Annotated in this window: 73 protein-coding genes and 2 pseudogenes; 22 read left to right on the top strand and 53 right to left on the bottom strand. The window is 64.1% G+C overall.

All coding sequences use genetic code 11. The annotated features are described in order from the left end of the window. A partial coding sequence (locus NKI61_RS08875) for a M24 family metallopeptidase (RefSeq protein ID WP_352839200.1) occupies positions 1-555 on the top strand: 555 nt, incomplete at its 5' end. Between the two features lie 5 nt (positions 556-560). Next, the gene (doeB, locus tag NKI61_RS08870; RefSeq protein ID WP_023704767.1) at positions 561-1565 is read left to right on the top strand and encodes a N(2)-acetyl-L-2,4-diaminobutanoate deacetylase DoeB; all 1005 of its coding nucleotides are present in this window, start codon (positions 561-563) and stop codon (positions 1563-1565) included. A 25-nt stretch (positions 1566-1590) separates the two neighbouring features. On the opposite strand, the gene NKI61_RS08865 is transcribed toward doeB, so the two are convergent. Both NKI61_RS08865 and NKI61_RS08860 read right to left on the bottom strand, forming a co-directional pair. Beyond that, positions 1591-3087, bottom strand: coding sequence for an aldehyde dehydrogenase family protein (locus NKI61_RS08865; RefSeq protein ID WP_023704768.1), 1497 nt, complete (start codon positions 3085-3087; stop codon positions 1591-1593). 532 nt (positions 3088-3619) lie between these two features. Continuing rightward, on the bottom strand, positions 3620-5137 hold the full coding sequence (locus NKI61_RS08860) for a winged helix-turn-helix domain-containing tetratricopeptide repeat protein (protein WP_023704770.1): 1518 nt from the start codon (positions 5135-5137) through the stop codon (positions 3620-3622). A 255-nt stretch (positions 5138-5392) separates the two neighbouring features. Here NKI61_RS08860 and NKI61_RS08855 point away from each other — a divergent pair, with 255 nt between their 5' ends. Beyond that, on the top strand, positions 5393-5620 hold the full coding sequence (locus tag NKI61_RS08855; protein ID WP_023735668.1) for a DUF1127 domain-containing protein: 228 nt from the start codon (positions 5393-5395) through the stop codon (positions 5618-5620). Between the two features lie 102 nt (positions 5621-5722). Continuing rightward, a complete protein-coding gene (locus NKI61_RS08850; protein ID WP_023804414.1) occupies positions 5723-6904 on the top strand; it encodes an MFS transporter in 1182 nt (393 codons plus the stop codon). Here NKI61_RS08850 and NKI61_RS08845 read toward each other — a convergent pair. The 4 genes from NKI61_RS08845 to NKI61_RS08830 all read right to left on the bottom strand — a co-directional run bounded on the left by NKI61_RS08845 (position 6895) and on the right by NKI61_RS08830 (position 11515). Then, complete coding sequence (locus NKI61_RS08845) at positions 6895-7029, bottom strand: hypothetical protein (protein WP_023804413.1); 135 nt, start codon at positions 7027-7029, stop codon at positions 6895-6897. The genes NKI61_RS08850 and NKI61_RS08845 overlap by 10 nt on opposite strands. 215 nt (positions 7030-7244) lie before the next feature. Then, the gene (locus tag NKI61_RS08840) at positions 7245-7409 is read right to left on the bottom strand and encodes a DUF3309 family protein (RefSeq protein WP_023667887.1); all 165 of its coding nucleotides are present in this window, start codon (positions 7407-7409) and stop codon (positions 7245-7247) included. Positions 7410-7772: 363 nt separating this feature from the next. Further along, positions 7773-9659, bottom strand: a complete 1887-nt coding sequence (locus NKI61_RS08835) for an ABC transporter ATP-binding protein (RefSeq protein ID WP_352839199.1) — start codon at positions 9657-9659, stop codon at positions 7773-7775. Further along, positions 9659-11515 (bottom strand): ABC transporter ATP-binding protein, encoded by a 1857-nt coding sequence (locus NKI61_RS08830; RefSeq protein WP_502899879.1) that lies wholly within the window; start codon positions 11513-11515, stop codon positions 9659-9661. The genes NKI61_RS08835 and NKI61_RS08830 overlap by 1 nt, the downstream gene beginning before the upstream one ends. Positions 11516-11870: 355 nt before the next feature. Here NKI61_RS08830 and NKI61_RS08825 point away from each other — a divergent pair, with 355 nt between their 5' ends. Further along, on the top strand, positions 11871-12203 hold the full coding sequence (locus tag NKI61_RS08825) for a toll/interleukin-1 receptor domain-containing protein (protein ID WP_023740592.1): 333 nt from the start codon (positions 11871-11873) through the stop codon (positions 12201-12203). Between the two features lie 832 nt (positions 12204-13035). Continuing rightward, entirely contained in the window at positions 13036-14637 is a 1602-nt protein-coding gene (locus NKI61_RS08820) for a S1 family peptidase (RefSeq protein WP_023740593.1), read from the top strand. Positions 14638-14805: 168 nt separating this feature from the next. On the opposite strand, the gene NKI61_RS08815 is transcribed toward NKI61_RS08820, so the two are convergent. After that, positions 14806-15714 carry a dihydrodipicolinate synthase family protein gene (locus NKI61_RS08815; RefSeq protein WP_352839197.1) on the bottom strand — a complete coding sequence of 303 codons (909 nt, stop codon included), beginning with the start codon at positions 15712-15714 and terminating at the stop codon, positions 14806-14808. A gap of 265 nt (positions 15715-15979) precedes the next feature. Between NKI61_RS08815 and NKI61_RS08810 the strand changes: the two genes are divergently transcribed. Then, the gene (locus tag NKI61_RS08810) at positions 15980-16912 is read left to right on the top strand and encodes a LysR family transcriptional regulator (RefSeq protein WP_352839196.1); all 933 of its coding nucleotides are present in this window, start codon (positions 15980-15982) and stop codon (positions 16910-16912) included. Here NKI61_RS08810 and NKI61_RS08805 read toward each other — a convergent pair. From NKI61_RS08805 to NKI61_RS08795, 3 genes are all read right to left on the bottom strand, one after another. Next, on the bottom strand, positions 16863-17594 hold the full coding sequence (locus NKI61_RS08805) for an SDR family oxidoreductase (protein ID WP_023740595.1): 732 nt from the start codon (positions 17592-17594) through the stop codon (positions 16863-16865). The two genes, NKI61_RS08810 and NKI61_RS08805, sit on opposite strands and share 50 nt — an antisense overlap. A gap of 163 nt (positions 17595-17757) precedes the next feature. Next, a complete protein-coding gene (locus NKI61_RS08800) occupies positions 17758-18366 on the bottom strand; it encodes an NAD(P)-dependent oxidoreductase (RefSeq protein ID WP_352839195.1) in 609 nt (202 codons plus the stop codon). A 52-nt stretch (positions 18367-18418) separates the two neighbouring features. Then, positions 18419-19057 (bottom strand): DsbA family protein, encoded by a 639-nt coding sequence (locus tag NKI61_RS08795; protein WP_352839194.1) that lies wholly within the window; start codon positions 19055-19057, stop codon positions 18419-18421. Between the two features lie 102 nt (positions 19058-19159). On the opposite strand from NKI61_RS08795, the gene NKI61_RS08790 reads away from it, so the two are divergent. The 3 genes and pseudogenes from NKI61_RS08790 to frp all read left to right on the top strand — a co-directional run. Beyond that, on the top strand, positions 19160-20071 hold the full coding sequence (locus tag NKI61_RS08790; protein ID WP_352839193.1) for a LysR substrate-binding domain-containing protein: 912 nt from the start codon (positions 19160-19162) through the stop codon (positions 20069-20071). A gap of 96 nt (positions 20072-20167) precedes the next feature. After that, positions 20168-20443 carry a hypothetical protein gene (locus NKI61_RS08785; RefSeq protein ID WP_023732219.1) on the top strand — a complete coding sequence of 92 codons (276 nt, stop codon included), beginning with the start codon at positions 20168-20170 and terminating at the stop codon, positions 20441-20443. A 105-nt stretch (positions 20444-20548) separates the two neighbouring features. Continuing rightward, positions 20549-20854, top strand: a pseudogene (frp, locus tag NKI61_RS08780) (fluorescence recovery protein); the annotation flags it as partial. A gap of 45 nt (positions 20855-20899) precedes the next feature. Here frp and NKI61_RS08775 read toward each other — a convergent pair. The 9 genes from NKI61_RS08775 to NKI61_RS08735 form a co-directional block, all read right to left on the bottom strand. Next, positions 20900-21928, bottom strand: coding sequence for an ROK family protein (locus NKI61_RS08775; RefSeq protein ID WP_352839192.1), 1029 nt, complete (start codon positions 21926-21928; stop codon positions 20900-20902). Further along, positions 21928-22653: a ribulose-phosphate 3-epimerase gene (locus tag NKI61_RS08770; RefSeq protein WP_352839191.1), complete on the bottom strand. Its 726-nt coding sequence runs from the start codon at positions 22651-22653 to the stop codon at positions 21928-21930. Before NKI61_RS08770 ends, NKI61_RS08775 begins: the two co-directional genes overlap by 1 nt. Before the next feature lie 4 nt (positions 22654-22657). Continuing rightward, positions 22658-23479 (bottom strand): sugar phosphate isomerase/epimerase family protein, encoded by an 822-nt coding sequence (locus NKI61_RS08765; RefSeq protein ID WP_352839190.1) that lies wholly within the window; start codon positions 23477-23479, stop codon positions 22658-22660. Positions 23480-23518: 39 nt separating this feature from the next. Next, positions 23519-24361 carry a carbohydrate ABC transporter permease gene (locus tag NKI61_RS08760; protein ID WP_023682646.1) on the bottom strand — a complete coding sequence of 281 codons (843 nt, stop codon included), beginning with the start codon at positions 24359-24361 and terminating at the stop codon, positions 23519-23521. Positions 24362-24365: 4 nt separating this feature from the next. Next, entirely contained in the window at positions 24366-25262 is an 897-nt protein-coding gene (locus NKI61_RS08755) for a carbohydrate ABC transporter permease (protein WP_023682645.1), read from the bottom strand. Between the two features lie 140 nt (positions 25263-25402). After that, positions 25403-26650, bottom strand: a complete 1248-nt coding sequence (locus NKI61_RS08750; RefSeq protein ID WP_023804404.1) for an ABC transporter substrate-binding protein — start codon at positions 26648-26650, stop codon at positions 25403-25405. A 115-nt stretch (positions 26651-26765) separates the two neighbouring features. Continuing rightward, the gene (locus tag NKI61_RS08745; RefSeq protein WP_023686996.1) at positions 26766-27911 is read right to left on the bottom strand and encodes an ABC transporter ATP-binding protein; all 1146 of its coding nucleotides are present in this window, start codon (positions 27909-27911) and stop codon (positions 26766-26768) included. Positions 27912-28000: 89 nt separating this feature from the next. Next, positions 28001-28951 carry a PfkB family carbohydrate kinase gene (locus NKI61_RS08740; RefSeq protein ID WP_023724285.1) on the bottom strand — a complete coding sequence of 317 codons (951 nt, stop codon included), beginning with the start codon at positions 28949-28951 and terminating at the stop codon, positions 28001-28003. A 3-nt stretch (positions 28952-28954) separates the two neighbouring features. Then, a complete protein-coding gene (locus tag NKI61_RS08735; RefSeq protein WP_023692211.1) occupies positions 28955-29755 on the bottom strand; it encodes a beta/alpha barrel domain-containing protein in 801 nt (266 codons plus the stop codon). Positions 29756-29917: 162 nt separating this feature from the next. Between NKI61_RS08735 and NKI61_RS08730 the strand changes: the two genes are divergently transcribed. From NKI61_RS08730 to NKI61_RS08720, 3 genes are all read left to right on the top strand, one after another. Further along, positions 29918-30679 (top strand): DeoR/GlpR family DNA-binding transcription regulator, encoded by a 762-nt coding sequence (locus NKI61_RS08730; RefSeq protein ID WP_023682641.1) that lies wholly within the window; start codon positions 29918-29920, stop codon positions 30677-30679. A 255-nt stretch (positions 30680-30934) separates the two neighbouring features. Next, entirely contained in the window at positions 30935-32083 is a 1149-nt protein-coding gene (locus tag NKI61_RS08725; protein ID WP_023754006.1) for a Gfo/Idh/MocA family protein, read from the top strand. A gap of 14 nt (positions 32084-32097) precedes the next feature. Beyond that, positions 32098-33078, top strand: coding sequence for an alpha/beta hydrolase (locus NKI61_RS08720; protein ID WP_352839189.1), 981 nt, complete (start codon positions 32098-32100; stop codon positions 33076-33078). On the opposite strand, the gene NKI61_RS08715 is transcribed toward NKI61_RS08720, so the two are convergent. Continuing rightward, on the bottom strand, positions 33066-34130 hold the full coding sequence (locus NKI61_RS08715; protein WP_023807536.1) for a LacI family DNA-binding transcriptional regulator: 1065 nt from the start codon (positions 34128-34130) through the stop codon (positions 33066-33068). The two genes, NKI61_RS08720 and NKI61_RS08715, sit on opposite strands and share 13 nt — an antisense overlap. A gap of 227 nt (positions 34131-34357) precedes the next feature. Between NKI61_RS08715 and NKI61_RS08710 the strand changes: the two genes are divergently transcribed. Beyond that, entirely contained in the window at positions 34358-35743 is a 1386-nt protein-coding gene (locus tag NKI61_RS08710) for an FAD-binding oxidoreductase (protein WP_352839188.1), read from the top strand. 13 nt (positions 35744-35756) lie between these two features. On the opposite strand, the gene NKI61_RS08705 is transcribed toward NKI61_RS08710, so the two are convergent. Further along, positions 35757-36401, bottom strand: a complete 645-nt coding sequence (locus tag NKI61_RS08705; protein WP_352839187.1) for a YjbE family putative metal transport protein — start codon at positions 36399-36401, stop codon at positions 35757-35759. 258 nt (positions 36402-36659) lie between these two features. On the opposite strand from NKI61_RS08705, the gene NKI61_RS08700 reads away from it, so the two are divergent. The 3 genes from NKI61_RS08700 (at position 36660) to NKI61_RS08690 (ending at position 39848) form a co-directional block, all read left to right on the top strand. Further along, a complete protein-coding gene (locus NKI61_RS08700; RefSeq protein WP_023695267.1) occupies positions 36660-37301 on the top strand; it encodes a ThuA domain-containing protein in 642 nt (213 codons plus the stop codon). A 139-nt stretch (positions 37302-37440) separates the two neighbouring features. Next, positions 37441-38547, top strand: coding sequence for an OmpA family protein (locus tag NKI61_RS08695; protein WP_352839186.1), 1107 nt, complete (start codon positions 37441-37443; stop codon positions 38545-38547). A 56-nt stretch (positions 38548-38603) separates the two neighbouring features. Beyond that, complete coding sequence (locus NKI61_RS08690) at positions 38604-39848, top strand: caspase family protein (RefSeq protein WP_352839201.1); 1245 nt, start codon at positions 38604-38606, stop codon at positions 39846-39848. 58 nt (positions 39849-39906) lie between these two features. On the opposite strand, the gene NKI61_RS08685 is transcribed toward NKI61_RS08690, so the two are convergent. Beyond that, positions 39907-40539: a DUF6931 family protein gene (locus NKI61_RS08685; RefSeq protein ID WP_352514644.1), complete on the bottom strand. Its 633-nt coding sequence runs from the start codon at positions 40537-40539 to the stop codon at positions 39907-39909. A gap of 160 nt (positions 40540-40699) precedes the next feature. Between NKI61_RS08685 and NKI61_RS08680 the strand changes: the two genes are divergently transcribed. Continuing rightward, complete coding sequence (locus NKI61_RS08680) at positions 40700-41236, top strand: OmpA family protein (protein ID WP_023732205.1); 537 nt, start codon at positions 40700-40702, stop codon at positions 41234-41236. 88 nt (positions 41237-41324) lie between these two features. On the opposite strand, the gene NKI61_RS08675 is transcribed toward NKI61_RS08680, so the two are convergent. The 8 genes from NKI61_RS08675 to tagH (NKI61_RS08640) form a co-directional block, all read right to left on the bottom strand. Then, on the bottom strand, positions 41325-42938 hold the full coding sequence (locus tag NKI61_RS08675; protein ID WP_352839185.1) for a caspase family protein: 1614 nt from the start codon (positions 42936-42938) through the stop codon (positions 41325-41327). Positions 42939-43203: 265 nt separating this feature from the next. Further along, entirely contained in the window at positions 43204-45600 is a 2397-nt protein-coding gene (locus tag NKI61_RS08670) for a M23 family metallopeptidase (RefSeq protein WP_352839184.1), read from the bottom strand. Beyond that, positions 45597-46058, bottom strand: coding sequence for a DUF1036 domain-containing protein (locus NKI61_RS08665; RefSeq protein WP_023667922.1), 462 nt, complete (start codon positions 46056-46058; stop codon positions 45597-45599). The genes NKI61_RS08670 and NKI61_RS08665 overlap by 4 nt, the downstream gene beginning before the upstream one ends. An 11-nt stretch (positions 46059-46069) precedes the next feature. Further along, entirely contained in the window at positions 46070-48481 is a 2412-nt protein-coding gene (locus NKI61_RS08660) for a serine/threonine-protein kinase (protein ID WP_352839183.1), read from the bottom strand. Further along, the gene (locus tag NKI61_RS08655; RefSeq protein ID WP_023692196.1) at positions 48478-49236 is read right to left on the bottom strand and encodes a PP2C family protein-serine/threonine phosphatase; all 759 of its coding nucleotides are present in this window, start codon (positions 49234-49236) and stop codon (positions 48478-48480) included. The genes NKI61_RS08660 and NKI61_RS08655 overlap by 4 nt, the downstream gene beginning before the upstream one ends. A 157-nt stretch (positions 49237-49393) precedes the next feature. Next, positions 49394-52915 carry a type VI secretion system membrane subunit TssM gene (gene tssM, locus NKI61_RS08650; RefSeq protein WP_352839182.1) on the bottom strand — a complete coding sequence of 1174 codons (3522 nt, stop codon included), beginning with the start codon at positions 52913-52915 and terminating at the stop codon, positions 49394-49396. After that, complete coding sequence (gene tssL / locus NKI61_RS08645) at positions 52912-54438, bottom strand: type VI secretion system protein TssL, long form (RefSeq protein ID WP_352839181.1); 1527 nt, start codon at positions 54436-54438, stop codon at positions 52912-52914. The genes tssM (NKI61_RS08650) and tssL overlap by 4 nt, the downstream gene beginning before the upstream one ends. Before the next feature lie 250 nt (positions 54439-54688). Beyond that, entirely contained in the window at positions 54689-55711 is a 1023-nt protein-coding gene (gene tagH / locus NKI61_RS08640; RefSeq protein ID WP_352839180.1) for a type VI secretion system-associated FHA domain protein TagH, read from the bottom strand. A gap of 271 nt (positions 55712-55982) precedes the next feature. Here tagH (NKI61_RS08640) and NKI61_RS08635 point away from each other — a divergent pair, with 271 nt between their 5' ends. From NKI61_RS08635 to NKI61_RS08625, 3 genes are read left to right on the top strand one after another with little or no spacing between them, the layout of a single operon-like run. Further along, positions 55983-58316, top strand: a complete 2334-nt coding sequence (locus NKI61_RS08635) for a type VI secretion system Vgr family protein (RefSeq protein WP_352839179.1) — start codon at positions 55983-55985, stop codon at positions 58314-58316. A 7-nt stretch (positions 58317-58323) separates the two neighbouring features. Then, entirely contained in the window at positions 58324-58749 is a 426-nt protein-coding gene (locus NKI61_RS08630; protein WP_023682625.1) for a DUF6484 domain-containing protein, read from the top strand. Between the two features lie 10 nt (positions 58750-58759). Continuing rightward, positions 58760-59923 (top strand): hypothetical protein, encoded by a 1164-nt coding sequence (locus tag NKI61_RS08625; RefSeq protein WP_352839178.1) that lies wholly within the window; start codon positions 58760-58762, stop codon positions 59921-59923. Positions 59924-59956: 33 nt separating this feature from the next. On the opposite strand, the gene NKI61_RS08620 is transcribed toward NKI61_RS08625, so the two are convergent. From NKI61_RS08620 to tssA, 18 genes are all read right to left on the bottom strand, one after another. Further along, positions 59957-61003, bottom strand: a complete 1047-nt coding sequence (locus tag NKI61_RS08620; protein ID WP_023815183.1) for a hypothetical protein — start codon at positions 61001-61003, stop codon at positions 59957-59959. After that, positions 60991-62082 carry a DUF2169 family type VI secretion system accessory protein gene (locus NKI61_RS08615; protein ID WP_023682622.1) on the bottom strand — a complete coding sequence of 364 codons (1092 nt, stop codon included), beginning with the start codon at positions 62080-62082 and terminating at the stop codon, positions 60991-60993. The genes NKI61_RS08620 and NKI61_RS08615 overlap by 13 nt, the downstream gene beginning before the upstream one ends. A 3-nt stretch (positions 62083-62085) precedes the next feature. Further along, positions 62086-62565: a hypothetical protein gene (locus NKI61_RS08610; RefSeq protein ID WP_352839177.1), complete on the bottom strand. Its 480-nt coding sequence runs from the start codon at positions 62563-62565 to the stop codon at positions 62086-62088. 18 nt (positions 62566-62583) lie between these two features. Beyond that, the gene (locus NKI61_RS08605) at positions 62584-63033 is read right to left on the bottom strand and encodes a hypothetical protein (protein ID WP_023682620.1); all 450 of its coding nucleotides are present in this window, start codon (positions 63031-63033) and stop codon (positions 62584-62586) included. A 3-nt stretch (positions 63034-63036) separates the two neighbouring features. Then, positions 63037-63876 carry a DUF4150 domain-containing protein gene (locus tag NKI61_RS08600; RefSeq protein ID WP_023708137.1) on the bottom strand — a complete coding sequence of 280 codons (840 nt, stop codon included), beginning with the start codon at positions 63874-63876 and terminating at the stop codon, positions 63037-63039. Positions 63877-63908: 32 nt separating this feature from the next. Then, positions 63909-64430, bottom strand: coding sequence for a type VI secretion system-associated protein TagF (tagF, locus tag NKI61_RS08595; protein WP_023699761.1), 522 nt, complete (start codon positions 64428-64430; stop codon positions 63909-63911). Next, positions 64427-67966, bottom strand: a complete 3540-nt coding sequence (gene tssM, locus NKI61_RS08590; RefSeq protein ID WP_352839176.1) for a type VI secretion system membrane subunit TssM — start codon at positions 67964-67966, stop codon at positions 64427-64429. Before tssM (NKI61_RS08590) ends, tagF begins: the two co-directional genes overlap by 4 nt. A gap of 1 nt (position 67967) precedes the next feature. Beyond that, positions 67968-69293, bottom strand: coding sequence for a type IVB secretion system protein IcmH/DotU (gene icmH, locus NKI61_RS08585; protein WP_352839175.1), 1326 nt, complete (start codon positions 69291-69293; stop codon positions 67968-67970). A 4-nt stretch (positions 69294-69297) separates the two neighbouring features. After that, positions 69298-70632: a type VI secretion system baseplate subunit TssK gene (gene tssK / locus NKI61_RS08580; protein ID WP_352787696.1), complete on the bottom strand. Its 1335-nt coding sequence runs from the start codon at positions 70630-70632 to the stop codon at positions 69298-69300. 159 nt (positions 70633-70791) lie between these two features. Next, on the bottom strand, positions 70792-71244 hold the full coding sequence (gene tssJ / locus NKI61_RS08575; RefSeq protein WP_023673710.1) for a type VI secretion system lipoprotein TssJ: 453 nt from the start codon (positions 71242-71244) through the stop codon (positions 70792-70794). Positions 71245-71247: 3 nt separating this feature from the next. Further along, complete coding sequence (tagH, locus tag NKI61_RS08570; RefSeq protein WP_352839174.1) at positions 71248-72732, bottom strand: type VI secretion system-associated FHA domain protein TagH; 1485 nt, start codon at positions 72730-72732, stop codon at positions 71248-71250. Continuing rightward, complete coding sequence (gene tssG, locus NKI61_RS08565) at positions 72729-73772, bottom strand: type VI secretion system baseplate subunit TssG (RefSeq protein ID WP_352747143.1); 1044 nt, start codon at positions 73770-73772, stop codon at positions 72729-72731. The genes tagH (NKI61_RS08570) and tssG overlap by 4 nt, the downstream gene beginning before the upstream one ends. Next, on the bottom strand, positions 73736-75610 hold the full coding sequence (gene tssF, locus NKI61_RS08560) for a type VI secretion system baseplate subunit TssF (protein WP_352839173.1): 1875 nt from the start codon (positions 75608-75610) through the stop codon (positions 73736-73738). The genes tssG and tssF overlap by 37 nt, the downstream gene beginning before the upstream one ends. 3 nt (positions 75611-75613) lie before the next feature. Beyond that, the gene (gene tssE / locus NKI61_RS08555; RefSeq protein ID WP_023687033.1) at positions 75614-76369 is read right to left on the bottom strand and encodes a type VI secretion system baseplate subunit TssE; all 756 of its coding nucleotides are present in this window, start codon (positions 76367-76369) and stop codon (positions 75614-75616) included. Next, positions 76356-76805 (bottom strand): Hcp family type VI secretion system effector, encoded by a 450-nt coding sequence (locus NKI61_RS08550; RefSeq protein WP_023673716.1) that lies wholly within the window; start codon positions 76803-76805, stop codon positions 76356-76358. The genes tssE and NKI61_RS08550 overlap by 14 nt, the downstream gene beginning before the upstream one ends. Before the next feature lie 52 nt (positions 76806-76857). Next, the gene (gene tssC, locus NKI61_RS08545) at positions 76858-78363 is read right to left on the bottom strand and encodes a type VI secretion system contractile sheath large subunit (RefSeq protein WP_023682611.1); all 1506 of its coding nucleotides are present in this window, start codon (positions 78361-78363) and stop codon (positions 76858-76860) included. Positions 78364-78366: 3 nt separating this feature from the next. Further along, positions 78367-78903 (bottom strand): type VI secretion system contractile sheath small subunit, encoded by a 537-nt coding sequence (gene tssB / locus NKI61_RS08540; protein ID WP_023673718.1) that lies wholly within the window; start codon positions 78901-78903, stop codon positions 78367-78369. Between the two features lie 6 nt (positions 78904-78909). Next, a complete protein-coding gene (tssA, locus tag NKI61_RS08535; RefSeq protein ID WP_023708140.1) occupies positions 78910-80088 on the bottom strand; it encodes a type VI secretion system protein TssA in 1179 nt (392 codons plus the stop codon). A gap of 323 nt (positions 80089-80411) precedes the next feature. On the opposite strand from tssA, the gene tssH reads away from it, so the two are divergent. Next, positions 80412-83216, top strand: coding sequence for a type VI secretion system ATPase TssH (gene tssH / locus NKI61_RS08530; protein ID WP_352839172.1), 2805 nt, complete (start codon positions 80412-80414; stop codon positions 83214-83216). Here tssH and NKI61_RS08525 read toward each other — a convergent pair whose 3' ends face one another. From NKI61_RS08525 to NKI61_RS08505, 5 genes and pseudogenes are all read right to left on the bottom strand, one after another. Beyond that, entirely contained in the window at positions 83217-84452 is a 1236-nt protein-coding gene (locus NKI61_RS08525) for a VWA domain-containing protein (protein ID WP_023704819.1), read from the bottom strand. Between the two features lie 2 nt (positions 84453-84454). Further along, entirely contained in the window at positions 84455-86707 is a 2253-nt protein-coding gene (locus NKI61_RS08520) for a DUF5682 family protein (RefSeq protein WP_023708142.1), read from the bottom strand. Between the two features lie 4 nt (positions 86708-86711). Next, positions 86712-87791, bottom strand: a complete 1080-nt coding sequence (locus tag NKI61_RS08515) for an ATP-binding protein (protein WP_023701533.1) — start codon at positions 87789-87791, stop codon at positions 86712-86714. 19 nt (positions 87792-87810) lie between these two features. Next, positions 87811-89247, bottom strand: coding sequence for a DUF5691 domain-containing protein (locus NKI61_RS08510; RefSeq protein ID WP_352839171.1), 1437 nt, complete (start codon positions 89245-89247; stop codon positions 87811-87813). After that, positions 89244-89973 (bottom strand): annotated as a pseudogene (locus NKI61_RS08505) (SWIM zinc finger family protein); the annotation flags it as partial. The gene NKI61_RS08510 and the pseudogene NKI61_RS08505, both read right to left, overlap by 4 nt.

Raw genomic sequence — 89973 nt, 5'->3', positions numbered from 1 at the left:
GGCATCGGCGGCGACTATCCGGCGATCGTGCCGCTGCTGCCGTCGGGCGCCGACGCCTCGGCGCCGCATCTCACCTGGGACGACCAGCCGATGAAGTCGGGCGAGGGCACCTTCTTCGAGATCGCCGGCTGCTACAGCCGCTACCATTGCCCGCTGTCGCGCACCGTCTTTCTCGGCAAGCCGACGCAGGAATTCCTAGATGCCGAGAAGGCGACGCTGGAAGGCATGGAGGCGGGGCTTGCGGCGGCAAAGCCCGGCAATGCCTGTGAGGACATCGCCAACGCCTTTTTCGCCGTGTTGAAGAAATACGGCATCGTCAAGGACAACCGCACAGGCTACTCGATCGGCCTGTCCTATCCGCCGGATTGGGGCGAGCGCACCATGAGCCTGCGCCCCGGCGACCGCACCGAACTCAAGCCCGGCATGACCTTCCATTTCATGACCGGCCTGTGGCTGGAGACGATGGGACTGGAAATCACCGAATCCATCCTGATCACCGAAACCGGTGTAGAGTGCCTCGCCAATGTACCGCGCAAACTGGTGGTGAAGAATTGAGCCCGATGCCTAGCCTCCGCCCATCTCCGATCGCGCCGACCGTCGATTTCGACAAGGACGGCGTGCAACATGGTTTCCTGCGCCTGCCCTACAGCCGCGACGACTCGGCCTGGGGTTCGGTGATGATCCCGATCTGCGTCATCCGCAACGGCAAGGGACAGGCCGCGCTGCTCACCGGCGGCAATCATGGCGACGAGTATGAGGGGCCGCTGGCGCTCTACGATCTCGCCCGCACGCTCGATCCCAAACAGGTCAGCGGCACGGTGATCATCGTGCCGGCGATGAACTATCCGGCCTTCCGCGCCGGCACGCGGACGTCGCCGATCGACAAGGGCAATATGAACCGCAGCTTTCCCGGCCGTCCCGACGGCACGGTGACCGAGAAGATCGCCGACTACTTTCAACGCGAACTGCTGCCGCGCGCCGACCTCGTCTTCGATTTCCACTCCGGCGGCAGGACGCTGGATTTCGTGCCCTTCTGTGCCGCCCACACGGTGCCCGACAAGGCGCTGGAGCAGAAAGCCTTCGACGCGGTCGCCGCGTTCTCGGCCCCGTTCTCGATGCGCATGATCGAGATTGACTCCGTCGGCATGTATGACACGGCGGCCGAGGAAATGGGCAAGGTCTTCGTCAGCACCGAGCTTGGCGGCGGCGGCACCTCGCGTGCCCAGACCGTGCGGATCGCGCGGCGCGGCATCAGCAATGTGCTGCGCCATGCCGGTATTGTTGATGGTGCGGTCGAGAAGGGCAGAACTCAGTGGCTCGACATGCCGTCAGGCGATTGTTTCTCCTTCGCCGAGGACGACGGCATGATCGAGACCATGGTCGATCTCGGCGAGCCTGTGAAAGAAGGCTCGGTGCTGGCGCGCATCCATTCCACCGGCCGCACCGGCATCGCTCCGCAGGAGATCAAGGCAAAAATGTCCGGCATTCTGGCGGCGCGGCATTTCCCCGGCCTGGTCAAAGCCGGTGACTGCGCCGCCGTCCTGGCCCTTGTGGTTTCATCGTGATTTCGCAGAGTACGCCGCGCGAATATCAGTCGGTCTGGATCCAGACCGACTTGGTCTCCAGATACTCGTGCAGATGCTCGATGCCGCCCTCGCGGCCATAACCCGACATCTTCGTGCCGCCGAACGGCACCGCCGGGTCGATGGCATGGTACATGTTGACCCAGACCGAGCCGGCCTTGACGCGGCGCGCAAGCTTGTGCGCGGTGCCCAGATGTGTCGTGAAGATGCCGGCGGCCAGGCCATAGGGCGTCGCATTGGCACGCGCCACCGCTTCGTCGAGCGAGTCGAAGGGCATCGCCGAAATGACCGGGCCGAAAATCTCCTCGCGCGCGATGGTCATCTGGTCCGACACGGCGCCGAAGACCGTCGGCGCAATGAAGTTGCCGCCATCGTAGAGCTCGCCGGTCAGCCGCGAGCCGCCGGCGACCAGTTCGGCGCCTTCGTCGCTGCCGGCCCTGATATAGCCCTCCACCTTGGCTGCCTGCTTGGCATTGATGAGCGGTCCGATTTCCGTCTCTGCCTCGATGCCATGGCCGATCCGCAGTCTGCCGGCGAAATCGGCGAGCCGGCGGACGAACTCGTCATGGATTTCGCGCGCCACGAACAGCCGCGAGCCGGCAATGCAGATCTGGCCCGAATGCACGAACACCGCCATCGCCGCGATCGGAACAGCCTTGTCGATGTCGGCGTCGCGGCAGACGATGATCGGCGACTTGCCGCCGAGCTCCAGTGAAACGCGTTTGAGGTTGGCCACGGCTGCCCGCGCGATGGCCTGGCCGGTCAGCGTCGATCCGGTGAAAACGATCTTGTTGACGTCTGGATGTTCGGCGAGCCGCGCACCGGCTTCGGCCCCGGTGCCGGTGACGACGTTGACGACGCCGTCGGGCACGCCGGCTTCCTGCATCAGTTGCGCGATCAGCAGCGGCGTCAGCGACGCATCCTCGGACGGTTTCAGCACGATGGTGCAGCCTGTCGCCAGCGCCGGCGCGATCTTCCAGATCGAGGCGGCGGTCGGCGCGTTCCAGGGAATGATCGCACCAACGACGCCCACCGGCTCGCGCCGGGTGAAGGTGACGATCTCGCCGGGAATCGAATTGTCGATCGCCTCGCCATGCAGCGCCGTCGCCATGCCGGCATAGAAGCGCAGCATGCCGATGACGCGGCGCCGGTTGGAGAGCGTGCGCGTGATCGGCAGTCCCATATCGAGCGTGTCGGAAACGCTGAGCTCTTCCCAATGCGTCTCGAACAGATCGGCGATCCTGAGCAGCACGCACTGCCGCTCGTAGGGCGAGAATTTGGACCATGGGCCTTCGAAGGCCGCGCGCGCGGCGGCCACCGCCGAGTCGATATCGGCAGCCCCGCCGCGCGGCACTGTCGCCAGCACCTCGCCTGTTGCCGGATTGAGTGCCTGCATGCCCTGGCCGGACTGCGCGGCGACCCACTTGCCGCCAATGAACATCGGTCGGAATTCGCCATGGTACAACGCCGTGGCCTTCGCCTTCGGGTCGAAGTTCAGCGTCATCTCTTCCTCCTCGCAATTCCTTGGCGACTATTACTCCCGCCGCCGACCTCAAACAAGGAAAGCTAAAGGGCGCTCAGATAACCAGGTTGTGCGGGTGACTTCCGATCGCGCCAGCAACAAGAAACAGACAGCCGCTAGAGCATGGTCCCGAAAAGTGGAAACCGGCTTTCGGAAAAGATTGTGCTTCGACAAATGGCATCTAGAAAAATCATCGCGAGTTGTCGGAGCGCGTCGCTAAAAGCTCAATGAGGCAAGCCGATCATTGCCCACGGCGACCGTGATGCCGGCATTGCAGACGAGAGCGCAACAGGCAGTCGCCAGCCGCCACCCAGCGCTCACCCGTGGCCGGATCGATCGTGGCCGTTCCAGCCGGCTTCACCGTGACAGAGGTTTCGCGCGCCGCTTCGCTGCAATCGCTGTTGGATGACTGCTCGCGGAAGCAAGATCGGTCGAGCGGCCTCGCGACGTGCAAACATTGGCAGGATTGATCCGCAACCGACGGTGCCTGGCATCGATCGAGCACGCCGGTCCGTCACTCCGGAAGGCCGGCCTTTCGGAAGCCATCGACGAAATGGTCGAGCGTGGCAGTGTCGCGGAACGGCTCCGTCTCGACCCAGTGACGGGTGGTGAAATGTGGGTTCGCGACGAGGAACAGGTCGACCTCGGCGCGCGCCTCGTCGATCCGGCCGAGTTGCGCAAGGCTTGCCGCAAGGAAACGGCGCGAGCTTGTCCGATACGTCTCGTCCCGGCGCGTCGTCTCGACGGCGGCTTCATAGTCGCGCGCCGCATATTGCGCCTGGCCGAGCGTCAGATAGTACCAGCTTGCCGGAAACGGGTTCAGCCGGAACGCCTTGCTGATATAGTCGAGGCCCTCCTCGACGCGCCCGGCCAGGACCGCGATGTCGGACAATGTCGCCCAGGCATCGGCCTCGTTCGGGTCGAGCTCGAACGCCTTGGCAAATCCCACATCCGCTTCGTCGAATCTGCGCTCATAGGCAAGCAGGTTGGCAAGCACCCAGTGGCAGCCGGCATCGTTGGGATCGATCGCCACAGCCTTGCGCGCCAGTTCCAGGGCAAGGCCGCGGGCAGGCTCAATGGGCTCTCCCCAATGCACCCATCCCATCCAGTGGTTCATGGCAAGCCAGCGATAGGCTTCGGCATAGTCCGGATCGAGCGCAAGCGCGCGCGTCAGCAACAGATGCGCTTCGCGCGCCGTCTCCGGCGAGACGTCGATCAGGTTGCGGGCCCGCACGCACAGATCGTAGGCCTCGAGATTTCGGGGCCGATTGCGCGGCAGCGGCGCGCGCAGCCGGCCAAGCAGCGCCTCGACGATCTTGGCCGTCACCTCGTCCTGAACGGCAAAGATATCTTCCAGGCCGCGATCGAAGCGGTCTGCCCATAAATGCTCGCCGCTCAGCGCGTCGACCAGCTGGGCGTTGATGCGCACGCGCCCGGCGGCGCGTCTGGCGCTGCCCTCCAAGAGATAGCGCACGCCAAGTTCCCTGGCGACCTCGCGCACATCCACCGCCTTGCCCTTGTAGGCAAAGGTCGAGTTGCGCGCGATGACGAACAGGCCGCCGATCCTCGACAGGTCGGTGATCAGGTCTTCGGTCAACCCGTCGGCGAAGGCTTCCTGCTCGGGGTCGTTGCTGAAATTGGCAAAGGGCAGCACGGCTATCGACGGTTTGGCAGGCAGCGGCAAAGCCTGTCGCTTCTCGTCGCCGAGCTGTTCGATGGCGCCGGTGAAGCGATAGCCGACGCGCGGAACGGTCGATATCCATTCTCCGCCGTTCGTGGCCGGACCCAGCAGCTTGCGCAATTGCGCAATCTGGACGGTGAGGTTGCCTTCCTCAACGGCGGTGCCTGGCCATGCCGCATCCATCAACTCGGCCTTGGCCACGATCTCGCCGGGCCGGGCGACGAGCGCCGCCAGCAGCTGCAGTCCGCGGTGGCCGGCGGCTACGGGAACTTGGTCCCGAAGGAGCGTTCCCGCACCCGGATCAAGCACGAACGGACCAAAGGCAAAGCGCGATCCCTGCATAACGCGCATCTATAGAGCAATTCCAGGAAAGGTGTGAAGGCGGTTTTCCCACGGGAAAGCGCGGCGGAGCGCTTCACGGACGTATGGCGTCAAAACAAAGAGTTGAGCACCTCGCCGTTTCCATGAAACGGCGAGGTGCTCTAGCCGGTTTGGAACTTTTGAGAACTATTTGGCCGGGCTTAATTACGGCGCCGTCCGCATGCGGCAGAGTTCAACCTCTTGCAAGCCGAGGGCTGTCGCTCCTCAAACCGAATGGAGGTTGCCATGAACGATACCCTTGCTTCTGCTCGTGCAGCCTTGCCGGAAAAGGCGGTGTCATCGGGCCGGCGTCCGACGGGCCCGCGGGGCATGATCGCGGCCTGGCGCGAGCGGATACGCTTTCGCTGGGACCTCAAGCAGATGGCGGAGGCCAATCCGCACCTGATCGACGATATCGGTCTGACCAGACGCCAGCTCGAGGCCGAAATCGTCAAACGCTTCTGGCAAGTGTGAGCTGATGTCGCGGATAAGACCCGCCCGCCTGTTTGGGCGTACCGCGGCGTTTTGCCGGCATTTGCACTTGCCGGAACGTGCCGATCCTGCTTCGAAGTCGGCATGAGCGCCGAAGACGCGACGTCACCGCCGGAGAACCACATCGCATGGGCCGCGATGGCCGGCATCATCGCGACCGTTACGGTGTTCGCCATAGCACAGGGGCTGACGTATCCGCTGCTCAGCTTCATCCTGGAACGGCAAGGGACGACACCGGGCCTTATCGGCCTCTCGGCCGCGATGACGCCTCTGGGTTTCATTATATCGTCGCTCTTCACGCCGGCGCTGGTCCGGCGGGTGGGCGCGGCGCGCTTTGCGGTTGTGTGTTCGATCCTGGCAGCAACCGTCCTGATCGCGATTGCCTGGACGCAGGATGTATGGGCCTGGATGCCGTTGCGCTTCCTGCTCGGCTTCTTTGCCAATCCGCTTTACGTGATCAGTGAAACCTGGCTGGTCTCGATCACACCCGCCGCACGCCGAGGCCGCATCATGGGCCTATACTCCTCCATCGTTTCCGCCGGCTTTGGCCTCGGCCCGCTGTCGCTAGGCTTGGTCGGCACGCAAGGATGGCCACCCTTCATCATCGGCAGCGCGGCCTTCCTTGTCTGCGGCCTGATCGTGCTTGCCGTCGCGCCGCGCCTGCCCGACATGCCGCGTGAGGGCGAAGCGGTGTCGGTCGGCGGCTTCTTCGCGCTGGCGCCGCTGCTCTTGTTCGCAGTCTTCACGGCTGCCGCCTTCGAGCAAGTCCTGCTTTCGCTGTTCGCGGTCTATGGTGCCGCGCTCGGCAGCACTGAGCAGCGCATCGCTTCGCTCATCACCTGTTTCATCGCCGGCAATGCCGTGCTGCAGGTCGTGCTTGGGCGCGCCGCCGAACGGTTTGGCTCGAAGCCGATGATGCTGTTCTGTGTCCTGGCTTGCCTGGCCGGTTGCCTGCTGTTGCCGTTGCTCTTCGCTACGTGGCTTATCTGGCCGCTCTTCTTCGTCTGGGGCGGGGTCTCGTTCGGGATCTACACGCTGTCGCTGATCCAGCTCGGCGAGCGTTTCACCGGTCAAGCCTTGATCGCCGGCAATGCCGCCTTCGCGTTCGTATGGGGGGTAGGCGGCATCGTCGGCTCACCCGTGGCCGGGCTGGCGATGCAACTGACCGGACATCAGGGACTGCCATCGTCGCTTGGCCTGCTGTGCTGCGTGCTGGTGGTGTTTCTGCTGGCGGAGTTACGGCGGGTTGACCGCGTTCAGGCGTAAGGCGTGCCTGCCATTGCGGCCTTCAGGCCGATGCTGCCCTTGTCGACAAGAGCGAGAAAGGCCGAACCCGCCTCGTCGCCGTCCTGGGTTCCTCGAAGCGTCCGATCCGCCTCGATGAACGCCACGGCCGCCAGGCGGGTGTCGGGGTCTGCAGCTTACGCCCGCCGCCTTCGGATCGTGCCACCATTAGGATATCCCAGCTCGTCGCGTTCGCTCTCGCTCGCGCCGAGGCCGGCCCAGTGTTTCCGGACCAGCAATGTCTTCAGCTGCCATGTCTTCAAACCTCGATGTCAGGCGAAAACGCGGCCGCCGTAGAACTCGGCGGCCGCCCATGGCGACGCTATATTCGCCCGAGAACAACCAGAATGATCACGATGATCAGCACCAGCCCGAGGCCACCGCCGCCATAGTAACCAGTGCCGTAGAAGGGGCCGCCGCCGAGGCCGCTGAAGCCGCCGAGCAACGCGATGATCAGGATGATAATAAGAATGGTACCCAGGCCCATATGCCGTCTCCTTCGCTGCCGCGCCGTTCACGGCGCGGCTCGAAGAACTAAACTCCCAGCAAGCCTTCCTGTTCCCCGGCGATTTTCATCCGACGGCTAAGGAACGAAAGCCATCATGACGGCGTTTGCTGAGGTTCAGGCGCAAGCTGCGCGTGCATCGCGCGCCAGGCGGCGCGTAGAATTCAGAATTTACGCGGGATTGCCCTTTAGGCGGCCGGCCGCTCCTCCACCTGAACGCGCGGCAGGCTTGACGCCGGGCTTACGCTGGAAGGCGAGCTGAAACGTGTCGTCATCTGAAGCCGAATTGGTCGACGACGAGTTTTGGCCCCGCACCATTTCCAGTCGAGCCGAACCGGCAGCAGCTCACGTCGCCTTGCCGGCCGGCGCGCCTATGTCTTCCTCGGCAATATCGTCGAACGATGCGTAGTTCATGTTGTAGAGTCTGGCATAGAGGCCCTTGGCCGCCATCAGCTGCTCGTGATTTCCGCTCTCGACGATCTCGCCGTTCTGTAAGACGATGATGCGGTTGGCGCCGCGTATGGTCGCCAGCCGGTGCGCGATGACCAGCCCGGTGCGGCCTTCCAGCAGCGTGACCAGTGCCTTCTGGATCAGCATCTCGGTGTAGGAATCGATGCTCGCCGTCGCCTCGTCCAGCACCAGGATTTTCGCATCCGCCACCAGTGCGCGTGCAAAGCTGATCAGCTGGCGCTGGCCGAGGGACAGATTGCCGCCGCGCTGTTCGAGCTCGGTGTCGTAGCCATCGGGCAAATGCTCGATGAAGTCGTGCGCGCCGACGGCCTGCGCGGCGCGCACAACCTCTTCGCGGGTAGCCGATGTCTTGTGGTAGCGGATGTTCTCCAGCACCGTGCCGGAAAACAGGAATGGCTCCTGCAACACCATCGCCACCTGGTCGCCGAGCGAATCCTGCGTCACGTCGCGCACGTCGTGGCCGCCGACCCGCACCTCGCCCGACCAGACATCATAGAAGCGGTGCACCAGCGCCATGCAGCTCGACTTGCCCGAACCGGTGGGGCCGACAAGCGCAACCGTCTCGCCCGGATTGACGCGGAAGGAGATGTTTTTCAGCACCGGCTGGTTCTGCCGGTAGCCGAAGGTGACGTTCCTGAACTCGACCGAACCGTCCATGTCGCGCGTCAGCGCCACCGCGCCTTGTTTGTCGCTAACGTCGACCGGCACGTCCAGCACTTCGGAGATGCGTTGGCCCGACGCCATGGCGCGCTGCATGACACTGTACTGCATGGTGAGCGAGCGGATCGGGTCGAAGAAGCGCTGGATGTAGAACAGGAACGCCACCATGACGCCGATGTCGAGGCTGTGCGACAGCACCATCGAACCGCCGACGACGATGACCGTCGCCATCGCAATGCCGGTCAGCGTGTCGACGATCGGCACCATCACCTGCGCATATTTGGCCGAGGTCAGGTGAGCCCTGAGATTGGCCAGCACCTTCTCGTCATAGAGGTCGAAATTGACGTGCTGGCGTTCGAGACTCTGCACCGTGCGCACGCCATGGATGCCTTCCGCCAGCGCCCCATTGGCAATCGAGTTGGTCTCGTGCGCGGCCATGAAAGCGACCTTGGCGCGCGGCAACCAGAACAGGCGCACGACGAACAGCACCGGCATGGTCGACAGCGTCAACAGGCCGAGACGAAAATCGAGCCACAAAAGCACGCTGACGATGCCGAACAGAAGCACGATGTCGCCCACCGACATCACCGACGTCTCAAGGAATTCCTGCATCGAATTGACGTCGCCCTGCAGACGCGACATCAGCCGGCCCACCTCGGTCTTGTCCATGAAGCTCAGCGAGACGCGCTGCAGATGGCTGAACATGGCGCGGCGCAAATCCGACAGCACATTCTCGGCCACCTTGCCGACGACACTTTCCTGGACATAGCTGGCGCCATAGTTGATCAGGATGATCAGAGCGAAGGCGCCGATCGCCCAGTTCATCACCGAGCGGTCGGCCTTGCCAGCGGCCATGCCGTGGTCGATGGCGTAACGGATGACCAGCGGGATCGCCAATTGCGTCAGCGTGAACACCAGCACGGCGGCAACCGAGATGAAGATCCGGCCCTGATACGGTTTCACGAAGCTCCAGATGCGGCGCACGATACGCGGATCGTAGACCTTGCCGAAGACCTCTTCCTCGTCGCGGTGCGAACCGACGACGGCCCTGGTGGGCCGCCGGCTGGTGTCTTCCTTCTGGTCGTCGTTCTGTGTCGACATCATGCGGCTCCCACCGCCACCGGAAAATCGTCGTCCGGCCGCAGCTGCAGGTCGTAAAGCGCGCGGTAGCGTCCACCCAGCGCCAACAATTCCTGGTGCGTGCCGCGCTCGGCGATGCGGCCATTCTCGACGAACAGGATCTGGTCGGCATGCATCAGCGAGCTCAGCCGGTGCGAGATGATCAGCGTCACGCGGTCCTTGGCGAAGCGCTTCATCGCGGTGCGGATTCGCTGCTCGGTGCCGGCGTCGACAGCCGCGGTGGAATCGTCGAAGACCAGCACCGAAGGCCGCAGCATCAGGGTGCGGGCGATGGTCAGGCGCTGCCGCTGGCCGCCGGAAAGCGATGACCCGCGCTCGCCCACGACCGTGGTGTAGCCGGCCGGAAGCCCGATGATGTAATTGTGCAGCTGGGCGTATTCAGCCGCCTGCCCGATGCGGGTCTCGCGCGCCCACGGATTGCCATAGGCGATGTTGTTTTCGATCGAGGTGGTGAACAGGAAGGCGTCCTGCTGCACGACGCCGACCGCCTTGCGCAGCGATTGCAGCGTGACCTCGCGGATATCTTGCCCGTCAATCGTGATCGCGCCCGACGTCACGTCGTAGAAGCGCGGGATCAGATGCGCGATGGTCGACTTGCCGCTGCCCGGCGGGCCGACAATGCCGACGGTCTCGCCGGACCTGGCCTCGAAGGAAATGCCCGACAGCGCCGGCCGGCCGCCGGCGCCCGCGTAGCGGAAGCCGACATTGTCGAAGCGCAGCACGCCTTCGCTGACCACGAGATCCTTGGCATCAGGCGCATCCTGAATGTCGAGTTCGGCGTCGAGCAGCTCGAACAGCCTTGTGCCGCAGGTCGAGGCGCGGGCGAACGAGTTGACCATCAGCCCGAGCTGGCGCACCGGCATCTGCAGGATGGTCATGAAGGTGAGGAATTGGGCCAGCGTGCCGACGCTGATCTGGCCCGCGATCACCTTCTGGCCACCGAACCACAGCACCAGGCCCATGGCAGCCAGGAAGGAAAAATTCATGGCGCTGGTGTTGGAGACGCGGATGTCGACGCGCTGGTCGGCAAGCTCCAGCGCCGACTTCTTGGCGCGGTCGAATTTTTCCAGCTCATGCCGCTGCGCCGCAAAGGCGCGCACGACGCGGATTCCGCCGAGGTTCTCGTCCATCACCCGGCTCAGCACTGACAGCCGCTCCTGCAGCGTCAGCCAGGTGCTGCGCAGCCTGAGCTGTGTGACCGAGGAGCGCCAGGCGACGAACGGCACGAAACTCAGACTGAGCAGCCCGAGCTCGAGATCGGTGCTGATCAGGAGATAGGAGCCGACGCCGATCAGCACGCCGAGCAGCACCACGCGCAATATGCCGGTGGAAAAGAACATGCGCACGCCGTCGAGGTCGAGCAGGCCAAGCGTAATCAGGTCGCCGGTATGCACCCGGTCATGGAAGGAAAAGCTCAGCCGCTGGATCTTTTCGTAGAAAGCCAGGCGCAGCTCATAGCCGGTGCGGTGGCCAACGGCCTCGCCATAATAATTCTGCGCCATGGTGAAGAGGCCGCGCAGGATGCTGACGACGAGCAAGGTGATCGCCGTCGTCCACAGCGCCTGCTCAGCCGCCGCGCCGCCGCCTCCAGCCATCACGCCTTGCGCCTGGTCGATGGCGTGGCCCAGCAGGCGCGGGATGAACAGCTGCAGCGTCGCGGCGATAAAGGTCGAGGCGATGGTGATCGCAACCTGCCAGGGATGGCGCAGCGTCATGCGCACGATGCGCAGCAGCGTGCTGAGGCCCTTGCCCCAAGACGCCTCCGCCACATGGGCAAACGATTTGCCGCGCTTCGCCGCGCCGCTGGTTGCGTCCATTGCCAAGGAAATATCCAATCCGGTCCGGACATTAGCCCAGACGAATGAAGAAGACTCAGTTTCAGATGCCGCGATGGTACGCCTCCATTTTGACCGTTCAAGGGCCAATGGCGGTATCGCACTGTGCCTGAAATGAAAGTGAATACTCGGCATCGGCCCAGCTGGATTTGCCTGTGGGGTAGTCATGCCTTCACCAGGCTGATCGCACGTTTGGCTGCTCCATGCTCTACTCGCGACTCTCAGGTGGTTGATAGCAGTCCTTCAATTTTCCTCGATCTCTTCGCTATTTCTTCTTCGTATACTTTCCCCGCATGACGATGTGTGTCAGTATTTATTGTCGCTGGGGGGCGATAACGTGTCACGCATTTTCATCAGCCATTCGAGCCGCAACAATGCCGAGGCGCGTGCCATACGCGACTGGCTGATTTCCAATGGCTGGGACGGCTATTTTCTCGATCTGGACCCGGAGCGCGGCATTGTCGCCGGCCAGCGCTGGCAGCGCGCACTGCACGAGGCGGCCAATCGCTGCCAGGCGGTGCTGTTCCTGGTCAGCGCGGCATGGTTGGAGTCTGAATGGTGCGAGAAGGAGTTGATGCTCGCCCACAAGCTCGACAAGCCGATGTTCGGCGTCATTATCGATGACAAGGTGTCGATCGCCTCGCTGCCGCCCAAGCTGAAGGATTTTTAGCAGGCAATGAGAATTGGTATAAAATTGCCTCCGACCGATCTCGGTCGGTAGTAATCCGGCGTGCCAACGGAGGTGTTCGGGAGGTTGGAACGGGTTTTATAATGAAAGGCTCTGATGTCATTGAGGGCTATGGTTCGGGGATTGTTATTGTAACGTGCGCTCACGTTGTTAAGGGAGTTGAATTAGTTGACGCATACTTTCCGAGCGTAGATGAAAGTAATGATGTAGAAATCGGAAGTATAGTTTTTCAGTCTCGGGCAAGTGAGCTAGATATATCTATTTTCCCTATAGAGCATGGTTTGCTGTTTGGGCCGTAGCCATAGATGATGTAACGCCAGACAGAGAAGCTTCAGTTTCATTCGCGCCGGCAATGGACACTGATGGAAATTCGTCAAAAACGTCTCTGGCCATGGTCGGATATTGTCGGTGTTGAGCCTTCCATCGGATTCCAGCTTTCCATTATGCAGCCGCTTAAAAGACTGCGATAGAAAGAAAATTGGAAGTCGACTTTCATCCACTATAGGTAGCCGACTTTGGTACACCTATGCTTCGGGCCCTGGCGCAAGTGGATCTCCCGTATGTAGCGACTACCCACCAGAATGGAGGCAAGGATATGGTCCATGACATACCCCTCAACTTAACCCGGGACGATTTCTCCGGAAGCCGTGTTGCCGCGAACCAGCTGCGAGCAAGCGCAGTGCCGGCAGGAGACGTACTGCGCTGCTTCAGATCGAGGGATATCTCGCAGCCCCTATGATTTCATTGCGGCTTACGGGCCGGCGGCGGACCGAATGACACAGGCAAGAGAGCCGTAGGGACGGGGAACAAGACAATGGACGACTACAAGGAACTCATCGAACAGGCAATTTCGGCCAATCGCAGGTATGATCTGAGGGAACTGCGAGAACTCTGCGAGCGGCTGGGGATGGCCCTGCCGGAGCCTTCGGACAGCGCGGGGGCGCTTGGCGCGGCGCTGATGAAAGAACTTCGGCGCAACCGCAGGTACGACCAGATACAGATGCTGGGTGAGACGTTCATCAAGGCCGGTTACTGCACGCCGCGTATCTGGACCATCTATGCGCAAGCCCTGGTCGACCGCGGCAATCAGGTGGCCGCAATCGGCATTCTGGGAAATCTTGCTTTGGAGGCCTCGGCCGAGGAGTTCGCCAAGGAAGCGTCGGAGATTCACGGCATACGCGGGAGGGCATGGAAGGACATTGCCTATGAGGCGATAGGACAAAAGCGCCTCAATGTAGCAAAGAGAGCATTAAAGAGCTCCTACGAGTGCTACTCGAAAGGATTGGAAACCAATCCCGACGATGTCGGAATGCTGGCATGGCACGGGACGCAGATCGTTGCCGTGGCACATCTCGCTGAAAGCCACGAGCTGCCCCATGATTTCGGCTCGAAGACCGAGCTTGCCAAAGATATTCTGAAACGCATGGCAGCTGACTATCGCGGCGACGGCAAGGATGACCCGTGGATCCCCACAGCGGCAGGCGAGATGTGCGTAGCGCTTCAGGACTATGCAGGGGCGCGTGATTGGTATCAAAAGGCGATCGGGTCCGAGCGCACCGACAATTTTACCCTTGCCAGCGCGCATCGGCAGCTTTCGCAAATATGGCGCATTGGCGAGATCGAGGAAGGCGCCATAATCGGAGGCCTCGTTCTGGACGCTCTCGTGGAGATGGGGGGAGGCTTCCATTTGACGAAAGGCAATGCCGACCAGCTTCAGGCCCTGATCGGCACAACGCCCCCGGTCTCACTCGTGGCGCTACGATTTGCGATGAAGTCGGCTGAATCGATCGCGATGATTCGTTCCGGCTTTGCCCCCCTTGGCACGGGCTTCCTCCTCTCCGCGGCCGACATTGGGCTCGACCCCGCAATCGGGCAGGTCGTGATAACCAACGCTCACGTGGTCAGCGATCCATCGCAGAGCGGGGCCGCATTGCCGGGAGATGTTCAGGTCACGTTCCAGCTTCAGCCCGGCAACAAGGTTTACACGGTGGCGAAGATTGTGAAGTGTCTTTCCGTAGGAACTCACGATTGCAGCGTGTTGAAGCTCAACAAAGACGTATCCGACATCGATCCTTTGGAAGTGGTGGATTTGCCGTTGGTGATGCCGCCCGATCCAACCGCGGTGGTTATTGGCCATCCGTTGGGGCAGGAAATTTCTTTTTCGTTCCTCGACGGCCGGCTTGTGGCGTTCGAGCCTCTGGCGGAAGCAAAGCCGCAGCGCATGCACTATCGATCGCCGACCGACAATGGCAGCTCAGGCAGCCCGGTGTTCAATCGCAATTGGAAAGTCGTGGGCATCCATCACAAATATGTCGAGAACGCCTCGCCGCTGGACGGCAAGGCGGGGGTTTATTCTGCCAATGAAGGCATCTCCATGGGATCGATCTGCCGGGCTTTCAAAGCTGGCCTGGGATAAGCGATCCGGTTGTCATGCCGTTGCGCGAATCCTGCCTCGGTTTGTGTAGAACAAAGCGGCTCCATTGTGAGGAGACAATCCGGGCTTCACTCGGCACGTTACTTCACGAAATCGGGACGGACGTTGGCTGTCGTGGCGCTCGGTGGCGGTTCGACGCTGTGCTGAGCCTCAGTTGCGGCCAATATGATCGGCTGCGGGACCGAGCGCCGTGAGCAGCGCCTTGCCGCTTTCCAGCGTCGCATTCTCATGCGGCGCGCGCAGGTTGAGCCAGCGTTTGTCGCCGGAGCGCACCGCCAGCACGGCCTTCATTGCCGGGATCAGGCCGGCATCCTGGATCACCTTGCGGAACGCCCTGATCGCGGCGTCCGCTTCCGTGACGTCTTGGCCAGCGATCGTCGCGTCGTAGAGGGCGCGGATGGCCCCAGCGTTGAGATTGACGGTCGCGGAGATACAGCCCGCAGCACCACTGGCGAGCCCCTTGGTCAGTTGCGCCTCCGAGCTGGGGAACACCGCGACGTCGGGTGCGGCGGCAATCACCGCCGCCGTGTTGTTCCAGTCGCCGGCGCTATCCTTGTAGGCGACGACCGTCTCTGGAAACGCCGCGCTCAACCGGGCGGTCAGGGCAGGGCTTACCGGCACGCCGGAGTTCTGCGGGATGTGGTAGAGGATCATCTTCAGCGCCGGGTTGGCCACCCTTTCGATCAGCTCGCTGTAGTAGCGCGCCTGGCCATCGTCCCCGGCGGCCGTGTAGAAGAACGATGGCAGCACCATCACGGCGGCGCAGCCGAGGCCGACCGCGTGCTTCGACAGTTCGACGGTTTCGGGCAGTGCGGTGACGCCGGTGCCGGGCATCATGCGCCCCGGCGAAATGCCTGATGCAACCAGCCATTCCAGCGCCTGCATGCGCTCGTCGAGCGAGAGCGACAGTGCCTCGCCCGTGGTGCCGAACGGCGACAGCAAATGGGCGCCCTGGCCCAGCACCCATTTAGCATGTGAGATCCACAGGTCACGGGCAATGCGGCCATCGTTCTCGAACGGCGTCAGGATCGGGGCGATGGTTCCTTGCGGGCGGGGCATGTCGGTCCTTCCATCGGTGCTGGAAATCAGCTTGGCATAGAGCATACGTGCGATGCGATCTGCCAGAGGCGATCTCTTGGGCCACCGCGCCGGCCGTGGGAAAACTTGCGGGTCATTGCCGCGAAATTCTGGCCCCTTGGTCTGCCGCAACCAGATGACGCCGGCGTCAATGGGTTGCAAATGGACCGGGGTTGCAAATGGACCAGGGTTGCAAATGGACCGGCCAAGCCCGAAATATCGGACTGAGACCAGATCCGGAAACGGCATGCACCCACGATTGCTCAAGACCTTCCTCGCCGTGGCGCGGCACCGCAACATCACCCGCGCAGCGCGGGAGGTTCATCTGGCGCAGTCGAGCGTCAGCGACCAGATCCAGTCGCTGGAAAGCGAACTTGGTATCGTCCTCTTCATCCGCTCGCGCCACGGCCTCGATCTGACGACGGCCGGCGGCGCGCTGAAACCCTATGCGGAAGAGATTCTGCAACTGGCGGAGGAGGCGCGTATTGCCGTCGAGGCAACGACGGGAATGACCGCCGGAACGGTTACGGTCGGCGCGCTGGAGACGATTGCCACTGTCAAACTTCCGCAATGGCTGGCGGCCTTTCGAGGCGACCACCCGGAGATCGGTCTGCGGCTCAAAATCGCCGGCAGCGATGCCCTGCTGCGGCAGCTCGAAGAAGGCGAGATCGACGTCGCCTTCTGTTTCGACAAAGGCGGTCTGGACGAACGTCTGGCCCGGCGCACGATATCGGCCGAGCCGCTGGTCCTTGTCGCCTCACCCGAACATGCGCCCGCATCGGGGCAGAGCGACCTGGCCGCGCTCGCCGTGATGCGTTTCGTGGTGACGGAAACCGGATGCGTCTACCGGCATCTGTTCGACACTGCCTTTGCCGAGATGGCAGCGCCAGAACTTGCCGCCGAAGTCGGCAGCATCGGCGCCATTGCGGGCCTGGTGGCGACTGGTGTCGGCATGGGCCTGGTGCCGCGGCTGGCCGTTGCCGACGCGCTCGATCGCGGCGAGATCGTCGAATTGCCGTGGCCGGGGTCGGCCCGCACGGCGTCGCTGGTCCTGATCTGGCGCCGCCGGCGGGTTCAGCCGCCGGCGCTGAAACTGCTGCTGGCGGCCGCGGCCAGGAATTTCGCTGCGCTCAGATCAGCCGGTGACCGCCCTCGACATGCAGAACCGTCCCTGTCGTAAAACCGTTGCCCATCAGAAAGGCGATGGCATCGGCAATGTCGTCCGGCTGTCCGACGCGGCCGACCGGCAGGCGCCTGGCCATTGCATCGAGCGTCTCGTCCTTCTTGTCGCCGGCCACAAAACTCCAGATCGGCGTGTCGACCCAGCCCGGCGAGACGGCGTTGACACGGACCGGCGCCAGCTCGACCGCCAGCGCCCGCACCAACCCTTCCAGCGCAGCGTTGACAGCGGCAACGACCGAGCCGCGCGCCGCCGGCCGGTAGGCGGCAATGCCTGAGGTGAAGGTGATGGAGCCGTTGGCCGAAAGCTGCGGCGCGCCATGCTTGGCGAGCAGCAGCGGCCCGTAGAATTTGCTTTCGACGACCCGCTGCGCCGCCTTCAGGTCGAGTGAAGGCAATAGCTCATAGGCGCCTTCGATGTCGGCGGCGGTGCTGACGATATGGTCGAGCCGGCCAATTCGCTTGAACAGGTCAGCGACCTGATCCTCCCTGGCGATATCGGCCGCGACGGCGCTCAAAGCGGAAGGGTTCTGCAGCGCCTCGCCGGCACGCTTGAGCCTGGCTTCACTGCGGCTGACGATGATGACTTCGGCGCCTGAGTCCAGGCACCGCCTTGCCACCGCCAGCCCCATTCCGGAGCTGCCGCCAATGATAGCGATTTTCGATTTTGCGATGTCTGCCATGTTTCCGTTCCTGTCCTGAACCGCTCCGGCGAGAGTCGCAGACCGGCGGCAGGAGTGGAAACGGAAGAAAGCGATAGTGCCATCGGAGGCTCCGATGGCACAATCGTCGATAGGAACCGACGCGGGCCGCTCCGTCGAGTGCCCGCCTGTCAATGAAGTGCGCTCAGTAGCCGACCGTAAAGCGCTGCTTGATATGCGCCGGCTTTTCGATCTCGTCGGCCATGACGATGGCATAGTCCTCGAAGGAAATGCTGCTGCCTTTGTCTGACGTCAGCAGCGTGTCCTTGCCGATGCGGTATTTGCCGGTCCGCTCGCCGGCGACGAACAGCGCCGAAGGCGACAGCAAGGTCCAGTCGAGATCGTCGACCGTCCGCAGCGTGTCGAGGAAGTCGGCGCCCTTCTGCGCCTCGGCCTTATAGATATCAGGGAAGGTCGGCGTGTCGACCAGGCGCTTGCCGGGCGCAACCTCAAGGCTGCCGGCGCCGCCGACGACGAGGTAGCGTTTGACGCCGGAAGCACGCACGGATGCGATGAGCGTATCGGGATCGCTGTCGAGGAAATGCACCGAGGAGATCACCGCGTCATGACCCTTGATCAGGGCGGCAAGGCCATCCTTGTCGAAGACGTCGCCCTTCTTGGCAGTCACGCCCGGAAGTGCCGCGATCTTGTCTGGATGCCGGGCAATGGCGGTGACGCTGTGACCGCGATCGGAGAGTTCCTTAAGCAGGCGCGAGCCGACCTGGCCGGACGCGCCGATAAGTGCGATTTTCATGGGGATTTTCCTTTCGTCTGGGGAGAATTTCGTCTGGGGAGAATTTCTGGGACTACGCCGCCTCGATGTGAGCGACGAGATTGTCGTAGCTGCCGAACAGCGCGTTGGCGCCGATCAGGCGCGGCGCCGTTTGGCCGATCACCGCCAGCGCGGGAACGCCATTGGCATGCAGCCGCTGGAACAATGTCCGCCCGCGGCTGACCAGGTCGTCATGCTTCGCCAGAAACGCCTGCGTCGGCGCTTTCAAAAGCTTTGCCGCGTCGCTCATGCCGGCGTCGGCCAGTACCGCGGCGACGCCGTCAACCGTCACAATATCGCGGCCGTCGACATAGCGGGCATGCTGGATCGCCTTCAGTGCCGCAAGTCGCTGGCGCCAGTCGTCTAGTCCGGCGGCGCTGATGCCCATGGTGGCAGCGGAAGAATCGAGCAAGGTGCCGCTGACATTGAGCACATTGTCGAGATAGGCCTGGCTGAAGCGCTGTCCGCTCAGCCGCGCGATGCGCTGGTCATTGTCCCAGGCGTGGGCGGCAAAATCTGCATCCAGCGGCCGCGCGCCGGCACCGGAGAAAAGCCCCACCGGCAGCAGTTGGAGCGCGGTCCCGCCGGCGGCCAGTCGATCCAGCATCGGCGTGGCGCCATAGCACCAGCCGCAGAGCGGGTCGAAAAGATAGGTTAGGGTTGCGTTGGTCATGGCGGCCTCGTTCTGTTCCCCGATAGATGACAGCTGGACCGGTTGCGAAAAATAGCGATCAATCATACAATCTGTCTGATCAAATCATACAATGAGCCGCCTGTGACCGAACTCCTCAATCTCAATCGGCTCGTCTACTTCGCCACCGTGGTGGAGACCGGCTCGTTCACGGCCGCTGCCGACCGTCTCGATGTTGCCAAGGCTGTGGTCAGCCATCAGGTCGGCAAGCTCGAAGAAGAGCTTGGCGCTACGCTGTTGCGGCGCACGACCCGGCGCGTGACGGCGACCGAAGAGGGTCGTCTGTTCTATGACCGGACCGCGATCATCCTGCGCGAGGCGGAGGCAGCCTATGGCGACATTTCGCAGCGAGCGGCGCAGCCGACGGGGACGCTGCGGCTGACGGCGCCGCTCGATTATGGCGAGAAGGTGGTGGCGCCGACCATCGCCGCCTACATCAGAAAATACCCGAAAATGCGGGTCGAGACGATCTTCGACGATGCGGTCAGCAACCTGGTCGACGAGCAGATCGATCTTGGCATCCGCGTCGGCTGGCTTGCCGATTCCAGCAATCTGGCGCGGCGGCTGGGCAGCCTGCAGCAATTCGTCGTCGCCAGCCCGGAACTGGCCGCCAGGCTGCCTGGGGAAACCAGCCCCAGGCAGGCGAAGTCGCTGCCCTGGGTCGGCAACGCCCAGTTGCGCGGGGTGGGCCAATGGCTGTTCTCGAGGGGCACGGAAACGGTGCTGGCCGAACTCAACCCTGTCGTCAGTTGCGACAAGACACCGGGCGTTCTGTCCTGCGTGCTGGCCGGCATCGGCCTCGGCATCTTTCCGGATTACAGTGTCGCCGACGACATTGCGCGCGGCCGGCTGGTGCGGGTGTTCGCGGACTGGACCTTGCCGTCCGGTGGCATCCATGCCGTCTTCCCGCCGGCGCGCTTCAGGCCGGCCAAGGTGCGTGCTTTCGTCGACCTCCTGGTTGCAGCCGAACGGCGGCGCGCGCGCAATGCGGGCTGATTTCGGCACCAGCCGGCAATGGCGGCGAGGGAACCTTTGTTCGGCAGGCGCTTTTGGATATGCTGCGATTCCGAACCGTCAGAAGGGGTACTGCCGATGACCACCAAGATCTTTGCGACCTGCATGCTCGCTCTCGCTGTCGGCTGCAGCCTGTCCACAGCGGGTGTCGCCAAGGACAAGCATCGCCATCGTCAGCCAGAACCCGAACGCTACGTCCCCGCCCATCGCGACCTCATCTACGCCCTGTTCGGCGGCCCGCGCTACTATGACAAAATGCTGATCACCACGGCGGCCGGCCCGTGCTCTTACGACCGGGTCGGGCCGGACGCGAATGCGCTGAACAAGGTCAACGATCACCATTGCGGAAAGTAGATTGGTCCCAAAGGCGGGGTCCTGCGTCCCAGGGTTACCGGATGACGGCCGCCGCGAACACGATAGAGACAGTCGATGACCGCTGGTGAGTAATGGTCTCCGTCCGAAAGGAAGGCCGCTCGCAGAGCCTATTACGCAGCGCTGAAGGTGGCGCTCGACAAGACGCTGGCTGAACTCAAGAGCAGGGCCCACGTTGCGGCAACGCCTTCCGAAATGTGGGACGTCGAAGACTTTCTGCGGCAGCAGCGACGGAAGATCGACCAGATGTTCGACTATCGCTATTCACAGCTAATACAGGTCTTCGTCAATCTCATCCGGCAAGGCTATCTCGAGGAGAATCTCCTTGTTGGCTTGTCGGAAGACAAGCGGCAAACGATCCGAAAATACGCCAGCTGGAATCGCGAAGGGTAGGGGTCCTCTTCGGGGACCTGGCGCTGCGCGCCGCGCAGTTTGAGCTCAACCGTGGCTTGCCTCCCTGGCATCGGCGGTCGCGCCTCTGTCCTTGTCGTCCTGCGCCATCGCCAGCGGCGCACCCGGTTCGCCTTCCCACAGGATCAGGCTGGCGGCGCCGATCAGCCCGGCGCGGTCGCCGAGTTCAGCCTGCACGACCGGCACGTCGCGATAGGCCGGCATCGCCCGCTGCTGGATGACCGCTCTGATCGACGGTACCAGAAGGTCGAACCCGTTGGAAAGGCCGCCACCCACGACAATCAGATCGGGCGAATAGAGATGCAAGAGATTGGTGAAGCCGATGCCCAGCCATTGTGCTTCCGCCTCGATCAGGTCAAGAGCGTTGGCGTCGCCGGCCTTGGCAGCCTCTACGACATGCCTAGCCGAGACGTCGCCGTCATTTGACAGCCGTCGTAAGAGCGAGCCGTCGCCGGGCGCGGTCAATCGCGTCGCGCGGCGGCCAAGCGCGGTTCCCGATGCGACAGCCTCGAAGCAGCCGACGGCGCCGCAGAAGCAGCGGTCGCCTTCGCCGGTGATGGTCATGTGGCCGATCTCAGCCGCCAGTCCGCGCCTGCCGTGATAGATGTGGCCATCGGCGACAACGCCGCCGCCAATGCCGGTCGATACGGTCACGAACACCAGCGATCCGCTGCCGCGTCCGGCGCCAAAACGCCATTCGCCGAGCGCCGCCGCATTGGCGTCGTTTTCCAGCCGCACCGGCAGGCCGAAATGCTGCCCCAGAATGTCGATCAGCGGCACGTCGTGCCAGCCGGCCAGCGTCGGCGGCGCGATCACGATGCCCGCCTTGGGGTCGAGCGGTCCCGGCGCGCCGACGCCGATGCCGGCGACGTTTGCCTGCGGGTGTTCCCTAAGCAGCGTGCCTGCCAGAGCGACGATCTGGCCGATCACCGCCTCCGATCCCGCACCGGCAAGCGTCGGCGCTGAAGCATGAGCGACGATGCGGCCATCGCTTTCGACCAGCGCACCGCGCAGCGCCGTGCCGCCGAGATCGAAGGCCAGCGCAAGCTTGGTCATCAGGCGGCGACCTCCAGCCCGTGCAGCCAGGCCATGCGCCGGGCAAGGTCGGAATCGCCGAAGGCCAGCGAGCCCAGCACCACGGTCTCCGCACCTGCGGCGCGCAGTAAGGGCACGGTCTCGTGGCGGATGCCGCCATCGGCGGCGAGCACGATGTCGGCCTCGCGGCCGGCTTTGCGCATCAGCGCGCGGGCCTCGATCAGGCGCGGACACGCCTGCTCCGACAGGCTCTGGCCCTTGACGCCGATGGAAGTGCCGAGCAGCGTCATAAACGCCACTTCCGGCAGGAAGGGCGTGACGGCCGCGACCGGTGTTTCCAGCCGCAGCACCACGCCGGCCTCGGCCCCGAGTTCACGCGCCACTTTCACGGCGCGCAGACCGGTCTCGCCGTTTTCGGCGTGCACACTGATCAGGTCGGCGCCGGCCTCGATGAACTGGCGCGTCTGTTCCTCGACGATCTCGGCTTCGACCATCAAATGGACATGGATAGGCTTTGCGGTGAGCTTGGCGATGCGCGCCACCAGGTCCGGGAAGAACAGAAAGCCAGGGGTGAATCGGGCGTCGGCGACGTCGATATGATGAACATCGACATGGGTCTCGATGCGCTTCAAATCGCGCTCCATATTGGCGAGGTCGGCCGACCACAGCGAAAACTCGCCGATAAGCCGGTTGCGCGGCAGAGCGGCAATTGCGGCGGGGCCGGACAGGGGCTTGTTCGTCGTCATCGTCTCAGGCTCCGTAGCCGCGCATTGTCTGGCGGTTGGTTTTGACGGCGCCGGCAGGGTCGGCGGCAGCCGTTTCGGATTCTTCCTCCAGCACCAGCCAGCCGTTGAAATTGGGTGCAGCACCAGCGATCTCGATCACCTTCGCCGTGTCACAGACGCCCTTGCCGAGCATCGCCCAGGTTCCATACGCGTCGACATCCTTCAGATGCAAATAGCGGATGCGGTCGCGATAAGTGGTGAGCGTATCCGCCATGTCCTGGCCACCGCGCAAGATGTGGCCGGTGTCGGGCACCCAGCCCACCAGCGAGGCGTCGAGCAGCCCGAAGATGCGGTCGTAGTCGGCGCGGTCGAACAGCAGCGTATTGTGATGCGAGCTTGGATGCACCGCGACCTGGACGCCGGCCTCGCGCCCGAGCTCGCCGGCTTTGTTGTAGACCTCGGCGGCGATGGCAAACTTGCCGTCGCGCGGCCCGTCGGAAACGATCGTGGACGAGCCCATCGACACCAGCGCGCCGGGAAAGGCGGCGGCGAAGTCGATCCAGCGTTTGGCGGTCTCGAGGTCGGCGCCGATCTCATCCCTGAGCGTGAAACCGCTCTTCGAGCCGAAGGCGAAGGAGACGAGCGTCAGTCCGGATGATTTCAGCGCGGCCGCGAACTCCGCCGGCTTTTCGGCATAGCGGCCGATCATCGTGTCGGTAATCTCGATGCCGGCATAGCCGCCATTGGCGATCGCCTTGAGCAGATCGTCCGGGCCGCCGGCAAAACGGTCGCCCAGCATTTCCCAGGTAAAGGTCTGGCAGCCGACTTTCAGGTCTTTCACGGTCATCCTTTCATTCCTTGATTCCACCTCCGTTGGAGGGACATCCTACTTGACCGACCCTGCGGTCATGCCGGCGAGGAAGAACCTCTGGGCGACCAGGTAGATGACCAGGAGCGGCAGCGAGCCGAGCACGCTCATCGCCATCATCTGGTTCCATTCGAAGGCGTGTTGCCCCATCAACAACTGGATGCCGATCGGGACGGTGCGCATGGATGTCGACTTCGTCAGTGTCAGCGCAAAGAGAAATTCGTTCCAGCACAACAGGAAGGTGTAGACCGACGTCGCCACGATACCAGGCAGTGAAATCGGGACGATCACCCGCCACAGTGCGGTCCAACTGGTGCCGCCGTCGACAGCCACCGCTTCATCGAGGTCGCGGGGCAAGGTGTTCAGATATCCCGTCATCAGCAGGATCGCATAGGGCAGCGTAAACACCAGATAGGTCAGGATCAGCGCGACATAGGTGTCGAAGATGCCATACGAGACGACAAGCCCGAAGAAGGGGATCAAAAGCGTGATCGGCGGGATCGTCTGCGTGCTGATGATGAGCGTGTTGAGGCTGCCCTTGCCGCGGAAATTGAAACGGCTGAACCCATAGGCCGCCAGCAAGGCGATCAGCACCGTCAGCACGGTCACTGCTCCGGCCACGAAGTAGCTGTTGAAGAAGAAGCGCAGCTTTACCGGGTCGCCAAGGATGGCCGCATACGCTTCCAGCGTGAAGGCCTTCGGCAGGATGGTTGGCGGCAGGGCAAAGATTTCGGTGTTCGACTTGAACGAGCTGCTCAGCATCCAGTAGATCGGGAAGGCCGCGAAAAAGAGCCCTGCGGCAAGCGCGACATGGAGCGCGGCGGTGATCAGCCTGTCTTTCGGCGTGTGCCTTTTCCTCATGTGACTACCGAGCCTTTTGATAACGGATGTAGAACAGCGTCAGGCCGAGAGAGATCAGCAGGATGACCACGGCGCTCGCCGAGGCCTGCGACAGGTTGTAGCTCGAAAACGCCAGCTTGTACGTGTAGGTGCTGAGGACCTCGGTCGAGTAGATCGGACCGCCACCCGTCGTTATCCAGATCAATGGAAAGACCTGCATGGTCCAGATGAAGTCGAGCAGCGAGATGCTGATGATGATCGGCATCAGCTGCGGGATGGTGATGAAGATCAGCTTCTGGTAGGCCTTCGCGCCGTCGATATCGGCGGCCTCGTAGAAATCCTTGGGAATGCCCTGCAAGCCTGCGAGCAGGCTGACCATGAAAAGCGGGTAGCCCGCCCAGATGTTGGCGAAGGTGACGGCGTGCAGCGCGGTCGCGGGCGAGGAAAACCACTCGACCTTGGAACCGATGATGCCCATCTGCATGAGAACACTGTTCACGACACCATTCGGCTCGAGCAGAAGGCGCCAGATCACCGCGATAATCACCGCGGTGAACAGCCAGGGCAGTATGTACAGCACGCGCAGAATGTTGCGCAGAGTCGGATTGATGCGGTCGCTGTTCAGCATGAGTGCGAAGAGCATGCCGATGGTCATATGGAAGACGACGCTCATGCAGGTGAAGTAGAGTGTGTGCCACAGCGAGGCCCAGAACACCGGATCGGCAAAGATCGCCTGGTAGTGTTTCAATCCGGCAAAGGACGGGTCGCGACGCAGCACCGCGCTGTTCTGGAACGAATAGCCAATCACCGTCACCATTGGCAGCAGCATCAAAAGGCCGATTATGAGGAGCGAGGGTGATAGATAGAGATAGGGTGCGACCGCTCGTTTCAGTCGATGGTGGGAGCGCTTCTGCCCGGTCATGTGCGACCCCTGGGATGTGCCTTCAAGAGGAAGGTGCGCTTCAAAAACAGGTCCATCTCAAATTGCCGATCCGTTGTTGACGGGTGGCCTGGCCGAGGCCGGGCCACCCGGTGGAAGATAGCAAACGAGCAATGGGCCGCTCAGAATTTCGCCGTCCAGCCCTTTTGAGCGTTGGTTGCGGCTTGTTCCGGAGACTGCTCGCCGGCAAGCATCTTCTGAGCCTCCACGTCGAACTGGGTCATCAGGTCTTCAGCCACCGGCAGGCCCGTGAACTCGTTGGCGAGATAGCCGGTCTTGAAGATTTCGAAAGCCTTGGCGAAAGCCTTGTCCGAGGTCACGAAATCGGGCTTGGCGTTGACGTTGCCCGGGAAGGCATTTGCAAGCGACACGAGCTTGGCATTCACCTTCTCGCTCATCAGATATTGGACGAGCTTCCAGGCTTCATCCTGATGTTTCGAGGCGGCGGAGATGCCGATGCCCCAGGAGGCGTAGGGAAGGCCGCGCTTGCCGCTGTAGTCCGCCACGACCGGGACCGGGATGAGGTCGAAGTTCAGCTTGGGATTGCGTTTGCGGATGAGGTTCACATGCGCAAGCGAGTCGATCATCATTCCGACCCGATCGTTGACGAATTCCTCGACCTTCTCCTGCTCGGTCTTGGTGGCAATGCCGGGCGAGATGACGCCGGCGTCGTTCAGCGATTTGACGAAAGTGAGCATATCGACGACCGGCTTGCCCTCGAGAGCCGGCTTGCCTTCAACCATCATCGATTGGCCCGAGGCCCAGACCCACGACATCAGGTCGTTCTGGACACCGGACGGCGTTTGCAGCGACAAGGGCAGCACCCAGCCATACTGGTTCTTGTCGGCGTGGGTCATCTTCTTGGCGGCTTCGAGAAACTCCGCGCGGGTCGACGGCAGCTTGGTGACGCCTGCCTGGGCGGCGAGGTCCAGATTGACGAAGACCGGATAGACGAACGAAGCCACGGGAAACATCACCGCCTTGCCGTCCACCTTGATGATATCCGCGACCTGGGTCTTGTCGAACCCGCTCGCATCCATCATCGGGTTCATGTCGGCCAGCGCACCCTGCGCGTTCAGATTGTTCACCCAGGCGCCGTCGAGACCGACGACGTCGCTAAGCGTTCCGGTTGCGGCGCCGACCGAGATCTGGTCTCGCGTGGTCGCATAGGGACCGCTGACCAGCGTCACCTTGATGCCGGGGTTTGCAGCCTCGAAGTCGTTCATGATTGCCCTGAGCGAGCCGCCCGGCAATTCGGGCTCCCACCATTGGGTGAATTCCAGCGTCGTGTCCGCCATGGCGCCGGTTGCACCAAGCAACCATGCGGCCGCGGCTATTTTCAGCATCGCGGGTCGTATCCGAAACATCATTTTCTCCTCCTTCTTCAAGGTCGGCCGCACAATGCGGACGATCGTCTGTTCATTCAGAAGCCTTCTTGTATCTTCCGCAGGCACCTCGCTCCCGCCCGCGGTCTTCCGCAGATCTTCAGATCGCCAGATGCGTTTCGGGATCGAAGAAATGGAACTTGGCATCATCCACGGCCAACCGGATTTCCGAGCCGGAGCGGACGGCGCTGATCGGCTCGAACCTCGCCACCGCGTTCGACGCCAGGCCGAAATCGTCCACCGCATCCGGATCGCCGGAGTCCACCCGGACCGCGTCGATGTTCATGTGGACGATCTGTTCGGAGCCGAGTTCCTCGATCGAGGTCACCCTGGCCGGTATCGTCTGATACTTGCGACCGGATTCAAGGCTGCTGTCATAAAGATCCTCCGGTCTGATCCCGAACACGACCTTGCGCCCCGCATACGACCTCAAGGCCGGCCTGCGCACGAAGGCTGCATCCTGCAGCCGGACGGCGAAGTCGCGAAAAGCGAGCTCGCCGCCCTTCAGGGTCGCCTCGAAAAGGTTCATCGAAGGAGAGCCGATGAAGCCGGCAACGAAGGCGTTAACCGGCGATTCATAGAGCCTCTTGGGTGTGTCGACCTGCTGCAGCACACCGCCTTTCAACACCGCGACTCTGTCGCCCATCGTCATCGCTTCGATCTGATCGTGGGTCACGTAAATGGTCGTGACGCCGAGCTGCTTTTGCAGGCTGGTGATTTCGGCGCGCATTTGCACACGCAGTTTCGCATCCAGATTGGAAAGCGGCTCGTCCATGAGAAAGGCGGCCGGCTCGCGCACCATGGCGCGGCCCATGGCAACCCGTTGACGCTGCCCGCCTGACAGGTTCGCGGGTTTGCTGTCCAGCAAAGACGTCAGCTGAAGAGTTTTGGCGATCTCGTCCACGCGCTTCTTGCGCTCGGCCTTCGGCTTGCCTGCCAGCCGCATCGAAAAGGCGATGTTTTCGGATACCGTCATATGCGGGTAGAGCGCGTAGCTCTGGAACACCATCGCGATGTCGCGGTCCTTGGGCGGCATGTCGACGACGTCGACCCCGCCGATCCGAAGGCTGCCGCTGGTGATGTCTTCCAACCCCGCGATCATTCGCAACGCCGTGGATTTGCCGCAGCCGGAAGGCCCGACGAGGATCAAGAACTCGCCGTCCTTGACCGACAGGTTCAACTGGTCGATTGCGCGAAAACTGTTCCCGTAGGTTTTGCAGATCTTCTCAAGAATGACTTCTGCCATATTCCTGCCTCCACAAGTATAAGCCCTGATTTTTATGATTCTCCTGGGCTTGTGTTCGCCTGCGAAATGTTTCGTCGGATCGTTTCAGGTCATACTCCAGCATCCACATGCGCATTTTTCAGGTCGACTGCTGACGGCGCGTTCGCCGATGCCAGGAGTTGCGTGACCTGGTCCTCGGTCGGAAGCGCCTCGCGCCCGCCACGCCCCGTTATCGAAACGGCCGCCGCCGCGGCCGCGAATGCGATCCGGCCCGCGGTGTCGGCTCCGCGCGTCAACGCATGGGCATAGGCGCCATGAAAGCAGTCACCCGCGCCCGTGGAGTCGACGACCGCAACCCGGTGCGGGGGCAGGTGCCAGAGACCTGTCTCTTCACGGCCGCGATAGTACACACCCCTGCCTCCATCGGTCAGAACCACGGCGGATCGCGATGGCAACCACAAGGCATCGAGCATCTCGGCAGGCGATCGGCGCCCCGTGGCAGTCCGTGCAAAGCTAAGTGGAAGAATGAGATGGTCGCAGAGCGCGATCAGCCGTTCCGTGGCGGGACCGCTGCTCCATTCGATGTCGCCCAGGATCGCAAGGCCGAGATCGCGAGCCCGAGCCACGACATCCAGCGACCCGGTCGCATAGCTATCGACGATCAGGACGGTCGCGCGGCTGAGGATATCGTCCGGAAAGTCCGGAGCGGTGCCCAGCATCGCATCGTCGTCATACGCGATGAACCTTTCCCCGTCCGAGCCGACGGTGATCCGCGAGTGCACCGGGCGCGCGTCGGGATGGCGCGGCGCGAATGCGGTTTCAATACCGCTCGCCACGAGATCGAGCTGCACCGCGTCGTCCGAGGCACTGGCCAGCCATCCGACGAACCCGGCGGTTCCGCCGAGCCGCGCGACGGCGGCCAGCGCCGTCGCGACATTTCCCCCGAAGGCGCGGGTACTTTGCAGAACCTTACCCTTGCCCGCCGACAATGGCTGATCGACGTAGACGATGTCGTCGATCGCAATAGCGCCGAAGCCGAGGATCGAGGGGATGGTGGGCATCGTTCAGGCACCCGCCTTCGCCAGGGCGTCTTGCGCCGAAAGGCCGTCATGGATGACGCCGCGAAAGGCAAGCGCTGCCTTCTCCGGATCGCCGTGCCCCCAGAGATTGCGGCCGACCACGGCGCCGCGCGCGCCGGCACGGATGGCATCCGCCGTCTGCTGAAGCGCGCCGAGCAGCGTATCGGTCTTTGGACCGCCCGCGATGACAACCGGCACCGGGCAGGTCCGGACGGTCTCCCGGAACGACTCGAAATCCCCGGTGTAGCCGATCTTGATCACGTCGACGCCGGACTCGTAGCCGATGCGCGCCGCATAGGCGATCTCGTCGGGGGTGAAGACGATCTTTGCTCCGTCGGTGAAATCGCGAGGGTAGATATGCGCCACCACAGGCATGCCGTAGCGGGCCGCCGCATTCACCGAATCGGTCAGCCAGCGTATGTATTTGCCCTCCGTCGCGCCGCGCACCGGAATGGCCACGGCCAACGCATCGGCCCCCGCGCGCACCGCGTCCTCGGGCGTTGCGATCAACTCGCTGATGCGATCGTCCGCGGTGAAGCAGCCCGCCTGAATCACCAGGGAAGCTTTGCCCGCATATTGCGGCCACAGATGGCGCGCGGTGCCAGGCTGGATGCTGACGTAGTCGGGTTTGCCCGCCATGACGCGTGCGAGCGCACCCGGCAGGTCGGCAAGGCCGCCTTTGCGCACGTCGCCATAGCCGACGAAGTGGTCGACCGCGCCGCCAAAAAGGTTCCCCGATGGATGCGAGAAGAGGCGCGCGAGGCGCACCTTGGTTCCTAGGCTCATGAGTCCAAAATTCCCTGATCGGTTGATTTAAAAATGCTCGATCCAGTGTTTCCGAAAGAAAAAAGAAAAACAATCTTTCGAAAGCTTTCGAATCTGCATATTTCCGGTAAGGTGAGCCGAGGCCGGCGCGATTGCTCGGCGCAGGCAGGCAAGGGCCGGGCAATGTTGTCGGAGCAGAGACGCCAATCGATCCTGGGCGAGGTGCAACGCAGCGGACAGGTTCGCATCAAGGACCTGTCGGACGGGTTTGGCGTGTCGGAGGTCACGGTGCGCTCCGACCTCGAAATACTGGACCGCAAGGGACTGCTGACCAAGACCCGTGGAGGAGCGGTGACCCGGACTACCGATTCGACGACGGCCGCGTTCGCCCGCCGGATGCAAACGAACCTCGACGCAAAGAAGCGCATCGCCCGGGCGGCGCTGGACCTGTTCGAGGACAACCAATCGGTCATCTTCGACGGTGGCTCGACCTTGATGCAGCTTGCCATGCAGTTACCGCCGCTCAGCAATGTCGTGGTCGCGGCCACGGCCATGAATATCGTGCAGCATCTTATGCATCGTCCCGGGCTCGACGTTCATATGATCGGCGGCCGGGTCTATCCCGACACGGTGAGCACGCTGATCACCGATGCCGATACGGCTCTCGGCGGCCTGGTAGCGCACCAGGTCTTTGTTGGGGCGCATGCGATAGACTCGTCACTGGATGTGGTCGACGTGAACGAAGACATGGCGCGGACGAAGCGAAACCTCGTTCGCATGGCCCGGCGCGTTGTCTTGCTCGCCGATTCGAGCAAATGGGGCGTCAGCGGGACGTCCAAGGCATTTTCGCTGTCGGCCGTCGATGTGGTGATCACCGACGATGGCCTGCCCGGTCCAATACGCGGTGAGCTTGATAGGGTCGGGGCCAAGGTGATCTATGCCTGAAGCCGTCCCGGTCTCTGATGCGCGACGGAAGACGCGCATGACCCACGGGCTTCGCAGCGGCCGTCGGCCGTTTTTCATGCCGGTCATGTTCTCCTCCTCGCGCTGGCGGCCTCCCAATGCGCGCCAGAATTATCATAAGCTCTATAAAAATCTTACGCGCGTCAACATTTAAAATCCTGTATAGCGGATTGCGGGGGGGCGTGGGAACTGCAACGGTTCGTGCAGCATGCCCTTGGCTTCGGAGGAAAGCTGGAAATGCACGGAAAGTCAGAGACAAAGCTCGGCATCGGTGTCATCGGCTGCGGCAACATCTCGATGACCTATCTGCGCAATGCAGCTCTCTTCGGTGGTGTCGAGCTACGCGCCTGCGCCGACATTTCCGCTGACATGGCCGAGCTGCGCGCCAGCGAATACGGCATCCGAGCGATTGGCGTCGACACGCTGCTCGCCGACCCCGACATCGACCTCGTGCTGAACCTGACCATCCCGGCGGCGCATTTCGACATTTCGTTGTCAGCGCTCTCGGCGGGCAAGCATGTCTTCACCGAAAAGCCGCTGGCAACCTCTGCCGCCGACGGCCGCCGGCTTGTCGCCGAGGCGGCCAAGCGCGGCCTGCTGATCGGCTCGGCGCCGGACACATTCCTGGGTGCAGCCGGCCGCCGCGCGCGCCGGCTGATGGATGCCGGCGCCATCGGCAAGCCGGTGACCGGCACCGCTTTCATGATGGGGCGCGGCATGGAGCATTGGCATCCCAATCCGCAATTCTATTATCAGCCCGGCGGCGGTCCGGTGTTCGACATGGGTCCCTATTACCTGACCGTGCTGGTCAATCTGCTCGGGCCGGTCGAGCGCGTCATGGCGATGGCGACGCGCGGCCAGGAGGAGAGGCTGATCACGGCCGACGGGCCGTTCAAGAACACGACATTCAAGGTCGGCACGCCGACCAACATAATGTCGCTGCTCGAATTCCGCTCGGGCGCCACCGTCACCTTCGGCGCCTCATGGGATGTGTTCAAACACTCCAACCATCCGATCGAACTGCACGGGACCGAAGGCTCGCTCAGGCTGCCCGATCCCGACACGTTCGGCGGCACGGTCTCGCTGTCGGAACGTGGCGCCGACTGGGCCGATTTCGCCAGCGAGAGCGAACTCTACGGCGCCCGCAACTGGCCCTATGCGGCGCCCGACCGCGCCAATTACCGCATGCTCGGCGTCGCCGATCTGGCGCGCGCGCTGGCCACGGGCAGAAAGCCGCGCGCCTCCGGTGAGCTGGCGCTGCATGTGCTTGAGATCATGGAGGCGATCCTGGCTTCGGGCGAAAGCCGTGGCTCGGTTGCCGTCAACGGCACGGTCGACCAGCCGCCGCTGCTTGGCGAAGACGAAGCCGCAACCCTGCTTGCCTGACGGGAGATTCGTCCGTGACATCGCCACCGTCCCCGTCGACACTCGATCCGGAGGCCCGGCATGTGCTCGAGCTCGGCAGCCAGGCCGGCGCGCCGCCGTTCGAAACGGGAACGCCTGAGCAGGCGCGCCGTGCCTACAATGAAGGCTTCCCGACCCTGCAAGGCGAGCGCGAGCTGGTCGCGTCGATCAGCGAGCGCATCATTGCAGGACCCGGCGGTCCGCTGAGGCTCAGGATCTATCGCGGGCAGGGCGCGCCTTCGGCAGGCGCTCCGGCGCTGCTCTATCTCCATGGCGGCGGCTGGGTGATCGGCAATCTCGACTCGCATGACGAGATCTGCCGCTGGTTCGCCAACGAGGCAGTCGCTGTCGTCGTTTCCGTCGACTACCGGCTGGCGCCGGAACACAAGTTCCCGGCGGCAATAGAGGATTGCCGAGCGGCACTTGGTTACATGCAAAGCGCCGCGGACGAGCTCGGCATCGAGGCTGCCCGCATTGCGGTTGCCGGCGACAGCGCCGGCGGCAATCTCGCTACGGTGCTCGGCCTGCTCACGCGGGGGGACAAAAATCCGCCGGCAGCGCAGCTGCTGTTTTATCCCAACACCGATGCCGGGCAGACGACGGACAGCTATCGCCGCTTCGCCATAGGCTTTGGCCTGACCGCCTCGACCATGGCCTGGTTCCGCGACCATTATATCCGCAATGCCGCCGACATCGGCGACTGGCGTACCTCACCGCTGAAGGCGGAAAGCCTCGCCGGTGCGCCGCCCACCTTCATCGCCATCGCCGGTCGCGACATCCTCGCCGACGAAGGCGAGGCCTATGCCAGGCGTCTGCAGCAGGCCGGCGTGCCGGTCGTGCTGGAACACTGGCCCGGTCAGATCCACGGCTTCGTCTCGATGGGCCGTCACGGCCCGGCAGCGAGACAGGCGGTTGCCGCCGCCATTGCCGCGTGGCGAAGCTTCGATCCTGCCTTTGGAAAGGCTCAAGCGGACTGACGCATCACCAGGGCGGCGTCGAGGCTGACCTTCGGCGCGACGTTGGCCGTATCCTCGTTGAGCAAAGCGAGCAGTGTCTCGACGCTGCGCCCCGCCATGGCGGCAAAATCCTGCGCGATGGTGGTCAGTGCGGGGCAGGTGTAGCGGCTCAGCGGATGGTCGTCATGGGCGGCGATACGCAGGTCGCAATCGGCCTTGCGGCCGATCTTCAGCCCTTTCGCGAAGGCTGCCGCCATCACGCCGAAGGCCAGGCGGTCATTCGCACACAGTATGGTCTTGCCGGGCAGACCCCCGGTCTTGCCGGGCAGACCCCCGGTCTTGCCCGGCAGGCCGCTGGCCCCGAGCATCTGTTCCATCTGCTCGTAGCCGATGCGCTCGAAATCCCATGTGTAGTCTCGGGTGTTGCCGATAACCACCGGCTCCTGGCCAAGCTGACGCATCGCGGCGACGTAACTGTTCAGGCGCTCCGGCGAATTGTGATTGACATGCGGGATATCGAAATAGACCGGGGCGTCGCCGGAGCGGCAGAGATAGTCGACGATGGTCGAGACACTCTGGGCATTGTTGTTGCCGACAAAGGGCGTGCCGCCTTCGAGATAGGTATCGAAATAGACGACCGGCATTGTCTGGGTCAGCTTCTCCAGCGTGCGCCGGTCCGAGCGCAAGCCGAGCGGCGCGATCAGCGCGCCCGAAACTTTCAGCGACAGGATGGTACGTGTCGCCTCCATTTCGAGCTCGGTCGAGCCATGCGAGGAGATGACGATCGGCCAGTAGCCCTCGTCGCGCAGCCGAAGTTCGATGCGGCTGACCATTTCGGAATAGAAGGGGTCGGTGACCGTCGGTACGACAATGCCGATGGCGCGGGTGCGCTTGCGGTTGAGGTTGCGGGCAAACAGATTGGGCTGGTAGTCGGATGAGCGCAACGCCTCTTCGATGCGCTTGCGCGTTGCCGGCTTGACGCTGGTCGGATCGTCGAAATATTTCGACAGCGTCGGCCTGGAGACGCCGCAGGAGCGGGCGAAATCCTCCATCGTCTTGTGCGTCATCGGCATTCAATCCCTCGTCTGGCACGCGCCAGAACCTCGGTCATCCCTTGACGCTGCCCAGGGTCCTGCAGCCGGCGCGTCCGCCACGCAACGGCAGACGAAATTTACAGGAAACGTCAGTGGGTTCAACGCGCAATGACAGATTATACCGTGCGTAAATTTGTTCAATTGACGCGAAAATTGTCGCGCATCAAAGTCTCGGCCACAAAGAGCGCTGAAACAGTCCAGGCACCATGACACAACAGATCGATCGGCTTCTTTCCCAGCTTTATCAGCGGCTCGACGCCGCCGCGATTGTGATCGGCGATGCTATCGATCCGCGCTACAGCGACGACCTCTCCGGCAAGGGCGGCGGCCTGCCCGAACTGGTCTTGCGTCCCCGCAACGCCGCCGACGTCGCCGAAATCCTGCGCCCATGCAGTGGTATCGGCCAGAAGCTGGTCGTCCATGGTGGCCGCACCGGGCTGGCAGGCGGCGCGCGCGTGCAGCCGGGCGAAGCGGTGCTGTCGCTGGAGCGCATGACCGCGGTCGAAGCGCCCGACCGCGCCGCGGCAACCATCATCGCAGAGGCCGGCGCGCCGCTGCAAATGGTGCAGGAAGCGGCCGATGCAGCCGGCCTGATGTTCGGCGTCGATATCGGCGCGCGCGGCACGGCGACGGTCGGCGGCAACATCGCCACGAATGCCGGCGGCATTCGCGTGCTGCGCTACGGCATGTACCGCGCCCAGGTGCTGGGGCTGGAGGCCGTGCTTGCTGACGGCTCGATCCTGACTTCGTTGCGTGGCCTGGCCAAGGACAATTCGGGATACGATCTCAACCAGCTTTTCATTGGCAGCGAAGGCACGCTGGGCGTGGTTACTCGCGCCTGCCTGCGGCTGCATCCCAAGCCCGCCACCGAGGTTGCCGCCTTTTGCGCCCTTGGCTCGCTGGAGGCGGCGATTGCGTTGCTGGGGTTGCTCAAGCAGCGGCTCGGTCCCTTGCTGTCAGCCTATGAGGTGAATTTCTCGCCGCTCTACGGCTCCATGATTGCCGGCATGGCGGCGCCGGCGCCGCTGCCTGTCGGCGCGCCCGTCTATGTGCTGGCCGAGATCCAGGGCAGCCAGGCCGAGCTGGACGGCGAGCGTTTCGCTTCGGTGCTGATGCAGGCGGTCGAGGACGGCATCGTCGCCGACGTGGTCGTCTCGCAGTCGCCGCGCGAATTCCGTGCGCTATGGGATGTGCGCGAAGAGGCCAACCGCTTCCTGTTTGCGATCGAGGGCATGATCGGCGTCGACATCAGCATCCCGTTGGCGACCATGGCGGGTTTCCTGCGCAACGCCGAAGCCGCGATCCACGCCGTCGACAGCCGCGCCGAGATCTACGTCTTCGGCCATCTCGGCGACGGCAATCTGCACTATCAGGTCGACACCACGGAACCGGCGGCCGCCTATGAGATCATCTATCGCGGCGTGGCGGCATGCGGTGGCGCCGTCTCGGCCGAGCACGGCATCGGCCTCGACAAGAAGAAATGGCTGAACCTCGTGCGCAGCGACGCCGAAATATCAGCCATGCGCCGGCTGAAGGTGGCGTTCGATCCGCACAACATTCTCAACCCAGGGCGGATTTTCGATATCTTTTGATCGCCAGGAGAATCTAGCTTGCAACTGGCGAGAGCAGCGCGTGTAAGTCGACCGTTATCATCTGCTCGACGCCGTCCAGAGTCATATTTCCCGCGACATAGACGATGATTGCCAGACCGAGCCAGCCGATCCAGCGATACCTGGCAAGCAGCGCCGCCACCAGCGTCGAGGCGACCGCCATCAGAACCACCGACAGGATGAGACCGAACACCAGCGCATTCATGTCGTGGGCGGCGGCGCCCGCCACGGCCAGCACATTGTCCAGCGACATCGAGACATCGGCGACGACGATCTGCAGGATCGCGGTGCGCAGCGCCTTGGCCGGCCGCGCCGTCGCAAGTGCTACGGCTTCAGTGTCGACGTCCTCGCCGTCGCCGGCCGAGCGCAACTCCTGGAACATGTTCCAGCACACCCAGAACAAAAGCATGCCGCCGACCAGCATGATCCCCGGAATTTCCAGCAGTTGCACCGCGATCACCGCAAAGACGACGCGGATCACCGCCGCCGCGGCAATGCCGGCGATGATCGCCTTCTGCCGCAACGCCTTGGCGAGGCCTGCGGCCGCCATGCCGATCACCACGACATTGTCGCCAGAGAGTACAAGGTTGATGGTGATGACTTCCAGATAGGCGGCGACAGTCGTCTGGTCGAAACTCATAAAGCGGTCTCCCCGGAAGGCTCCGGCTGGTTGCGGGCGCATCGGACCGATGTCTGCGCAAACGCGAAGACAGCTGATTTGAGTGCAGCCCGGTATTGAAACAAGACGCCAGCGCGGCCAATCGGTCCTCATCCACGGGAATTCATCGCCGGGTCGTGATTTCCGACCAGAAATGCCCGTCCCAGAATGCCCATCATGGAAGGAAGACAAAAGCGTTCCGCTTGCCTATCAATATTGCCGACCAAAGGAGAGACGAGCATGAGCAAGACGGCACTGATTTTCTGGGGCGGATGGGAAGGCCACACGCCGGCTCGCAGCGCCGCTGTCGTCAGCGAGATATTGACCGGGCATGGCTTCGAGGTGCGGATAGAAGAGGGCACATCCGCGCTCGCCGATCCGCAGCTCCCGGTCATCGATCTGATCGTGCCGGTGATCACCATGTCGACGATCGAGAAACCGGAGCTGCAAAACCTCACCGCCGCCGTCAGCGGCGGAACCGGCCTTGCCGGCTTCCACGGCACAATGGGCGACAGTTTTCGCAACGAGCCGGCCTATCAGTTCATGACCGGCGGCCAATGGGTCGCGCACCCCGGCGACATCATCGACTACCGTGTCGACATCATCAGCGACGATCCGATCGTCAGGGGTATCGAGGGTTTCGCCTACCATTCCGAGCAGTATTACATGCATGTCGACCCGAGCAACGAGGTGCTGGCGACGACGACGTTCAGCGGTGAGCATCTCGACTTCATCGACGGCGTCGTCATGCCCGTGGTCTGGAAGCGCCGCTACGGCAAGGGCCGCGTCTTCTTCAGCGCGCTCGGCCACACCGCGGATGAGTTTTCCGTCCCGCAAATGCGCACCATCTTCGAGCGTGGGGTGCTGTGGGCCAGCCGGTAACCGGGGCCTGTCCGAGCAAGCAACGGCGATATCACGCCTCCGCTACTCGCTAAGCCGCGGCTAACGCTCTATGCTGGCTGAGGTCACGGCGTTCGACCGCCGTCATCGCAACTGAAATGTGTTGTCACGGGGGACATGCATGTTCGGGGTCGTCGGATTAGTAAGGCATGGAAAGTCGTCGCAGCGCTGGCGTCCGCCCGCTCTGGTGGTCGTGGTGTTCGGTCTGTTGCTGCTTGCGCCGCAGGCGGCCAACGCGCAGCTGAACTGGACGCTCGATCCGGCGAATTCGACACTCACCTATCAATCGGTGAAGAAGAACACCATTGTCGAAACCAACAAGATCAGGAACCTCTCGGGCACGCTGACATCGGATGGCGCCGCCAAGGTCACGTTCGACCTCAACTCGGTCGACACCGGTATCGACCTTCGCAATGTCCGCATGCGCTTCCTGTTCTTCGAAACCTTCAAATTCCCGACGGCGGAAGTGACGGCGAAAGTCGATCCCGCCGCTTTTGCCGATCTCGCCACCAAACGGCGCATGAGCGCGCATATCCCGTTTCGCCTGAGCCTGCACGGCGTCGACAAGGACCTTGAGGCCAATGTCGTGGTCACTATGATCACCGACAGCATGGTGTCGATCGCCTCGGAGGCGCCGGTCGCCGTGCATGTCGAGGATTTCGGCCTGTTGCCCAACATCGAAAAACTCCAGCAGGCGGCCAATGTCAGCAGCATCGTCCCGACGGCTTCGGTGTCGTTCGACTTCGTCTTCACCGCTGACGGGGCCAAGCCTGCGGCCACGCCTGCCGTCGCGGCCGCAGCCCCAGCCGATGCGGGGCCGGTCGCCACAGATGCAGGCAAGACGTCCTTCAGCGACGATGAATGCCTGAACAGGTTCGAGGTGCTGTCGCGCACCGGCGCCGTCTATTTTCGCCCAGCCAGCGCTCGGCTCGATGAAAAGAGCCGCCCACTGCTGGCCGAGGTGGTCGGCGTCGTCGGCAAATGTCCGAAACTGAAGGTCGAGGTTTCGGGCCATACCGATTCCGACGGCTCGCCGACGGCCAACAAGAACCTGTCGGAACGGCGCGCCAAGGCGGTCGCCGACGCGATCATCGCTGCGGGCATTCCATCGGCGCAGATCACGGCTTCCGGCTATGGCGAGGAAAAGCCGGTGGCGCCGAACGATACGCCGAAGAACAAGGCGCTGAACCGGCGGATCGAGTTCTCCGCCACGCCGCTCTCCAACTAAGCCGGTCCTTAACTGAGAAGGCCCGTCAACCGAAAAGGAATCCGGTGCGTTTGGACATGATTGCAAGTTGCGGCAACTTCATGCGCGGCATCGGCCTCGCCGTGCTGGCGCTTGCGTTGACCATGACCATTACCATGACCGCGGCCAGTGCCGAACGCCGCATCGCCCTGGTGCTCGGCAATTCCCACTACCGGAACGCGCCGGTGCTGCCCAATCCGGTGAACGATGCGCAGGCAATGTCCGATCGCCTGAAGGGGCTGGGCTTCGAAATCGTCTCCGGCCTCGATCTCACCAAGGCGCAGACGCAGGAAAAGATCGCGCAATTCGCCAGGCAGGTGCGTGGCGCCGATATCGCGCTGTTCTTCTATGCCGGTCATGGCCTGCAGGTCTCGGGCAGGAATTACCTGCTGCCTGTCGATGCGGCGCTGGAGGACGAGACCTCGCTGGACTTCGAAGCCGTGCAGGTGGATTTCATCCTGCGGCAGATGTCGCGCGAGACCAGCATCAGGCTGGTGTTCCTCGACGCCTGCCGCGACAACCCGCTCGCCGATGTGCTTGCCAAGGAGACCGGCGGCGACAGCACGGCAAGCAGCGGCCTTGCCGAAATACCGATCGAGAATGGCGGCGCCGGCACGCTGGTCGCCTTCGCTGCCAGTCCCAACCAGCTCGCCTATGACGGACCGGGCGAGCACTCGCCGTTTTCGGCGGCGCTGCTTGCGCATATCGGCGAGGTCAACGTCTCGATCACCGAAGCGATGAACCGGGTTACGTCGGATTTGTTCAAGGCCACAGCCGGACGCCAGCGGCCCTGGATCAACGTTTCGCTGGCCACCGATGTCGTGCTTCACAAGGTCGATCTCAAGGCGCCGCTGATCGTCGGCGATTCCGGCGCGGCTGCGCCCGAAGGCGATACGCAGGCGCGCACCGGCGCGGCCGCCAGTCCGCCGGGTACGGACGCCGGCGAGCAGGCGCTGGAACAGCTGCGTGAGGAAATTCCGAAGCTGGGCTCGGACGCGCCAGTCCTTTTCGACGTTCCGGTCAATTTCGGCGACCCGGCGATCGACGGCAAGAGCATCGCCCAACTCATCCAGGGCAAGCCGCACTTCAGTCCGGTCGAGGGCCTGGAAAAGTCCGTCTGGGACAACCAGTGCAGCAACTGTCATCAATGGACCGAGGAGCGGCTGTGCGACCAGGCCAAGACCTACGTCACCAATGATGTCTCGGTGTTGCGCCTGCAACACCCGCTGGGCACGCGCTTCAAGGTGGCACTCGGCAAATGGGCGCAAAACGGCTGCAAATGAGACCGCCAACAATGGGTTGGATCAGATTTCAATGAAATCTCATCACGATCCAGAGCAATCAGGCTCGGCGCAGCGCCTCGGTTCCGGCCAGATGGATGCCCATCTCGACAAAGGCGGTGAGCACGGAGAAACGGTCCGCCACCGCAACCCGCGCCAGTCCGGCCAGTATGCCGGCATTGACGGCATGCGCAGCCGGCAGCGGCCGCAGCCTCGACCCGTTGGTCTGCGGCGTCAGGCCATTGATGTGCCGTTGCGCCGCTAGCGCGATCCAGCCGGCAGGCGTGTGCTGCTGCGTCATCGCCGCCCCGGCGACAGCCTCCCGGCGGCTTGCATTGTTGGGGTCGCCGACCCAGTCCTGGATCAGGGCCAGCGTTGCGAGATCCTGCTCTTCGAGCAGCTCGGTCAGATGCCCAAGGCACTCATGGCCCCACCAGATTGCGGCCCGGTCAGGCAGGAGATAGGCGCAAAAGGTAATCGCTTCCTCGGGGATGCGCCCGGCCATCAGCCGGCGGCAGAACTCGAGCGAGGGTTGGTCGGTCGGAACGGCCGTCATGTCCCGGGCGACAGCCGTGTTCGCGGCGAAGAGATCGCGTGCGGTCTGGAATCGAAGCCCGTTGACCATCGCTGCTGTTATCCTCCCCCAGCCCTCACTCAACCCGCCTGCGAGGCGCGGGTCAAGTCTGTCGACCACCACATGTCCATGACGTTGTTCACAGACAAACGCCTCACGGTTTGGTATATTCCACAGCCGACCGTGATCTCGACAGATCATTGTCGAACAGGAAGAGTTGGCCCGGATCCATGGATCGGGCCTGAGTGAAAATCGGATGCTCGAAACGGGAGTAACCGTTATGCAGCGGCACATTTCAGTCTTGGCATTGGCGACCGTGCTTTTCTCGACTCACGTCTATGCCGACCCACTTCAGAAATCGGAAGACATTGTGAAGTTCTTTGCCGGCACGATCGATCACGGCGCGGCACGCGGGATTTGTGTCGGCACCGAGGACGAGTGCAAGAGCAAGACCGGCCAGAAAGAAAAGCCTCCGGAGAAGACCGGCCTCGATATGCTGATCAATTTCAGCCTGGATTCGTCCGAGCTCGACGCCAAGGCGCGCAGCGAACTCGACGAATTTGCCAAGGCGCTGAAGGACGATCGGCTGAGCAAGCTGTCCTTCGTCGTCGAAGGCTATACCGACGCATCCGGCTCGGCGACCTACAATGAGGGGCTGTCGCAGCGCAGGGCGCAATCGGTCACCGCCTTCCTCGAATCCAACGGCATCGAATCCACCCGCATCAAGGCGGTCGGTCTCGGCGAGGCCAATCCACGCAATCCCGATCCCTACGATCCCGTCAACCGGCGGGTCGAGATGCGGATCAAGGCGCAGTAGCTTCGCCGGCTGCGTCTTCCGGCCGTCGTCAAACACAACGCCGCGCGTCCAACGGACACGCGGCGTTTTTATTGTTTGACATGATCGATCAGTTCTTGAGCACGCCGCCGACCGCTACGCCGGTGCCGAAGATCAGCGCCTTGGTCAGGAAATCATTGTTGTCCCGCGGCGGCGGCTCATCCTCGCGCACGACCTCCCGGTTGCGCCTTTTCTGCACGAACTGCTGCTGTCGGCGCGGCTTCTGGGCGTACTGCTTCTTGCGTGGCTTTTCCGCCACCGGCTTCAGCGTGCGGGCCTTCTGCACCATCTGTTTTTTCGGCTTGTCCACGCCGGCCTGGTCGGCCTCATGCTTGGCACGCACGGCCTCCATCATCGGATCCGTCTGGATAACCAGGAATGCCAGTTGCTCGCGCGTCAGGAAGGTGGTCGGAGGCAGCCCGTTCCCCTCTTGCCAGTCGCCGATCGCTTGCCGGGTCTTGGCGCCGATATTGCCGTCAACGCGGCCAAGCTCGTTGCCCAGCGCCTCGACGCGCAATTGCAGGTCGATGCGGCCCTGGCGATCGAGACCGATCGCGTTCTCCGTCGCCTCGGTGCCCAGCACCTTCTTCATGTCGTCCGAAATGCCGACCGAGGTGCGCACGGCAGAACCCGAGTTCGCTTCGTCGGCATCGAGCGCTGCCACCTGCCGTTCCTGGGCTTTCGGATCGTTCAGCGCATCGATGTTGAGCCGCGCCACCGTGGCGAAGCGGCCATTCGGGAACTGTTCGAGATAGGCTTCGTAGAATGGCGCGGTGTTGCGCTTCGAGGCCTCGTCCCAAAGCCGCTGCTCGACTTCCCACGAAGGCGGTTCGCTGGTGACGGGGGCAGGGGCGGGCGCTGTCGCGGCGTTCGCGTCGTCGGCGGCCGGTTTTGCCACCGGCACGGCTTCGGCGGCCGGTTTGCCAAGGAAAACCTCGCGGCCCAGCGATGCGTTGTGCCATGGCCGCTGGCGGCCTTGCGTGGTCTCGGCCACTTCGCCGCGCACCCGCGTCAGCGCGCTCTGGATCTCGATGCCGGGTTCGGTCAGGTGCCTGGCGAGCGCGGTCGAGTAGGGGCTGTCGACGCCGTTGCCGTCAAAGGCGATGGCGCCCGGGTCGGTGGCATAAGCAATCAGGATGCCGCCGGTGCCGACGCCCTCTGATTTAGGGTCGATCGGCGCCAGGCCGGTGCCCAGCGCGGTGGAGCGGGTCTTCGGCATCGCGGCCGCCAGTGTGCGTGCCAGCGGATTGTCGCGGCAGGCATCGAGGATGATGACGCCGACCGCCGGGTCGGGTGGCAATGCGGCCATGAAGTCGTCGATCTGGACGGTGCGGGTCTTGAGATAGGCAGGTGACGTCAGTTCGGCGTCGACCGGCATCAAAAAGTTCTTGCCGTCGACCTGCATGCCGTGGCCGGCATAGAAAATGACGGCGAGGTCGGCATCGTAGGACTGCTCGGTGAATTTGCTGATCAGGCTGTGCATGCCGGCATTGTCCTGGTCGACGCCCTCGATCACCTCGAAGCCGGCATTGCGCAGCGTCGATGCGATGAGATGCGCGTCATTGGCCGGATTGGGCAATTCGACGGCATGGACGTATTTGCTGTTGCCGATGACCAGCGCGACGCGTTTGACGCCACCGGCATCCGGCGCCGCCGCCTGGACGGTGCCAAGCGCGGTCAGCATTAACAGAAAAAATCCGCTCAAAAGGACGGCAAACGCTTTCATGGGATCGGCCCTCCGCCCCAATGGGGCGCGTTATTGATGGCTGCGCATGCTAAATTTCACCAGCGACTGTATCGCTTCTGCCAAAATGGCTGTTGGGCGTATGTGATCCCAGCCACAGTTTTGGTTCACAAGGACCCAAAAACCTTCCCAAATATCCGCAAACATACCATTCGCCGGCCTCAGAACCAATCGGCTTGGCGAAAGCCGGGGCGAACTGCCAGCTCTAGCCCGGCTCAAGAGTATTTTGGATCGAGCCGACCAGTGCCGTTATCGCCTGCTTGTATTTTTGGAACTCCGGCGATGTCTGGCGGACTTCCGTCGTCGTCTGCTGGCCCGCATCGGTGGTGGCGGGCGTCGGCAATTTGCGGCCCATCTTCCGTTCCGCCCAGTCGACGACGTAGCTGGCGGTCTTGCCGGCAAGAAACGGGTTGGCCTGGATAACGGACGAGCCGAGCACGGCGCTCAACTGCGCCGATCCCGGCGACGCCAGCACCTGATGGGCGCCTTCCATACCGAGGAAATGGCAGAGATAGAGCCGGCCGGCGGTGATCTGGTGGCCACGCGCCTTGAGATAGGCTTCGCCCTCGCGCGCCAGATTGCGCACCATCTCACGCGAGATGGTGGCGTCGTAGCGCAAAGCGAGCAGGTCTGCGGTCGACAGCGAGCGCGCCAGTTCGGGACGATAGGTGTTCATCATCCGGATCCAGGTCTTGGATATGAACTGGCCGGCGCCTGTCGCCGAAGACAGCGGGTTCTTGGCCCGCGCGCTACCGCCCGATTCGACGTGGACGATACGGTCGGTCAGCGTTTCGACGGCGGGATCGCTGGAAGTGACGGCGATTGCAGCGGTCACTGTTCCGAGCGGATCGATCGCCTGACCGCTTTGATAGAGTTCGAAATGCAAATGTGGCCCGGTCGACAGGCCGGTGGTGCCGATATAGCCGATGATGTCGCCGGCCTTCACCTTGGTGCCGACACCGCTGGCAATGGCGAATTTCGACATATGCGCGTAGCGCGTCTCGCGGCCGCCGCCATGGGCGATCTTGACCACATTGCCGTAGCCGCCGCCGTCGCCCTGGAAGATGATCTCGCCGTCGAAGGCTGCGGCGATCGGGGTCCCCACGGGTGCTGCCCAGTCGACGCCCTTGTGGATGCGAACAACGCCCAGGATCGGATGCTTGCGTGGCCCGAAGGTCGACGTCATGACACCGTTGACCGGCGTCACCATGCCCTTGGCCACCGTCAGCGAGCGCACCTGGTCGTCGCCCGAGACGCAGGAAAACTGGCCGTCGCTCTGCTGGAAAACGAAACAATCGAGGCTCTTTTGCGTGCCTTGGATGCCGACATAGAGCACCCGTCCGTCGGTCTCGTTCTTGCCGCGCGGCGTCTGCGAATAGATCAGCACAAGGCGCTGGTCCTCGCTGGCGAAAGCATCCAGATCCTTTCCGCGCGACAGATACATGATGGCTTCGCCGATGATGCCGCTCGGCACATTGTTGCGGGCCGCCGTCGAATAGATCGCGTCGAGCAGGCGGTATTGCCGTTTCTGCGTGCCTTCGGTCTCGGCGCCCGAATAATTGAACAGGTCCTCGCGCACCCACGGGTCGACGCCCGACACGAAGGCACCGGCCGCGTTGCGTGTCAGCGTGCCGACAAAGACGTTCCTGGCGTAGATCGAGACCTGCATCAGCGACATCGTCGTGGTCTCGCGCGTCGGCCTAAAGCCGCGCATCGCCACGACATAACCAGGCTGCAGGCCGTTCTTGTCGAACAGCGCCTTCAGCGCCTCGCCGGCAAGCTTTGCGTCGTCGGCGGAAAAATGCGCATCGAGCGCCACGCTGTCCAGGCTGCGGTCATTGAGGATTTTCACGAAAATGTCCTGGGTCGCCTCGAAGCGCTGGTATTCCGAGCTGACGGTGGCAACGCTGGTGTTGTTTTCGACCGGTGTCTTCTGAAAGGCGGGGAGTGCCGCTTCGCCCTCATCGATGGTCTCGCCCCAGCCGGCCTCGGGGTCATCGGCCGCCGCCGATGCACCCGGAGCAGCCTGCGGGTCAGGAGCTGGGCCGGAGGCCGCCGGAGCCCCGTCCGCGCCGGGCGATGGTTGAAGATCGTTCTGCAGGTCATTCTGCGGATCGTTGGGTTCGGCGGGTGGCGCGACCGCGGTCTTCCGCTGCGCCTGGAAGAAGGCGAAATCCTCCTGCGTCGAGGGGATCGTCGTCATGAATTTTTCGCTGGCGCTCAGCATCACGTCGGAGAGAACCATGATCTGAGGGGAGATGCCGGCCTGGTCGAGCTCCGTCGGGCGCGGCATCCCGCGGCTCTTGGCGGCGCCCGCCTCCGGCGCCAGTGTGATCCACATCGGGTCGCCGGCAAGGTCGATGATGGCCGGCACGTAGACCGATGCGTCGGCCGGCACGTCGTCCGAGCCTTCGACGGCATGCAGTTCCTCGTCCTCGTCGCCGAACGACCAGTAGTCGGCGGTAAGATAGAAGCCGGTGGCAATCGCGGCGAGGACGATTGTCGCCAGGCCAGCCGCCAGCCCGAGCCAGATCCTGCGCCTGCGTAGCGCGGCGCGCGCCTGCTTCTTTGCCTTGAAGCTGGTGTCGATGCTGTGCGTCACGGTGCGCTTCCGGTCAGGAAGAAGGTCCAGCGCACCTGTTCCTGCGTGTCGACTTCGAGAAACTTCGCCGCGATATGGCCGCGCTGCCAGCATTCATCGATGCCGCGGATCGAAAACCGCCGCCGCTCGATGCACATGTCGGTGGAGCCTGCCAGAATGGCGTGGCCGAAGACATCCGTCGCGTAGATGTAGATGTAGCGGTTGGTCAGCTCCTCGCGGATGACGTTGACGCATTGATTGGCGCCGATGGTCCACCAGCCATCGGTCTGGTCGGCATCGTCGACCTTCTGACCGACGGCAAGATTGACGACGTCGAGCGTCTGGTTGCAGACGGTGAATTCGGCGCGCGCCTGCCCGGTGGAAAGAAGCGCCAGCAACAGCGTCGCGACCGCGCTCGCGGCGAGCTTCACGCGCACGTTCCGGGCAAGCAGGACGGGATCTCGGCGACGGCGTTGCATCGGCGTCGGTGCTAGCCGCCGAGGCGGAAATATTTGGCGGTCGCCGAAAATGCCGAACTCCTGGCGCCGATCTCGTCGAGTATCCTGGGCAACAGCACCGAGGCCGGCGTCGGCGTTGTGAAGTCCGCCGCCTTAATGTCCTGCGGCCCGGTGATCACCATGATGATCTGCGGCAACGCCTTGCCAGCCGCCTTGTCGGCGGCGCCGAGCCCGATCGGGATCGAGAAGGTCGCCTTGTCGGCTTGTACGACAACATGGTCGTCGAGGTTGAAGGCGATGCCCCTGTGGTCGATCAGGAACACGCTCGACACCAGCCCGCCATGCGTCACCAGCGTGCCGTCGATCGGCGAGCCGTCCGGCACCGATGTCTGGTCGAGGACAAGCTGCGGCCTGTCGGCCGTGCTCGCGCCCATGAAACGCAGGAAGCCGGTGATCCCGCATTGCGGGGGCTGGATAAGGCGGACGCTGATATCCGGCTCGACATGGAACTTCGCCTGGAATTCCCCAAGCAACTGTTCGAAGGGTGGCACCGACGTGCCGAAGCCCTCGATCGCGACACCCTTGTCGGCGGCCGACGTCACCGTCGCAAAAAAACAGTCACCACCATTGAAGGCGCGTACCCAGGTGACCCGCTCCGCGGCCGCATCGGCCGGTGGCGGCACCTCCGGCTTGGGCACGTTCATGGCAATGTCGGGCTCTGCCGGCTTGTCGGCCTGCTCGCCGCTGGCGATATCGGGCCGGCTTGGGTTGGGCTCTGCGGTCGTTTCAGGCGCCTGCGTGTCCGGCTTGGGGGCCAGCGTGTCCGGCTTGGGCGCCTGCGCCTTGGGCTCGGGCGGTTGAGCGGTGGGTTGCGGCGCCGGTGCTGTGGGCGTGGGTGCCTGGGCCGTCGGTTCAGGTGTTTGCGTGGCCGGCGCTGTCGCCTTGGGCTCTACCGGCGGACTGACAGGCTCGGGGTTCTTCGCGGCATCGGACTGTGACGGGCCGGATGGCGGTTGCAGCGCGACGGTCTTGTCGGTTGGTGCGGCCGGCTGCGGGGCCGTAGCGCTCGACGCGACTGGCGGCGTCGGCTGCGGCTCGACCGGCGCTTTGGCCTGATCTTCAGCCGCAGTCTCCGCTGGTTGCGGCTGTGGCACCGTCTTCTTGGCCGGCGCAGTGTCCGGAACGGGCTTGTCAGCGACGATCGGCTTTGTCAGTTCGGGTTGGAGCGGCTTCCCGGTGTCGGTGACGCGAGGCCGGTCTCCGAATCCCACGATACCCGATGCATAGAGCCCTCCAAGCGATACCACGGCCACCGCCGACAGCACCGCGATCGTCAGATTTCTGCCTGTAGTAGCACGCTTCGGCAGTGTGCTTGCTCGCTTGGGAGTTTCAGCAGCCGGTTTCGGCTGCGACAGGTGCGCTGGGCGCACGTGCGGCACGAAAGACAGCTCCGCCGTGGCGCTTGGTGGGGCCGAACCGAAGCCTTGGGCCGGCGAGTCCCCGACCTTCGAGACAGGCCCTTCGGTCTGCCCGGTTCGCGGCAGACCGGGCCGGGGCGCGAGCGACGCCGGCGGCAAGGTCGCGTCGCTGTCGTCGCGCGTCAACCGGGCGATTTCGGCCATGCTGGCCGGTCGATCATCCGGGTCAGGCTGCAGCATCGCTTCGACGATGTCCCTGAAATCGGCATCGATGCCGGAGAGATCAGGGACGGTCCGCCGTTTTTCGACGATCTCGTATTGCGAGCCGCCCATATCGATCGGCTTGCCGCGCAGCGCCGCCGCCAGCACCAGCCCCAGGCTGTAGATGTCGGACTGTTCGCTGACCTCGCCGCCATAGAGCCCGAGCTGCTCGGGGGAGACGTAATTGTATTTTCCGGCAAACTTGCCGCCGATCAGCGTCTCGCCACCGACCGCGGCCGATCGCGCAATGCCGAAATCGATGATCTTTGCCCGCTCGACCCGGCCGCCCGGCAGGATGATGTTGTCGGGCGACAGATCGCGGTGGATGGCGCCGGCCTGGTGCACGGCGCTCAGGCCCGAGGCCAGCCGGTGGCACAGTTTGCGCACATCCGGAGTCGCCATCGCCCCGCCGCGCATGACGTCGTACAGCGACTGGCCGTCGACGAATTCCATCGCCAGATAGGGCCGCCCGATGCCGGGATCTATGGTGAAGACGTGGTAGCGCACGACCGCGTCATGCGACAGATGGTTGAGGATCGAGGCTTCCTTGCGAAACAGCGACAGGATCGTCTGATCGCGGGCGAATTCCGGCAGCACGATCTTGATCGCGACATGATCGCCGGTCTGGATGTTGTGGCCGCGATAGACTTCGCCCATGCCGCCCGACGCGATGCGTTCGTCGAGCTCGTAGATGCCGCTGAGCTGCGTGCCGACGCTGGTATCCGCCATGTTGGGCAATAGCCGGGTCTTGTCGTCGGAGCTCATCGGTCGCGGCCTTCTGCTCGGGACAGGCCATTGCCTTTGTCTCTGATCTTGACCAGAACGATGGTGACGTTGTCCGTGCCGCCGCGCTCAAGCACCATGGAAAGTAGCTTTTCGCAGGCAGCCTGCGGCGCTGCCGAGAGCACTGCAGCCGCAATCTCCGCGTCACTGACATGCGCCGTCAGGCCGTCCGTGCTGAGGATGAAAATGTCGCCGGCAAGGGTCTCTCCCTGCTGGAAGTCGATGGCGATTTCGTCGTTGACGCCGATGGCGCGGGTGATGACGTTGCGGCGCGGCCAGTTCTCCGCTTCGGCCGCGCTGATCGCGCCGCTGTCGAGCAGTTCCTGGACCTCGGTGTGGTCGCGCGAAATCTGCGAGATCGCGGCGTTGCGCACGAGATAGACGCGGCTGTCGCCCGACCACAGGCAGGCGAACCTGCCGTCCATGGCCAGCAGTGCGGCAACGGTGGAGCCGATGGTCACGCCGCGTGAGCGCGAAATCCGGCGGATCTCGGCATGCGCCCGGTTCAGCCGATCCTCAAAGCGGGCGCGCAGATCCGGCGCCGAACTGGCGATGCCGATCGTCGCCAGATGCTCGACAATGCTTGCCGAAGCGACTTCTCCGGCCTCGTGCCCGCCCATGCCGTCGGCCACCACCCAGAGGCCGATCCGCGGCTCGACCAGGAAGCTGTCCTCATTGTGGTCACGAACGCAGCCCTTGTGGCTCACGCCGTAGCTCTCAAAGGCGGCATCGTTCACTTGCCTACGCTCCGCAACGCCTTGGCTGACGTGCCTGGCCAGTCTGCCACAGCCCCATTCATTAGAGTATCGAAATCTAAGCCGCTGATGACGGACCGTGTGGTGCCGCCGCTGTCTCTGCGTCCTGCAATCGCTGGTCCTGCCATGCAATTCCCCATCAGAAAGCCTTCGGACAGCTGAACGCGGAAAGCGCCGGCAGCGTGAATGGGTTGCCGTCCTCCCCGGTCTTGATCGTGTAGGCGACATCCCGTCCGCCGATGACGAAATGCGCTTCGAAACTATCGCCATTGGCGGTGACCTGCCCCTTGTCCAGCAATCGTTTCAAAGCCCAGGGACCGTCGAACTTGATTGCGGACTCGCGGCCGGGCAGCTCCGGCGTCAGGCTGAGACTGGCCGAACCGGTCTTGCCCGGCCACGGAATCAGTCCCGGCGTGTTGCCGGCCTGGGTGGCCTGCAGCACCTGGCCGTCGATATTGAGCAGCGCCATGTCGGCATCGCCATGCAGCGACAGCGGCGTGAAGGTGATGTTGATCGACGGCACCGGCCCGCCGAGTGGAAAGAAAGCCGCGCGGATTTGTGCCGCGAGCTGAAAGTTCTTCAGCGTCGATTTCGCCAGATTGCGGCCGAACCTGGTGTCCTGCTTCCAGTCCCAGTCCTGGCCGCTCATGTCGACCAGCGACGCCAGGTTCTGCGCGAAGAACCGGTCGAGAACCCCGCCTGGAGAAAACAATCTGGCAAAATCCGCCATGGCGACATCGTCGGTACCGGCGGGGGCGAATGGAAAGCGCCCGGCAATCATCTCTTCGCACGGACGGCCGACGGTCTCCTCCAGCATCTCGTTGAGATGCGTGGTCGATGTTTCGGCGACGGTGCCCTCGAAATCGTCCGCCGCCGCGCTCACCATCCTGGCCAGCGCCTTCGGCAGCCGCGAGGCGTTGGCGCGTAGAGTCGATATCTGCAGCTGCAGATTGGCGTTGGCCTGGTCCGTCTGGGCGGGGACATCGGCGGCCAGCCGCACGCTCTGATAGATTTCGCGGAAATTCTGGGTCAGGGCGTCGAGCGGCCGCTGCCCCGGCGCCCCGGCCACCAAAGCCTGGAAAGACCGGAACTGGGCTTCGATGTTGGCGCCGGGATCCTGGTTCTGGGTGCTGACAAAGGCGGTCCCGGCCCTGCTCTGCGATTTGCGCGCCGCAATCTCGATGCCGATGCGGGCGAGGCCCTTGGCGCGCGCGGCGATTTCCTGGTCACTGTCTTGAGACGGCGCAGCCGGATTGCGCTCTTGAGTCAAAGCTGTTTCGCGCGCGATCGCCTCGAACAGCTGCATCAGCGGCGAACTCGGTGATCCCGCTGCGGACAGCGCCAGATATTGCGGTTTGTCGGCGGCCATTGCCTTGAACTTCAACCTGTCGAGCACCTCGTTCCACGCCGCCGCAAAACTCTTGCCATAGCGGTCGAGAAGTTCCGAGCCGAGCTTGAGCAATTCCTGGTCGAAGCCGCCTTGCTCGCCGCTCGAGCCGATCACCCATTGATCGTCGACCAGCGCCTGCGCGCTCCTGGCAAGTTGCGCCAGATAGAAGTCGAAGCCGGCATGGGTGTAGAGACCGGGGACGCGAAGGCCGGCGAGATCGTTTCCGTCATTGCGCTCGAACAGCATCGGCGCTTCCGGGCCGGCTTGCGATGACACCGAAAAATCGTCCAGCGCCGCCGCATAGGTGGCCGACTGGATGAGAGCGGTGGCGCGATCGGCAAGGCTGATGCGGCCGAGCGAGCGCTGGGCGGATTCGACCAGCGTGCGGTTGAGTTCGAACGAGGGATCCTGGTCATCGTCGAGCGCCAGCATGGCGCGCAAATGCTTCTCCAGTTGCGCCCGGCCGTCGCGATTGTGGGCGCCGGGATAGCGGTTCTGTTCCCAGTCCCGCTTCAGCCAGGTGACGACCAGCTCGTCATCCACTTTCGGCGCCTTGCCGCCCAGCATCAGGTAAATCTTCAACGGCTCGTACAGCGCCATCGGATCGGCCATCCTGGCCTCGATCGTGCGTTCGAGCTGGAACAGCAGGCGCGAGCGGAACATCCGCTCCAGCCCCTGCCGGTAGGCAGTCTCGGAAGCCGAAAGGATACGCTCACGCTGGCTGAGGCCGAACGTCGCCGTGGCCGGGGTGGGCTGGTCTCTCGTATCGTAGCCGGCCGGCAGGCCGCGCAGCGCATCGAGCGCGCCGATGACGGTTTCGAGGTCGGCATCCAACACCGTCGTGCTGGCCAGCAGCGGCGCGGCTGTCGCGCGGTATTGGCCTGCCGCCTGGCCGGTCGCGGCGACCAGCGATTTGTTGGTCGTAAAGCTCAGGCCGAGAACGCCAAGCGCGGCGATCGCTATCGCCGCGATCGCTGTCAGGCCGGCGTAGCGGGCGATCGCAACGCGCCTGTCGGCCGCCCTGTCATAGGACACCCAGCCGGACTCGGCGAAAATGACGCGGCTCAACAGATCGTGCAGGAAGAAGCTTTTGCCGGTGCCGGAAAGATGCGCCTGGGCACTCCTGCCGAAACTGCGGCCTATGCTGCCCAGCAACTGGTCGATCGGCGTGCCTTCCTGCGTGCCGGAAGAAAAATACAGGCCGCGCAGGGGGGCGTTCAGCTGCTTGCGCGTCGGCTCGAAAACGCCCTCGAGGAAATGCACGATCCGGCCTTTCAGCGCGCCGAGCTGCGCGGCGAAGCCGAAAATGGCGATGCGCGCGACCGGATCGGTCTCCGCCTGCAGCCGCTCGCTCATCTCTTCGGTCAGGCGCTTCACCAGCGCGTCGAATTCGGCTGGCGCTTCCGCGACCATGTTCAGGCCGCGCTCGGCGGTCTGGAAGGTCGCGCCCCACACCTTGCGCCGGCGTGCTTCGTCGAAACCGCCGAAATATTCCATGAATCCGGAGACCAGGTCGGCCTTGGTGAACAGCACGTAGACGGGAAAGCGGACCTTCAGGACCTCGTGGATTTCCTGCAGGCGGCTGCGGATCTCGGCGACACGGGCCGCCTGCTCTCCGTCCGCCATCAGATCGGCAAGGCTGATCGCCAGGATGACGCCATTGATCGGCTGACGCGTCCGCTGCCGCTTGAGCAGCGACAGGAACGCCAGCCAGCTTTTGCTGTCGGTCCGTGCATGGGAATCCTGCGTCGTGTAGCGCCCGGCCGTGTCGATCAGCACCGCCTCGTCGGTGAACCACCAGTCGCAATTGCGCGTACCGCCGACACCCGCCACCGGCTGCGCCTGGCCCGACCCGGCAAGCGGAAAGTTCAGGCCGGAATTGACCAGCGCGGTGGTCTTGCCGGCGCCCGGCGGGCCGATGACGATGTACCAGGGCACGTCGTAGAGGAAGTTGCGCTTGCCGCTCGACTGCCTGAGCGTCGCGACTGCTTCGTTCATGCGAGCTTCCAGCACCTTTGCATCGCTGCCGTCATCCTCGGCGCTGGCCATGGCGGCCTCCAGCGCCTTCTGCGCCTTGCGCCTGCGCCAGAACCGGATTGCATAAATGACCACCACCGTTCCGACGACGATGCCGATGATCGCTGCCCGCAGCCAGATGGGATCCAACGGCCGGGCGCCGGCAAAGCGGATTAACGGGCCGGCGTACCAGACCGCGGCGGCAAAGCCGGCGAGCGCGAGCGCGCTGAAGATGCGCAGCAGCCAGCCGGTCACAGCATCTCCTCCCGCGGGATCATTACATCGACACGGCGGTTTTTGGCGCGGCCCTCCGGCGTTGCATTGTCGGCGATGGGCTCGTCCTCGCCCTTGCCCTCGACCTTTGTCCGCGACGGATCGCTGAAATGCGCTGCGATCATCTTTTCCACCGACTGGGCACGTGCGACGGAGAGGTCGAAATTCGATTTGAAGGCGCTGGTCTTCTTCGGTTTGACGTTGTCGGTGTGGCCGACGATCCGGATCGGCCCGCGCTCCGCGTCGAGAGCCGCCGCGATGCTGGCGGCCACCGGCTCGAACTCCGGCTTGACCTCGGCTCGTCCCGACTGGAACAGCAGGGCGTTGCTGATTTCCACGATGATGAAATCACCCTTGGTGCCGACGCTGACGCCGCCGCCTTCGATCTCCTTGGCCAAGGCAGTGCGGATGCGATCGACCTGCGCAATCGTCGTTGGCGCTGCGACGACTTTCACCTCCTCGGTCAGCGGCACGAAACCGGTGCGCTCGATGGTGACCGGCGTCGCCGGATTGAGCGCCAGCAACTCGCCGGCAACAGCCTCGCCATCATTGGTGATGAGCACGCGCAACGTGAAAAAGGCTGCGGTCAAAACTGCCGCGGTTGCAGCGGCTATGGCCCAGAGCGGAACCCACCTGGAGCCTTGCGCCGATGTGACCGACAAGCCTTGCCAGCGCGGCGAGATGTCGTCGTCACCGAGGACGCGGAAATAGGCTGATGTCTCGTAGACGTCGCGGCGGACCCGTTCGAGGCTCTCGCGCGGCTGGCCGCGATACTGGCCTTCGAAGCCAAGCGACAGGCAGACATGCATCAGCTCGATGAGATTGCGATGAGGTTCCGGCGTCGCCAGCACCGTGTTCAGCGCCTGGAAAAAACCGGCGCCGGTGGGTTTGACCTGGAAGAAGCGCTGCAGCATGGCGTGCTGCGCCCACGCATCCCGGCTGGAACCGGGCAGATTGGCGACGATATCGTCGGCGGTTTCGCAAAGCACATAGCTGGCGATGCGCGCATCCTCTTCCGAGGTATCGGTCCTGGCGATCTTGCGGTCGAAATCCTCGATCAGGCCGGCGACATGCTGCGCCAGCGGCTCGGCCGGTCTTTCGACAGCCATCAGCCGCAGATGCCCAAGCAGTATCAGCAAGGGCGCCGCGGCAGCGACGATCGGGTTGGCCGCGCCATAGTCGACGCCGTCGCTGGCGCCGAGCAGCGCATCCCATGGCGTTTTCCCCGCCGGCCCGGCTGAGCCGTGAACGGGCGGATCGGCCGGCGCGTTGGCGAATGGCGTTCCCTGATAGATCACCGTCCCCGTGACGTCGGACGGCGGCTGGCGGCCGGCGTTGGGATCGAAAACCGTGGGTTCCGGGACGCTGGCAGGGGCGATCACCGTACTGCCGGGGGCCGGCGCATCGCGGGCGAGAACCGTCTTTTGCTTGCGGCCGGGATTGGGGCGGCTGGGGCGGATGACGGTTTTGCCGGTCGGATCGAAAGGATCATCCTTCGAGCTCATCGCCGATCCCTGCCTCTACGCCCGCGCGCCGCGACGCACAGCGCCATGTCCGCGCAAACGCGGACCGCAGGACGCTATCTCGCCGTGACATGACATGTGCCGCAGACCCCCGAGGTCGACCAACCGTACCCGCGTGCTCAATCGTCGTATGTGATCGTAGTCTCAGAAGGTTGCGATGGAAACCCGGCGCAATTTTGGTGGCCGGCCCGTGCTCGGGTCGCCTTCACGGTGTCTTCAGCGGTGCGCGGGCTTAGCCCTTGCCGGTCTTCTGTTTGGCGGCCTTGGCATAGGCTTCACTGAAATAGGTGAGGAATATGTCCAGCATGCCGTTCTCGTGCGCTTCCTCCTTGGCCCGCCAGGTCGCGACCAGCGCGTCCCAGGCGCGCGTTTTCTTCGAGGCAAAGGAGGATGGCGGCAGTTTTTTCGCAATCGCCTCGGGCGACAGATCGTCAAGCAACCGCGACAGCGCTGCCTGCATGGCGGCGAAGGTGGCGAATTCATGTGTTTTGAGGTCGTGGAAAGCGTCTTCGATGCTGTGCCTGGCATCGAGATAGCCGGCCCTGCGCCGCGCGAACATGATGTCGAGGATTTCGTCTGTCCCGGGCACGAACTTTAGCGGATTGTTGTCGGCGGAATTGATCATGGTCCGGTCGCTGGTCTTGGCCAGGACTTTTGCAGCGGCGCGCGCCTTCAACAGCAACACCAGGTCGTCGACGACGATGCGCAGCACCGCGCCGATCTCGCCGGCTACCTCCTGCGGTTGGCGCAGCAAAAGCACCTCTGGCGGAATGCCGGCGCCGGCGGCAATCGCGCGCAGGATCTCGTCGGCTTGCTGCGGCCGGCTGGAGACCGAAGCGGGTGGCGCGGTCGGTGGCCGTGGCGAAGCGGCACGGTCTGGAAAGGATCCAGCAACGGGCATCTGCCGTTGCGTCGAACCATGGCCGCCGAAGGCTGGGTTCCCGTCATCGATCGATACCGAGACGATATAGCGGCCGATCCGGAGCCGGTCACCTTGCGCCAACCGGTGCGGGCCGGTCAGGCGCTGGCTCGAGCCGTTGACGAATGTGCCGTTGCGCGAGACGTCGTGGAGAAAAAAGGCACCGCCTTCGTAGCGGATTTCGCAATGTCGGCCGGAGATGAACTTGTCCGGATCGGGCAAGGTCCAGGCGCAGTTCTCCCGCCCGATCTCGAAGCCGCGGTCGCGCGATGCGTAGCCGGGCGGCAGCCCGGCAGGCAGGACATCGACATTGCTGATCTGCAGACTGATGAACATGCGCTATGGACCGTCGACCGCTGCCGTTTCCATTGATCCGATGTGCCACAGTCTAGCAGCTTGCGGGCACAGCGGGAGAGCGGCGTTTCACACTGGCGAAAGCGGCGCAAACAGCAACTGCCTGCCGCTTGTCCTCTTTGGTCTGCCATAGAACATGTGGTAGGCTCAACATGGCTTGGGTGGCAAGTTGCGGAATATCCCTGAACGTGAGGTCGTTAACACAAGAAGGGCTTCGAACCTGCCATACTAGCGCTCAGGAGGGGCACGACCCATGCCGAGTGAACAACGCGCCGCGCTTGTGCAGACGCCGGTCGGCGCCGAACTGTTGACTTTTACGCATCTCGTCGGCCGCGACGAGATCAGCCGCTGCCTTGCCTACACCGTTGGATTTGTTTCGACCAATGCCGATATCGACCCGCTGAAGATGCTGGGCGGCGCCGTTTCGATCGAAGGCGAGGCCGACCCCAAGCGCTGGTTCAGCGGCCTCATCGCCGAGTTTCGCCTTACCCGCATCGAAGATCGGCTGGCTCACTACGAGGCGGTCGTCAGGCCGTGGCTGTGGTTCCTCGGCAATACCACCGACTGCCGCATTTTCCAGGACAAGACTGCCGTCGAGATCGTGGAGGAGATCTTCTCCAAATATGGCGGCATCGCCAAGTTCGAAAAGCGCTTGCAGGGCTCCTATCCGCCGCGCGAATATTGCGTGCAGTACGACGAGAGCGACCTCGATTTCGTGCAGCGGCTGCTCGAGCATGAAGGCATAATGTACTTCTTCGAGCATGCCGAGGGTGAGCACACACTGATCCTGGCCGACGCCACGAGCAAGCTCAAGCCGACGCCGGGCTATGAGACGGTGCTCTATCAGTTCGAAGGGCAGGGCTCGCGCCGCGACGTCGAATACATCACCGACTGGATTCCAGGCAGCGCGGTGCGCCCCGGCGCCTATGCCCACACCGATTATGACTTCGAAAAACCCGCCGCCGATTTGATGGCGAAATCGGCGCAGCCCTTCGGCCACAAGCAGGCCGCGGGCGAGAACTATCGCCACCCCGGCGCGCATCTGGAAGTCGGGCGCGGCGACAGCCTGGCGGCGATCAGGCGCGAAGAAATCCAGGCGCCACACCTGCGCATTGCCGCCGTCGGCACGGTGCGCGGCCTGTTTTCCGGCTGCACCTTCAAGCTCGACGGCTTTCCGCGCGACGACCAGAACAAGGAGTATCTGGTGATCAGCGCCGAGTACCGGCTGTTCGATCCGGGCTATCGCGCCGGCGTCGACACCGATGGCGAGAATTTCAAGGTGGTGCTCGGCGTGGCGCCGACCTCAGTTGCTTATCGGCCGCCGCGCATCACTCCAAGGCCGATCATGCGCGGGCCGCAGACGGCGACCGTGGTCGGTCCGTCCGGCGAGGAGATCTTCACCGACAAATATGCCAGGGTGAAGGTGCAGTTCCACTGGGACCGCCTGGGCAAGAAGGACCAGAAGAGCTCCTGCTTCGTGCGTGTGTCGCAGACCTGGGCCGGCAGCGGCTGGGGCTTCATCCAGATCCCGCGCATCGGCCAGGAAGTCATCGTCGATTTCATCGAAGGCAATCCGGACCTGCCGATCATCACCGGCCGGGTCTACAACGCCTCGCAGATGCCGCCCTACGGACTGCCCGGCAACGCTACGCAGTCGGGCTGGAAGTCGAACTCGTCCAAGGGCGGTGGCGGCTACAACGAGCTGATGTTCGAGGACAAGGCCGGCTCCGAACTGGTCAACTTCCAGGCGCAGAAGGACCACCACCTTCTGATCAAGCACGACCGCAACAAGACGGTGCAGCACGACCAGTCCGACCGCATCGACCACGACGCCAAGCACTCCGTCGGCCACAACCTCGACGAGGACGTCGGCAACAACAAGACGGTCAAGGTCGGCGTCGACCAGACGACGAATATCGGGTCGAACGACACCGAGACGGTCGGCAAGAACCGCTCGCTGACGGTGGGCATCGACGAGACGATCGGCATCGGTTCGAACTCCACCGAGACGATCGGCGCCAATCACACGCAGACCGTGGCGATCGTTCAGACGGTGACCGTTGGCGCAGCACGCGTCGATAGCGTTGGTGCATCCGAGACCCGGACCGTGGGCGGTCCGCAGGCGAACACGATCGGTGCGACGCGGTCGGTCACCGTAGGTGCTGCGCAGAGCCACGATATCGGCGCGGCTGATAGCTGGAACATCGCGGCGGCGCAAAGCGTCAATGTTGGCGCCGATCAGAGTTTCACCATCGGCGGGGCACAGTCGTCGCAGATCGGCAAGGGCAGGTCGGCAAAAATCGCTGCGGACGACGCAACCGATGTCGGCGGCGGGCACGCGCTCAAGGTCGGCAAAGGCAGCGGAATCCAGATAGCCGAAGACAGTGTGATCAAGGTCGGCAAGAATCTGATGATCGAGGCGGCCGACTCGATCACGCTCAAATGCGGTTCGGCCTCGATCACGATGAAAAAGGATGGCACCATTGTCGCTGATGGGAAGGATATTACCCTCAAGGGCAGCGGCAAGATCACCGTCAAGGCCGACGGCGAGGTGATCGTCAAGGGCAGCACGATCAACAACAATTGAGGGCATCATCATGGAAGTGCTGGAGCGTATCGACGGCGTCGTGATCGGCCTGCTGATCGGCTTCCAAGGCGGGGCGCCGCTGGTTGTCTTCGTCGGCAATCCGCGCGAGACCGCGATAGCGGCGCGCAGCCTGACGGAGCTGGACGTTTCGGCCGTCGGATCCGAACTGGCTTTGCTCTTCGAGGGCGGCGACCCGGCGCGGCCGCTGGTGGTCGGGCGCATCGTCGATCCTGCGCCCCGCGGCAGGAGCCTCGAAGTCGTCCGCGACGGCGAACGTGTCGTCATCAACGGCGATGAGCGCATTGAACTGCGCTGCGGCCTGGCATCGATCATTCTGGAGAAGAATGGACGCGTGACCATTCGTGGCACCCAGTTGACCAGCCAGGCCAGTGGCACCAACCGCATCCGCGGCGGGGCCGTGCATCTTAACTGAGGCATTGCCGATGCACAGCATCGCGACCATTGCGGCGATCGTGGACCAACACGCCGAGGACGCGGCGTTCCTGTGGCTTCGACGTCGTCTGGAGATCGACGGTCCAATCCTCGACGAGACCGATATCGGCCGCATCGACCAGCGTCTCGAAGCCAATCTCGAAGGGCTCATGGCAGCTGGCAAGGCCGGCTGGGAGGCAGCCCAGGCGCGCTTCGCCGACTACGCCGAACCGGGCGAGATTTTCGTGCTTGGCACTCTGGCAATGCGTTGGAGCGATGCCAAATTGGTGACCTCTGCAATCGACGCGGGCGCAAGCCTGGGTGAAGCCGGCATATCGAGCCTGTCTGCCGCGATCGCGCGCACGCCGGGCGAAAACCTGCGCCCGTTCGTGGCGCAGTGGCTGGACACGCGCGACGCGCGGCTGCGCTGTCTTGGGCTATCTGCGCTCTGGCATCATCGCGTCGATCCGGGACAGCGCCTGCATGATCTGGCCAGCCATTCCAATGCGAACGTGCGTTGGCGCGCCGTCCGGCTCGCCGGCGTGCTCAGGCGGCGCGACCTGCTTCCGGAAGTCCTGGCTGGGCTTGACGGCGAGACAACGAAAGAACGTCTTGCGGCCGCCTTCGCTGCTTGCCTGCTTGGCGAGGCTCGGTCCGCGCACTCGGTGATCGACAAGATCGTGCTGACGGAGACGGACCATGCGCAGGCGGCGATCGAGTTGCGCCTGCTGACGACGCCGCCGAAGGTTGGCAAGGCCTGGCTGCAATCACGTCTCGGACAGCCTGTCTTGCGCATCGCGGCCACGGCATCGATCGGGCTGCTCGGCGACCAAGCGGTGGTGCCGTGGCTGATCGAGAAGATGCGCGAGCCGGAACTGGCATCCGCAGCGGGTGCAGCACTTCGCGATCTGTTCGAGGTGGACTTCGGCGACACCGACCTTTTCGTTGCCGATCCAGCTGTTCTTGGCGAGGGCTTTGCCCAACTCGACGACAGCTCGCTGCCGGCCGCCGATCGCGTCGAAGCATGGTGGGACGAAGGGCGCGGCGGGCGCAACCATCGTCTGTTCCGTTCGATGCGCAGGCTCAGGGTGGATGCGTTGCGCGCGGCAATCGCCACGCCCGAGGCGCCGCTGGCAGACTGGCGCAGGACACGCAAGTTCCCGGCGTGGATGTGATCGCTTTCGCCGAGGGAAGGCTTGTCCCTCCGTTCAGCGTTGGCGGAGGTCGGTAAGCGCGATCGCCGACCGGTTGCCACCCTCGGATGCAAGCTCGCAGGCTGCGACGCGGCCCGGCGCGTAACCGCTTATAAAACTGTCGGCCGCCAGCATCAGAACAAGTGCCGCACTAGCGGCTCCAATGTCGCCGACCGTCATCGCAGGGTAGGCTGTCGGGAATATCTCGCGGTGCGTGCGGTAGAAGCGCGAGCGACCGACCAGTTGTTCGAGCCCGCTGTACCGTTCCCCGTTTCCATTGCTGACAAGGAACTCGATATCGGGTTCCTTGGGTCCGGACCCGCTGAAGGCAGCAAGCAGCGAAGCCACCATCGCACGGCCTTGACTCTGGCGTTCGGAAAGAACGCTGTCGATCTCTTGAGCCAGGCCCGCCCCGCAAATCATTGCAGCCGGCCCGCTCCCCGGCGCTCGCGTCAGGCGCACGAAGACAGCGCCCTCGCCAGGGACTGCCCCTTGAGCATTGTTTTCGGATTTCAGACGATTGGCTCGCATCAAGCGCGCAATGTCGGTCCCGTTGACGAGGCTGTCCACACCACCCAGCAGCACCTGCGCGACGGTCCCGGATTCTAGCATGTCGCCGGCATAGTCGAGCAGTCCGGCGCTGGCTGCGGCACCGCCGTCAAATACGCGCGAGCCGGCATTGAAGCGCAGGCCGCATCGCTCGAAAATGGCATTCAAAAGGCGCCCCCGCTCGACCTCTTCATACGCCGGATGGTCGCGGAAACTCTCCGGCAGCGCGAGCAGAACAGCGGTGTGGTCCGGCGTTGCCTTGTTGTCGAGCATCGCCTCCTTGAGAGCGCGGGCGCCCATGCTGGCGAGCCATACCCCGTCATTGCGTCGCAGGCCCGCCTTGGCTGGAATGCGTGCCACGATCTGTGTGGTGGGAAACGGCTCTGAAAGAGGCACCTCCTGAAATGCTGACAGGTTGGCGCGAATGGCTGAGATGGTCTGGCGCGCGTTCAATCCAGCAGGCGTGACGGCGCCACCAACCGAGATGTAGAGCGGCCGCTTCACGGCTGCCACGCCGAGCGATCGCGCAGGGCCCCGTCGCCGCCGAGAAGATTGAGATAGAGTTTTCGCTTGCGGCGCGCATTGATCCAAACAGGAGAAATGTGGCCGAAGGCGATTTCCCGCAGCGCCGGCACGTTGCGCCGGATTACCACTGCCAAACGAGCCTTAAGGGTCACGCGCTTCAAGTCAGGCTCGATGAGCACGGTGTCAGGCTTGAACGCGTTTTCTTCTACACGATCGTCATAAATGAGCCGAAGCGGGGCCGTGATGCGCGGCAGGCGGAAATCCCATCTGCCCGAAGCCGTCATGCCGATCACCGTGATATCCTCGCCGTTGCCGATGCCGGCCATCTGCTGATCGGCTGGGGCGCACATATAATGCCGCGTGTCGAAGTCTTTGGGAGCGAGCGGCCATTGGGATTCGAGCCAAGCCTTGTCGTAGGTTCCGGCGAAAGCCAGGCGCGGTTGCCAGCCCCGGCCAATCGTCCCGAATCCCGCCGGCCTCAGGGATTCCCCAGGTCGGGCTTGCGCTTCGCCCGGATACATGACGTTGGGCGCCTCGGTTCTGACCGCAGGATCTGCAGACCGGGCGTTATGGTACCCCACGCCGACTGGATTGCGCTGGTCCGTGCGCAAGTCTTCCAAAGTGCCGCCATAGGTGCGTTCATAGACGATCGGCATGGTCCGGAAAGGCGCCGGTGCGCTGTAGCCGCCGGAGTCGTAGATCCGGTCCCCGACGACCTGCAATACCTTGCGGATCGAGTTACCGACACGCAGGCCAACCTGCATCTCGCGTACCGGCCTTCCATCCGGCGCGTGCGCGACGCCATTCACGATCACCTCGGCGCCAGGCTTGACGGGCGCGATGTCCGCTTCGTAGCGGGTCGATGAAAGGGCCGGATCGCCAAAAGGCTCATCGCCAAAGATCACCGGCACCTGTTCGGCCGCTGGCTGGAATTCCTTTCCTTCATCCGTCGCCGTGAAACTTGCCGACAGCATGACAATCAGAGTTTCTTGGCCGTCAGCATTCAATTGGACGTGCGTCGCGGCGGCGAAGGGTGTCCTGTTTTCCAGCCAGACATCGAAGGCCATCGTTCAGCACCACCGGCCGTTTTCATCAAGCCCGATCGGCCAATAGGGCATGGCCGTCAGCAGTTCTACATATTCCTTGTTGCCTTCATCGACGACCCATTGCAGCAGGAACACCTCAGGCGCGAGGCGGTCGGCCGCGGGCAGCGTTTCCCCCACCGCAACGCATCGCAGCCAGTATTCCCGCACGAGCCACACCACCGCCGGATGATTCGCCGGGCCGGCCGCTGCATCATCCAGCTGGGCCGTGATCGCTTGATTGACGGTCAGGCCGCCATCGACCAGTTCGTCGAGGCCAGCTTCCCAGATCTCGGAAGCCACCTCGAACGTCTCCTGCAAGTCAGCGAGGTAGGCCTTGAACAGGGACATATAGGCAGCAGAGGCCTCGCGGCGCGAAAGGCGGATTCCATGATCGGGACCGACAACGTCCTGGGGTGCGTTGAGAAGCCGGTTCAGGCCGAGTTCGACACTATGATCAATCCGCATTGCCATCTTCTTCTAGCCTCAGCACATTTCGAGAGATGGATCCTCGCCGATCGGGACATAGACGAAGTACTTGAAGTACTTGAATAGTTCCGTGTCGTATTCGGACATCATTTCGACCAGCAGCAGATTGGGCGGCACGGGACCGCTGGCGTCCGCTTCGTCGCCATCCTCACCCCAGTTCGATTCATCGTCCTCGTCGTCATCATCGGTCTGTCGGGCGTACCGTTCAAGGTTCAGGCCGTGAACCTTGAAGTAGTGCTTGCGGTAGATCGCCAGAATCCGTGGATGGGCCACCAGCCCGGCGGGCCAATGCAGATTGGCTATGTTCTCACCGGAGGCGTTCAGGCGCTGCTGCAGTGCGCCCCACCATTCCTCGATCGCCGGCATGACGGCGTGGAGCTCTGCGGTCCACGCATCGATTATCGCCGTATAGTCAGCGTCGAGATCGGCAAAACCCGTTGCACTCATCGCCTAGATCCCCCGAGCGTTCATGAACTTCCTAATCGCCTTGTTGTCCACCTTCGACTGCCGGCCCGGCTGGCTGTTGCTGTGGCTGGAGCAATGCGGCCTGACGTAAAGCGCTTTCATCGCATCCTTGAAGCCTTGTGGGACGATCTCTATATTGCATCCACCCGCGTACCACGCTGCCTTCTGCGTCGGCTGGTGATCGGCGATCAGCGGGGCTTCCTTCCCCGAAATTTGCCGGTTGACCTTCGCCTCCAGTCGCTTGATCGCGGTCTTGTTCTTGCCGGTCGTGCGTTTCTTCAACCTGTCAAGGTTACGTTTGCATTCCCAGCATGGCCGGTTCTGAACCTTGGCTTTCTGCGGGCCTGTTGGCTGGGTGTAATGATCGTCGTAGCAATAATCGGTCGTGCATTTCTTCTTCTCTTTCACCAGAAGAGCATTGCGGAAGTTGACCAAGGCGGCGGTATCGATGGTGTTCGGGAGTGGACTTGCCGTGTTCTGCTCCATGGTGTCGCCATGGCGGCAGACACCCTTACCCTCCACCTTGACGACGAACGACCAGAGCTTGAACACTCCCTTGCCCTTGATCTTGTGCGTTATGACCCCCGCGCCGAGGCCTTGGGTGGCCGGCTCGTTGCCGGTGCTGGTCGCAACCTCCGACGAGCTTTCGAGCGCGGTCGGATTGCCTTCGATCTTGACGCTCTTACTGCCTTTGGTGAGATCGCTGGAAGACAGCATGTTGACGTATGGAACCGGAACCGGGCCTGCCGGCGGGGAAGGCGGGCTCAAGCACACATCTCCCGGCGCCACGCCCTTGCCGCCGCTTCCTTTGTGGAAGAAGCCCATGCCTTCAGCAAAGACTGTGCTGCCCATCAGAGCTATTCCGTCTCAGGGCGCGGGGCGCGCATTTTCGGCAGGGCGTTGGCCGCCAGGTCGTGAATATCCGAGAACGCGAACTCATGCACCGACCAGTCGTCGAGCCAGAAGCCAATCCGGTTCGGATCGCCATGGCTGTTGCTGGGCGCGGCAAGGTTGGCCAAGCCTTCGGCTATCCAGGACTGCGTCCTCTGCAATTCGACCGCTTCATCAACGATTGACGCAACGCCGTCGAACCATGCATCGTCAGGTGCCGGTGTAGCCCCAATCCCGATGATCGCGAACGGATAGCGGCGTCCCACGCGGTCCTCGCTCATGCGCCATGCGCCGGCACAGGGCCGGTCGCCGAAAATGCCGCTCTTGACGATGAAGCGCCAAACACGCGAATCCAATTCCCCCTCGTCGGGCCTCTCACGCAACTCCATCGACATCCAGCGGTCCCAGCGGTCGATGAAGGTCCGCGGCAGGTTTACGGCGACGAAATCTCCGGTCGCCGGAATCTTGCCGAAGAAGCCGGTGTTCATATCTGCGGCGGACATGAGAATTTCTTGAACATCTGGAGGTTGTAGGGATTTTCCACGCTCGCCGCCTTGAGCTTGAAATCGGCGTACATGCCTTTCGTCCCCAGCCGCAGGCTGTAGACATCGGACAGCGACGTCCCGGTGAAGCGGCCGCCGCGCAGCATCCTCAGCCACGCCCAGCTTCCCGTCTCGTTGAGCATGATTTCGGGCGAGCCGTCGATCGGCTGGAAGGCGAGCGAGATGACGCCGGTGCCGTCCTTGCCGGGCCAGGTCATCGGTTGCGGTCGCGTCGCATTGTTGAAATAGACCAGGTTCTGGCCATCGAGGTTGAGCGTGACGCGGGTCACGTTGGGCGACAGGTCGGTCGGCTCGAGCGTGAAGGCCATCACCGGGCCCTGACCGCCGGGAAAGAGATCGTCGCGGATGCGCCGCGCCTGCTCGAAGGCGGCGAGCGCCGATGGGTCGAGGCCGAAATCGGCACGCCATTTCCAAGGCTGCGCCGAGGTGTCGACATAGCCGATCAGATGGTCGTTGATGAAGCCGTCGATCATCCCTGCCGGTCCGAACAGGCGGGCGAAGTCGCGCACGTTGACGTCGACGGCACTGTCGGGGCTGAACGGATAGCGGTCGTTGAGCGCGGCCTGGCAGAAGGGCAGGATGTCGGCGCGCCAGATGGCGTTGAGCTCGGAAGCGACGGCCTTCTGCGTCAACCCGCTGGTGTCGCCGGCAATGCCGCTCAGCCAGGTGTTCACGGGGTCGGGCAGGATCTGTGCCTGGCGGGCGACGGCGCCGGTCAGTTCGGCCAGCCCGCCCTGTTTCTTGATCGCGTCCTGCGGGTCGGGATTGGCGGTCACCGTCTGCAGCACATTGGACAGCGCCGTCAGCGCAACGACCGCGGCATCGAGCGCCGGCGGCTGGCCGTCGACCTCGGCAATCGTGCTCTTGAGCGGCTTGAAGTGTTCGGCCACCAGCGTGCCGGTCAGGTCGACTTCGCTGGCCGATCCTGCGCGCGGCAGCAGCTTGGCGCCAGTCTTGACGATCTTGCCCAGTTTGCCGAGCTTGCCCAGCAGTTTCGAGCCGCCCTTCGCCGCCGCCTTGTCGTCACCGGCCGGCGCGTCGTCCGAGCGGGTGAGGTCGACCTCCTGGACCACCGCCGTCAACAGCCGCTTCAACGCGGAATCGGCACTGGAAAGGTCTTTCAGATTCTCGCTGGCAATGTTGAGGTCGCTGAGCGGCGCCAGCCGCATGTCGCGCAAAAAACTGTCCCACTGCGCGATATAGTCGTCATAGTAGAGCTTCAGGATATCTTCCGACAGCGCCGACACCGACGTCTCGGAATTTTCCGAGCAGCCGCCGGCAAACACGGCGCGGTCGAGTGCCGCCTGGGCGGCGACATCCTCGACCCGGTCGAGGATCGCATCGTGGAAGCCGTCATAGGTGAAGGCGCCTGATATGCCGACGCGCAGCGTCTTGTCGGAGCGTCGCGAAAACACCTTGGCGCCGTTCGGCCCGGCGAAATTGGCGGGGATCCATTCCTTCAATCCGGCCACCGCCGGATCGGCCAGCAATTGCTTGTAGGCCCGCGCCGGCAGCGAGATCGTGCAGACCGTTTTCAGCGCTTCGGCGACCAGCGCCTGGTCGGGCGCGATGTAGCTGTCGTCGACCGCCATGCGCCGGATCGCGGCCAACTGGTGTTCTTCCGCATCGGCGGTCGGGAAGGGCGCGGCCGGCGCGAATTCGGGCAGGTCGTTCACCCACCAATTCTCGACGAAGTCGGAGTCCATCTGAGACAGGCCGGTCATCATGCGGTAGGTCTTGAGTGCGCCCAGCATGAAGTCCGGATCGCGGATCTGCCGCCACATGGTTGCTTCCAGCAGCGCCACCATCCGCGGCTCCAGCACGTTGCGCAGAGCGTGGTCATAGGTGTCGGTCTGCGCCCGCATCATCTCGGCCGAAGCCGATGGTCCGAGCAGGTCCTGTGCCTTGTTCGGAGGCGCAGTCCTGGCATTGGCGACTTCGTCCATGGCGTTGAGGGCAACGTCCATTGCCGGCTGCAGCACCGAGGCGGGCGTCGCGGCGGTCGACGTCAGCGGCGCCTGCAGCGCTTCGAACTGGCCGGCTTGCGCGGCGATGGCGTTGCGATTGTCGTAGTAGGACCAGGTGAACAGGCCACCGGCGAGTATGGCCGCAGCCGCGCTGGCAGCGGCGGCACCGCGCCAGATCCAGCTGCGGCGGCGCTGCGCCAGCGGATCGAAGGTGCCGAGCCCGGCCTCCTTGAAGATCACCTCGGTCAAAAGGTTCTTGAGGAAGAAGCTGCGCTTCTCGAAGCGCTGCGCCGGCATCGTGCGTCGTGCCGGCAGCCCGAAGGAGGAGGCGAGCGCCGCGGTCAGCCGGTCGATTGGCGCGCCTTCCTGGGTGGCCGAGGTCAGATAGAGGCCGCGCAGCCAGGCTGCCTCCTCGTAGCGGCTCTCGCCGAACATCGCCTCGACCAGCACCTGGATCGGCTCGGACAGGCTTTGCAGCTGTGCGGGAAAGCGGAAGATCTCGGCCCGTTCGGCCAGCTTGTCCTCGTCTTCCAGCCGCGGCACCAGTCGCTTTTCCAGCTCCCTCGACAGCATCGTGATTTCGCCCGCGATCGTCTTGGCGTCGACGCGCGCGTCGAGTGGGAAGGTCGTCCCCCACACCTGTTCGCGCGCCTGTGTCGACAGGCCGCCGAAGAAGGCCTCGAAGCCTCTGATCAGATCGGCCTTGGTCAGCATGAGATAGACCGGCAAGCGGATTTCCAGCCGCTCCTCGAGCTCGGCCAGGCGCCTGCGGATCTTGCGGCCATGCGCCTTGACGGCTTCGTCGCCCTCGGACAGCGCGTCGATCCCAAGCGCAACGATGACGCCGTTCAGCGCACGACGGCCACGATGCTTCTTCAACAGATCGAGGAAACCCAGCCATTCCACGGCGTCGACATCGGGCTGGCTTTCCTGCTGGACATAGCGCCCGGCGGTGTCGATCATCACTGCGTTTTCGGAGAAGAACCAGTCGCAGTTGCGGGTACCGCCGATGCCCTGCAGATCGTCGGTGAGGTCGATCGGAAAGTTGAGGCCGGATTGGCGCAAGGCCGTCGTCTTGCCGGTCGCCGGGGGGCCGACGATCACATACCACGGCATCTCGCGCAGGAACTTGCGGCCGCCGAGCTTGCGGCGCTTCAACTCGACCATGACGTCCTGGAACTTGGCGCCGACCGCGGCGACGTTTTCCTCGCCCGGGCTGAGCCGCTTTTCCTCGACCGGGGCGGAAATCTCGGCGACGAACATGCGGTTGGCGCGGATCGCGCGGCGCTGCGCGACGATCAGCCAGATCAGCCAGAAGATCACCAGAAGAGCGATGATGACGATGCGCACCGTCTCCGACGCCATCGGCACATAGTCGCCGACCCGTACGATCGGGCCGAATACCCAGATGATCAGCGACAGCAGGGCCAGGCCGATCAGCGTCCACAGGAAACGCGAAGTCAGGACCGCCCAGAGGAAGCGCAGGATGAACATGTCACAGCCTCTTTTCGACCAGCACTTCGACGCGGCGGTTCAAGGCCCGGCCTTCGCGTGTGCCGTCGTCGGCCACCGGATCGGTGGCGGCCCGGCCTTCGGAGCGCACGCGCTCCTTCGGCACGCCGTTCTGAATCAGGATATCGGCAATTTCCGCGGCGCGGGCTTCCGACAGCCGCTGGTTGGTGGACAGTGGGTTGGTCTTTTGCAAGGGAACGCCGTCGGTGTGGCCGACCACGGTGATATCGCCGATCAGTTCCTGGTTCTCGAGGATCACCTTGGCGACCGAGGCGATGAGCGGATCGAAGCCGTCTGTCAGCTGCGCGCGCGACGACTGGAAGAGTTCGGGATTGGAGGCCTGGATGACCAGCCGCGCCAGCGACACGCTCTCCGTGCCGCTCAGCGCTCTCTTGAGCTCGTCCGGCGCCGCGGCCTGGAATTCCGGCAGCAGCGCGAAATCCACCGCCACCGGCGGCGGCGCGTCGACCTTCGGCGAAGCGCGGGTGACATCCGTACGCGTCGGCGGCGGCAAGGCGCGAACCAGCGCCGAAAGCTCGACCGCCTGGCTGCTCAGGCTCATCGACAGGCCGATATGGATGGCGGTGGCGATCACCGCCGCCGCCGCAACCATCACCCAGATCGGCACGATGAAGCGCTGCGGTTCGTCGGAGGCGATCACGCCCTTCCAGTTGGGCGAAAGCGGTGCGCCTTCGGCGTCGCTGTCGCGCAGGAAACGCGCCGCGGCCACCCGCACCGCATTGAGCGAACGGTCGCCGGAGCGGCCAGGCACGCGATATTTGCCGCGGAAGCCGAGCGCCATGCAATGATACTGCAACTCCAGCATTTCGCGGTCGCGATTGGGATGGCGTTCAAGCTCTTCGAGCCGGGCGAAGAACTGCGCGCCGGCATCGACGTCGCCGCGCAGCATCACCACCAGCGGCTGGCGTGGCCACGCGCTGGCTCCGCCCCACGGCGTATTCAGCGCCAGATCATCGAGCAACGCAGCCACCAGCCACGCGGCCTGGTCGGCGCGCTCGAGCGAGGAGCCCTGCGCCATGGTGGTGTCGCGGCAGCGCACAAGTTCGTCGAGCAGCCTGGTGCGCAGGGCTTCCGGGTTCTCCGGCGGCTGCGCGTTTTCGAGTTCGGGTGCAAATTCCAGCAGCGGCGAGAACGCGTTGACGAGCACGTTCGGATGCGCGCGCGCGGTGCGTTTCGCGGTCACCCCTGACGCCGGCAGCGGCATGGCGCGCGGCGTCGGCGCTCCGCTCAGCCGAATGCGCGTCCGCTCCCGATCCTCGGACAGTCCGAACGGATCGTCCCTGCTCATCATCTCACCTGTTGACCGAGTAGCAGTCGACCTGCGGTTCGCTGGGCAGCACGCCCGAAACGCCGATCACGAAACCGGGCGCTTCGAGCAGCGAGGCCCAGTGCTCGCTTTTCTGGTCGAGTTCGAGGCACAGCCGGTCGCCGTCATAGGGAATTTCGCGCGGTTGCGAATGCAGGGGCTTCAGCGGAATGCCGGGCAGGCGTGATTTCCACAGCCCTTCGAATTCGCTGGCCGAGCCGACGGTCGCCTGGTTGACGAAAATCTTGCGCAAGGCATCCTCCGACAGTTCGGAGCCGATCCGCACCACGATGCGGCTCGCCACCAGAAGTTTCGGGTTGTCGATGCGGATCTTCCACACATTGGTGGCATGGCGCATGACCGGCAGGGCGCGCGATTTCGGCTCGATGTAGCGCAGGCTGAGGATCAGCGAACGCAGCGCATCGGCCAGCGCCGAATAGGCGGGTCCGGGCGCCATGTGGTCGTAGACAGGCAGTTCGCCGAGCCGCCTTGCGCTCGAGCCATAGGTCGCCATCGAGCCGGCTAAGCCAGCCAGCTCCATATAGACCTCGGCTGGATGGAAGACATCCTGCACCAGCATGTGCGCCAGCCGCGGCCGCGCGGCGTTGACCAAATTGAGGATCAGAAGATCCTCGACGCTGCGCCCGGGGCCGCCCAGCACCATCTTGCCATGCGCCTCGGCGATCTGGTCGAGGCCGGTGACCACTTCCTGCAGCAGCCGGCTGTACCAGGACGCCGCGCCGATGACCAAGGTCGGCGGCAGGAAGGTGTCGTCCAGGGCCACGCCGCCATCGGCGCGCACGCCCTTGAGTTCGGCCACCGGCAGCGCTGTGTAACCGCCGACGGCTGTGCCCGGCGCCAGCAACAGTGCCTGCGGCCGCGCGATCTCGATTTCCTCGGGGTCGGACCCGCCATGCACGGCGTCGCGCACCGAGACGATCCGCCCGCGATAGCGAGCGCCGGAGGGCTCGGCATGGGCAGGATCGAAACCGACGCCGCCGGGCGGTTCGAGCGGCAGTGCGATCAGCACTGGCCCTGCGCCCATCTCCGGCGTCACCGCCAGCGGCCGCGGCGCATCCATCGTCTCGGGGATCGCGAACGGCGTCCCGTCGGGAAAGATGCCGCGCGCCGAAAGCACCGAGATCTGGCCGGCATCGAGCAGCGCCTGATCGAGCGTCAGCGTTCGAAAGCCGAACGTATGCAGATGCCCGGCCTGCAAGGCGCCGCGCACCGTCGCTTCGAAGAAGCGGTCCTGTTGCTGGAAATGCTGGGTACGGAGAAACAACCCCTCCGACCACAGCACCCTGTTTGCGTCGCTCATGCCGGCACTCTCTGCTTCCTGCTCATCACCCTGGCGCGGCTTGCGGACTTTTGCCGCCCATGCATGTCGCTCAAAAGTGGTCACGGTTTTGAGAGAACGACATGCATAAAAATAAAGATCTAAAGCGCGTCGCCTGAATCCGTTCAAACGCGACGCGCTTTAGGCGGAAATCCCGCCGCTGCCGAGCTTCACATTGACCGTGAACTTCGATCCCGGCGAAACCGATTTGGTCGTGCGCCAGTTGCGTCCGCCGGGTTCCCTGATCAGCGCGACGAAGCCGAGTGCTGCCACTTCTGGCTCGACCGTGATGGTCTTCGATGCGGTCTTGCCGGGTCCGACGGAAACCGTGTCGGAGCCGATGAGATCGCCGCCAAGTGCCGCGCCGGCACCGCCCTGCAGGGCGAAATAGTCGGCCGAGTTGAAGGCGCCGGTGCTCTTCAGGCGCAAGATCATCACCGTCACCGGCCTGTCGCCGCCGCCCGGTCCCGGGTTCATGCCGGCGCCGCCGGCAAGATTCACTGTGATGACGGATGGTTTCGGCGGGCCGCTCTGGCAAGCCGTCAGCAGTCCCGTAGCCCCGATGGCAAGAATGAATTCGCGTCTGTCGATCATGTCTCAGTCCTCCTCATATGCATCACGAAAATCAGCGCCGATCTCGCCCAGAAAACGCGTCTCGGCGCTGTGAGCGATTTCACGGTGGCGTTTCTGGTACAACTCCCAGAGCTTGGCTCCGCGCCCGCCGGTCAGCAGATTGCCGATCGCCGAACTCGACTTCAGTTCCTGCTCGATCGCCGCCGGATCGAAGCGGTCGATCATGCGCTTGAGCGCGCCTTGCACGCCGCGCCAGGCGCGGACGTGATGCTGCGCCAGATCGCGCACCGCGTCCTTGATCGCCGCCTCGGCGCCGAGGAAACCGGGGCTGCGCTCGGCCAGGATGGTTACCAGCGCATCGTCGACCGAGGGCAGGAATTTGAGCGGGTTGACTTCGGATGCGCCAACCACGGTCTGGGCGACGCGAGCGTTGCCCTTCTCTTCGGCGCGCTTGCGCAAAAGCTGCATCAGCCCTTCCATCATCAGCCGGTACTCGCGGCCGAATTTTTCCATGTCGGCCACCGGATCGCCGCCGGGAAAATCGGCCTCGTCCATGCCCATGCCGCGCAGGAAAGCGGCGCGCAATTCCGCGTCCGACGGTCCGGCTGACGGCCGCGCCGCGGATTGGCGGACAGGAGCGCGTGGTGGCGGTGGAGACGGGGGAGGCGGTGGCTGCGGTGGCGATGGCTCGACCGCGCGGACTGGCAGATCCCAGGGCGCTGCAGAGGGGGCAGGCGAGGGCGCATCGGTTGCACCGCCATCCGTCACGCCGGCGTCGAGGCTGGTGGACCCGGCAGGGCCGAAACCAAACCCGTCATCGTAGGCCGGCAGCTTCTCAGGATTGGATCTGCTCGGCTCTCTCGACCGCGGCGCGGAGTCGAGGCCGAAGGGATCGTCGAACGATGGCTTGGCGCCGTTTCTGTCAGTGGGCTCGGCCACCGGCGTTGCCACAGGGTCGAGGCTGAACGGATCGTCGAACGCCTGCGAGCTGCGTTCATCGGACCGCGCACGCGCGAACGCCCCGGGCACCGGCTTTTCGAATGGATCGGGCAGGTTGGCAGGGCGTGGCCGTCCCGGCTCTTCTTCCGTGGTGGACGAAAAGAAATCGTCGCCGCCGAGGCTGACCGGCGCCCGCGACGCCGCCGGCTTACTGGCAGGCGCTGAAGGCCTGGAGGCCGGCGCCTCGGTCTTCGCCGTCTGCAAATCGACCCACACCACATAGTCGCCCAGTCGCAGTCGCATGCCGCTTTGCAGGCGCGCGGTATTTCCCGCGCCGAGCGGGCTGGCGGCATCGTCGATGAACAACCCACTGCTGGAGGTATCGGTGACGAAATAGCCGCCCTGCTTGCTGGTGATCTTGCAGTGGGCGCGCGAGACGAACATGTCGGGATCGTTGATCTGCCAGTCGGCGTCGGCGCTGCGGCCGATTACCAGCTCGCCCTCGTCCAGCCGCGCCTGCCGCGTGACTTGCGCGCGTGGTCCCTGTTCGAGAGTCAGAAGCAGGCTCATGCCGCCACCTCTTCCCGCCAGCCGACGATGGTCCGCAACCGCATGTCGTCGGCGTCCCCCTTTTCGACCGGTCGCGCCAGCCAGGTGGTGCGGGCAAGCTGGACGGTGCCGAGCTTCGCCGGCGGCACTGCCTTTGCCGCAAGCACGATCCTGAGATCGACATCGATGGTCTCGCCGATCAGGTCGCGCACCGCCTGCTTCAACAGCTTCAGCCGCTCACCGCCCGGCAGGAAGGCCTTGTAATCGATATAGCTGAGCGCGCCGATGCGCAGCTCGATGCGGCTCTGCCGGCTGAAGCTGCGCGGGCCGATGGTGGCGCTGCGGCCGAGCGTGGCATAGCTGCCGGCAAGCCGCGTCTGCAGCGCCTTGGGGATGGTCATCCAGGCCGCGACGAACTCCTTCAGCACCACCGGCACTTTGAAGGCTTCGGCCAGGAACAGCGTCAGTCGCTCGGGACCGTCGACCTGGCTGGCGAGCGAGGCGGCCTGGCGAAGTTTTACTGTATCGAGTTCGGCATCCTGGGTGCCCGGCAGCCCGATGCCGGCCATCGCTTCCAGCATGGAACGGACGCGGCCGCCGACACCGCGTTCGACCTGCACGGCCGGATGCGCATCCGCCCAGGCGCGATAATAAAGCGCGATCATCCGGTGCTGCAGGATGTTGACGAAATCGACGAAGGTCGTGTCGCTCGTTTGCCGCGCCTCGGCGCCTGCATACCAGCGCTGCGAAAGCCGATCGAGCACCCAGCGCGTCAGATGCAGCGGCATCGGCCCTTCAGGCCCGAGCAGGCCGAGATTGTTGACCGTCACCCGCGCCGGCGACTTGTCGGTCGGCTCGCGGAAATCCACCACGTCCTGCACTGCGAAGGACAGCCGCACATTCTGGCCGAGCCTTGCCGGCTCGCGGTCCGGCCGGCCGGAATGGCCGAACAGGCCGCCTTGCCGTTCGAGCCGGCGCAGCAGTTCGAAAAAGTCGAAACTCTCGGACAGGGTTGCGGCTCGCTCTAGATCAGGTAGCGATTGCCGGGCGTCATCGGCCATGGCACATCCTCCTGTTTCTGGAGCAACCGCGTGCGCGTGCGCACGAACCCGTTAATGCCGGCATGGCGGGCAAACAGCCGCGACAGCAGGCCCGACAGCAGCAGAGTGCTCTGTCCCGCCAGCACCGACTGGTCGACATGCAGCGTCACTTCCGTGCCGCGGCCGAAGCACATCGGCCCTTCGATCGCCAGCCTTTCGATCACCGCGCGCGAGTCGATGCGCACGATCGAGCGCACATTGCGGGCGAGCCCGGGGTCGCCGCGCTCGGCATAGAGATCGAGCAGCGCGTGCAGCGGATCGACGCCGCGGCCTTCCTTGGCCAGGCTGAGGAAGTTGAGCGCCAGCTGTGACACCAGCCGCCAGGCCAGGTCGTCGGCGCGCGACTCGCCGTCGGCGCCGGTCGGCAGCGCTGCCGGGATCGCCGGCTGCGGCGAACGCAATGCGCCGAGCAGCCGGACCGTCTCCACAGGGTCGCCGGCTTCCAGCGTCAGGGTCGGCGTGTCGTCGAGGATGGCCAGGTCGCGATTGGTGCAAAGCGCCATGATATCGACGCGCTTGAGCGGCCGGTTGGCCTGACTGTTGACTGGGCGCGACACCGCCAGGAAGACGTCGTCGCCGGCATAGGAGGTCCGCGTCACGCCCTGGCGCCGCTCGTCCTCGGTCGGCCGGCGCGGCCGCCGCTCCGTCGAATAGACCCAGCCGCTGCCGCGATTTTGCCCAAGGCTGAAGAGTTCCGGTATCTCCGCGTCGGGTCCCTCGGCATCGGCGTCTTCGACGCGGATGACGCGGTAGATTTCAAAGTCGCGCGCCCGCGTGCGGTCGGCATGCAGCACCTGGCGTGTCTTGCGCTGGTCGAGCTCGACGATGTTGCACTCGCGCTCGAAGAGATTGATGATCGGGGTGGCGAAGAGATCGAAATCCGCCGGCGTCAGATCGGCGAGTTCGGGCACCGGACGCCGGAACAGGAAGATGATTTCGAGCCCGGCCTGGCATTTGCGCACGACCGGCAGCAAGCCGGTGACGCGCCCATAATGGAAGCGCTCGGGCATCATGAAATATTCGCGCAGCAGGCGGTAGCCTTCGAAGGTCGGCCGCGTGCGCGGCATCAGCGCCTCGGCATCGGCAATGCCGACCATCTCCGGCGGCGGTAGCGGCGACAATGGATTGGTCTTGCCTTCCGGTCGAGCGCCGATACCAGAGCAGACTCCGAAGATGGCGTCGAAGATCAGCGGCGCCTTGGTGCGGTTGGCGAAATAGAAGTCGAGCCGGTCGAGCGCCAGTTCGTCGAGCTTGCCTTTGCCGGTCCGCGCCAGCGTGATGCGAAGTGCCGCTTCGCCGGCCTTGCCGGCGATCGGGCCGATGCCGGCGGCGGCAAGCGCGCTGCGGTCCTGGAAATAGCCGACCGAACTGATCGCGATCGGAAACAGCGTCATGTCCTGCGCGGTGGTGAAGGTGCAGCGTGTCGACAGGCCGGCCTGCAGGCTGGAGACCAGCCGCGTGCCGCGCTTGACGACGTGGCCGGCAAGCATTGTCTGCACCTGCTGGCCGGGCTTCAGCACCACCATGGCGGTTGCCGGCGCCGGCGTGACCAGATCGGGATAAAGCACGTCGAGGATGCTGCGCGAAAACCGCGAGCGCTCGGCATCCACCTTCAGGCGCGTGCGCGCGGCGAGGAAGGCGACGCCGTCGAGCAGCCGCTCGACATAGGGGTCGGGACACGGCACCGTATCCAGCGACAAATTGCGGGCAACCGCCGGATGCATGTCGGCGAACTCCGCCGCCAGCCCGCGTATGTGGGACAGTTCCTCCTCGTAATATTCTACGAAGACCCGGTCCATCTCTCAGGCTTCCCTGAACTCGGTGCGCGCCAGTCCGTTGTCGAGATTGATCGTCGTGCGCAGGCGCATGCGCTCGGGCGTCGGCGTCATGATCAGCACGGCGTCGATCTCGATCTTCAGGCCGGTCTTGTCGCCGAGGTTGACCGTGACTTTCGTCGCGCTCTCCTTCAGCCGCGGCTCGAATGCGGCGAGCACGGCGCGGATCTCGCGTGCCAGAACATCGCGATCGAAGTCGCGCGACGACCGGCCGGAGAAGGACGGCACGCCATAATTGACAACGCTGCGGCGCACCTCCGGAAAGTCGGCCAGCGATGTCGGACTGTCGGTCATCTGCTCGGCCTCGAGATCGGATAGCAGCGGCGCGGATTCGAAACGCTCGGTGTTGAACAGCGCCTCGATGTCGCGCCGCACGGCCTCGCGCAGCACATCGGGCGACACCACGATGCCTCGGCTTTCAAGCTCGCCACGGTGCCGGTTCTGAAACGCCAGCCGGTGCAGCCGGCGCTTCTGATCGGGGTTCAATGCGTCATCGGCGTCGATGCGCCTCGGTCCGTCTGCCAGCAGCTCGTCCAGGCGCTCTGCGCCAAGCTCCTCCTGCAGAGCCTGCCTGAGCCCGTCTATCTCCGAGCTCAGGCCCGGCAGGTCGTTGACGAGGCGGTCCCACAGCGAAGGCTGTACCGCCTCGCGCTTGGCCCGTGAACCGCCCGCCTGTACCTTGTCGGCGGCAGGGCGCTTTGCTCGCCCGTCACTTGCCGACATAGACATCCATTTCGGCTTCGTCATTGTCGTCATAGACGAACTTGATCTTCTTGTAGGCGAAGGAGACTTCCTCCTGGATCAGGTCGGCTTCATCATCGGCCTGCGACATGTCGTATTCCATGATCGAGGCGTCGGTCAGGGTAACGACCAGATAGTCCTTGCTCTCGCCGTCGATGGTCCGCCGCGCGGAGAATTTGACCTCGTCCAGCGCCTTGTTTTCGAACAGGGCCTTGGCCAGATAGGGTGAGGCCTTGTCATAGTGCTTGGTGAACTTGATCATGCCCATCGACACGCGGCCTCGGCGCGAGAGGGAATTGGGGTCGTAGGGCGCGACCATCTTGTAATCGACGCCATGGATTTCGATCTCGTCGTCATGGCCGTCGCGTGTGCTAGGCCCCTTGATATCCGGAACTTTCAGAAAACCGTCGATCTTCATTGTGGGCATTTTCGTTCTCCACCGCTTTCAAACAAAGGTTTGGTTGCTGCAATCAGGTCTTCACGGACGGCAATTCCGACACCAGCCTGAGTGAGGCGTTGATGCCCTCCAGCTGGTAGTGCGGGCGCAGATAAAAGCGGGCGTTGTAGTAGCCCGGCCGGCCCTCCACGCTGTCGACCTGCACCTCGGCGGCGGCAAGCGGACGCTTGGCGCGCGCCTTGTCGTCGGCGAAGGCCGGGTTGGCCAGCACGTACCGGTTGATCCATTCGGTCAACCAGATCTGCATGTCGGTGCGTTCCTTGAACGATCCGACCTTGTCGCGCGCAATCGCCTTGAGGTAGTGCGCAAAGCGCGAGACCGGGAACAGATAGGGCAGGTTGGCGGAGAGCCGCTCATTGGACTGGGCGTCGGGGTCGACCAGGCGGCCCGCCCGCGTCTCGTCATCTTGCAGCGAATGGGCGCCGATAAAGGCCGCGAGATCGGTGTTCTTGCGATGCAGGATCGGCATCAGCCCGAGCTTGGCCAGTTCCGCCTCGCGCCGGTCGTCGATGGCGACTTCCGTCGGGCATTTCATCGCGATCGAGCCGTCATCGGTCGGGAAGGAGTGCACCGGCAGGTTAAGCACAGTGCCGCCATTTTCGACGCCGCGGATCTGGGTGCCCCAGCCATAGAGCTTGTGGCTGCGGTTGATGTTGACGCCCATCGGGAAGGCAGCGTTCATCCAGACATATTTGTTGTGATCGCCCTGCACTTCCTCCTCGAAGGAGAAGCCCTTGACCGGGACTGTCTCCGAGCCGTAGGGCAGCCGCGCCAGCACGCGCGGCATGGTCAGCCCGATATAGCGCGCATCCTCGCTCTCGCGCAGCGATTGCCACGAGGCGTAGGCCGGGTTGGAGACGATCTGCTGCAGGTCCTGCGGGTTGGGCAGTTCCTGCCAGCTGTCCATGCGGAACAGCCGTGGCGAGGCGGCGGCGATGAACGGCGTGTGCGCCGAGGCGCAGATGCCGGAGATGTTGCGCAACAGGCCGACGTCGCGCGGGTGGTTGGAGAACTCGTAGGCGCCGATGACGCAGCCGATCGGTTCGCCGCCGAGCATCGAATACTCGTCGGTGTAGACCTTCTTGAAGATCGGGCTCTGGTCCCACATCTGGCCTTCATAGTCTTCGAGCGTATCGGCCAGCTGCTCCTTGGAAATGTTCATCACCCGGATCTTCAGCTTCTGATCCGTCTCGGTGTTGTTGATGAGGTACCAGAGGCCGCGCCAGGTGCCTTCCATCTGCCGCACTTCCGGCGCGTGCAGGATTTCGTTGACCTGGGTCGTCAGCATCTTGTCGATGCCGGCGATCAACGACTTGATCGACTTGATCGAGTTGGACGAAATCGTCGTCGTCTCGGAGCGCGACTGCGCCGCCAGAGCCAGGTTGCGAACCAGCTGCTGCAGCTTCTCGCTGTCGTCCTTCTTGACCTTGAAGTCCTTCTCCAAGAGCTGGCTGAATTCGCCGAGATCGACGGCCTCGGCCTCGGCGACGGATGCTGCGGTCTTTTGCTGTTCGGCCATGATCTATTCCTCACCCTTGTCGTCGGACAGCGCCTGGGCGGCGATCTGGCCAAGCAGCGGCTGATTGTTCAGCAATTGGGCGATGCGCTTTTCGGCATCGACGCGGCCGTCCATGAAGCCGAGCAGCTCCTCGAGCTGGCGCCGCATCTTGAGGATTTCGGCCAGTTGCGGGACCTGTTCGGCGATCTTGTCGGGGGCGAAATCGCCCATCTTGGTGAAGGTCAGGTCGAGCGCCAGTTCTTCGTCGCGCTCCTGTCCCTCGGCCTGCGGCAGCGTGTTCTTCACCCGCGCCTTGACCCTGGGTCCCAGCGCTTCCATGAATTTGGGGAAGCGGTTGGCATCGGTCTCGACAAAGGAACGGTCGAGCACCGTCTTGGACGCTTCCCTGGTCTGCGATGCGCCCGACAGGTCGGCCATCACGCCCATGACGAACGGCAGTTCGATCGTCGTCGGGCTGCCGTAGGTTTCGACATCGTAGGCGATCTGCACGCGCGGGGCGCGATTTCGCTCGATGACCTTCGCTTTGCTTTCGGCTGGCATGTGTTGCTACCTTTCATCCTTCTGGGCAGTCTTCTTGGCGTCGGGAACGCCGGCGAGCAGCCGGAATTCCTTGAGCCCCGACGGGGCGAGGTCTTCCATCAGTTCAACGAAATCCATGTGCACCATCCTGCGCACCCGGCGGGCGAGATGCGGGATCGGGCTCGACGGCTCGGTGCGGTCGTAGAACGCGACCACAAGGTCTAGGCACTTCACCACATCGTCGCGCGAGGAAATCCTGTCCGGGAGCCCCGCACCGGTCTCAGCGTAGCTTGCCATCGTCTCGGCTCCATGACCGTTTCTGACCGGCGCGGCCGGGCTTGCCGCGGCAGCAGCCGGGCTGGCGGCTCCCTTCGTCGCTGCCTCTTCCGTGGTCTCGACCGCCGTGTTGCGTTCCAGCGTCGTCAGCACGCGCTGCAAAAATCGTTTCAGGTCCGGGACGGCAGCCCCGTTGCTGTCAAGACGGGCATTCAGGGCCGTATCGACCGCGTCGAGCGCCTCGATCGCTGCGTGCGCCCCGGCGATGAGCGCTGTCATCTGTTCACCGGCCTGGTCCTGATGGGCGGCACAACCGCTGCCCACCCGGTTCAGGAGCTGTCCGTGCGCGCTGACCAGCGCTGCCTTCTCCGTGGCATTCAATCCCGACGCCGCTTCCTGAAGCATGACGCGATCGTCGAGCGCACCCTGTTCGAGATCGCGTCCGCTGATCGGCCCGATGGGACGAGGAGCGAAGAAGACCATCTGCCTGAGGTTCGCCAGCAGGCCTTCCTGGCCGTTCTGCAGGTCGGCCAGCGCGTTGAGGCGGCGCAAGGCGGCCTCGCGTGGTTGGGGGCTGGCCCGCAGCGCCGGATGCATCGTCTCCCAATGCGTCTCGAAGGTCCTTGAAATCAGGGTCAGGCCCTGTGCCAGTCCGGCCAGCCCCTCTTCATTGGCCAGCGCCCGTGCGACAATGACAAGCAAGCGCAGGTCGCGGCCATGCGAACGCAACTCCTCGGCCTTGCCGAGCACGGCAGGCCAGTCGACCGGAATGGTCGATTGCGCGGCTGGCTTGTTGCGCCCGTCATGGACGACCTTGACCTGCGGCTCCGTGAGCCGCTCCAGCTCATGAAAAGCCGGATCGTTGCGCAAGTCTTCGCCTGACGGATTTTCACCGTCCAGCGGAGCAAGCCAGAGTGCGAGATCGATCACAGATACCCCCGGCGACCGGCTCTAAAACCGTACGTGACCCAACGTTAGCACACGGTTGCATATTCCCACAATTCGCCATCCGCTCAAAAGTTAACGAGCGCTAATGAATGTCGGTGCAACTGCGTCTCGGATGGCGCAATTCATGGCGCGCCTGCCCGACCTCGTATGTGAAGCGCATCGCATAGGATTATAAAAAATCGTGGTTGTCTGCATTTGGCGGCGCGGGACTCTCCACAAAGAGAAAGGCCGGCTGCATCAAGCGCTTTGTCAAGCGGCTGCTTATGTGGCAGGCTGTCGACGGGCAGATTGCAGGAGCACGTTCGATGGAACAGCGCCGGTCGTCGCAGGGGTTCAAACGCAAGGAACTGGTTGGCAAGCTCAATCCGGTCTGCCTGCGCGCCTTCAAGGCCGCCGCCGACAGCGCCAAGCTGCGCGGCAATCCTTACGTCGAACTCGTCCATTTCATAGAACAACTGGTGCTGTCCGAGCGTTCGGATGTGCAGATGATCATTGCCGATGCCGGCGTCGATGCCAGCCGGCTTACCAGCGAAATGACCCGCGCCGTCGACAAGCTGCCCTACGGCGCCACCTCGATCGAGGAATTTTCCGACCACATCTTCCACGCCATCCAGGAAGCCTGGAATCTGGCGACGCTGGAATTCGGCATGGAGGAGGTCCGCAGCGCCCATATCGTGCTCGCCTGCCTGAAGACGCCGGTGCTGGAAGGCTTGGTGGCGAAGATCAGCGGCGAATTCGACAAGATCGACGCCGACGGGGTCATCGCCCGCTTTGCCGAGGTGGTGGACGGTTCGCTCGAAGCCCGCGCCACGGCAGCAGTGGCTCCCACCGCGGAGGCGCCGCGGCGAGCTCCGGGCGGGGATTCCGCGCTGGCCAAATACGCCACAGACCTCACCCAGCGCGCCCATGACGGCAAGATCGACCCGGTCGTCGGCCGAGACCCGGAGATCCGGCAGATCATCGATATCCTGATGCGGCGCCGGCAGAACAACCCGATCCTGACCGGCGAGGCCGGTGTCGGCAAGACCGCGGTGGTCGAGGGGTTTGCCCTGCGCATCGCCCAGGGCGACGTGCCGCCGCCCCTGCAAGGCATCAGCGTGCGCATGCTCGACGTCGGCCTGATGCAGGCCGGCGCCAGCGTCAAGGGCGAGTTCGAGAAGCGCCTGAAGGCGGTGATCGACGAAGTTCAGTCATCCGAAACGCCGGTCATCCTGTTCATCGACGAGGCGCACACGCTGATCGGCGCCGGCGGTGCAGCGGGAACCGGCGATGCCGCCAATCTCTTGAAGCCGGCGCTGGCACGTGGCGAACTGCGCACCATCGCCGCAACCACCTGGGCCGAATACAAGCAGCACATCGAAAAGGACCCGGCGCTGACCCGCCGTTTCCAGGTGGTCAAGATCGACGAGCCGTCGGAAGCGGTGGCCGTGCTCATGCTGCGCGGTGTAGCCGGCGTGCTCGAACAGCATCACGAGGTGCAGATCCTGGACGAGGCGATCGAGGCGGCGGTCGGCCTGTCGCATCGCTACATCCCGGCGCGGCAATTGCCCGACAAGGCGGTCAGCCTGCTCGACACGGCTTGCGCCAGGGTCGCGATCTCGCAGCATGCGACGCCGGCCGAGGTCGAGGACATTTTGCGGCGCCGCCAGGCGCTCGAGGTCGAAAGCGGCATCATCGGCCGCGAGGCAGCGATCGGCATCGAAGTAACTGACCGGCAGGCGCGGGTCGAGGCCGGGCTCACTGAGACCGGGACCATGCTCGCCGCCGCCGAGGAGCGCTGGGAGCGCGAAAAGGCGCTGGTTGCCGAGATCCTCGAACTGCGCGCGCGGCTGCGCGGCGACGGCGTCCCGCTAGATGCGGTGGCGGCAGCTGAGGCCGATGCCGAACCAGCAGCGCCGGACGAAGAAAAGACCAAGGTCCCCAAGGCTGAACCGCCCAAGGCCGAAACGTCCGAGCCTGAAAAGCCGAAGGCCAAAGCGTCCGAGACCGAAGCGCCGGCTGCCGAAGCTGCGCCGTCAGATCCTGTCGCCGATCTGGCGCGGCTGCGTGAACTCATGGCCGAGCTTGCCACGGCGCAAGGCGAGACGCCGCTGATCCTGCCGTCGGTCGACCGCAATGCGGTAGCTGCCGTGGTCCAGGACTGGACCGGCATCCCGACGGGACGGATGCTGTCCAGCCAGACCGAAAAGGCGCTCAAGCTCGCCGACACTTTGTCCGAACGAGTCGTCGGCCAGGATCACGCCATGGAGATGATCGCCAAGCGCGTGCAAACCAGCCGCGCCGGGCTCGGAGCGCCGGAAAAGCCCGTCGGCGTGTTCCTGCTCTGCGGCCCCTCCGGCGTCGGCAAGACCGAGACGGCCCTGGCCTTGGCCGAGACGCTCTATGGCGGCGAACAGAACCTGATCTCGATCAACATGTCCGAGTTCCAGGAAGCCCACACCGTCTCGACGCTCAAGGGCGCGCCTCCCGGCTATGTCGGCTACGGCAAAGGCGGCATTCTCACCGAGGCCGTGCGCCGAAAACCCTATTCGGTGATCCTGCTCGACGAGGTCGAGAAGGCCCATCCCGACGTCCACGAGATCTTTTTCCAGGTCTTCGACAAGGGCATGATGGATGACAGCGAGGGAAGGCGCATCGACTTCAAGAACACGCTGATCCTGCTGACGTCCAATGTCGGCTCCGAAGTCATCATGGAGCGGACCGGCAACGGCACGGTGAGGGCAGGGCTCGACGGCCTCGATGCTGCACTGCGCGCTCCACTGCTGAAGGTGTTTCCAGCGGCCTTCCTCGGCCGCGTCGTGACCATCCCTTACTATCCACTCTCGGATTCGATGATCGAGGCCATCACCCGCCATCAGTTCGGCAAGATCGCGCGGCGGCTGCGCGCCAGCCACGACGCCGAACTGGTGATCGGCGACGGCGTCATGGCGCTGGTCAAGGCGCGCTGCACCGAAATCGAGTCTGGTGGCCGCATGATCGACGCCATCCTCACCAACACGCTGTTGCCGGAACTCAGCCGCGGCGTGCTGAACCGGTCGCTCGACGGCGAGAAGATGACCAAGGTGACCGTCAGCGCTTCCACTGACGGGTTTGCCTATTCGTTCGAATAGTCAGGCCTGACTGCTCGGCTCCGTCTCGGCGCGGATCAGCTTTATGTCGGCGCCGGCTGCCCAGGCGCCGATATCCTCGCGCCGCAACGCCGCCGCCATCATGTCGGGAAACAGGTCCGGCGTGCAGGCGAAGACCGGTATGCCAAGTGCCGCGACCGAAGCCGACATCGCCTGATCATAGCCCGGCCGGCCCTGATCGGTCAGCGCCAACAGCACGATGACATTGACGCCGGACCGGACCAGCGCCGCAAGCCGCCGCAGCAAGTCCTGGCCGTTGCCGCCCTCATAGAGGTCGGTGATCAGCACGAAGTGGGATTTGGTCGGCCGCTCGATGCGGTCGGCGCAATAGGCGACCGCCTGGTTGATGTCGGTGCCGCCGCCGAGCTGCACGCCAAACAGCACCTCGACCGGGTCGCTGAGCTCTTCGGTCAGGTCGACGATGGCCGTGTCGAAACAGACCAGCTTGGTGCGCACGACCGGCAGCGACGCCATCACCGCGGCGAAAATCGAGGCGTAGATCACCGAGCTCGCCATCGAGCCGGACTGGTCGACGCACAGCACCACTTCGTCGAGATCGACCAGCCGGCGTTGCTTGCGCATGAAGCCGACCAGTTTTTCCGGCACGACGGTTTTGTGCTCAGGCTGGTAGTGGCGAAGATTGGCCGAGATGGTGCGCGGCCAGTCGATGTCGCGTTGGCGCGGCCGGTTGGTGCGTCGCGACTTGTCGAGCGCGCCACGGATCGCCTCGGCGGTCTTCTGCTCCAGCCGCTGCATCAGCTTGGCAACGATGTCGGCGATAATGGTGCGGGCGATGTCCTTGGTCTTGGCCGGCATCACCGAACGCAGCGAGATCAGGTCGGCGACGAGGTTGACGTCGGCCTCGATCGCCTTGAGGAATTCCGGCTCCATCAGCATCTGCTTCAGGTTCAGCCGCTCAAAGGCATCCTTCTGGACGATCTGGACCACCTGGGCGGGAAAGAAGGAGCGGATATCGCCCATCCATTGCGCCACGCGTGGCGCCGAGCGGCCGAGCCCGCCGCGCCGCTTGCGCGGGTCGGCATCCGCATTGGCGCCGTCGCCGTAAAGCGCATCGAGCGCCGAAGACAGTTTTTTGTCATCACTGGAAAGGGCGGAGGAAGCCTCGTCATCGGCGCCGATCGCCAGCCGCCAGCGGCGCTCGCGCCCGCTATCGGAGGATGCTGGGCCGGGTTCGGGCACTTCGGCTTCGTCATCCATTGTCACACTCCGCCCGCCAGCAATGGCCCAAGCCGCTCCAGGTGACGGCGCCAGCCCTCGCCGCCATCCGGCGCCGGCGTCAGGCCGGCCGGCAACCTTGCGGTGCGGCCGAGCACGGCCTCGATCAACCGCCGCCGCTCCATCGAGTCCAGATTGGAGAAGACGCGGCGCAGCAATGGCAGATGCGCGATGAAAGCGTCCTCGTCGAGCGATTTCAGCCACCCATCGACGGCGCCGCGCAGGCCCTCGTCGTAGATCAGCCGCTGGCCGGCAGTGCTGAAGAAACCTTCGAAGAACCCCGCTGCCTGGGCGACCGGCGTCCCCGGCGACAGCCTGCGTCCGAGCAGCCCGGCGGCGTCCTCTGCCGACAGTTGGCCGGCTTCATAGAGCAGATGCGCGGCGCAGCCGGCGAGCAGCGCCGTCGAGCCCGGACCTTCCAGCACGCCGGTCAGGCCGTTGCGCCATGCATCGAGCACGCCTTCGCCGGGCTCGACCAGCCGGATCGCCGTGTCGGCCTTGCGCACAGCACCGACCAGCGTGGTGGCGGCCTGCTCGTCCAGGTCGCGCACCGCATAGGGCAGCGCGATCGCGCCTTCGACGATCAACCGTTCCAACAAACCGGACAGCCGGTTGGTTTCGGTCTTGCGCGCCTCGCCGTAACGGATGATGTCGGCAAGCGGCGGCACCGAGGCCAGCATCTCCAGGCATTCGCTGCTGTGCGCTGCGCGCGCCTCCAACGCTACAAGGCCGGCGCTCGCGGCCTCCGACAGATCCGCGGTAATGGCGCTCTGGACAAGGGCGGCAAGCGTGTCGAGGCTCGCGGCCGCACCGAGCATCTGGATCAGGCGGCCATTGGCGGCCTTTTCGATAGTCGGGCCGTAGATCAGGTTCTCGACCAGGCGCACGGCATATTCCGGCTCCCAGGCCAGCGTCCATTTTTCGCGAAAGGTGCCGCGGCTGCGGCCGGCGTCGGCCAGCCTGCCCCATTGCACGCCAAGCACGTTCAGCCGGTGCAGCAATGTCGAACGAAACAGTCCGCTTTCGCTGCGCAGATCGACCGACAGCTCGCGTTCCAGCGCCTCCGGCTTCAGCCGCGCCGCCTTCTGGTTGCGCTGCAGGTCCTCGATCAGCGGCGCCAGCGGCGTGTCGGGCGGAATCTCGCCGACATCCGCGCCCAAAAGCAGCTCGGCCTCGACCAGCGCCCACAGCACCGCTTCGCCGTTGAACAGCGCCGCGATCGCGGCATCGCGCAATTCCTCGAAGCCGGGCTTCGGCCGCTCGCGAATGGCAGCCAGTGTGCGCGCAAGCCGCTCGGCCTCGATCAGCGACGCGGTCGACACCAGATGGCCCTTCGCCCGCAGCACCGCCGCGATCGTCGCCAGCCACAGCGTCGCGGCGTCGCGCCGCCCTCGTGTGAGCCACAGATGTTTGCACCAGCCGGGCGCGACGACGCCAGCGCCATAACCATAGCCCAGCGCAAGACGCGGCCCGGTCCATGGCGCCCATGTCATGATGCTTTTGCGCCGGGCAATTCCCTTGATCAGCGCCTGGTCGTTCTTCTGCGTGTGCGCGGCCTGCAGGGCCGGCACATGCCATGCGCCGCAGACGACGGCGATCGGTCCGGCGAATTCCTTGCGCGCGGCGGCGATTTCCAATCGCATATGCGCTTCACGCTTGGCCTCGAACGGCGCGATCGCACCTTCGCCGTCGCGCAGCGTCGTCATCGCATCGGTGATGGCAGCGAAGATTGGACCCGGCTGCGGATTCTGCTCGATAATGTCGGCCCACCAGCTTTCGCCATCTTCATAGCCGGCGGCCGCAGCCAGCGTGCCGATCGGGTCGCGATGCGATGCGGGCTCGCCATCCTCACCGGTTTCGTCCTTGGGTTCGGGCTTGTCGGCGTCAGCCGTTTTGTCGGTGTCGTCGGTTGCCGGTGCCGCGAACCGTGCCGATGACGGCAGGTCGATGAACCGCAATGCCGCCTTGTTCTCCACCGCCCACACCGCCGCCTGGTATTCCGGCGAGAACTCGGCGAACGGCCAGAAACTTGTCGCGGCCGGGTCGTCCTCGGGGTAGCAGAGCAGCGCCACCGGCGGCTGCATCTGCGGGCGCGCCAGCAATGGCAGCAGGGCGGACGCGTCGCTCGGCCCTTCGATCAGCACCGCGACCGGCTGCAAGTCCCGCAGCGCCTGCACCAGGCTGTCGGCGGAGCCCGGCCCGTGATGACGGATGCCGAAATAGGCGACGTCGCTCATGACCTCAGATCGCTGCGTTCAGTGCCGCGTAATAGCCGGCATAGTCCGGCCGCTTCTTGAGCACCGTTTCGAGATATTCCTCCAGCACCACCTTGTCCTGCACCGGGTCCTTGACGATCGCTCCGACAAGGCTGGCGGCGAGGCCTTCGGCGCCGAGTTTGCCGCTGTCGAACCACGCCGCCTGGCTGAGGCCGCCGACCATGGTGGCGATCGCCTCGGCGGTCGACAATGAACCCGAAGGCGTCTTCAGCGTCACCTTGCCGTCAGCGGTTGCGCCCGAGCGCAGCTCGCGGAAAATGGTCAGCACGCGCGCAATCTCCTCGCCGACATTTTTCGGCACCGGCAGGTCGAGCCCGCCGGCCATCTCGTCGACCCGCTTGGAGACGATCGCCACCTCTTCCGCCATGTCCTCGGGCAGCGGCAGCACCACCACATTGAAGCGGCGTTTCAGCGCCGAGGACAGCTCGTTGACGCCCTTGTCGCGGTTGTTTGCGGTGGCGATGATGTTGAAGCCGCGCTGGGCATAGAGCGACGTGTTGAGTTCCGGGATCGGCATCATCTTTTCCGACAGCACGGTGATCAGCGTATCCTGTACATCGGAGCCCATGCGCGTCAACTCTTCCAGGCGGCATAGCTTGCCGCTCTCCATGGCGCGGTAGAGCGGCGTCGGCACCAGCGCCTCCTGGCTCGGCCCTTTGGCCAAAAGCTGCGCATAGTTCCAGCCGTAGCGGATCTGGTTCTCGTCGGTGCCGGCCGTGCACTGCACGATCAGCGTCGAGTTGCCCATGATGGCGGCGGCGAGATGTTCCGACACCCAGGACTTGGCGGTGCCGGGAACGCCGAGCAACAGCAGCGCGCGGTCGGTGGCGAGTGTCGCCACCGCGGTTTCCATCAGCCGGCGGCGGCCAACATATTTCGGCGATATCACGGTGCCGTCGCTTGCCTTGCCGCCGAGCAGATAGGTCAGCACGGCCTTCGGCGACAGGCTCCATCCGGCCGGCTTCTGGCGTTCGTCATTGCGCGCCAGCGCCTGCAGTTCAGCGGCATAGGCCTGCTCGACAGGGAGGCGGATGGCTGCGTTCATGGTGCTGTTCTCCGGATTGTCATGTGTTGGTTCCCGTCAGGGCCGCGTTGAGGCGCAGGAAAGCGAGCGAGGCTGCCGCCGGCGGCATGCCAGCCGCAACGACATGCTCGATCAATTTTTCCGCTGTCGCCGCAGTGGCCAGAAAGCCCATCGTTTCCAGCAGGTCGTCGGCGGTTCGCTTCATAGCGTCATCATCGCCGGCGACAGCCGAACGCAATGCCGCCAAGCCCTGGCCGTTCGTCAGGTCGGGCCATTCCAGCCAGTTGGCTTCGAAGCCCTCGGCAAGGGTGAGCGCGCCAATATACTGCGGCGTATCTTTCAGGATCAGTCTGACCAGGACACGCTTCCTGCGGCTATCCAGGCGCGGTGTCAGGTGCAGCACGAATAGTGCCGGCTTGCCTCCCCCGGCGACTAGTGTGTCGGCCATCTGCGTTACGGCAGCGTCGCTGCCCGACGCTGCGACCATTCGTGAGATCTGGATGTCCGCATTTTTGTCGGCACCGAATTGCCAGGCTGCAATGAAATCGGGTTCGCTGACCCCAAATCGGGAAGCGAGGTCGACCAGGTTGCAGGTCTCGAACAATTCGGCGCGGCGCTTTTCCTGCGCCGGCGATTTGAGCTTTGCCGGCGTGTAGGTGGTGCGGCGGCGGATGAAGCCGGATTTGCCTTCTGTGATGAAGGCGGCGAGTTCGGCAACGGGGTCGTCGGCTCCGTCGTTGCCCGGCCGGCCATGCTCGCCCAGCCTTGCCAGCAGCCGGCCCGCCAGCTCCCGCACCTTGCCGGAGCGGTCGGTGGCCAGGCTTTTCAGGAATGGCGCGTCCGTGGGCGTCAGGTTGAAATGCATGAGTTCGATGAGCGCCAGCCGGACTTCAGCCGGCTCGCCCGTCGCCTTGGCTTCCATCAGGCTGCGGGCCGTGGCCGGATCGCGACGGCGCATCTCGGCCAACGCGATACGGCGCGCGGCGGGGTAAAAGTCATCCCAGTTCTGCGCCGTCAGCTGCTCCTGCGGGGCAATCTTCAGCCCCTCGACGCTGGCCTGCCAGTCGATCCACGGCGCATAGATGTCAGGGCTGTTCTGGTCTGATGCCGACGGCATCCAGTCCATCGGATGCAGCACGTAGCCGCGGCTGGCGACGAGCGTCGCGACACGCGACTTGCGCTGCGCATCGGCGGCGTTCTTCAGGGCCGCCCGCAACAGCGGCCGCAACCGCTCCGGCAGCAGCGGCAGGCCAAGCCTCGGCAGCGGCGGGCGCCGCTTCAGCGTCTTCGGCGCCGACCGCCGCAGGCCGACATCGAGCGCCTGCGCCGCGATCGCCAGCAGACGTCGCTCCCGTTCGTCTGGGCTTGCGCTATCCGCGATCTCCTTCCATGCGGTTGGCGCCAGATCGAACGCGGTTCCGCCGGTGATCCAGCAGTCGCGCATCGTCGCCAGGCCGGTTAGTTCGAGCTCGTTCATGACAGATCGAGCCTCCCGAAGCCGCTTTGCGCGGCCAGCAGATCGAGCCGCGCGCCGTTCCAAAGCGCTGCCGTGGCCGCGAGGTCGAGGCCAAGCACGGTCTGATCGACGGTCCCGCTAACAGGCAGGGCGATCCCTTGCGGGTCGTGCGCCGCTTGCCACCAGGCGGTGCCGCGCTCATCGAGCAGGATCGCGCCGGCAGGCAGCATCAGCGGGCTATCGGTCGACCAGGGCGCTGCGTCCTGGTGCGCCGCATGCGCCGCGAGCGGGTCCTTGACAGCGTCGAGGCCGAAATCCGGCCAGGCGCCCGACACGACGTCGCCCTTGCGCTCCGCCACCAAGGCCCGCAGTGGCTGGCGCGACGGGTAGAATACCAGGCGGGCGTGGAACCGGTCACCGGGCGTGAACGCCGCCGAGCGGCGGCCGGCCGAAGCCGGAAAGAAATCGAGCAGCAGCCCAAACTGCGGCGTCGGGCTTTTCAGATCGAGCAGCCAGGTCGAATGGCTGACGAGACCGTCGCGGCGGGTCTCGATCTTCTCGCCGACGACCTCCCAATGGCTGTCGACCTGCTTCGCGTCGGGACTGGACAGAACCTGGTCGCGGGTTTCGGACGCCGACACCAGTCGCTTCAGCTCGGGATCGTCGGGCGCCGAGCGCCAGGCTTTGGCCAGCAGCACCAGCTTGCCGAGTTCGCGGATCGCCGCGTCCGGCCGTTCCTCGCTGCGC

The organism is Mesorhizobium sp. M0514 (genome assembly GCF_040321145.1).
Classification (GTDB): Bacteria; Pseudomonadota; Alphaproteobacteria; order Rhizobiales; family Rhizobiaceae; genus Mesorhizobium.
Note: the sequence above shows the minus strand (reverse complement) of the source record. Positions and strands in the feature narration are given on the sequence as shown.

Coding starts and splice junctions, on each gene's coding strand:
- NKI61_RS08510 (WP_352839171.1), bottom strand. CDS start 89,247: ATGAACGAGCTCGAACTAACCGGCCTGGCGACGATGCGCGACTGCTGG.
- NKI61_RS08550 (WP_023673716.1), bottom strand. CDS start 76,805: ATGAAGATCGACGGTTTTCTGAAAGTTCCGGATATCAAGGGGCCTAGC.
- NKI61_RS08750 (WP_023804404.1), bottom strand. CDS start 26,650: ATGATGTTTCGGATACGACCCGCGATGCTGAAAATAGCCGCGGCCGCA.
- NKI61_RS08735 (WP_023692211.1), bottom strand. CDS start 29,755: ATGAGCCTAGGAACCAAGGTGCGCCTCGCGCGCCTCTTCTCGCATCCA.
- NKI61_RS08725 (WP_023754006.1), top strand. CDS start 30,935: ATGCACGGAAAGTCAGAGACAAAGCTCGGCATCGGTGTCATCGGCTGC.
- tssL (WP_352839181.1), bottom strand. CDS start 54,438: ATGAGCTCGAAGGATGATCCTTTCGATCCGACCGGCAAAACCGTCATC.
- NKI61_RS08855 (WP_023735668.1), top strand. CDS start 5,393: ATGAACGATACCCTTGCTTCTGCTCGTGCAGCCTTGCCGGAAAAGGCG.
- NKI61_RS08710 (WP_352839188.1), top strand. CDS start 34,358: ATGACACAACAGATCGATCGGCTTCTTTCCCAGCTTTATCAGCGGCTC.
- NKI61_RS08730 (WP_023682641.1), top strand. CDS start 29,918: ATGTTGTCGGAGCAGAGACGCCAATCGATCCTGGGCGAGGTGCAACGC.
- NKI61_RS08740 (WP_023724285.1), bottom strand. CDS start 28,951: ATGCCCACCATCCCCTCGATCCTCGGCTTCGGCGCTATTGCGATCGAC.
- NKI61_RS08850 (WP_023804414.1), top strand. CDS start 5,723: ATGAGCGCCGAAGACGCGACGTCACCGCCGGAGAACCACATCGCATGG.
- NKI61_RS08520 (WP_023708142.1), bottom strand. CDS start 86,707: ATGAGCGACGTCGCCTATTTCGGCATCCGTCATCACGGGCCGGGCTCC.
- NKI61_RS08515 (WP_023701533.1), bottom strand. CDS start 87,791: ATGAACGCAGCCATCCGCCTCCCTGTCGAGCAGGCCTATGCCGCTGAA.
- NKI61_RS08715 (WP_023807536.1), bottom strand. CDS start 34,130: ATGCCGATGACGCACAAGACGATGGAGGATTTCGCCCGCTCCTGCGGC.
- NKI61_RS08605 (WP_023682620.1), bottom strand. CDS start 63,033: ATGAGTGCAACGGGTTTTGCCGATCTCGACGCTGACTATACGGCGATA.
- NKI61_RS08815 (WP_352839197.1), bottom strand. CDS start 15,714: ATGCCCCGCCCGCAAGGAACCATCGCCCCGATCCTGACGCCGTTCGAG.
- NKI61_RS08675 (WP_352839185.1), bottom strand. CDS start 42,938: ATGCTGACCGCGCTTGGCACCGTCCAGGCGGCGGCGCCGGATGCCGGT.
- NKI61_RS08760 (WP_023682646.1), bottom strand. CDS start 24,361: ATGAGGAAAAGGCACACGCCGAAAGACAGGCTGATCACCGCCGCGCTC.
- NKI61_RS08860 (WP_023704770.1), bottom strand. CDS start 5,137: ATGCGCGTTATGCAGGGATCGCGCTTTGCCTTTGGTCCGTTCGTGCTT.
- NKI61_RS08840 (WP_023667887.1), bottom strand. CDS start 7,409: ATGGGCCTGGGTACCATTCTTATTATCATCCTGATCATCGCGTTGCTC.
- tagF (WP_023699761.1), bottom strand. CDS start 64,430: ATGAACACCGGCTTCTTCGGCAAGATTCCGGCGACCGGAGATTTCGTC.
- NKI61_RS08785 (WP_023732219.1), top strand. CDS start 20,168: ATGACCACCAAGATCTTTGCGACCTGCATGCTCGCTCTCGCTGTCGGC.
- NKI61_RS08770 (WP_352839191.1), bottom strand. CDS start 22,653: ATGACGACGAACAAGCCCCTGTCCGGCCCCGCCGCAATTGCCGCTCTG.
- tssF (WP_352839173.1), bottom strand. CDS start 75,610: ATGGACCGGGTCTTCGTAGAATATTACGAGGAGGAACTGTCCCACATA.
- NKI61_RS08615 (WP_023682622.1), bottom strand. CDS start 62,082: ATGGCCTTCGATGTCTGGCTGGAAAACAGGACACCCTTCGCCGCCGCG.
- NKI61_RS08805 (WP_023740595.1), bottom strand. CDS start 17,594: ATGGCAGACATCGCAAAATCGAAAATCGCTATCATTGGCGGCAGCTCC.
- NKI61_RS08690 (WP_352839201.1), top strand. CDS start 38,604: ATGATTGCAAGTTGCGGCAACTTCATGCGCGGCATCGGCCTCGCCGTG.
- NKI61_RS08835 (WP_352839199.1), bottom strand. CDS start 9,659: ATGTCGACACAGAACGACGACCAGAAGGAAGACACCAGCCGGCGGCCC.
- tssG (WP_352747143.1), bottom strand. CDS start 73,772: ATGGCCGATGACGCCCGGCAATCGCTACCTGATCTAGAGCGAGCCGCA.
- tssE (WP_023687033.1), bottom strand. CDS start 76,369: ATGTCGGCAAGTGACGGGCGAGCAAAGCGCCCTGCCGCCGACAAGGTA.
- NKI61_RS08660 (WP_352839183.1), bottom strand. CDS start 48,481: ATGAGCTCCGACGACAAGACCCGGCTATTGCCCAACATGGCGGATACC.
- NKI61_RS08665 (WP_023667922.1), bottom strand. CDS start 46,058: ATGCAACGCCGTCGCCGAGATCCCGTCCTGCTTGCCCGGAACGTGCGC.
- NKI61_RS08695 (WP_352839186.1), top strand. CDS start 37,441: ATGTTCGGGGTCGTCGGATTAGTAAGGCATGGAAAGTCGTCGCAGCGC.
- NKI61_RS08745 (WP_023686996.1), bottom strand. CDS start 27,911: ATGGCAGAAGTCATTCTTGAGAAGATCTGCAAAACCTACGGGAACAGT.
- NKI61_RS08830 (WP_502899879.1), bottom strand. CDS start 11,515: ATGGACGCAACCAGCGGCGCGGCGAAGCGCGGCAAATCGTTTGCCCAT.
- NKI61_RS08625 (WP_352839178.1), top strand. CDS start 58,760: ATGCACAGCATCGCGACCATTGCGGCGATCGTGGACCAACACGCCGAG.
- doeB (WP_023704767.1), top strand. CDS start 561: ATGCCTAGCCTCCGCCCATCTCCGATCGCGCCGACCGTCGATTTCGAC.
- NKI61_RS08800 (WP_352839195.1), bottom strand. CDS start 18,366: ATGAAAATCGCACTTATCGGCGCGTCCGGCCAGGTCGGCTCGCGCCTG.
- NKI61_RS08700 (WP_023695267.1), top strand. CDS start 36,660: ATGAGCAAGACGGCACTGATTTTCTGGGGCGGATGGGAAGGCCACACG.
- icmH (WP_352839175.1), bottom strand. CDS start 69,293: ATGAGCAGGGACGATCCGTTCGGACTGTCCGAGGATCGGGAGCGGACG.
- NKI61_RS08755 (WP_023682645.1), bottom strand. CDS start 25,262: ATGACCGGGCAGAAGCGCTCCCACCATCGACTGAAACGAGCGGTCGCA.
- NKI61_RS08680 (WP_023732205.1), top strand. CDS start 40,700: ATGCAGCGGCACATTTCAGTCTTGGCATTGGCGACCGTGCTTTTCTCG.
- NKI61_RS08820 (WP_023740593.1), top strand. CDS start 13,036: ATGGACGACTACAAGGAACTCATCGAACAGGCAATTTCGGCCAATCGC.
- NKI61_RS08635 (WP_352839179.1), top strand. CDS start 55,983: ATGCCGAGTGAACAACGCGCCGCGCTTGTGCAGACGCCGGTCGGCGCC.
- NKI61_RS08610 (WP_352839177.1), bottom strand. CDS start 62,565: ATGCGGATTGATCATAGTGTCGAACTCGGCCTGAACCGGCTTCTCAAC.
- NKI61_RS08775 (WP_352839192.1), bottom strand. CDS start 21,928: ATGACCAAGCTTGCGCTGGCCTTCGATCTCGGCGGCACGGCGCTGCGC.
- tssK (WP_352787696.1), bottom strand. CDS start 70,632: ATGAGCGACGCAAACAGGGTGCTGTGGTCGGAGGGGTTGTTTCTCCGT.
- NKI61_RS08810 (WP_352839196.1), top strand. CDS start 15,980: ATGCACCCACGATTGCTCAAGACCTTCCTCGCCGTGGCGCGGCACCGC.
- tssB (WP_023673718.1), bottom strand. CDS start 78,903: ATGCCAGCCGAAAGCAAAGCGAAGGTCATCGAGCGAAATCGCGCCCCG.
- tssM (WP_352839176.1), bottom strand. CDS start 67,966: ATGTTCATCCTGCGCTTCCTCTGGGCGGTCCTGACTTCGCGTTTCCTG.
- NKI61_RS08705 (WP_352839187.1), bottom strand. CDS start 36,401: ATGAGTTTCGACCAGACGACTGTCGCCGCCTATCTGGAAGTCATCACC.
- tssJ (WP_023673710.1), bottom strand. CDS start 71,244: ATGATCGACAGACGCGAATTCATTCTTGCCATCGGGGCTACGGGACTG.
- tssC (WP_023682611.1), bottom strand. CDS start 78,363: ATGGCCGAACAGCAAAAGACCGCAGCATCCGTCGCCGAGGCCGAGGCC.
- tagH (WP_352839174.1), bottom strand. CDS start 72,732: ATGAGCCTGCTTCTGACTCTCGAACAGGGACCACGCGCGCAAGTCACG.
- tagH (WP_352839180.1), bottom strand. CDS start 55,711: ATGTTCATCAGTCTGCAGATCAGCAATGTCGATGTCCTGCCTGCCGGG.
- NKI61_RS08765 (WP_352839190.1), bottom strand. CDS start 23,479: ATGACCGTGAAAGACCTGAAAGTCGGCTGCCAGACCTTTACCTGGGAA.
- tssH (WP_352839172.1), top strand. CDS start 80,412: ATGGAACAGCGCCGGTCGTCGCAGGGGTTCAAACGCAAGGAACTGGTT.
- NKI61_RS08795 (WP_352839194.1), bottom strand. CDS start 19,057: ATGACCAACGCAACCCTAACCTATCTTTTCGACCCGCTCTGCGGCTGG.
- NKI61_RS08600 (WP_023708137.1), bottom strand. CDS start 63,876: ATGGGCTTCTTCCACAAAGGAAGCGGCGGCAAGGGCGTGGCGCCGGGA.
- NKI61_RS08865 (WP_023704768.1), bottom strand. CDS start 3,087: ATGACGCTGAACTTCGACCCGAAGGCGAAGGCCACGGCGTTGTACCAT.
- NKI61_RS08525 (WP_023704819.1), bottom strand. CDS start 84,452: ATGGATGACGAAGCCGAAGTGCCCGAACCCGGCCCAGCATCCTCCGAT.